The 115,343-nt window shown below is 42.9% G+C and carries 108 protein-coding genes and 6 pseudogenes (1 of these 114 running past the window's edge); 44 read left to right on the top strand and 70 right to left on the bottom strand.

Features of this window, described 5'->3' with window-relative positions:
* Nucleotides 1-497: 497 nt before the first annotated feature.
* From ACRQ5D_RS15945 to ACRQ5D_RS15930, 4 genes are all read right to left on the bottom strand, one after another.
* Nucleotides 498-1,658: a FecR family protein gene (locus tag ACRQ5D_RS15945; protein WP_091172444.1), complete on the bottom strand. Its 1,161-nt coding sequence runs from the start codon at nt 1,656-1,658 to the stop codon at nt 498-500.
* A gap of 369 nt (nt 1,659-2,027) precedes the next feature.
* Complete coding sequence (locus ACRQ5D_RS15940) at nt 2,028-2,603, bottom strand: RNA polymerase sigma-70 factor (protein WP_431199968.1); 576 nt, start codon at nt 2,601-2,603, stop codon at nt 2,028-2,030.
* A 273-nt stretch (nt 2,604-2,876) separates the two neighbouring features.
* Nucleotides 2,877-3,431 (bottom strand): alpha/beta hydrolase, encoded by a 555-nt coding sequence (locus ACRQ5D_RS15935; RefSeq protein ID WP_431199967.1) that lies wholly within the window; start codon nt 3,429-3,431, stop codon nt 2,877-2,879.
* Nucleotides 3,432-3,507: 76 nt separating this feature from the next.
* On the bottom strand, nt 3,508-4,359 hold the full coding sequence (locus ACRQ5D_RS15930) for a ring-cleaving dioxygenase (protein WP_432329498.1): 852 nt from the start codon (nt 4,357-4,359) through the stop codon (nt 3,508-3,510).
* A gap of 264 nt (nt 4,360-4,623) precedes the next feature.
* On the opposite strand from ACRQ5D_RS15930, the pseudogene ACRQ5D_RS15925 reads away from it, so the two are divergent.
* The 11 genes and pseudogenes from ACRQ5D_RS15925 to ACRQ5D_RS15875 all read left to right on the top strand — a co-directional run bounded on the left by ACRQ5D_RS15925 (nt 4,624) and on the right by ACRQ5D_RS15875 (nt 16,002).
* Nucleotides 4,624-5,579, top strand: a pseudogene (locus ACRQ5D_RS15925) (beta-N-acetylhexosaminidase).
* Entirely contained in the window at nt 5,518-6,921 is a 1,404-nt protein-coding gene (locus ACRQ5D_RS15920; protein ID WP_431199966.1) for a glycoside hydrolase family 20 protein, read from the top strand. The pseudogene ACRQ5D_RS15925 and the gene ACRQ5D_RS15920 overlap by 62 nt, the downstream one beginning before the upstream one ends.
* Before the next feature lie 249 nt (nt 6,922-7,170).
* Nucleotides 7,171-8,058 (top strand): serine/threonine-protein kinase, encoded by an 888-nt coding sequence (locus ACRQ5D_RS15915; RefSeq protein ID WP_431199965.1) that lies wholly within the window; start codon nt 7,171-7,173, stop codon nt 8,056-8,058.
* Nucleotides 7,989-8,564, top strand: coding sequence for a hypothetical protein (locus ACRQ5D_RS15910; protein WP_431199964.1), 576 nt, complete (start codon nt 7,989-7,991; stop codon nt 8,562-8,564). Before ACRQ5D_RS15915 ends, ACRQ5D_RS15910 begins: the two co-directional genes overlap by 70 nt.
* Nucleotides 8,565-8,614: 50 nt before the next feature.
* Nucleotides 8,615-9,580, top strand: a complete 966-nt coding sequence (locus tag ACRQ5D_RS15905) for a hypothetical protein (protein ID WP_091172464.1) — start codon at nt 8,615-8,617, stop codon at nt 9,578-9,580.
* Nucleotides 9,581-9,670: 90 nt separating this feature from the next.
* The gene (locus ACRQ5D_RS15900) at nt 9,671-10,723 is read left to right on the top strand and encodes a protein phosphatase 2C domain-containing protein (protein ID WP_431199963.1); all 1,053 of its coding nucleotides are present in this window, start codon (nt 9,671-9,673) and stop codon (nt 10,721-10,723) included.
* Nucleotides 10,687-11,103 (top strand): hypothetical protein, encoded by a 417-nt coding sequence (locus ACRQ5D_RS15895; protein ID WP_431199962.1) that lies wholly within the window; start codon nt 10,687-10,689, stop codon nt 11,101-11,103. Before ACRQ5D_RS15900 ends, ACRQ5D_RS15895 begins: the two co-directional genes overlap by 37 nt.
* A gap of 3 nt (nt 11,104-11,106) precedes the next feature.
* Entirely contained in the window at nt 11,107-13,902 is a 2,796-nt protein-coding gene (locus ACRQ5D_RS15890) for an FtsW/RodA/SpoVE family cell cycle protein (protein ID WP_432329495.1), read from the top strand.
* Complete coding sequence (locus ACRQ5D_RS15885; RefSeq protein ID WP_432329493.1) at nt 13,878-14,489, top strand: hypothetical protein; 612 nt, start codon at nt 13,878-13,880, stop codon at nt 14,487-14,489. Before ACRQ5D_RS15890 ends, ACRQ5D_RS15885 begins: the two co-directional genes overlap by 25 nt.
* Entirely contained in the window at nt 14,446-15,183 is a 738-nt protein-coding gene (locus ACRQ5D_RS15880; protein WP_432329491.1) for a penicillin-binding transpeptidase domain-containing protein, read from the top strand. The genes ACRQ5D_RS15885 and ACRQ5D_RS15880 overlap by 44 nt, the downstream gene beginning before the upstream one ends.
* A gap of 24 nt (nt 15,184-15,207) precedes the next feature.
* The gene (locus tag ACRQ5D_RS15875; protein WP_432329489.1) at nt 15,208-16,002 is read left to right on the top strand and encodes an FHA domain-containing protein; all 795 of its coding nucleotides are present in this window, start codon (nt 15,208-15,210) and stop codon (nt 16,000-16,002) included.
* Between the two features lie 83 nt (nt 16,003-16,085).
* On the opposite strand, the gene ACRQ5D_RS15870 is transcribed toward ACRQ5D_RS15875, so the two are convergent.
* The 6 genes from ACRQ5D_RS15870 to ACRQ5D_RS15845 all read right to left on the bottom strand — a co-directional run bounded on the left by ACRQ5D_RS15870 (nt 16,086) and on the right by ACRQ5D_RS15845 (nt 20,925).
* Nucleotides 16,086-16,883: a DUF3050 domain-containing protein gene (locus ACRQ5D_RS15870; protein WP_091172478.1), complete on the bottom strand. Its 798-nt coding sequence runs from the start codon at nt 16,881-16,883 to the stop codon at nt 16,086-16,088.
* 289 nt (nt 16,884-17,172) lie between these two features.
* A complete protein-coding gene (locus ACRQ5D_RS15865; protein ID WP_091172482.1) occupies nt 17,173-17,904 on the bottom strand; it encodes a YqjF family protein in 732 nt (243 codons plus the stop codon).
* A gap of 46 nt (nt 17,905-17,950) precedes the next feature.
* Nucleotides 17,951-18,754, bottom strand: a complete 804-nt coding sequence (locus ACRQ5D_RS15860) for a M48 family metallopeptidase (RefSeq protein WP_091172486.1) — start codon at nt 18,752-18,754, stop codon at nt 17,951-17,953.
* Nucleotides 18,755-18,759: 5 nt separating this feature from the next.
* On the bottom strand, nt 18,760-19,413 hold the full coding sequence (plsY, locus tag ACRQ5D_RS15855) for a glycerol-3-phosphate 1-O-acyltransferase PlsY (protein ID WP_090531854.1): 654 nt from the start codon (nt 19,411-19,413) through the stop codon (nt 18,760-18,762).
* 104 nt (nt 19,414-19,517) lie between these two features.
* Complete coding sequence (gene nadC / locus ACRQ5D_RS15850) at nt 19,518-20,363, bottom strand: carboxylating nicotinate-nucleotide diphosphorylase (protein WP_091172490.1); 846 nt, start codon at nt 20,361-20,363, stop codon at nt 19,518-19,520.
* Between the two features lie 268 nt (nt 20,364-20,631).
* Entirely contained in the window at nt 20,632-20,925 is a 294-nt protein-coding gene (locus ACRQ5D_RS15845; RefSeq protein WP_431199960.1) for a DUF4783 domain-containing protein, read from the bottom strand.
* Nucleotides 20,926-21,121: 196 nt separating this feature from the next.
* On the opposite strand from ACRQ5D_RS15845, the gene gpmI reads away from it, so the two are divergent.
* Complete coding sequence (gpmI, locus tag ACRQ5D_RS15840; protein WP_091172496.1) at nt 21,122-22,645, top strand: 2,3-bisphosphoglycerate-independent phosphoglycerate mutase; 1,524 nt, start codon at nt 21,122-21,124, stop codon at nt 22,643-22,645.
* A gap of 28 nt (nt 22,646-22,673) precedes the next feature.
* On the top strand, nt 22,674-23,198 hold the full coding sequence (locus ACRQ5D_RS15835; protein ID WP_431199958.1) for a hypothetical protein: 525 nt from the start codon (nt 22,674-22,676) through the stop codon (nt 23,196-23,198).
* A 21-nt stretch (nt 23,199-23,219) separates the two neighbouring features.
* Here ACRQ5D_RS15835 and ACRQ5D_RS15830 read toward each other — a convergent pair whose 3' ends face one another.
* Complete coding sequence (locus ACRQ5D_RS15830) at nt 23,220-23,870, bottom strand: tetratricopeptide repeat protein (protein WP_090531867.1); 651 nt, start codon at nt 23,868-23,870, stop codon at nt 23,220-23,222.
* A gap of 367 nt (nt 23,871-24,237) precedes the next feature.
* Here ACRQ5D_RS15830 and lon point away from each other — a divergent pair, with 367 nt between their 5' ends.
* Nucleotides 24,238-26,712: an endopeptidase La gene (gene lon, locus ACRQ5D_RS15825; protein WP_091172505.1), complete on the top strand. Its 2,475-nt coding sequence runs from the start codon at nt 24,238-24,240 to the stop codon at nt 26,710-26,712.
* Nucleotides 26,713-26,845: 133 nt separating this feature from the next.
* Here the strand turns inward: lon and ACRQ5D_RS15820 are convergent, their stop codons facing one another.
* Nucleotides 26,846-27,277: a DUF1801 domain-containing protein gene (locus tag ACRQ5D_RS15820; RefSeq protein ID WP_091172507.1), complete on the bottom strand. Its 432-nt coding sequence runs from the start codon at nt 27,275-27,277 to the stop codon at nt 26,846-26,848.
* Between the two features lie 225 nt (nt 27,278-27,502).
* Between ACRQ5D_RS15820 and ACRQ5D_RS15815 the strand changes: the two are divergent.
* A pseudogene (locus ACRQ5D_RS15815) lies at nt 27,503-28,461 on the top strand (lipid A deacylase LpxR family protein).
* Between the two features lie 155 nt (nt 28,462-28,616).
* Here ACRQ5D_RS15815 and ACRQ5D_RS15810 read toward each other — a convergent pair.
* Nucleotides 28,617-28,895 (bottom strand): hypothetical protein, encoded by a 279-nt coding sequence (locus ACRQ5D_RS15810; RefSeq protein WP_432329484.1) that lies wholly within the window; start codon nt 28,893-28,895, stop codon nt 28,617-28,619.
* A gap of 25 nt (nt 28,896-28,920) precedes the next feature.
* Nucleotides 28,921-29,034, bottom strand: a pseudogene (locus ACRQ5D_RS15805) (alternative ribosome rescue aminoacyl-tRNA hydrolase ArfB); the annotation flags it as partial.
* Between the two features lie 65 nt (nt 29,035-29,099).
* On the opposite strand from ACRQ5D_RS15805, the gene cmk reads away from it, so the two are divergent.
* A complete protein-coding gene (gene cmk, locus ACRQ5D_RS15800; RefSeq protein WP_091172517.1) occupies nt 29,100-29,777 on the top strand; it encodes a (d)CMP kinase in 678 nt (225 codons plus the stop codon).
* A 60-nt stretch (nt 29,778-29,837) separates the two neighbouring features.
* Here the strand turns inward: cmk and ACRQ5D_RS15795 are convergent, their stop codons facing one another.
* From ACRQ5D_RS15795 to ACRQ5D_RS15785, 3 genes are all read right to left on the bottom strand, one after another.
* A complete protein-coding gene (locus ACRQ5D_RS15795; RefSeq protein ID WP_091172520.1) occupies nt 29,838-30,308 on the bottom strand; it encodes a deoxycytidylate deaminase in 471 nt (156 codons plus the stop codon).
* A gap of 94 nt (nt 30,309-30,402) precedes the next feature.
* On the bottom strand, nt 30,403-31,131 hold the full coding sequence (locus ACRQ5D_RS15790; RefSeq protein ID WP_432329482.1) for a hypothetical protein: 729 nt from the start codon (nt 31,129-31,131) through the stop codon (nt 30,403-30,405).
* A gap of 23 nt (nt 31,132-31,154) precedes the next feature.
* Complete coding sequence (locus tag ACRQ5D_RS15785; RefSeq protein ID WP_431199955.1) at nt 31,155-31,877, bottom strand: MFS transporter; 723 nt, start codon at nt 31,875-31,877, stop codon at nt 31,155-31,157.
* A 203-nt stretch (nt 31,878-32,080) separates the two neighbouring features.
* Between ACRQ5D_RS15785 and ACRQ5D_RS15780 the strand changes: the two genes are divergently transcribed.
* Nucleotides 32,081-32,701, top strand: a complete 621-nt coding sequence (locus ACRQ5D_RS15780; RefSeq protein ID WP_432329786.1) for a LysE family translocator — start codon at nt 32,081-32,083, stop codon at nt 32,699-32,701.
* A 227-nt stretch (nt 32,702-32,928) separates the two neighbouring features.
* On the opposite strand, the gene ACRQ5D_RS15775 is transcribed toward ACRQ5D_RS15780, so the two are convergent.
* The 3 genes from ACRQ5D_RS15775 to ACRQ5D_RS15765 all read right to left on the bottom strand — a co-directional run bounded on the left by ACRQ5D_RS15775 (nt 32,929) and on the right by ACRQ5D_RS15765 (nt 37,716).
* The gene (locus tag ACRQ5D_RS15775; RefSeq protein WP_091172525.1) at nt 32,929-34,836 is read right to left on the bottom strand and encodes a class II glutamine amidotransferase; all 1,908 of its coding nucleotides are present in this window, start codon (nt 34,834-34,836) and stop codon (nt 32,929-32,931) included.
* A 173-nt stretch (nt 34,837-35,009) separates the two neighbouring features.
* Nucleotides 35,010-36,989, bottom strand: coding sequence for an amidohydrolase family protein (locus ACRQ5D_RS15770; protein WP_176844540.1), 1,980 nt, complete (start codon nt 36,987-36,989; stop codon nt 35,010-35,012).
* 118 nt (nt 36,990-37,107) lie between these two features.
* Nucleotides 37,108-37,716, bottom strand: coding sequence for an alpha-ketoglutarate-dependent dioxygenase AlkB family protein (locus tag ACRQ5D_RS15765; RefSeq protein ID WP_091172529.1), 609 nt, complete (start codon nt 37,714-37,716; stop codon nt 37,108-37,110).
* A gap of 315 nt (nt 37,717-38,031) precedes the next feature.
* Here ACRQ5D_RS15765 and ACRQ5D_RS15760 point away from each other — a divergent pair, with 315 nt between their 5' ends.
* The 3 genes from ACRQ5D_RS15760 to ACRQ5D_RS15750 are packed head-to-tail and all read left to right on the top strand — an operon-like array spanning nt 38,032 to nt 40,344.
* On the top strand, nt 38,032-39,270 hold the full coding sequence (locus ACRQ5D_RS15760; RefSeq protein ID WP_432329479.1) for a KUP/HAK/KT family potassium transporter: 1,239 nt from the start codon (nt 38,032-38,034) through the stop codon (nt 39,268-39,270).
* 35 nt (nt 39,271-39,305) lie between these two features.
* Complete coding sequence (locus ACRQ5D_RS15755) at nt 39,306-40,040, top strand: KUP/HAK/KT family potassium transporter (protein WP_432329477.1); 735 nt, start codon at nt 39,306-39,308, stop codon at nt 40,038-40,040.
* On the top strand, nt 40,033-40,344 hold the full coding sequence (locus tag ACRQ5D_RS15750; RefSeq protein ID WP_432329475.1) for a dihydrofolate reductase family protein: 312 nt from the start codon (nt 40,033-40,035) through the stop codon (nt 40,342-40,344). Before ACRQ5D_RS15755 ends, ACRQ5D_RS15750 begins: the two co-directional genes overlap by 8 nt.
* Nucleotides 40,345-40,576: 232 nt before the next feature.
* On the opposite strand, the gene ACRQ5D_RS15745 is transcribed toward ACRQ5D_RS15750, so the two are convergent.
* The 18 genes and pseudogenes from ACRQ5D_RS15745 to ACRQ5D_RS15660 all read right to left on the bottom strand — a co-directional run bounded on the left by ACRQ5D_RS15745 (nt 40,577) and on the right by ACRQ5D_RS15660 (nt 60,958).
* Nucleotides 40,577-41,830 (bottom strand): ammonium transporter, encoded by a 1,254-nt coding sequence (locus tag ACRQ5D_RS15745; protein ID WP_431200795.1) that lies wholly within the window; start codon nt 41,828-41,830, stop codon nt 40,577-40,579.
* Between the two features lie 148 nt (nt 41,831-41,978).
* A complete protein-coding gene (locus ACRQ5D_RS15740; RefSeq protein WP_091172543.1) occupies nt 41,979-43,472 on the bottom strand; it encodes an NADH-quinone oxidoreductase subunit N in 1,494 nt (497 codons plus the stop codon).
* Nucleotides 43,473-43,479: 7 nt separating this feature from the next.
* The gene (locus ACRQ5D_RS15735) at nt 43,480-45,462 is read right to left on the bottom strand and encodes a mucoidy inhibitor MuiA family protein (protein WP_091172546.1); all 1,983 of its coding nucleotides are present in this window, start codon (nt 45,460-45,462) and stop codon (nt 43,480-43,482) included.
* A 7-nt stretch (nt 45,463-45,469) separates the two neighbouring features.
* On the bottom strand, nt 45,470-47,074 hold the full coding sequence (locus ACRQ5D_RS15730) for a complex I subunit 4 family protein (RefSeq protein WP_091172548.1): 1,605 nt from the start codon (nt 47,072-47,074) through the stop codon (nt 45,470-45,472).
* 5 nt (nt 47,075-47,079) lie between these two features.
* Nucleotides 47,080-49,188, bottom strand: coding sequence for an NADH-quinone oxidoreductase subunit L (gene nuoL, locus ACRQ5D_RS15725; protein ID WP_091172551.1), 2,109 nt, complete (start codon nt 49,186-49,188; stop codon nt 47,080-47,082).
* A gap of 100 nt (nt 49,189-49,288) precedes the next feature.
* On the bottom strand, nt 49,289-49,594 hold the full coding sequence (gene nuoK, locus ACRQ5D_RS15720) for an NADH-quinone oxidoreductase subunit NuoK (RefSeq protein WP_090531905.1): 306 nt from the start codon (nt 49,592-49,594) through the stop codon (nt 49,289-49,291).
* Nucleotides 49,591-50,109, bottom strand: a complete 519-nt coding sequence (locus ACRQ5D_RS15715; RefSeq protein ID WP_256337510.1) for an NADH-quinone oxidoreductase subunit J family protein — start codon at nt 50,107-50,109, stop codon at nt 49,591-49,593. Before ACRQ5D_RS15715 ends, nuoK begins: the two co-directional genes overlap by 4 nt.
* Nucleotides 50,110-50,135: 26 nt before the next feature.
* Entirely contained in the window at nt 50,136-50,726 is a 591-nt protein-coding gene (locus tag ACRQ5D_RS15710) for a 4Fe-4S binding protein (RefSeq protein ID WP_091172557.1), read from the bottom strand.
* A gap of 132 nt (nt 50,727-50,858) precedes the next feature.
* Nucleotides 50,859-51,929, bottom strand: a complete 1,071-nt coding sequence (locus tag ACRQ5D_RS15705; RefSeq protein WP_091172560.1) for a complex I subunit 1/NuoH family protein — start codon at nt 51,927-51,929, stop codon at nt 50,859-50,861.
* Between the two features lie 172 nt (nt 51,930-52,101).
* Nucleotides 52,102-52,947 (bottom strand): glutamate racemase, encoded by an 846-nt coding sequence (gene murI, locus ACRQ5D_RS15700; RefSeq protein WP_091172563.1) that lies wholly within the window; start codon nt 52,945-52,947, stop codon nt 52,102-52,104.
* A 66-nt stretch (nt 52,948-53,013) separates the two neighbouring features.
* Nucleotides 53,014-53,526 (bottom strand): OmpH family outer membrane protein, encoded by a 513-nt coding sequence (locus ACRQ5D_RS15695; RefSeq protein ID WP_090531916.1) that lies wholly within the window; start codon nt 53,524-53,526, stop codon nt 53,014-53,016.
* 224 nt (nt 53,527-53,750) lie between these two features.
* The gene (locus ACRQ5D_RS15690; protein ID WP_090531918.1) at nt 53,751-54,263 is read right to left on the bottom strand and encodes an OmpH family outer membrane protein; all 513 of its coding nucleotides are present in this window, start codon (nt 54,261-54,263) and stop codon (nt 53,751-53,753) included.
* Nucleotides 54,264-54,311: 48 nt separating this feature from the next.
* Nucleotides 54,312-54,842, bottom strand: a complete 531-nt coding sequence (locus ACRQ5D_RS15685) for an OmpH family outer membrane protein (protein ID WP_090532069.1) — start codon at nt 54,840-54,842, stop codon at nt 54,312-54,314.
* A 16-nt stretch (nt 54,843-54,858) separates the two neighbouring features.
* Nucleotides 54,859-57,411 (bottom strand): outer membrane protein assembly factor BamA, encoded by a 2,553-nt coding sequence (gene bamA / locus ACRQ5D_RS15680; RefSeq protein ID WP_091172566.1) that lies wholly within the window; start codon nt 57,409-57,411, stop codon nt 54,859-54,861.
* A gap of 63 nt (nt 57,412-57,474) precedes the next feature.
* A complete protein-coding gene (locus tag ACRQ5D_RS15675) occupies nt 57,475-58,215 on the bottom strand; it encodes an isoprenyl transferase (RefSeq protein ID WP_090531922.1) in 741 nt (246 codons plus the stop codon).
* Nucleotides 58,216-58,596: 381 nt separating this feature from the next.
* Complete coding sequence (locus ACRQ5D_RS15670) at nt 58,597-59,118, bottom strand: ExbD/TolR family protein (RefSeq protein WP_091172568.1); 522 nt, start codon at nt 59,116-59,118, stop codon at nt 58,597-58,599.
* Between the two features lie 162 nt (nt 59,119-59,280).
* Nucleotides 59,281-60,067: pseudogene (locus tag ACRQ5D_RS15665) on the bottom strand (DUF6089 family protein).
* A 9-nt stretch (nt 60,068-60,076) separates the two neighbouring features.
* A complete protein-coding gene (locus ACRQ5D_RS15660) occupies nt 60,077-60,958 on the bottom strand; it encodes an NAD kinase (protein WP_091172573.1) in 882 nt (293 codons plus the stop codon).
* A 259-nt stretch (nt 60,959-61,217) separates the two neighbouring features.
* Here ACRQ5D_RS15660 and ACRQ5D_RS15655 point away from each other — a divergent pair, with 259 nt between their 5' ends.
* Nucleotides 61,218-61,880: a response regulator transcription factor gene (locus ACRQ5D_RS15655; protein WP_091172576.1), complete on the top strand. Its 663-nt coding sequence runs from the start codon at nt 61,218-61,220 to the stop codon at nt 61,878-61,880.
* Nucleotides 61,881-61,993: 113 nt separating this feature from the next.
* Here the strand turns inward: ACRQ5D_RS15655 and ACRQ5D_RS15650 are convergent, their stop codons facing one another.
* The 7 genes from ACRQ5D_RS15650 to ubiE form a co-directional block, all read right to left on the bottom strand.
* A complete protein-coding gene (locus ACRQ5D_RS15650) occupies nt 61,994-62,656 on the bottom strand; it encodes a CBS domain-containing protein (protein WP_091172579.1) in 663 nt (220 codons plus the stop codon).
* Nucleotides 62,657-63,430: an alpha/beta fold hydrolase gene (locus ACRQ5D_RS15645; RefSeq protein ID WP_091172581.1), complete on the bottom strand. Its 774-nt coding sequence runs from the start codon at nt 63,428-63,430 to the stop codon at nt 62,657-62,659.
* Between the two features lie 216 nt (nt 63,431-63,646).
* The gene (locus tag ACRQ5D_RS15640) at nt 63,647-64,096 is read right to left on the bottom strand and encodes a GatB/YqeY domain-containing protein (RefSeq protein ID WP_091172583.1); all 450 of its coding nucleotides are present in this window, start codon (nt 64,094-64,096) and stop codon (nt 63,647-63,649) included.
* A 150-nt stretch (nt 64,097-64,246) separates the two neighbouring features.
* Entirely contained in the window at nt 64,247-65,005 is a 759-nt protein-coding gene (locus tag ACRQ5D_RS15635) for an SDR family oxidoreductase (protein WP_091172585.1), read from the bottom strand.
* Between the two features lie 175 nt (nt 65,006-65,180).
* The gene (locus tag ACRQ5D_RS15630) at nt 65,181-65,651 is read right to left on the bottom strand and encodes an outer membrane beta-barrel protein (protein ID WP_432329468.1); all 471 of its coding nucleotides are present in this window, start codon (nt 65,649-65,651) and stop codon (nt 65,181-65,183) included.
* Nucleotides 65,648-65,914: a hypothetical protein gene (locus ACRQ5D_RS15625; protein WP_432329466.1), complete on the bottom strand. Its 267-nt coding sequence runs from the start codon at nt 65,912-65,914 to the stop codon at nt 65,648-65,650. The genes ACRQ5D_RS15630 and ACRQ5D_RS15625 overlap by 4 nt, the downstream gene beginning before the upstream one ends.
* Nucleotides 65,911-66,642: a bifunctional demethylmenaquinone methyltransferase/2-methoxy-6-polyprenyl-1,4-benzoquinol methylase UbiE gene (gene ubiE, locus ACRQ5D_RS15620; RefSeq protein ID WP_091172589.1), complete on the bottom strand. Its 732-nt coding sequence runs from the start codon at nt 66,640-66,642 to the stop codon at nt 65,911-65,913. Before ubiE ends, ACRQ5D_RS15625 begins: the two co-directional genes overlap by 4 nt.
* Nucleotides 66,643-66,952: 310 nt before the next feature.
* Between ubiE and ACRQ5D_RS15615 the strand changes: the two genes are divergently transcribed.
* The 4 genes from ACRQ5D_RS15615 (at nt 66,953) to ACRQ5D_RS15600 (ending at nt 69,082) form a co-directional block, all read left to right on the top strand.
* Complete coding sequence (locus tag ACRQ5D_RS15615; protein ID WP_431199952.1) at nt 66,953-67,771, top strand: Gfo/Idh/MocA family protein; 819 nt, start codon at nt 66,953-66,955, stop codon at nt 67,769-67,771.
* Between the two features lie 152 nt (nt 67,772-67,923).
* Nucleotides 67,924-68,322: a hypothetical protein gene (locus tag ACRQ5D_RS15610; RefSeq protein WP_431199951.1), complete on the top strand. Its 399-nt coding sequence runs from the start codon at nt 67,924-67,926 to the stop codon at nt 68,320-68,322.
* A gap of 23 nt (nt 68,323-68,345) precedes the next feature.
* The gene (locus ACRQ5D_RS15605; protein WP_431199950.1) at nt 68,346-68,843 is read left to right on the top strand and encodes a 3-keto-disaccharide hydrolase; all 498 of its coding nucleotides are present in this window, start codon (nt 68,346-68,348) and stop codon (nt 68,841-68,843) included.
* Nucleotides 68,844-68,872: 29 nt separating this feature from the next.
* Entirely contained in the window at nt 68,873-69,082 is a 210-nt protein-coding gene (locus ACRQ5D_RS15600; protein ID WP_431200794.1) for a family 16 glycoside hydrolase, read from the top strand.
* 224 nt (nt 69,083-69,306) lie between these two features.
* Here ACRQ5D_RS15600 and ACRQ5D_RS15595 read toward each other — a convergent pair whose 3' ends face one another.
* Nucleotides 69,307-69,795 carry a VOC family protein gene (locus ACRQ5D_RS15595; protein WP_091172596.1) on the bottom strand — a complete coding sequence of 163 codons (489 nt, stop codon included), beginning with the start codon at nt 69,793-69,795 and terminating at the stop codon, nt 69,307-69,309.
* Between the two features lie 148 nt (nt 69,796-69,943).
* Here ACRQ5D_RS15595 and yihA point away from each other — a divergent pair, with 148 nt between their 5' ends.
* From yihA to ACRQ5D_RS15565, 6 genes are all read left to right on the top strand, one after another.
* Nucleotides 69,944-70,576, top strand: coding sequence for a ribosome biogenesis GTP-binding protein YihA/YsxC (gene yihA / locus ACRQ5D_RS15590; protein ID WP_091172598.1), 633 nt, complete (start codon nt 69,944-69,946; stop codon nt 70,574-70,576).
* Between the two features lie 9 nt (nt 70,577-70,585).
* The gene (locus ACRQ5D_RS15585; RefSeq protein ID WP_091172600.1) at nt 70,586-70,936 is read left to right on the top strand and encodes a hypothetical protein; all 351 of its coding nucleotides are present in this window, start codon (nt 70,586-70,588) and stop codon (nt 70,934-70,936) included.
* 41 nt (nt 70,937-70,977) lie between these two features.
* Nucleotides 70,978-71,832 carry a UbiA-like polyprenyltransferase gene (locus ACRQ5D_RS15580; RefSeq protein WP_091172602.1) on the top strand — a complete coding sequence of 285 codons (855 nt, stop codon included), beginning with the start codon at nt 70,978-70,980 and terminating at the stop codon, nt 71,830-71,832.
* The gene (locus ACRQ5D_RS15575; RefSeq protein ID WP_091172604.1) at nt 71,820-72,425 is read left to right on the top strand and encodes a Crp/Fnr family transcriptional regulator; all 606 of its coding nucleotides are present in this window, start codon (nt 71,820-71,822) and stop codon (nt 72,423-72,425) included. The genes ACRQ5D_RS15580 and ACRQ5D_RS15575 overlap by 13 nt, the downstream gene beginning before the upstream one ends.
* A 161-nt stretch (nt 72,426-72,586) precedes the next feature.
* Complete coding sequence (locus tag ACRQ5D_RS15570) at nt 72,587-73,513, top strand: NAD-dependent epimerase/dehydratase family protein (protein ID WP_091172607.1); 927 nt, start codon at nt 72,587-72,589, stop codon at nt 73,511-73,513.
* 178 nt (nt 73,514-73,691) lie between these two features.
* The gene (locus ACRQ5D_RS15565; protein WP_091172610.1) at nt 73,692-75,395 is read left to right on the top strand and encodes a M3 family oligoendopeptidase; all 1,704 of its coding nucleotides are present in this window, start codon (nt 73,692-73,694) and stop codon (nt 75,393-75,395) included.
* 77 nt (nt 75,396-75,472) lie between these two features.
* On the opposite strand, the gene ACRQ5D_RS15560 is transcribed toward ACRQ5D_RS15565, so the two are convergent.
* From ACRQ5D_RS15560 to ACRQ5D_RS15500, 13 genes are all read right to left on the bottom strand, one after another.
* A complete protein-coding gene (locus tag ACRQ5D_RS15560; protein ID WP_091172613.1) occupies nt 75,473-76,477 on the bottom strand; it encodes a glycosyltransferase family 4 protein in 1,005 nt (334 codons plus the stop codon).
* Nucleotides 76,478-77,128, bottom strand: coding sequence for a hypothetical protein (locus tag ACRQ5D_RS15555; RefSeq protein WP_431199946.1), 651 nt, complete (start codon nt 77,126-77,128; stop codon nt 76,478-76,480). It abuts the gene before it with no gap.
* A complete protein-coding gene (locus tag ACRQ5D_RS15550) occupies nt 77,113-78,684 on the bottom strand; it encodes a glycosyltransferase (RefSeq protein ID WP_431199945.1) in 1,572 nt (523 codons plus the stop codon). Before ACRQ5D_RS15550 ends, ACRQ5D_RS15555 begins: the two co-directional genes overlap by 16 nt.
* A gap of 463 nt (nt 78,685-79,147) precedes the next feature.
* Nucleotides 79,148-80,341 carry an aspartate aminotransferase family protein gene (locus ACRQ5D_RS15545; protein ID WP_091172617.1) on the bottom strand — a complete coding sequence of 398 codons (1,194 nt, stop codon included), beginning with the start codon at nt 80,339-80,341 and terminating at the stop codon, nt 79,148-79,150.
* Nucleotides 80,342-80,475: 134 nt separating this feature from the next.
* Nucleotides 80,476-80,982 carry a hypothetical protein gene (locus ACRQ5D_RS15540; protein ID WP_091172619.1) on the bottom strand — a complete coding sequence of 169 codons (507 nt, stop codon included), beginning with the start codon at nt 80,980-80,982 and terminating at the stop codon, nt 80,476-80,478.
* Between the two features lie 17 nt (nt 80,983-80,999).
* Nucleotides 81,000-82,043 (bottom strand): hypothetical protein, encoded by a 1,044-nt coding sequence (locus ACRQ5D_RS15535; protein ID WP_091172621.1) that lies wholly within the window; start codon nt 82,041-82,043, stop codon nt 81,000-81,002.
* Nucleotides 82,044-82,094: 51 nt separating this feature from the next.
* Entirely contained in the window at nt 82,095-82,649 is a 555-nt protein-coding gene (locus tag ACRQ5D_RS15530) for an RNA polymerase sigma factor (protein ID WP_090531966.1), read from the bottom strand.
* A gap of 31 nt (nt 82,650-82,680) precedes the next feature.
* Nucleotides 82,681-83,646 carry a transketolase family protein gene (locus tag ACRQ5D_RS15525; protein ID WP_090531969.1) on the bottom strand — a complete coding sequence of 322 codons (966 nt, stop codon included), beginning with the start codon at nt 83,644-83,646 and terminating at the stop codon, nt 82,681-82,683.
* A 101-nt stretch (nt 83,647-83,747) separates the two neighbouring features.
* A complete protein-coding gene (locus ACRQ5D_RS15520; RefSeq protein ID WP_090531971.1) occupies nt 83,748-84,593 on the bottom strand; it encodes a transketolase in 846 nt (281 codons plus the stop codon).
* 52 nt (nt 84,594-84,645) lie between these two features.
* Nucleotides 84,646-85,107 carry a thioredoxin-dependent thiol peroxidase gene (bcp, locus tag ACRQ5D_RS15515; RefSeq protein WP_090531973.1) on the bottom strand — a complete coding sequence of 154 codons (462 nt, stop codon included), beginning with the start codon at nt 85,105-85,107 and terminating at the stop codon, nt 84,646-84,648.
* A gap of 15 nt (nt 85,108-85,122) precedes the next feature.
* Nucleotides 85,123-86,811 carry a M23 family metallopeptidase gene (locus tag ACRQ5D_RS15510; protein ID WP_431199943.1) on the bottom strand — a complete coding sequence of 563 codons (1,689 nt, stop codon included), beginning with the start codon at nt 86,809-86,811 and terminating at the stop codon, nt 85,123-85,125.
* Nucleotides 86,812-86,842: 31 nt separating this feature from the next.
* Nucleotides 86,843-87,454: a fumarylacetoacetate hydrolase family protein gene (locus ACRQ5D_RS15505; protein WP_091172625.1), complete on the bottom strand. Its 612-nt coding sequence runs from the start codon at nt 87,452-87,454 to the stop codon at nt 86,843-86,845.
* A gap of 207 nt (nt 87,455-87,661) precedes the next feature.
* Entirely contained in the window at nt 87,662-88,117 is a 456-nt protein-coding gene (locus ACRQ5D_RS15500) for a T9SS type A sorting domain-containing protein (RefSeq protein ID WP_176844542.1), read from the bottom strand.
* A gap of 257 nt (nt 88,118-88,374) precedes the next feature.
* Between ACRQ5D_RS15500 and ACRQ5D_RS15495 the strand changes: the two are divergent.
* Nucleotides 88,375-90,325 (top strand): annotated as a pseudogene (locus tag ACRQ5D_RS15495) (KUP/HAK/KT family potassium transporter).
* A 140-nt stretch (nt 90,326-90,465) separates the two neighbouring features.
* Here the strand turns inward: ACRQ5D_RS15495 and ACRQ5D_RS15490 are convergent.
* Nucleotides 90,466-90,879 (bottom strand): DUF5655 domain-containing protein, encoded by a 414-nt coding sequence (locus tag ACRQ5D_RS15490; protein ID WP_256337512.1) that lies wholly within the window; start codon nt 90,877-90,879, stop codon nt 90,466-90,468.
* 5 nt (nt 90,880-90,884) lie between these two features.
* Nucleotides 90,885-92,818: pseudogene (locus ACRQ5D_RS15485) on the bottom strand (amino acid permease).
* 277 nt (nt 92,819-93,095) lie between these two features.
* Between ACRQ5D_RS15485 and ACRQ5D_RS15480 the strand changes: the two are divergent.
* A complete protein-coding gene (locus tag ACRQ5D_RS15480; protein ID WP_432329457.1) occupies nt 93,096-93,581 on the top strand; it encodes a phosphatase PAP2 family protein in 486 nt (161 codons plus the stop codon).
* On the opposite strand, the gene ACRQ5D_RS15475 is transcribed toward ACRQ5D_RS15480, so the two are convergent.
* The 3 genes from ACRQ5D_RS15475 to ACRQ5D_RS15465 all read right to left on the bottom strand — a co-directional run bounded on the left by ACRQ5D_RS15475 (nt 93,578) and on the right by ACRQ5D_RS15465 (nt 95,768).
* Nucleotides 93,578-94,246 carry a hypothetical protein gene (locus tag ACRQ5D_RS15475; RefSeq protein ID WP_091172635.1) on the bottom strand — a complete coding sequence of 223 codons (669 nt, stop codon included), beginning with the start codon at nt 94,244-94,246 and terminating at the stop codon, nt 93,578-93,580. The genes ACRQ5D_RS15480 and ACRQ5D_RS15475 overlap by 4 nt on opposite strands.
* Nucleotides 94,247-94,419: 173 nt before the next feature.
* The gene (locus tag ACRQ5D_RS15470; protein ID WP_431199941.1) at nt 94,420-95,223 is read right to left on the bottom strand and encodes a hypothetical protein; all 804 of its coding nucleotides are present in this window, start codon (nt 95,221-95,223) and stop codon (nt 94,420-94,422) included.
* 59 nt (nt 95,224-95,282) lie between these two features.
* Nucleotides 95,283-95,768, bottom strand: a complete 486-nt coding sequence (locus ACRQ5D_RS15465) for a hypothetical protein (protein ID WP_431199940.1) — start codon at nt 95,766-95,768, stop codon at nt 95,283-95,285.
* Between the two features lie 326 nt (nt 95,769-96,094).
* Here ACRQ5D_RS15465 and ACRQ5D_RS15460 point away from each other — a divergent pair, with 326 nt between their 5' ends.
* Together ACRQ5D_RS15460 and ACRQ5D_RS15455 are read left to right on the top strand one after the other, a co-directional pair.
* Nucleotides 96,095-96,772, top strand: coding sequence for a response regulator transcription factor (locus ACRQ5D_RS15460; protein ID WP_091172639.1), 678 nt, complete (start codon nt 96,095-96,097; stop codon nt 96,770-96,772).
* 13 nt (nt 96,773-96,785) lie between these two features.
* The gene (locus tag ACRQ5D_RS15455) at nt 96,786-98,117 is read left to right on the top strand and encodes a sensor histidine kinase (RefSeq protein WP_091172642.1); all 1,332 of its coding nucleotides are present in this window, start codon (nt 96,786-96,788) and stop codon (nt 98,115-98,117) included.
* A gap of 177 nt (nt 98,118-98,294) precedes the next feature.
* On the opposite strand, the gene ACRQ5D_RS15450 is transcribed toward ACRQ5D_RS15455, so the two are convergent.
* Both ACRQ5D_RS15450 and trxA read right to left on the bottom strand, forming a co-directional pair.
* The gene (locus tag ACRQ5D_RS15450) at nt 98,295-99,215 is read right to left on the bottom strand and encodes a DUF58 domain-containing protein (RefSeq protein WP_091172645.1); all 921 of its coding nucleotides are present in this window, start codon (nt 99,213-99,215) and stop codon (nt 98,295-98,297) included.
* Nucleotides 99,216-99,317: 102 nt separating this feature from the next.
* Nucleotides 99,318-99,638 (bottom strand): thioredoxin, encoded by a 321-nt coding sequence (gene trxA / locus ACRQ5D_RS15445; RefSeq protein ID WP_090531998.1) that lies wholly within the window; start codon nt 99,636-99,638, stop codon nt 99,318-99,320.
* 597 nt (nt 99,639-100,235) lie between these two features.
* Here trxA and ACRQ5D_RS15440 point away from each other — a divergent pair.
* The gene (locus ACRQ5D_RS15440) at nt 100,236-100,577 is read left to right on the top strand and encodes a hypothetical protein (RefSeq protein ID WP_091172648.1); all 342 of its coding nucleotides are present in this window, start codon (nt 100,236-100,238) and stop codon (nt 100,575-100,577) included.
* Nucleotides 100,578-100,672: 95 nt separating this feature from the next.
* Here ACRQ5D_RS15440 and ACRQ5D_RS15435 read toward each other — a convergent pair whose 3' ends face one another.
* Entirely contained in the window at nt 100,673-101,437 is a 765-nt protein-coding gene (locus ACRQ5D_RS15435; RefSeq protein WP_091172651.1) for an SDR family oxidoreductase, read from the bottom strand.
* A gap of 132 nt (nt 101,438-101,569) precedes the next feature.
* On the opposite strand from ACRQ5D_RS15435, the gene ACRQ5D_RS15430 reads away from it, so the two are divergent.
* Complete coding sequence (locus ACRQ5D_RS15430) at nt 101,570-101,980, top strand: winged helix-turn-helix transcriptional regulator (RefSeq protein WP_091172653.1); 411 nt, start codon at nt 101,570-101,572, stop codon at nt 101,978-101,980.
* A 26-nt stretch (nt 101,981-102,006) separates the two neighbouring features.
* Here the strand turns inward: ACRQ5D_RS15430 and ACRQ5D_RS15425 are convergent, their stop codons facing one another.
* The 3 genes from ACRQ5D_RS15425 to dnaE all read right to left on the bottom strand — a co-directional run bounded on the left by ACRQ5D_RS15425 (nt 102,007) and on the right by dnaE (nt 106,198).
* Nucleotides 102,007-102,276: a type II toxin-antitoxin system RelE/ParE family toxin gene (locus ACRQ5D_RS15425; RefSeq protein WP_091172655.1), complete on the bottom strand. Its 270-nt coding sequence runs from the start codon at nt 102,274-102,276 to the stop codon at nt 102,007-102,009.
* A gap of 41 nt (nt 102,277-102,317) precedes the next feature.
* Entirely contained in the window at nt 102,318-102,548 is a 231-nt protein-coding gene (locus ACRQ5D_RS15420) for an addiction module protein (RefSeq protein WP_091172657.1), read from the bottom strand.
* 65 nt (nt 102,549-102,613) lie between these two features.
* Nucleotides 102,614-106,198 (bottom strand): DNA polymerase III subunit alpha, encoded by a 3,585-nt coding sequence (gene dnaE, locus ACRQ5D_RS15415; RefSeq protein WP_091172660.1) that lies wholly within the window; start codon nt 106,196-106,198, stop codon nt 102,614-102,616.
* A 206-nt stretch (nt 106,199-106,404) separates the two neighbouring features.
* Between dnaE and ACRQ5D_RS15410 the strand changes: the two genes are divergently transcribed.
* The 7 genes from ACRQ5D_RS15410 to ACRQ5D_RS15380 all read left to right on the top strand — a co-directional run.
* Nucleotides 106,405-106,830 (top strand): AsmA family protein, encoded by a 426-nt coding sequence (locus ACRQ5D_RS15410; protein ID WP_431199939.1) that lies wholly within the window; start codon nt 106,405-106,407, stop codon nt 106,828-106,830.
* Between the two features lie 23 nt (nt 106,831-106,853).
* A complete protein-coding gene (locus tag ACRQ5D_RS15405; protein ID WP_432329451.1) occupies nt 106,854-111,575 on the top strand; it encodes a translocation/assembly module TamB domain-containing protein in 4,722 nt (1,573 codons plus the stop codon).
* Between the two features lie 4 nt (nt 111,576-111,579).
* Nucleotides 111,580-111,738, top strand: coding sequence for a hypothetical protein (locus tag ACRQ5D_RS15400; RefSeq protein ID WP_431199936.1), 159 nt, complete (start codon nt 111,580-111,582; stop codon nt 111,736-111,738).
* A complete protein-coding gene (locus tag ACRQ5D_RS15395; protein WP_431199935.1) occupies nt 111,731-113,860 on the top strand; it encodes a BamA/TamA family outer membrane protein in 2,130 nt (709 codons plus the stop codon). Before ACRQ5D_RS15400 ends, ACRQ5D_RS15395 begins: the two co-directional genes overlap by 8 nt.
* A gap of 394 nt (nt 113,861-114,254) precedes the next feature.
* Complete coding sequence (locus ACRQ5D_RS15390; protein WP_432329447.1) at nt 114,255-114,506, top strand: two-component regulator propeller domain-containing protein; 252 nt, start codon at nt 114,255-114,257, stop codon at nt 114,504-114,506.
* A gap of 122 nt (nt 114,507-114,628) precedes the next feature.
* On the top strand, nt 114,629-114,877 hold the full coding sequence (locus tag ACRQ5D_RS15385; RefSeq protein ID WP_431199933.1) for a hypothetical protein: 249 nt from the start codon (nt 114,629-114,631) through the stop codon (nt 114,875-114,877).
* A gap of 5 nt (nt 114,878-114,882) precedes the next feature.
* Nucleotides 114,883-115,343: the beginning of a two-component regulator propeller domain-containing protein gene (locus ACRQ5D_RS15380; protein WP_431199932.1), read on the top strand. It continues 862 nt past the right edge of the window; the window shows 461 of its 1,323 coding nt (coding positions 1-461); it begins with the start codon at nt 114,883-114,885; its stop codon lies off the right edge, out of view.

The raw sequence follows: 115,343 nt of genomic DNA, 5'->3' as shown, positions 1-115,343 counted from the left end.
CATTGCTGCAGCGCTTCCTGTAATGAAGCATTAGTTAGTGAAAGATTAACCGGTTTGGTTTTTGAAATATCTTTATACCTGTAAAAGAAATAATAGCCGCTTTGTTTTTCAATTGCTTTAAAAGCTTTATCAAGTGCTATCCCCTCGCATTCAGGGTTATGGATTGTGAAAAACTTTTAGCACTTAGCTGGAGGCAGCCGAGAGTTAGTAATAAGACGGTTAATCTCATCGTCAAAAACAGTTTTGAATGTGTACCAAAGGCACTAAATACTTTACCAGTAAAGTTTAAATGCATAACTTCGTGATGTTTGGGTTAAAAAAATCTGTTATTGAAAACTCAGGAAAGCTTGATCCAATTCATTATGCCGGAAGCGTTGCAGCGCTTCCGGCTTTTCTTTGATTTAGATAAGGGGAGCTTAGGTTGGAATATTTTGAGATTATATCGTCAGTGTTTCTTCATAGTTTGGGTTTAGCAGTTAAAAATCAGCTGCCGGTATTTAAGGCGTAACAATTATTTTTTTGTTCTCAATCCTAAAACGCACGTGGCTTAATTCAAGGATGTGCAATACCTGCGATAGTTTTACATCCCTGCTGATCTTACCTACAAACTCATCATCAGGTATTTTACCTTCGTATATTACTTCGGTACCATACCACCTCGAAAGCTGCTTCATAATATCTTGTATGTTTGCCCGCTCAAAGTCAAAGAAGCCATTTTTCCAGGCCACCGCCTCGTCGGTATCAACATCAATAATTTTAATGTTTTTATCATTTATAATGCCCTGCTGACCGGGCTTTAGTAAATTACTTATATTACCCTGTGTTAATTTCACTGATCCTTCAAGAAGGGTGGTTTTAACAGCGGCCTCATCATTATAGGCCATAATATTAAAATGCGTACCAAGTACGGCTACTTTAATGTCTTTAACCCTTACATTAAAAGGCTTCGCTTTATTTTTGGCCACTTCAAAATATCCTTCACCGGTGAGTTCAACATCCCGTTCATTGCCAGTGAATGCCGTAGGGAATTTTAAAGATGAGGCCGAATTAAGCCAAACCTTTGAACCATCAGGAAGCACTACCCGGTACTGACCGCCCCTGGGGGTGCTAATGATGTTATAGGCAACCGGTCCATTTTGCTGTTGGTCCTTATCTGCGGTGTAAACCACCTGCCCATCCTGCGTTTTATTAATGCTGATGTTACCCGATTGATTCAGCAAGCCGATCTTAGCCGAGTCCAGTATCAGTTTGAAGCCGTTGGCAAGGGTTAAAACAGCCCTGTTATCGCCAGGCTCAACGTCATGTTTTTCAATTGCTTTGCTTTGAGCCACCAGTTTTTGCTGTTCATGTTTAATACACCAATGATAAACAGCAGTACCCGATAGCAGCAATATGATAGCTGCGGCGGCCACATTTCTGAAAAAGTGCAGCTTTATAACCCGGGGCTGCGCGTTAAATGCCGGCTCGGCTATCGCCTGCCTGATATTAGTTAACATGCGGTCTTCCAGTTCCTGCTTTACACCAAGCACTATTTCGTCCCATTCGTCGGTATCACCCTGAAAGCTTTCAAAAAAATTCAACAACTGTTCCTTGTCCGCAGCAGTTGCCTGCCCGGCCAGGTATTTATCTATCAGTTGTAAAAATTCTTCCTTTTGCACAAATGTGGTTTTGATAAGGAGAGTAAAAAAACGGGGGTATCCCCTACGTCGAAATGAAAAAAATTAAAATATTTTATGAATAAGCTTTAACAAACGAATGTTAGCCGAAAAATCAATTATTCCCCCAAAAAAATCCAGCAAAAAGCTGTTTAAAAACAATCAGAATATCTAATCACTCAATAGAATTTTCATTGCCGTTGGTTTTAACCAACGGAATATTAAATAGCGATAAAGAGGGCTTTAGCCTAAACCCACCTGCATAATTGGGCTAAAGCCAGACTTTTAGAATTATTTCACCGTTGGTTAAAACCAACGGCAATAAATATCTTACATTTTTAAATAGATAAGATTTCATTTGATGCTATTTATCTAAAAAAACATCAACGCTTCCAGGATAAAAGCGGAGCCTAACGAGCCGCGCAACTGGCGAAGCGCTTTGGTTAAATGATTTTCGACGGTTTTAGTGGATATATTTAGCTGCAGGGCTATTTCCTTATGACTAAGGCATTCTTCGCGGCTCAGTTTGTAAACTTCCCGGCATTTTTCGGGCAGGGTATCAATCACCTGGTTTATTTGCAGTAGCAGTTCTTTGTGCTCAATGGTGTTGTGGGTAGCTGGGGTGTGCAGGCGCTCAATCAGATCGTCAAAAATCTCGCTTCTTACGGGCGTACCTGTGCGGATTTGCCTGTAAACCCCGTAACGTACCGATGCATACAGATAGGCTTTAAGCGATATATTGATCTCCACTTCGGCCCGGCAATCCCAAAGCTTAATAAACAGTTCCTGGATAATATCCTCGCATGCCTGCCTGTCTTTTAAGATATTATAAGCCGCTTTAAAAAGTGAAGCCCAATATCTCCTGTAAATCATGGTAAGCGCCGCTTCATCATCAGCCTTTAACCGGCTAATGAGCTGCATATCGCTCATCACAATTTTGTCGGGCATAGTTTACTAATTAAGTTCGTCCGGGAAACAAAGGCTAAAATTACTTAAATATTAATTTAATATATTTAAAAAGTAAAAATAAGCTTATACGCTAATTATGAATCACTTAACCATCATTTCAAACTATCGGTTATTAATATAAAATAACCCAAAGGTTATCAAAAGCATAGGCATAACTTATTTATTATACAGGTTGGTCAATGCTATCCGGCAAAAAAGAGAGCCGCCCCTCCGGGCAGCTCTCCACTCTTAAACACTCAACTTTGAAAACAATCAATTCTTCAGTATTTCGTTTGCCAACACAATTTCTTCATGGGAAATAGTATGCTGGCGGCCTTTATATATTTTGAGGGTTACATCTGCATTTAATTCTTTTAATATTTCAACACTGTCATTAACCCTGCTAACCGGTACATGCGGGTCGGGGTCGCCAGTGGTGACCAGTACCGGGGTATTGTTAAAATCGCCTTTATAGTTTCCCTTAACCAATTCCTCTCCTATCAATCCGCCGGTGAAAGCGATAATCCCGCCGTACCTGCCGGCATTTCGGCCGGTATATTCAAGCGTTAAACATGCGCCCTGCGAAAAACCAAGGAAATAGATATTTTCCTTTGCTATTCCTTTTTGCCTGAGGTCCTCAACCAGTTCGTCAATCACTTCAAGGGCCGAATCAAGTGCCGGTTGATTATTTTGCACCGGGGCCATAAAACTGTAGGGATACCAGCTATGTTGATTGGCCTGTGGCGCATAGATAGCGTAACCATCTAATTCGAGATGATCTTTAAGCGAGATAATGCTGCTTGCCGATGCGCCGCGGCCATGCAGCATAATGATGGCTTTTTGGCCTGTTCGGCGGGAACTCCCGCCGAAACAACCTGTTTTGTGTGCCTGTACATCTGTTTGATTAAACTAATGATGGTAATGTTTTTTCCAACTCGCCGCGCAGGTTTTCATACTGTGCAGGTAATTTTAAACCTGTGCCCAATAATTCGGCTGGTTCATCAACCGCGAAGCCTGGGTTGTCGGTTGCTATCTCAAACAAAACACCACCTGGTTCGCGGAAGTATAATGAGTAGAAATAATTTCTGTCTATTTTGTCGGTGATATGCAAGCCAAGGTTGGCTATCTTTTCACGGTATTCCATCAATACTTTTTCGTTTGGTACACGGAATGCTACGTGGTGAACAGAACCACCTGCTACATGACCGGCAACTTCTCCCGGAACTTCCACCAAATCAACTATAGCTGCATTGTCGACAGCATCGGTAATAAACCTGTAGCGGTTAACATGTTGTTCCAGTAAGCGATAGCCTAATACACCGGTTAATATTTTGGCTGTAGCCTCAATTTTATTTGATGTAATGGTAATGCTGTGAAAACCTTTGGTTGCATTGGCAGCGGTTACTTCGGCAGTTTCCCATGGTGTGCGGTTATCGGCTTTTTTAGGAACGATAAGCTCAAATTTCAAACCATCAGGATCAAGGAAAGTAAGATACTGCTCACCAAATTTTTCGGCCGGTTTGTTGTAGATCACATTGTTGTCTTCAAACCTTTTCAACCAGAAATCTAAACTACCTTCAGGTACCGAATAACCAATTTCAGTTACCTGCCTTGCGCCCCGGCGACCTGCTGTGATACCTTCCCATGGGAAGAAAGTAAGGATGGAGCCGGGAGTACCATTGCCATCGCCATAATATAAGTGATAGGTACCGGGATCATCAAAGTTTACAGTTTTTTTAACTAACCTTAAGCCCAATACACGGGTATAAAAATCATAGTTTTTTTGGCATTGCCTGCAATTGCAGTGATGTGATGAATGCCGTTTATAGTGTTTTCCATTGTTTTCCTTGTTTTAAATATTTTAATATTTGCTGTGTTATTATGACTCAAAATTACGGTCAAAATCACCGGCGGCACTTGATGTAGGATAAGAAAAACGGGGGAGTGTTTTTTTATTATTAAACGATTTCATTATCCGCCTTTCGGCAAAAAAAGTATATTCGGTTTTACATTTACATTGATGATCAACCTGTTTACATTCCGCAAATTTCTCAGTTGTATTCCGTTATGCGTGCTTTTTGCAGCGGTAACCAACGCTCAGGTAAAGGAAGAAGGCATAATCCCTAAGCCCGTTATAATGGTAAAGACAAATGCAAACCAGGTTTTTACTTTTAATCAATCAACAGCAATAGGTACCACACCTAACATCGGCCGGGATAACCTTACATTTTTCAATACCTATTTTAAATCTGTTTCAGGTTTCGGCCTCCGAACAAATCATAGGTCGAATGCTCCTGTTCAGTTAAATATAGATGATAAATATGTTACCCAACCAGAGGGATATAAGCTATCGGTTACAGCTAAACGTATAAAAATTACCGGTCATGATGAAGCAGGTGTGTTTTATGGATTGCAATCACTTATCCAGTTACTAAAAGTATCCAATGGAAAAGTAACTGCGCGAAGCTGCGTCATTATGGATTATCCCCGTTTTGCATACCGCGGGATGCATTTAGACGTAAGCCGTCATTTTTTCAAGCCCGAAGCTATCAAAAAATGGATAGACTTGTTGGCATTATACAAAATCAACACCTTCCACTGGCACTTAACTGATGACCAGGGCTGGCGCATCGAAATAAAAAATATCCTTTACTGCAAAGCATTTCGGCTTACCGCGATGAAACCATCATTGGCCACAAAAAGGATAGTCCGCACAGGTTTGATGGTAAACGCTATGGCGGTTATTATACCCAGGATGAGGTTAAGGAAATTGTAAAGTATGCCACTCAAAGGCATATCACGGTAATCCCGGAAATTGAAATGCCGGGCCATGCAATGGCGGCGCTGGCTGCTTACCCGCAATTGGGTTGTACCGGCGGCCCGTATAAAACCGCTACCTATTGGGGTATTTTTGATGATGTGTATTGCGCCGGCAATGACAGAAACGTTTACCTTTTTACAAAATGTGATGGATGAGGTACTGCCGTTGTTCCCTTCAAAATATATTCACATCGGCGGTGATGAGTGCCCTAAAACCAAATGGAAGGTCTGCCCCAAATGCCAGCAGCGCATTAAGGACGAACACCTGAAAGATGAGAAGGAACTGCAAAGTTATTTCATCGGCCGCATGGAAAAATACCTGAACAGTAAAGGCCGGCAGATCATAGGCTGGGACGAGATCCTGGAAGGTGGGCTTACCCCTGGTGCAACCGTAATGAGCTGGACTGGCGAAGAGGGCGGCATAGCCGCTGCCAAACAGCATCACGATGCCATCATGACGCCCGAAAAATATGTATACCTGGATTACTACCAGTCCCTTTACCCGGCCGAGCCACTAGCCGGCGGCGGTTACACGCCATTAAGCAAGGTCTATAATTACGAACCAATAACTAATGAATTAAGCGGCGAGGAAGCAAAATATATCAAAGGCGTACAAGCCAATGCTTGGAGCGAATACATGGCCAGCCCCGCACAGGCCGAGCGGCAATTGTTCCCGCGAATGCTGGCTTTGGCCGAAGTTGCCTGGAGTTCGAAGAAAAATAAAAGCTATCCTGACTTTTTGAAACGACTGAGGTACCAGCAGCCTTTACTTAAAAAGCTAAACATAAACGCGGCTGATGTATTTGATGAGATCACCGATTCTGTAATCGAAACAGCTAATCATCAGGTAGCGTTAAATATCCAAACAACTTTACCCGGCGCTAAAATATTTTATACAACAGATGGTACTGAGCCGGGCTTAAACAGCCAAGGTTACACAGGTGCAATTACAATAGCATCATCAAGCATTATTAAAGCAGCTGTTTTTAATAATGGCAGGCAGCAGGGCCGAACCTATGAAAAATCATTTAGCATTCATAAAGCCATTGGCAAAACGGTAACGCTTAAAAACCAGCCGCAGGGAGGGTTTAATCCGGGCAATACCTTTGGTTTAGTGAACGGCATCTTCGGCAGCAAGCTTTATAATGACGGGCAATGGTATGGCTTTAGCGGAGATGACCTTGAAGCAGTAGTTGACCTTGGAAACGTGCAAAACGTATCAAAGCTTGGCATTAACATATTAAAATACCATTGGCAAAAAATGTGGGAGCCAACGCTGCTTACCTTTGAGGTATCAACAGATGGAAGCAATTATACCGAAGTTTACCGCCAGACTGATTTCCCGGATAACGGCATCAACGCTGTAAGGGCAAACATCAAAACACAGCAGGCAAGATATATCAGGGTAAAAGCAACCAACAAAGGGATGATTCCGCCGGGTGAGTATATTGCCGGGGCAAAGGCATGGTTAATGGTGGATGAGATAATTGTGAATTAATGAACTATGGTCGTCTGAACTCGAATTTATTGAATTAAGGGAATTTATTGAATTTGCTGAGCATTCTGTCCATTCTTTTAATTCAATAAATTCGGGTTCAGACAGAATTGTTAATCAGCGCAATCAACGAAATCACCCAAATCAGCGGTTATTTTTTTATATTTTTATACCAAACACTAATGCCTGCGTTATGTTGAGTAAAAAGTTTTTAATATTTGTCACGAATACTCATTCCCCAAGTATAACTCAATGAGCAAAGTATTTACTATTACCGAAGGTTTGGAAAACATGGGGGCTTTACGAACGGGCGGTCAGGGCTCTGTTTATAAAGGTCGCCGCTATGGGCCTATTATCACAGCGGTAAAGCTCCTGCCCACTCCTATTCACACCGAAAGCACCGACGATAAAAATTTTCGCAATTTCCAAAACGAGGTCGAAAAACTAAAAAAGGTAAACGAAGAGCCTAACCCAAATGTGGTTAAGATCCTTAATTCGGGCATTACCGAAAGTGGTTCGTTCCCGTTTATCGAAATGGAATATATTGATGGCCCCGATCTGGAGGACCTGCTGAAACCACCCCATGAGGCTATCTTCAGCATTAAAGAGATCATCAAACTGGCCGATCAGCTGGCAAACGCGTTATCGCACTGTCACAAAGTTTCGGTAAAGCACGGCGACATCAAAAGCAATAATGTAAAGTTCAACGTACATACCGGAAACTACGTGCTGCTTGACTTTGGTCTTTCGGCCATGTCTGATGATCAGCGCCGTACCAGTATCCGTCATGCGGGCGCCATTGAATTTATGGCACCCGAGCAAAATGAAGGCCTGATGTATTTCCAAACAGATGTGTACAGCTACGGCATCATCCTGTATGAATTGATTGGCGGGCAGGTGCCTTTCCCGCTAAAAGATAATGGCGAAACAGCACGCAACGCCGTGATGCTGGCCCACATGGAGTCGGAGATGCCTGATGTAATGGAGCTGCGCCGCAAAAACCTGCCCGAAAGCTGGTCTGACGAGAAAAAGAAATGCAGATGCAGGTTCCGGCCTGGTTATTACAGATTGTGGCTAAATGCCTGCAAAAAGACATCAATAACCGGTATGCCAACGGCATTGAATTGCAGGAAGCTTTGATGCAGGGTAGCATAGGAGCCATTAGTAAAACTAATCCTGATGAATCGTGGAACACCGAAGTTTTATTAAAGGAAAATGAACGCCTGCAAGGCCTCGTTTTATATTACCAGGAAAACGAGAACAAGCAACCGGCACAGGTAATCAGCGATGCACCTGCTGATAACAAAGTCGTACGCATGTCAAAGCCAATTTTTGTTTTGTTCATGATATTGCTTTGCGGTTTCACAGTGTTTTCGGCAGTGGTGATGGATAAGTTTGGCGGGCGTATTTATAATGGGGTGGTTAGCAGGCTGTTTAAGCCTTCAAAAAAAGCAACCGACTCGGCCGCAAGTAATAAAATTATCCTACCCCAAAAAAAGACTCCGTACAGCAGCTTAAGACCAGTGATTACAAAGATGAGAGCAATATTCCACCTGAAGTTGATTCAACCGCCGATTCGATATTGCGTAACATACAACGGGCAAAACAACAAAAGGAAGATACGCAGTTTTATCGCGATAGTGTGAAAAAAGCGGATACCTCTAACTTAAACTTTTAATGATTTAGCATATACAGAATGGAACCTAAATCAACATTTTGGAAACGGATAGGCCTTCAGGACTGGTTTTTACCAAACGGCAAACCAGTAAACGAAGAGGCTGTAAAAATAAAAGCGCTAACGCCCGATGACGTGTATTTATACATCATCGAAAAATTCAAGGAATCGATCAAGCAGCTTTCTTTTGCCGACAGGATAGTTTTTTACCATGAATTTATCATCAGCTTTAACGAGGAAGATTACCAGGATTTTGTAAATAACCGCTCTGGCTTGTTCGGCATTATCGTTAATGAATCGGTAAAGAAGTTTTATGAATTGCTGCGCGAACACCAGGAAGTAGGCAAAAAGGTGGAGCCTTCAAGCTCAAAATGGGTATTCAGGCTGGTATCGCACCCGGACTATAAACGCGGCGATAAGGGTTTTATAGGTAAACTGCTGCCCGGCACAAGCGCTAAAAAAGAGGAGAACCTGCGGGTTACCTTCATTCCACGCCAAACGGGTGTTGCCCAAACGCTGGATATTAGCAACGAGGTTTTAAAGGGCTTTACTTATTACAGCGAAGGTTATTATGAATTGCCTTATGCCAATGATCTGCATTATAACGAAAAGGACGTAGCAAAACCCGGTACAAAAGTACTGGCCCGGCTGGAAACCATTATGCCAGATAAACAGTTTGTTGGCCGCAAGGTGGAGTACCTGATCAAGGATGATGATATTGTTGTATCGGGCAGTGATGAGGAAAGGGACGAGCAGGCCGTGTTTAAGGTACCGTCTGAATGGGTGAACACCCCGCACCTGCGCATCAGGCTAAATAAAGCCGATGGTAAGTTTTACATGGCTTCTTTTGGCGAGCGCACCCTGATCAATGAGCTGGAAGTGGCCGGGAGCGACGTGAACTCGCCGCAATGGGTTGAGCTGCCGTTCAACTCCAGGATCCTGCTCAATGGCATAGTAGGTATTAACATATTCAAACCCGAACCATAATGTCACAGGTATTATCAATAGGGCTGCTGGCAATATGTGTGCTGTTATTGGTAGCTCATTTTATCGACATAAAAAAATCCAGTTAAAACCATGGCAAATAATTTTTTCGGGATAACAGATACCGGTAGGCAAAGGCAAAACAACGAAGACGTTTTTATTGCCGAAAAATCTGGTGATGGCAATTTTATCATTGCCTGTGTGGTTGATGGGGTTGGCGGTTATGCCGGGGGCGAAATAGCTGCCGAAATTGCCCGCGCCACCATCCTGGAGCAATTGCAATATATAGCCGGCGATATTGTACCGCTATTGGTAAATACGTTTACTATTGCCAACCAGCGGATCTACGACGAAAAAGTACAGAACAAAGATCTTGAAAACATGGCCTGTGTGCTTACCTTGGCCGTGGTTGATGTGATCAACAATAAATTTTATTACGCCCACGTTGGGGACACCCGCCTGTACCTGCTGCGCGATTATTCGCTGATCAAGATCTCGAAAGATCACTCTTTTGTGGGCTTCCTGGAAGATTCGGGCCGGCTGACCGAGGAAGCGGCCATGGACCATCCCAAGCGCAATGAAATTAATAAAGCCCTTGGCTTTGCCGGGCAGATAGGCCAGGATCCCGACTTTGTAGAGACTGGTAACTCGCCCTTTTTGCCGGGCGATATCCTGCTCATTTGCAGCGACGGCTTAACCGACCTGGTTGATAAAAGCAAGATCACCAATATCCTTACCAGCAGCGATAACCTGCCCGAAAAAGGTAAAAAACTGATTGATGCAGCCAATAACCGTGGGGGTAAAGATAATGTCACCGTGGTGCTGGTACATAACGATAAGGAGCGCAAGCAACACAGCGCCACGAAACCGGTGGTGGCTGCTGTAAAAGCTGCCGAACAGCCGGAAGCAATTGCGCCCGCCCCGGTAAAAAGGCCGGAAGAGCCTGATCCTGTGGTGAAAACCAAAGGCAATGGCGGCACAGTGGCTGTACTTACCCTGCTTTGCTTTATTTTTTGGGTGGGTTTATCTGGCAGTTTAAAAAGAATGCCGATCAGGCTGCTATTCCTAAAAAAACAGATACGTTGGTTGCCCAGCATATTAAAAATTCGGTGGAGCTCAAGCTTCAGGATACTATTAACAAATTAAAAGGCCATACGCTGTTACTTTCGGCAGCTGATTTTCAGCAGCCTATTGTGCTGAGCGATACGCTGCATATCAATAAGGATAGCCTGTATATTAAAACAAAGGGTGCCGTCGTATTTAAAAAAGATTCTACCTATTCGGGCCCGGCTATCGCGCTGGCTGCTAATTGTAAATATGTAGTATTGGATAGCGTTGCTTTTGACGGCTTCCGCACGGCCATTATTACACACAACGATGCCCTGGTGCTAAAAAATGTGCAGTTTAATAACTGCTTAACGCCGGTCCAGGCATTGTACATGTTCCCTAATAAAAAATACATCTCGGGCAGGTTGTTTGGCAGCATGTTCAAAACTGATTCTGTTCCAACTAAAGCTACCCACTAATAAATGGCCCAGGAAAATCCCAAGGTACCCGGCAGGAGAATGGAACGGCTGTTCCTGTTGCTTACAGGCATATTGCTGGCCGTTTTATTTGTGAAGCTTTTCGGCGTATTGCAACTTAAGTTCACTGATGTTGATAAGCGCCTGAAGGACGGTACCATCGTAAACCTTAACTCGCCCAATACCGCTCAAAACGTAAAGGCGTTGCTTAAAAAGGGTTATTATTTCGATGATCCCAGGGATGTTGATTACATTGAATCGGTAATAGCATCGCGTAAAACAACCGGCGACCTGGTAGATAATACCGGCGAGCTTAACAAACGCAAATACTACGTAAATGCCGACGAGGCCTTTGAAAAGGGCGGTGAAACTTTCAAGAAACGCGTACTTACCTCCCGCACACTTTTAGGCTATACCGGCGATGATTCCATCCGCTTTGAGCAGGAATTGAAAAATCCTCCTGCTTTGGGCGCTCAAACCGATCTCAACCTTGGCGAATACAGCATTAAAGGTATAATAGCTCACAAAGGCGAACCAGTGCCCGGTGTACTGGTAAAGCTCACCATGATTTTGCCCCGCGACAGTATCTTCAGTGATGAAGAAACGGGAGCAAAAACATCTTTTTCAGAAAATGCCTCATCATACAAAAAACTGTATGTACTTAACGATCAGAAAAAGAAGGTACTGCAGTCACTAACAGCTTTTGCCCGTACCGATGAGCAAGGGCGCTTTGTATTTGCCAAATTGCCAACCGGTAAAGCATTTTCGGTATTGCCCATGCAGCCCGGCTTTGAGTTTGGCCGCTCGCAGGGCGTTGACGAGCTGGACAAAGATGTAAGTTTTAAATTTAGCCAGGCACCCCATAGCATCAAGCTGCTCTCTACCCGCGACTTTAACATCCTGAAAAAAGAGGGTGCCTTTATCGTGCGCTACCAGGAGGAGTTTAATATGTGGTACTGGATCATAGCTGGCAGTTTTTTTGCCGGTTTTATCATTGTACACCTGTTACTAAGCGCCCGGTACCCCGATGCCGATCAGATCATTTTACCCCTGATCATGATGCTTACCGGTATCTCGTTCCTTACGCTTTTAAGCCTGCAAGACCCGCTGCGCGATAGGTTCCTGGCTAAAGATACGCTTGTTTATTTGGGCATCGGCATGGCCGGGATCTGCATCATTCAGCTATTTAACCTTCGCCGTCTTAACCCCGACTCGGGCTTTTACCGGTTGCTTGTTTTTAAATGGAGCAGGAGCGCTGCCAACGGCTGGCCCTGGGCTATTGTTGCCATGGGCATCCTGTTTTCCACCATCTTGTTTGGTACCGGCCCCGAGGGTAGCGGTGTAAAAGTTAACCTGCTGGGTTTTCAGCCAAGCGAAATTGTAAAATACCTCATTGTTATTTTTCTTGCCGGATTTTTTGCCACCAACGAAAAATTCATCAGTCAATACGCCAGCTGGAGCAAGCGTTGGTCGTTCTTTTCTTTTGCACTTATCGCCACAATAATAACCCTGCTGCTGTTTTTGGTTTTAGGCGATCTGGGCCCGGCCATGGTGATCTGTTTTACATTCATTATCCTGTTCTCTTTTTCACGGGGCGATTTCCTGTATATGGCGGGCTTTGTGGTGCTATTTGTGCTCACTACCTGGTTTTTTGATAATATATGGCTTAGCGCAGGCATCACATTTTTTTCGCTTGGGAGCGTAGTATTTTTCAGGCGGAGGAGATTGAGTGAATCGGCCATTATGGCGCTCGTGGTGATCACTGCTTTTTTAACCATCGATAAAATTCCGGGGCTCGATAAAATTATCCCCGGTCCGGTGGAACGACTGGTTGAGCGTAAGGCTATTTGGCAGGACGCCTGGAATAATGAAGTTTACGGCGGCGACCAGGTAGCTAACGGACTTTGGGCCATGGCCAGTGGAGGGGTAAGCGGACAAGGTGTTGGGCAGGGCTTTGCCAAAACTATCCCCGAAGCACATACCGATATGATATTGCCATCAATCGGCGAAGAGTTTGGCTGGGCCGGCATGGCCGCGGTGTTCATCTTGTTTTTGTTGTACCTGCACCGCTCCATCATCATAGGCAGGCAAACCGGGATGCCCCTGCTGTTTTACCTAAGTGCAGGTATCGGGGTATGTACCTTTGTGCAGTTTTTGCTGATTGCGGGCGGCTCTATCGGGGCATTGCCATTATCCGGCGTTTCCCTTCCTTTTGAAAGTTATGGCGGCTCATCATTGGTAATAAATCTGCTGGCTGCGGGCTTCCTGCTGTCGGTCTCATCAGTAAGGGGCACAGCAGTGCAAATGGACTATATCACCAAACAGCAGGATAAAAACCTGGTACCTGCATTGGCAGCCGCGCTTGCCGGGGTGGTATTATTGGTGGTGAATGTATCGCGCTATACAACAGATAATAAGCAATGGGTTGTAAAGCCTGCTTTGGTTGCCGATAAAAGCGGTCTGCGGATGTTTAGTTATAACCCGCGTATCGCTATATTGATGAACAGGTTGCAGGCCGGTACTATATATGACCGTAACGGCCTTATCCTGGCTACCAGCAAACCCGAACTTATCGAAAAACAAAAGAACAAATTAAGCGCTTCGGGCATGCTGCATTATGACCTGGATTCGGCTATGCATAAGCGCCTGGATAGGTTTTATCCTTTTGAAGAGCAAACGTTTTTTGGACGGGCGATCAAAACACCGGGGTATTTAATGGCAGCACCAACGGTTATTTTGCCGAGTATGAGCATGCCGCCGAACTTCGCGGGTTTCATATGCCTATCACCAATTATAATGTGAAGGCATCACGTTACCAGGAAGACCGGTTCCTGCCCCGCGGAATGAAAGAAATGACCGTAGCTAAAAAAGACTACAGCGCTTTAGCCAATCTCCTTGTAAGTGATATCAACGGCCCGGAGGTAGAAGCTTTCAAAAACAAAAACCGCGATGTAAAGCTTACGATGGATGCCGATCTGCAAACCAGTATTCAGCAATCTATCGCTTCCGATACTTCACTGTATGATAACAGGGTTTCGGTAGTTATCATGGAATCCAACACCGGCGATGTGCTTACATCGGCACAATACCCGCTGCCTCCTGTGCATAACTGGGACCAGCTGACTATGCCACTGGCCGATCAGAATAAACTGGCTACCTGGTTAACCACTACCGATCTGGGTTTTACCTATGCCAGTCAGCCCGGTTCAACGGCTAAAGTTTTAACGGCGATGTCAGCATTTAATAAATTAGGCATCGCTGCATCTGCAATACAATATCATGTAAGCACCCAGGAGCGGATCCGTACCAAGGGCATCGAGCCCGACGAGAACCGGGATGATCACCATGGAGCGCGCCATTGCCAAATCAAACAACGTATATTTTATTAAACTGGCCAACCAGGAACACCTGGAAGAGTACATGGCAACGCTTTACCTTAAAACAGGGATGTTTTTGCATGGCGTAGGCGGTTACTATTATAATAAACCGGTATTGAATGCCACCCAGGAAGATAAATGGCGCACCTTATGGCGTAAAACCGAATTTAATACCAAACCACGGTACGATCCTAACAATATCCATAAAACAAGGGCTAAAGGTATTTCGGGTATGGCCTGGGGGCAGGGCGAGCTGATTGCTACCCCTGCGGCGGTAGCGAGGCTGGTATCAGGTGTGGCTAATGACGGTATGTTACTGCCCAACAGGTACGCGCTAAAAATTGCCGATTCAACAGTGGCTGTAAAAAGCGGTATCAAGCTGGCCGAAGATCCGCGTTATGCTGCTTTGTTAAAACAATATATGATTGAGCAAAGTGCGCCTAAAACGCCTATATTAGGCATCAAGGTAGCGGGCAAAACCGGTACGCCGGAACGTATTGTAAGGAACCAGAGCGTTAACGATGGCTGGTATGTTTTCTTTGCACCAAAAGAAAAAGGCAGTGGCTATATGGTGGTTTGTATCCGGATAGAATCAACCCGCGGATCATCAGACGCGGTACACCTGGCCGGCAATCATGTGATCCCTTTCCTGCTGAAAAAAGGTTATATAAAAAGCATGGAAACGGAAACCACTACCGAAGAATAGTGTTTAAGCAGAAAGGAAGAGCAAATGGCATTTAGTTTATTTAAAAGAAGCGGCGAAAAACAACCCTGGGATGTAAAAAGCTTACGTGAAGCTATATTACGTTTCATTAAAGAATCGTTACAAAAGATAGAAGGTGGAGAAGGCGGCCATATTAAAGAGCTGAAGCTTTTTATAGTTGCCGATGCTGAGGACAAGCCTATTTATGAGGGTGCGGTTTATGTACATGATAAAGCGCTGTTCAAAAACGAGGTTCAAAAAATAGCCGACGATTTTGACATCAATTTACCTTCTGACTGGACGCTGGATGTTGAGTTCACCGATGAGCTCCCGGCGGAAGCGAAAAGGATTCCCGACCTGGATGCAGCCTTTATCATGAATACCCGCAAGCAGGTTGCACACAATGCAGCTTCCTTTACAGCCTATTTACGCATCCTGAGTGGTGAGGCCGAAAAAGAAGAATACCTGATTAAAGCAACAGACCCCAAACTTTACATTGGGAGGGATAAAAAGTCTGTTACCGAAAATGGATCGTTCAGGCTAAATCAATTTGTTTTTCCGGGAGAGAGCAGGGACGGAAGTAATAAATACATCAGCAGGCAGCATGCCCATATTGAATGGGACGGCGAAAGCGAGCGCTTCATGATCTTTGCTGATGAAGGCGGCGTACCTCCGCGCAATAAAACCAAGATCCATATTGCGGCTGATGGTAAGATGATCAAACTCAATTCCACTCAAATTGGCCATCCCCTAAGTGAAGGCGACCAGGTAATATTGGGAGAATCGGCGGTATTTTTATATACTACGATAGCAAACCGATAGAGCTAAGAAAAGGACGAGCGTTAGGAAGCGAAAGAAAATCCCTAACCATGCTCTGTCAAAATGACCTTCCTACCGGCATATGGTTAAAGGGAACTTATTTCCTGTACTTTAATCGCTTCCAAAATCCCATCCCAAAGTGCAATGCGCGCCTGTAATGCTTCTTTAACAGCAACAGTCGCGTCGGCCCATTTGCTGTCATCATCGCCGCAAAGTTCGGCAGTCATTTGATAGGCCAGTTGGGAATGATGGTCGCCGTCAACTTCTATATGGCGCTCAAGATAGTATAACAATATATCAACCTTACCCGGCAATTGTTGGCTCAGCTCTTTTACTATGCTTACAAACATATCCGGAATCAAATCTTCGCGGCCAAAAGTGAATACTGCAGCTTGCAGATGATCTTTATTGGTATCGATAACGTCAAATGTGTGCTGCACAAAATTGCGGGCGGCAACAGGAATATTGGCAATGATCAGCGCTTCATCAATATGCTTACCGAAGTTTAATTCATTAAACAGATTGTTGATCCCTTCAGCTTGGCTGCCGGCCTGCTGCATGGCACGCAGATAAAGTTCGAAATGGCTTGCACGGTTTCCCTGCTCATCGATATCGCTTTCCTCGCCGGCAACAATTTCATTGATGAGGTAACGGGTATTGGCGTTCCCGGTTGGCATCCATGGCGTTACCGTACAGGTAAGCTTTTGCTGCAAAGCTTTTAACAACGACATAAAATCCCAAACAGCAAACACATGATGCTCCATAAAAACGGTAAGCTCATCAAGCGATGTAATATTTTTATAAAGCTCGTGACTGATAAGCTGATCGCGTAAAGGATGGATCTCGATTTTTAACTGTGCAATGCGGTTGTTGTAATTTGCCATGTATCAAAAATTGTATGGGTGGCAAAAATAGCAAACAACGTGATTATTAATGAACTGATTATTTTTTTGACGACAGGGTGATGGGGGATTCTTTAATTATAGTTGCTTTAATAAGGATTTAAAGCACTGCTAACTCGGAACGGATCAGATTACTGCTACAAGCGATATCATTAACTTAAATTTAAGAAATTGAAAGGCTGCCCCAGAGGGGCAGATCATTATGCTTAATAATTCACTTCCATAAGTTTACCATAAAGACTCGAAGCATCACTCCTTTTCACATAACTCTTTACTTCCCCACCACTATCTTCTCCCCCATTCGCACCACGATATCCGACCCGACCGCATAAAAAGCAGAAACCGGCTCTTTTTCCAAAAACGGCCTAACTGCTTCACCATAGAGTGCGGCAACATCAGCATCAAAAACATACTCGCGCACCAAACCCGTTTGCCATGAAACATGCTCAACCTGGTACTCCATGGTTTTTATGGGGCTTAAGCTATTATATCCCCAGTAATGTTCCAAAATGAATTCTTCTGCGCTACCGGCTTTAATATTTACTAACTCATTACTCGCGGTGGCACCAAGTTTATTCCAGCGGCCGTTTAGCTTCCACTCATATAAAAATTGGGTGTGATTATCTGCAGCTGAAGTGATAGAACTACGCATAAGCAGGGCACGGTAATGCTCTTTGTAAAGATTGTTGGCAATAAGCACTATCATGCTTTTCGGTACTATTTCGCTTATAAAAACAGCGCCGCGCTTCCATTCGGTACCATTAAAGTATCGCACGTAAAATCGCAGGTTAACTTCTTCAAAGTTTACATGCCAGGGCCATTTAATACCCAGTACCCGGGTATCCGAAAACATGAAACCAACCATACTTACCAGCGCTTTTCCTTCCCACAGGTCAAGCACCGTGCCTGCCGGCTTATAAGGTTTTAATATTGCCGCATCAACCTCGTAATTGAGCATTACAAGGTTTTTCCACTGGGCTTTTAAAAATTCGCTTTTAGCCATAAAAGAAAAATCCCGCCTTTTTTACGAGCGGGATATACTAAAATGATTAATATTTTTTATAATATTTCATAGCCTCGGGTATGAGGTTCTGGATATCGGCAATACGCGTAGCATCGGCAGGGTGAGTGCTTAAAAATTCAGGCGGTGCCCCACCTTTGTTTTGGGCTGCCATACGTTGCCAAAAGGCAATGGCATTGTGCGGATCATAACCGGCCATAGCCATAAAAGTTAAACCTAAACGGTCGGCTTCTGATTCCTGTTTACGGGAATACGCCAACAATTTCAGCTGGCTTCCAACACCATATAAAGTACTTATGGCAGTTTGTGTAGCCTGCGACTGCTGGCTTGTCGCCGCTCCTACCAGTTGTCCGCCCCCTTGTACCAACATCTCCTGCGAGATCCGTTCGGCCGAGTGGCGGGCAATGGCATGCCCAATTTCATGGCCCATAACTACAGCAAGATAGGCATCGGTATTGGCTACAGGTAATAACCCGCTGTAAACCGCAACTTTACCACCAGGCATACACCAGGCGTTAACCTCGCTACTCTGGATCAGGTTAAACTCCCAATTAAAGCTATACTGATCGCCATAACCGTTTTCTTTGAGGTATTTTTCAATGGCTACAGCCAGTCTGTTACCAATGGTTTTAACACGTTGCGCATCGGCACCGCTGGCCACCACTTTAGTTTTAGGGTCGGAAAGCAGTTGCTTATAGCTTGCCGCTGCCGACTGGTTCACTTCGGCATCGCCAACCAGGCTTAATTGTTTACGGCCGGTTAGCGGCACAGTTGAACAGGAAAAGACAGCCATGATGGCTATCAGGACTAATAAAGGTTTAAACTTTTTCATGGTGATTAGGCAGCTGTTGTTTTCTTCTTAAAAAAATTAACTTTCGATTCTTTGCCTCTTATTAAACGTTCAATGTTTTTTTGGTGGGTTACCAGCACAAGTACGCAAATACACATGCCATAAATTACTATAGACCGTATAGGTGTCGGAAAAACAAATGTAACGCCTATAGGGTAAGTAAAGGCAGCTGCAATTGAGCTAAGCGACACATATTTTGAGATCAGTAACACCGTTATAAAAACCACTATACATAATAAAGCAGCATGAAAATGTATAGCCAAAATCATTCCAAACAAAGTTGCTACGCCCTTGCCGCCCCTGAAACCTGCAAAAATAGGGAACAGGTGGCCCATAACTGCCGCTATGCCTAAGGCCAGTTCATAATTAGTGTATGCTGTTGAATTGATGGCACCTGTAGCAGATGCACCAATGAAATAAGCGAAGTTTGTTGCTGCCCAGCCTTTAAATATATCAAGCAGCATCACGGGGATGCCCGCCTTTTTACCAAGCACACGAAAAGTATTTGTAGCACCTGCATTACCGCTTCCGTACTCGCGTACATCCACATTGTAAAAAGCCATACCAATCCAAACAGCCGTAGGTATTGAGCCGCACAGATAAGCCATTATAAGTGCTGTAACAGAGTAAACGGTTATCATTCTCCTGCAATATTACAAAATTGAAGCGGTAAAAGCGTTTTAATCACAGCGCTTTTACCACTAAACTTTGTTTAACAATGTGTTATTTGATGTTTTAATTACCCCTATTTTACGGCTTTCAGGCTAAGGTCAAGGCTTTTAACCGAATGAGTAAGCGCCCCGACAGAAATATAATCGACCCCACAATCGGCATATTCACGTATATTATCAATGGTGATACCGCCCGAAGCTTCGGTAATATAACGCCCTTGTATTATACCAACAGCCTGCCGCAGGTCATCAAAATTGAAATTATCAAGCAGTATGCGGTTAACCCGGCCGGTTTGTAAAACCTGCTCCAGTTCATCAAGATTACGTACCTCAATTTCAATGGCAAGTTTTTTTCCACTGTCGGTTAAATATTGATTAGCGCTTTCAATAGCTTGTCTTATTCCGCCGGCATAGTCTACATGGTTATCCTTAATCAGGATCATATCGTACAAACCAAACCTGTGGTTTACGCCTCCGCCTATGCGTACCGCCCATTTTTCGAGATAACGAAGCCCCGGTGTGGTTTTACGGGTATCTAAAACTTTAGTATTAGTCCCTTTCAGCAAATCAACTATCTGCCTGGTTTTTGTAGCAATTCCCGACATACGTTGCATACAATTTAGTACCAAACGCTCGGCGGTCAAAATACTGCGCGAATTGCCCTCAACCTCAAAAGCTATGTCGTTATATTTAACCGGGGCTCCGTCCTGCAAAAACACGTTAAGTTTAAGGTTTGGATCAACCACATGAAATATTTCGGCAGCCAGCTCTACACCGGCCAGTATTCCTTCGTCCTTAACTAAAAGTTTTGCTTTGCCGGTAGCGTCAGCCGGGATGGTTGATAGCGAGGTATGATCGCCATCGCCCACATCCTCACTTAAAGCATTATTTATAAACTGGTGTATTAGTTCTTTATCCAATTGTGTACTTTTTGAGTGTCAAAAGTAACAACAATTTTTAAATGGGGGGATTGATTACGGTAAAGATAATGGTTCATTGTTCATGGTTCATGGCAAATCTCTGACTATGAAAACGGTTCAGCTCCAAACAGGTGCTATGAACCATTAACTATGATCCATGAACTACGTCATTTCACCTTTTCATCCTCAATCTTCAGCTCAACAACGTTAGTACCTTTACCCGCGTCTTTAAGGGTGATTGCAACCCGAAATTCGCCCTTATCTGTATTCAAAATATAAACACCAAAATGATAATTACCCCCGAATTTATTTTATGTAACAGCTTAATACTTTTAGGCTTATTCCGGGCGAAGAACTTATCCAGTATAACTGTAGCCTGGTTTTGCGAGTAAACATTCTCGTCTTCCATAATGGTGATCTCAACATTATTGGCAAATAGCTTGGAAAGCTCTTTGGTATTACCTGTTTTTAAAAGATTGGCCACGTTATCTATAGCATCTGCCGATGAGACATATGGGAGCAGCAGTAAAAAAATAAACGACGGCAGGTATATTAATTTCATACAATAATAACGTACTAATGGGTGCTAAAGTTACAAAGAGCGGTTAAGTGTTTACTCGTTTTTTAATAAACTAAAAAGCTGTGTTCATTAAAACTGTATAATAAACACTAACAGTATAATTTAAGTTTTATTTCAGGCTGCTAACCTAAATTAAAAAATTATATATAAAGTACCCAGTTGCCTTTATATTTGCATTGTGGAAAACAAAAAGAAACTCGCACTAATAATACTTGATGGCTGGGGTTATGGCCGCAACGATCAATCAAACGCTATACTGGCTGCCAATACTCCTTTTGTTGATGGCCTGCTTAAGCAATATCCAAATTCAAAGCTTGAAGCTTCAGGAACAGCAGTAGGCTTACCTGCCGGGCAAATGGGCAATTCGGAAGTTGGTCACATGAACCTTGGTGCAGGCCGCGTGGTTTACCAGGAACTTGGCCGCATTCATAAGGCAGTTGATGACAATGAGCTGCCAACTATCCCCGTATTGAAAGATGCGTTTGAATACGCTAAACAAAACAATAAAGATGTACACTTTATCGGTTTAGTATCTGACGGTGGTGTACATTCGCATATTCGTCACGTGAAAGGCCTTTGCGACACCGCAAAACAGCTGGACGTTAACAATGTATATATCCATGCCTTTTTAGATGGCCGCGATACCGATCCTAAATCGGGTTTGGGCTTTGTTACCGAACTTGAAGAGCATATTGCAGGTACCGGCGCTAAGATAGCTTCGGCGATAGGCCGTTACTATGCCATGGACCGTGATAACCGCTGGGAGCGTGTTAAACTGGCTTACGACCTGATGGTTAATGGCATTGGCACATCAACCCAAAACGTTACCGAGCTCATCAAACACTCCTACCTTGAAGGTGTTACCGATGAGTTTGTAAAACCGATAGTTGCTGTTGATGACGCAGGTAAACCTTTAGCCGTTATTAAAGATGGCGACGTAGTGATCTGCTTTAACTTCCGGACCGACAGGGGCCGCGAGATCAGTATCGCGTTAACTCAAAAGTCGTTCCCCGAATACAACATGCACCCGCTGGCTATCCGTTACATCACCATGACACCATATGATGAAACGTTTAAGAATGTTCAGGTTGTTTTCAATAAAGAAGATCTGACCAAAACTTTGGGCGAGATCCTGCAAAATGCAGGTAAATCACAAATCAGGATTGCCGAAACCGAAAAATACCCGCACGTAACCTTCTTCTTTTCGGGCGGCAGGGAAAAAGAGTTTGCCAACGAAAAAAGGTTATTAGTACCATCACCAAAGGTTGCCACCTACGATTTGCAGCCTGAGATGAGTGCTGCCGGTATCCGTGATGCCATTATCCCGGAACTGGAAACCGGCTGGCCTGATTTTGTTTGCCTTAACTTTGCCAATACCGATATGGTTGGCCATACCGGTGTTTTTAGCGCGGTGGTTAAAGCAGCCGAAACTGCCGACAGCTGCACCAAAGCTGTTGTTGAAGCAGGTTTGGCCAACGGCTATTCGTTTATTATCCTGGCCGACCATGGCAATGCCGATTACATGATCAACGAAGATGGGTCGCCCAATACGGCACATACCACCAACCTGGTACCATGTATCGTGATTGACAAGGATGTTAAAGAGGTAAAAGACGGAAAACTGGGCGATGTGGCGCCAACCATATTAAGTATATTAGGTGTTGCCATCCCTCCCGAAATGACTGGTAATGTATTGGTGTAATCCAAAAAACATAAGCAAAGCCGCCCTGATGGGCGGCTTTTTATTGTTAATAGCAAATTTATATTCCTGCCGGCCCGATAACAGGCAAAGCGGTGCCAAACTGGTTTACTTTGACCTGAAAGAATTTTTCAGGGCCGATTCGGCACGGCTTACCAGGCTAAACCCCGCAGTAAACAAAACGGTTACCCACAATGGCGTTACCGAAACCAAAATAGTACACATTGGCAACTGGAACCAGGAGCTTAATTTGTTTATCCAGTCGGACATTAACCGCCCGGCCTGGAAAAACAGTTATGCAGTTAGTACAAGCGATAGCGCTATTATTTATAAGGCCCGTACCCCCGAGCTTAAAACCCGTCGCATCATCATCAAAAAAGCCGGCGATAAAGTGGCGTGGATCCTGATCTATAACCACACCAAAAACCTACTGTACGAAACCAACGAAAAATTGAGTTATTTTCCCGATTCACTTTACCTGATCCAAAAAACGCAACATGTGAAATTGATGGGCCGGAACGATTACAAGGTGCAGGGAACCCTGCCTAAAAGGTAAAAGAGAAAGTTTAACCGGATTTTAGTGCTGCTTCACTAAAGTATTAACCCCTGTAGTAGCCTGGATGAGTTTCTCTTTTGACTGATCGATCAGTGCGGAAATGTCCATGCGGCCCGGATTATCTGCCAGTACTTTTTCCAGATCGGCAACTGAAGCCTTTAACGAGTTTATTCCCCTTGCTTTGTCATAAAAACGAGATGTCGCCTGCAATTTAAACATACCGTAGTCGCGGTAAGCTATGCCCCTGTTTTGGTAGTATTTGTTATCCCTGAGATCGCTGTTAATAGAGATGGCCTTTGTAAGATCCACAATAGCGCCTAACAGGTATAGTTCCTTATCCGCCGCCGAAGCCTGGCTGTCTCTCCCCAGGTAGCTTTTTGCCCTTGCCCTGTAATAATAAGCAGTAGCATCTGCCGGCTTTACGGCAATTACCTTGGTATATGCCAGTATCGATTTTTTGTAGTTATCGCTGTGGTAGTATGAGTAGCCCAGCATCCACATAGCGTTTGCATTTGTTGAATCAGTTATGCACGCCTTTTCCAGGTGTGACACCGCCGAACGGAAATCGCCATCCATGAGCGCCTGCTGGCCGAGCCGTACATAAGCGTTTTGTGCTATAGCCGACTCGAGCGAAGACATGATCAGAAGGGGCAGGATAACTGATAACTTCATTAAACGGATTACTGGTAAAACAAAAATGGTATAATATTAACTATTAATATCCTAAATTATTATGCCATATTGTGGTTTTATATAAAATTTTTCACACGTACAAATAATTTAAGCAAAGCGATACTATGACTTTTTTCATCTTTACCAATAAAATCTTATTTATTTACAATTCGTTTTACAAATTTGTAACAAACATGTAACCAGTACGTTAAATCACCAGATTAATTGTTGCTATTTATTATCGTAACTTGGCACAGCTCTTGAACCATAGTTATGTGCGATTGATAATCGCAATTTAACCTGTAATTGAAGTGGAAACTATCTTACAGGCTGACAACATGACGTTTTATTCTACTAAAATATAATAATGAATTTCGATCCGTTTGATTTTAAAAATGCTTTACCGGTTATAAACGAGGATTCAGAATTTTTCCCGCTAATGTCATCGGAAGATGAGGAGGAGATGAATAATGAGGAACTGCCCGATGTAATGCCTATTTTACCCTTGCGCAATACTGTACTTTTCCCGGGTGTTGTGATCCCAATTACAGTTGGCAGGGATAAATCAATAAAACTAATCCGCGATGCTAATAAAGGCAGCCGCATGATTGGGGTGGTTTCGCAACAGGATGTGGGGATTGAAGACCCTACTTTTAACCAGCTTAACAAAGTTGGCACTATAGCACTCATTATAAAAATGCTGCAAATGCCTGATGGAAACACCACCGTTATCATCCAGGGCAAAAAACGTTTTTATTTAAAAGAAGAAGTACAGAGCGAACCCTATATAAAAGCCACAGTTGAGCCCTTTCATGAGATAAAAATCAAGGAAGATAAAGAGTTTAAAGCCATGGTATCATCCATTAAGGATATGGCCATGAATATTATCCAGCTTTCGCCAAATATCCCGAGTGAAGCAGGGATCGCAATCCGCAATATCGAAAGCACATCGTTCCTGATCAACTTCATATCATCAAATATGAACGCTGATATGACCGCTAAGCAACACCTGCTTGAAATTGCCAACCTGCGCGAACGTGCCAACCTTGTGCTTGAGCATTTAACGCTCGACCTGCAAATGCTGGAATTAAAAAACCAGATCCAGACCAAAGTACGCGTTGACCTTGACAAACAGCAAAGGGATTATTTCCTTAACCAGCAGCTAAAAACTATACAGGAAGAACTGGGCGGCAATACGCCCGACCTGGAAATTGAGAGCCTGCGCCAGCGTGGCATCAAAAAGAAATGGGCAAAGGAAGTTAAAGATCATTTTAACAAAGAGCTTGAAAAACTGAGCCGTACCAATCCCGCAGCAGCCGATTACTCGGTTCAGATCAATTATCTTGAACTGCTGCTTGATTTACCATGGAACGAGTTTACCAAAGATAACTTTGACCTTAAGCGTGCGCAAAGAATCCTTGATAAAGATCACTTTGGCTTGGATAAGGTAAAACAACGTATTATTGAATACCTGGCTGTGCTTAAGTTGAAGCATGACATGAAAGCGCCTATTCTTTGTTTGGTTGGCCCTCCGGGAGTTGGTAAAACATCGCTGGGTAAATCAATAGCCAAGGCTTTAGGCCGTAAATATGTACGCATGGCATTAGGCGGTATCCGTGATGAAGCCGAGATCCGCGGTCACCGTAAAACATATATTGGTGCTATGCCGGGCCGCATTATCCAGTCGATAAAAAAGGCGGGCGCTTCAAACCCGGTATTTATTTTGGATGAGATAGATAAAGTAGGCAACGATTTCAGGGGCGATCCATCGTCGGCCCTGCTTGAAGTACTTGACCCCGAGCAAAACGGCACCTTCTCTGATCACTATGTTGAAATGGACTACGACCTTTCAAACGTAATGTTTATAGCTACTGCCAACTCACTGAGCACTATCCAACCTGCCTTGTTAGACAGGATGGAGATCATTGAAGTGAACGGCTATACCATTGAAGAAAAAATTGAGATAGCAAAGCAACACCTTGTACCTAAACAGCGCGAAGCACATGGCTTAAAAATAAAAGATGTAAGTCTTAAAGCAGATGTTATCGAAAAGGTGATAGTTGATTACACCCGCGAATCGGGGGTACGTTCACTGGAGAAAAAGATAGGTTCGGTTGTGCGCGGCGTGGCTAAGAACATAGCCATGGAAGAGCCTTACAACAGTGTTGTAAGTAAAAAAGATATCGAAAAGATACTGGGCGCACCTATTTTTGATAAAGACCTTTATGAAGGCAATGACGTAGCAGGCGTTGTAACAGGCCTGGCCTGGACTTCTGTAGGCGGCGACATCCTGTTCATTGAAGCCAGTTTAAGCCCCGGAAAAGGCCGCTTAACACTTACAGGCAGCCTTGGCGATGTAATGAAAGAGTCGGTAACTATAGCCCTCGCTTACCTGCGCGCTCATGCTGCCGATTTTGACATCAACCCTAAACTGTTTGATCAGTGGGATGTGCATGTACACGTACCGGCAGGCGCTACCCCTAAAGATGGCCCGTCGGCAGGTGTTACCATGCTTACAGCACTGGTTTCGGCATTTACACAGCGTAAAGTAAAGCCCAATTTGGCCATGACGGGCGAGATCACCCTCCGGGGTCGGGTTTTGCCTGTGGGCGGTATCAAAGAAAAGATCCTGGCTGCAAAACGTGCCAACATAAAAGAGATCATCCTGTGCAAATCGAACCAAAAAGATATTCTGGAAATTAAGGAAGATTACATCAAAGACCTTAGCTTTCATTACGTTACCGATATTAGGGACGTGATAACGCTGGCCCTGCTTAATGAAAAGGTTAAAAATCCAATAAATCTTACCGTTAAAGAAGACGAGAAAGCAGCAATTAACTAAAGCAGGACTATTTTCTGGCATAAAACAAAAGTTTTACAGTTATGCGCTGTAAAACTTTTTTGTTTTAGAAGTTCTTCATGACAAGGTATCGAAACATAATGCCCAACTTAAAATAGTGTTCGCGGCTCGAAGTTTAATTTTCATTTGTAATCTCAACCCCATCCCTTATTGCCACTTCAAGTATATCAATGTTTATATCTTTTAAATTATTGAACTTAATACAATACCCTGTCACGCTGGCCTTGCCTATCTCTTTTCCATATGTTTGGGGTAAATATTTTTTATCCTTAATACCCAGGATATAGATAGAAATCCCCGTAGTGTTGGCGCTCATACCAACCTGAAAAAACTCCCTGGTTGTTCCGTTAGCGTATTTTATGGTGTAAGATCCATATCCTACGTTAGGGTTGCTAACAATCCGGCCTTCAGCGTTTCTACCATCCTCAAACCATAATTTACATCCCGGTAATATTTGAAGTATATGTCTATGTAAAATTTGCATATCACCACGTTTGGGTTCAGGTTGGCTGGCAATATACTCTTCGGTTTGTTGCTGCACGTTCATATAAATATGGGATTATGGGTTGTTTGCATGTCTTTTTAAATTTCGTTTTATTTTTAGTAAAACCCTAATTCATTCTTTTTACCTTTTATCGTTATACTTTTCTCTTTGTGTTGACTCATCAATCAAATTTCAAACCGTAATACCCCTAAATTTATAACTGCTTTATTTGCATCGGGTTTTTTATATATTAGCGCACATATATACTATTATCCTATATAAACCCCAATGCCTAATAAACTATTTTTAACACTGGTATGCCTGCTAAGCGCTACCTGCTTATTTGCACAAACCCGCGGTCATGAATTTGGTATTCAAACTGACAATGATTCGTTCCTTGGTCAGGGATCTGACAGGTATTACACCAATGGTATTTTCTTTTACTACCGAAAGGCGTTAACCGTAAAACCGTCCGAAAATTCACTCCAAAACAAAGTTTTAGGATTTGAGTTAGGGCAAAAAATGTTCAACCCCCAATCGGGCTTTGTACGCGGACCATTTGATATTGACAGGCCGTTTGCTGCTTATACTTATATAGGCTCAACACTTAACTTGCTGTACAAAAACGAAAGTAACCTGAAGCTTGGCGCCCAGATAGGCCTGGTAGGCCCGGCCGCGGGAGGCGAACCTGTGCAGAAACTTATTCACAATACTTTCGGTTTTTACAAACTTAACGGCTGGCAATACCAGGTCAAAAATGATTTAGAGCTCAATCTTTCGGCCGAGTATAATAAGCTGCTGGCCCGTGCCTCATGGATTGACCTGAGCTTTAGCTCATATGCCAACCTGGGTAACGGCTTTACCGGCGCTGGCGCCGGGGGATGGTACGCCTGGGAAATTTCAACCAGCTATTCAATTCCATCAGTACCCAAAGTACGGTATCAACCGGCGGTGAGGAAAAATTACTGCACAAGCACGAGATCTTTTTTTACTACAAGCCCTTAGCCAATTTGGTTGGTTATGATGCAACCATCCAGGGCAGCCTGTTCCGCAAACATGACGACCCAAACAGCCTGGAAGTTGTTTCAGAAAAGAAACCGTTTATATTTAGCCAACAGGTAGGTGTAGCTTTTACAACCAGCCGTTTCGCTTTTGATATAGCGGCAATATTCCATACCAAAGACACTAAGGAAATGCTCCGCTCGCACCAATGGGGTTCAATTACCGGGCTTTACAGATTTAAGTAAAGAGATTAGAGGTTGGAGGTTAGTGATTAGAAGAACCGCTACCTGAACCATCATGTCATTGCGAGGAACGAAGCAATCGCACGGAAGCATTGCCACTCTGTAGAGTATGCGATTGCCACGCTGCGCAATGACATAGCTTTAGAGAGTTCGCTTAACTACTCACCAAAATCATTTTTCCTATTCTCCTTCTTTACCGATTGCCTTTTCTTGCTGTCCAATCTTGCCGCTTTTGCGGCTTTACTCACTTTAGTGGGTTTACGCACTTTGGGCTTTTGAAGGGCTTTTGTTAGCAGCGTTGTTAACCTTTCAATTGCTTTTTCTTTATTGAGATACTGGCTTCGCTCTTCATCACATATTACCTGCACGTAACCATCTTTGTTAAGCCTGTTCTGCAGTTTTTCGGTTAGCAGCAGCTTTTCCTCATCGTTAAACAAAGCGGACGAGACCTATTGAAAATAACAGTTCAACCTTGCTCGAAACCTTATTTACGTTTTGGCCGCCCTTTCCCCCGCTTCTTGATGTTTTGTAGCTCGTTTCCTTTTGGAGATCGGCTTTGTTAAAATTCATCTTCAAAAATAAGCCTTATTGAGTTACCGCTATCGGGCCATTTGCTAATAATTTGCTATTTTAGCAGCTCTATGAACAACAATATCGTAGTAGCCATTGATGGTTATTCTTCGTGCGGGAAAAGCACCCTGGCAAAAGCTTTAGCAAAAGAGCTTCATTTTATCTATGTTGATAGCGGCGCTATGTATCGTGCCGTAACCTTATACTTTTTAAGGCATAATATTGATCTTGAAGATCATGCCCAGATAGCGGACGCGTTGCATAATATCCATCTTAATTTTCATACGCAAAACCATAAAACCTTTATTACCTTAAATGAAGAGGACGTGTCTGAAGAGATTCGCCAGATGCACGTTGCTGATAAAGTTAGCTCGGTAGCAGCTATAAAAGAAGTGCGCGCAGCCATGGTAAGGCAACAGCAGCGTTTAGGCCGCTCTAAAAATATTATTATGGATGGCCGCGATATCGGTACGGTAGTATTCCCTGATGCCCAGGTGAAACTGTTCATGACTGCCGATCCAAAGATTCGCGCCGAACGCCGTTATAAAGAGTTATTACCAACCAACCCTAACATTACTTTAGAAGAGGTTTTTGATAACCTGGCACACCGCGACTACCAGGATACCACGCGCGAGGAAAGCCCCCTTACCCGCGCCGAAGATGCCATTATATTAGACAACACCGACCTAAGCCAGGATGAGCAATTGATGTTTGCCATAAGCCATATTGAACCGTTTATTGCGGAGTAATGAACCATGATTTTTAGGATTTAAGGATTTCTTGATATTTAAAGCCTATCAAGAAATCCCTTAATCAAGTGAATCATGGTTCTGCTTAAACTTCTCCGCCTTAACCCCAAACCTGTTTAAAAAATCCACCCCTTCATCGCTTGCCAGGCCTTTGTATTCGGCATAAGATTTATCGTAATACACATGGGTTATACCCGCCGAATAGATGAGCCTTGCGCAAGGCAAACATGGCGACAGCGTGGTATACAACGTAGCGCCTTCAAGTCGTGCCCCGTTTTTTACCGCATAAAGTATCGCGTTTTCTTCGGCATGCAGGGCAAGTGAACAGCTGCCTTTTGAATCGCGCGCACAACCTGTTTCGGGCCATTCCACATCACAATTATGTGTTCCAGCCGGCGGACCGTTATAGCCTATGGAAATAATCCGCGTATCACGCGTTAAAACCGCCCCAACATGTGCTTTAACACAATGCGACCGCTCGGCCAGATCAGTGGCCAGGTTCATAAAAATCTGATCAAAGCTGGGTTTCATAGTTTAAAATCATTATGTCATTAAATATCATTGGGTCATTACTTCATTTAAAAATGACTTAATGACCCAATAATGATTAGTGACTGGTTAAATATTAATGTCCGCCTTTAACTTCAACAGTATCAAAGTCGATACCTTGCTGCTTTAATACACTTTTAGCTTTAATTGCATAAAATGCAAGGTAGGCAAAACAAGCAACACCAACTAAATATGACCATTGGATGCCGATTAGGTCCGGACCACCCAAATAACCTTGTAATAAGCTTATGAAACCGCCACCCATAATCATCATGATAAGGAAACTTGAACCTTCGTTGGTATGGTTACCCAAACCAGTTACAGCAAGCGTATAGATACATGGCCATAATGTTGAGCAAAATAAGCCAACACTAATAAACGCGAAAACGCTAACCATGCCGCTTGATAACATACCTATGAACAAAGCGGTAATTGCACAGCCCGAGAATATTAATAATTGACGGGCGGGGTTGCCGCGGCTCAACAAATCGGCAACGATCAATACAACAATGACAAACGCATATATATAAAAAGGAGTAACATCATGCTGCGCAAGCTTATTAACGGCGAGGAATACTGCAAAAGCAATATAAGGCATTACAACTCTTAATATCTTTTTAGCACCACCTGCAAGATTAAACGCGCCTATTGAGGCTGTCCACCTGCCTATCATTAAACTTGCCCAATAAAGAGATATAAAAGGAGCAATATTGCCCGTTTCAGTATGGAGCTTTTCTTTCATAAATTCCGGCAGGTTACTTGCCGTCGATACTTCAACCCCAACATAAACAAATATTGCTATCATACCCAATGATAATTGCAGATAGCTTAGCGCGCTTTTTTACCGACAGGTTTTACACCTTTTGAAATATCTGTTGGGGAGCTGATCACATCCTCATCCGTTACTGAAGCTATTTTATTAGGAACAGATGAGAATTTGAAGATAACAGCAACTACTAAAAATAAAGCACCCAAAATAAGGTATGGAAATTTAACAGCGCTGATGCTTGCTACGTGCGTAGCACCGCCAACCTGGCCAAATATTGCCAAACTAACCAACAGCGGCCCAATAGTAGTACCAAAATTATTTACCCCACCGGTTAAGCTCAAGCGTTGTGCACCTGTTTTAGGATCACCAAGTGCTACCACTAACGCATTGGCAGCAATTTGTTGAAGCGAAAAACCTAAGCCAACAATGAACAAACCCGTAATCATCAAATAAAATGAAGCTGTTTCGGCAGCCGGGTAAAATAATAATGTACCCAAAGCGGATAAAATAAGACCGGCAGCAATTCCATTCTTATAACCATACTTATTTAAGATATCGCCGCCACTTGCCTTTGAAACAAAGAAGTATATAATTGAACCAACAGTATAAGCTAAATAAAAGGCAAATGAAATCATTTGTGATTGCCATTGTGCTAAGCTTAGTTTTTCTTTAAATACGGGTATTAAAATGTCATTACTTGCGGCCACGAAGCCCCAGAAGAAAAATACGGTAATTAACGTGAGCAACGCCGACCCGTAATTTTTTTTGTCGTTTTGTTCCATTTGTAAAATAGGTTGTACTAATTTGATTTTTGAATCTCTAAACATAATTCAATTTTGGTAAAAGTCTCACCTCTTTTTTAAATAAATTAAATCACAATTTTAACTTTCGTTGTTTATGAGATAAAATTGCATATTCGCAATGTTCAAAAAAGAACAAAGCTTAACTTAATGATAAAAGCCATTGTTTCGGGTATCGGGTTTGGATTAGTACTTACATTTATTACCGGCCCGGTTTTTTTGCGCTCATTAAAACCAGTATCGAAAAAGGGTTTCATGCCGGTGTTTCGCTTGCCCTTGGTGTGGTTTGCAGCGATGTGGTTTTTGTGGGCGCAATCCTGTTTGGTTCGCAATATATCGATGTATCTGACCATACCAAAGTTATAGCAGGCGTTGTAGGCAGCGCCATATTATTCGCGCTTGGCCTATATTACATGTTCAAGAAAAGCGAGATCAATTATGAAAATAAAGTACCATCAGGCGCCGACCGCTTTGGTTACATACTTAAAGGTTTCCTGATGTGCATTTTTAACCCTACCCTCCTCTTCCACTGGACGGTGGTGATCGGTGCAGCCAGTACTACATTCCTGGTAGGTACACCGCACAGATCCTTTCATATAGCTGTCATGTTCCTTACCATACTCATCATACAGTTTGGTATGGATACCCTCAAAGCTTTTTATGCCAATAAGCTCCGGGCACGTATTTCGGTTAAGTTTATTCACCGTTTAAATGAGGTTGCCGGTATTGCTCTTATTATCGCCTCATTGGTGCTGATTGATAAGCTGGTTACACATTTTGTATTTGCAGCGCCGGCGGGATCGTAGGTTATCAATCAATCACAGTTATGCGGAACTTGTTTCGGCACCCCACACGCTTAGTCTCCTCTATGTTAAGCAACCGACGGCTTGTCTTATGGGATCCCGAAACAAGTTCGGGATGACGGAAGATGAGCATAACATCACACATCTAATAAAAAATCCTAAAACACAAAAAAGGCGATGAAAAACTCATCGCCTCGTATATCATTCCCCCTTTAGGGGGTAAGGGGGCATTACATATAAGCTCTTTGGTTTTTACCTTCCATCCAGTTAACAAAGGCGCGGTTAACAACCTTGTTACCACCCGGGGTTGGGTAATCACCACTGAAATACCAATCACCCAGGTTATCAGGGCAGGCTATGTGCAGGTTATCTAAGGTTTGATAAATTACCTGTACCTCACAATTCACATTTTTAGGTGTGATGATCTGCGCAATACGGTCAGAGATCTGCTGATCGGTAAACAAGGCATAAATCTCTTTCACATAGTTTTCAACTTCTTCCTTAGGCAGTTTCTGGCTGTCTTTACATTTTTGATAAACATCCAGGATCACATCTTCCCTGCCCATCTCTTTTAACAAACTGATTGCAGCTTCAAATGCAACAAATTCACCCATACGTGACATGTCAATCCCATAGCAATCGGGGTAACGGATCTGCGGAGCAGATGAAACCACAACTACTTTTTTAGGGCCAAGCCTGTCAAGAATTTTCAGGATACTTTGTTTCAGTGTAGTACCACGAACTATAGAGTCATCCAATACCACTAAGGTATCGGTGCCTTTTCTGATCAATCCGTAAGTAGTATCGTATACGTGGGCCACCATTTCGCTGCGATCCGCGTCCTGGGTGATGAAAGTACGCAGTTTAACATCCTTAATGGCTATTTTTTCAACCCTTGGGGCTACCTGTAATATTTCGGTAAGCTTTTCTTCGGTAATGTCGCTTCCAAGCTCAAGCAGTTTTTCGTACTGATATTTCTTTACATACTTATGCATACCCTCAACCATACCATAAAAGGCAACTTCGGCGGTGTTGGGTATGTAAGAGAATACCGTATTTTTAATGTCATGATTAACAAAATCCAATATCTGCGGGCAAAGCAGGCGACCTAATTGCTTACGCTCACGGTAAATGGCCGAGTCGCTGCCGCGCGAAAAGTAGATCCGCTCAAAAGAACAGGCTTTCTTTTCTTTTGGCTCACTGAACATATCCTCGGTTATCTTACCATTCTTTTTAACGATCAACGCATGGCCGGGGCGAATTTCCCTGATCTCCTCCATCGGCACGTTAAATGCCGTTTGGATAGCAGGGCGTTCAGATGCTGCAACAACGATCTCATCATTATAATAATAAAATGCCGGACGGATACCCACCGGATCGCGCATTACAAAGGCATCTCCGTGGCCAAGGATCCCGGCAATAGTATAACCGCCATCCCAGTTCTTGGCCGATTTACGGAGGATCTTGGCAACATCCATATCATTAGCTATAAGCTTACTGATCTCCATGTTATCATCTAATCCCTCACGTTTGTACTGATCGAACAAGCCCTGGTTTTCAGTATCGATGAAGTGGCCTATTTTTTCGAGCACAGTAACCGTATCGGCCTTTTCCTTTGGATGCTGACCTAATGCATACAGTTGTTGCAGTAATTCATCAACATTGGTCATGTTAAAATTACCGGCAATAACCAGGTTACGGGTCATCCAGTTGTTTTGCCTCAAAAACGGGTGGCAGCTTTCAATGCTGTTTTTGCCGTGGGTACCATAACGCAGGTGCCCTAACAAAACCTCGCCGGTAAAGCTCACATGTTCTTTAAGCCACTCAGCGTCCGCCATTTTTTCGGGGGTCTCTTTCTGAATGTCCGCAAATTTCTTTTGGATATATTCAAAAATGTCGGCAACGGCATTTGAGGCCATTGAGCGGTGACGGCTAATGTATCTTTTGCCCGGTTCAATATCCAGTTTAATGGTAGCAACACCTGCGCCATCCTGGCCGCGGTTGTGTTGTTTTTCCATTAAGAGATAAAGTTTGTTCAGGCCGTACAGTGCAGTTCCGTACTTTTTCTGATAATAAGATAGTGGCTTTAGTAAGCGGATAAATGCCACACCGCATTCATGTTTAATCTGATCGCTCATGATTCGGAATGAGGCTGCAAAGGTATCATTTTAAAATGAAGTATCGGTAAAATCTATTGTCATAAATTAGTAGTTTATTGATTGCCTGGTTGACTTGGTGAATGATTGATTTAATGAGTAGCTATCGCACTGAAAACCAGACATTAACATAATCAACCCAATAAACCACACACCTATTTCTTAAACCCAACCATCTGATGCAGCTTAACCGGGTCATAGATCCGGCCTTCTTTTATTACTACCGATACTTTCCTGATCTCCCTGATATTACGCAGCGGATCACCATCGATAATAACAAGGTCGGCTTGCTTTCCCGCTTCAACCGAACCTGTTGTTTTATCAAGCCCCATCACCATTGCCGGTGTTATCGTTGCTGTTTTGATAGCCTGCGCCGGGGTAAGACCGGCTTCAACATATAATTCAAGTTCGCGGTCAAGACTATAGCCGGGGAACCCCATATCTGTGCCTGCAACAATAGTAACTCCGGCATCATGCAATACCTTAACGGTTTTCTTCATGCTTTCATACAAAGGTTTCAGCTTAGCGGCCTTTTCCGGTTCTTCGCCCATGTTTTTAAACAATGCCTGGAGCGGCAGCGGCAGGGTATAATAGTTGGGCTCCAGTTTGGTTATATCATCCTTAACATTACGGAAGGCGAGCTCGAAAACACCTATGGTGGGATCAATTACCACATGATGGTCTTTTATAAACTTAATAGCCGCAATACTTACCGAATCATCGAAAATAACCGACCTGTCCTTATCCCGTTTCATGATTGAATACACATACTGTACGTGGTTAACCATATTCATCCCCGAATCAACGCCTTGCTGAAGGGTCATGCCCTGCGGGATATGGCCTGTTACGGTTAAACCCAATCGGTGTGCCTCATCACAAATAACTTTAACTATAGCCGGTTTAACCGAACTATAGATCTTGATCTGCTGAAAGCCATTTTCTTTATAACGGTCTACTGCCTTTATAGCATCTTCCTTAGTATCCGCTTGGATAATCCCCAATGCATAAGGCCCTTTGCCGTCAATAATTCCAGCTTTAATGATGTTGGGGCCCACGCCTTTGCCGCCATCAATAGCGGTTTTTATAGCGTTGATATAACCAAATTCGTTACCACAATCGCGCACAGTAGTTACACCTGCTGCAAGATAGGCCGGCCCCCACTCTGCCTGTTCAAAGTGCGAGTGCATATCCCACAAGCCTGGTAAAATGGTTTTCCCTTTGGCGTCAATAAGCTTAGCCCCTGCCGGTATTTTAACCTCACCAACCTTGCCCGTTTGTTTAATAATGCCGTTTTCTATCAAAACAATGGCATTGGGGATGCTTACACCGGTGTTTACATCAATTAGGTTGCCACCGGTAATAGCTATTATCTTATCTGCTTTACCTGTTGGTGCGGCCGCTTCCGCAAATAGCTCCATACCATAAGTAGCCGCCTTACTGATGAGCTGCGGTAACAGTTCTTCGTAAGGTACCCGCATCATTTCCAGTTTGTCACCCTCCGCGTCATTAGTTATCAGGCATATGAGTTTACCTTCATTATCAGTCCAAACCAGTTCGTTACCCCAAACCAGTCCGCTTATGGTGAGCCGGTTAAGCGTGAGCGGTTTACCGTTAAACTTAAGCTGATCAATACCTGCTTTTTTGATCTGTACCGCGCCAAATGGCAGTGTATGGATGCTTGCAGGTTGTTTATGTTTATTCCAATACTGGATGAGCACCTGCTGCACAGTGCCCGGCGAATAGCCCGCTACCGGGAAGCTGGGCGACAGTACTTTTTGTGTATAAGATGAATCGTTAACCCTGATTGCAGCTTCGCCTCCGCGAATAGTTATTTTATCATCAATGGTCGAAAATCTTGAAGTATTGCCTTTTATAGTCAATTCCAGTGGATCGGCTACGGGGTTCACCTTCAACTCGGCAGTAAGCGGCACCGGCGAACCGCGGTCAACAAACTTAAAATCGATATTATAATGAACAGCATCTTTATACTTGTGCACGTAATAGGTTTCCTTACCAATGTGTTGCTCAAACTTATGCAGAAAAAAGGTACCGCTATCGGTTGGCAAATCGGTTTGTGCATTGGCGTTTGTTATTAAGGCCGAAAAGGCGGCAAATAATAATAAAGATGTTTTCATAAGGTCAGTAATGTTAATGTAAGATAACGGTTTGTTTGGGATGTTACAAAACAGTTTTTTTGTGCAGGGACGCATAATTGCGCCTTCTGACCAACCACATCATCAAAGCAAAAAATCTTCACCCAATACTTCTAAACGTTATATTAATCCTTGCCCCCAGCATCCTGCTTGTTTTGGGTACCTGGTGAAGCCAGTGATGCTGCGTTTGCCCCTGCATGATCAGCAGATCGCCGTTGTTAAGTACGACAGATACTTTAGCATTCTTTTGCCGCTTATGCTTAAACTGAAAAACCCGCGAAGCGCCAAATGATACCGAAGCGATTACAGGGTTACCGCCAAGCTCGCTTTCATCATCACTATGCCAGCCCATACTGTTGCTGCCGTCACGGTAATAATTAAGCAGCGCTGTATTAAACCGGTGACCGCATTGCTGCTCCGCCGCCTGCTTAATGCTATTAAGCAGCGGGCTAAACTTAACCGGCACATTTACCACACCTGAATATACATATACTTCATCGCGCTCTCCGTACCAGGCCGTAAGCCGTGGGAAGTTCACTTCCCTGCCGTAGATCTTCATTTTATCCTGCTTCCATGGTGTTTCCTCAACCAGCCGCGTAAATACATCTTCCTTATAAAAATGGGGATAAAGCAATACCTCTCCATCAAAAGGCAATAAGTTTTTTGGCGCACCAAACAGGTTCAGCTGGTCATTATTGAATAGATCCATGTTCAAATATCTGTATTACATACCATAAAACACGATGGGCCACTCTGCTATCAGAATGATAAAACCTATCATTTTGATAGCTTTTCCTCATATTGAGAAAATCTTTCTCATTTTGATAAACTCCTATAACACAAGCCTGTAAATAAAGCAAAAAACGTTGTGGCATGTTTATTGGCCATGCGGCCTCACAATACAAAATAAATTTACGATGGCATTGTTTATCGCTGCTACAGCAAAATTTACAAAACGGACAATAAGTTCCTTCATTGCAGCTGGTATCATCTCCTCTTTTTCCCCTAACAATTTATACATTTCATGAATTCGCACGTTAAGCAACTCACTTTCGCGGGTATGATCGTTACCCTCGGCATTATTTTTGGCGATATCGGTACCTCTCCCCTTTATGTTTTTCAAACCCTGTTGGTTGAAGGCGGTAAGGTGAACCCCGCGCTGGTATTAGGCTCTATCTCCTGTATCTTCTGGACACTCACACTGCAAACCACTTTCAAGTATATCGTTATTACGCTGCAGGCTGATAACAAAGGCGAGGGCGGTATTTTTTCATTATACGCACTGGTAAGACGTTACGGTAAATGGCTGGCTATTCCTGCTATAATTGGCGCAGGTACTTTGCTTGCCGATGGTATCATTACCCCACCCATCTCTGTAACCTCGGCCATTGAAGGTTTAAATTTAGTACCGGCATTTTCAACCGTTATTGTCCCCGGCAACAACCTGATCCTCATTATTGTAATTAGCATCATTTTATTGCTGTTCTTTTTTCAGCAGTTTGGCACCAAGGTGGTCGGTTCGGCATTCGGGCCGGTTATGCTGCTGTGGTTTATTATGCTGGGCGTATTAGGCACTATACAGATAACACATTTCCCATCTATCTTTAAAGCTCTCAATCCTTATTATGGCGCCCATTTACTGATGGACCATCCTAAAGGCTTCTGGTTGTTAGGCGCGGTATTTTTATGTACCACTGGCGCCGAAGCCCTATACTCCGACCTGGGCCATTGCGGCAGGCGCAATATCCAGGTAAGCTGGATCTTTGTGAAAACAACCCTGATATTAAACTACCTGGGGCAGGGCGCCTGGGTGCTGTCACAAGCACCGGGTAAGAACTTTACCGGCGTTAACCCTTTCTTTGAAATCGTTCCCCATTTCTTCCTGCTACCTGCGATAGCTTTGGCTACACTGGCAACCATTATTGCCAGCCAGGCTTTAATCAGTGGTTCATTTACGCTAATCAGTGAGGCGGTAAGCATGAATTTTTGGCCAAGGATCACCATCAAATACCCGTCAAATATCCGCGGGCAGATCTATATTCCAAGCATCAACTGGATACTGTGTATCGGCTGCATCCTGGTATCGCTCTATTTCCGTACCTCAAGCGCAATGACGGCTGCTTACGGATTCAGCATCACCATTGCTATGCTTAGCACTACCATTTTAATGTATTACTTTATGCGCTATGTAAAGCACTGGCCTGTATGGCTGGTTACCATTATCCTGTGCTTATTTGTAACCGTCGAATTCTCCTTTTTGTAGCGAACGCGGTTAAAATACTAAAACGTTTGTTTTTTGTGGGATTTGAAGTTGGTCTGATCTTTACGATGTACACCTGGTTTAAAGCCCGTAAAATCAATAACCGCTTCCTTCATTTTACCGACATCAAGGAGAAACTGCCTTTACTAAACGCACTGAGCAATGATACTACCATAAACAAATACGCTACGCACCTGATCTATCTTACCAAAGCCAATAATGGCAAACAAATTGAAGAAAAGATCATCTACTCCATCATGAGCCGCCGTCCTAAACGTGCCGACACCTATTGGTTTGTGCACATTGAACGTACCGACGAGCCATACACGATGGAGTACAGTGTTGACCAAATTGAGCCGGGCAAAGTCATCCGCGTAGAATTCCGTTTGGGCTTCAGGATCCAGCCGCGGGTAAACGTATTGTTCCGTAAAGTAGTTGAAGATATGGTTGAACGTGGCGAGATTGATATCTCCAGCAATTACCCATCATTAAAACAATACAATATGGCTGCCGATTTCAGGTTTGTGATCATGGAGAAATTCCTGTCGTACAATAACGTGTTCAACGTATCGGAGAGCTTTATCCTCAACAGCTATTTTGCCATTAAAAAACTGGCCCAGTCAGAAGCTAAAGCTTTTGGACTTGATACCAGTGAAACACGAATTGAAAAGATTCCGCTGGTGGTAAAACCGGTTAATAATATCCACATAAAAAGGGTTGACCCGGTTACGCATAAAGCGGTTGAAGGTATGGGTAAGAAAGTTTTTGCGTAGCGCTAACCGCTATGTATTAACTCCCCTACATCGCTGTACGTGTTGCCCCTTTTTGCTTCGCAAAGAGGGGCTTTATTTTTCTCCCTTTTGCGCTCATGACATCCTTGTTTATGGAGGAGATTCGTTTGTATCATCTTTAATTCAACATGATTTGGTTGATGAGTTTTATTTGCTTGTAAACCCTGCTGAGATTGGTAACGGACAACAAACCTTTAACCCTTTAAAAAATGATTTAGAGTTAAAATTGGTGAATTGTGAACCATTTGCCTGTGGTGCGGCTTTGCTTTATTATACCAGGGCGTAAAAAAGGCTCCCTCCTCCGCGCCCGTTCTCGAGAGGAGGTTTTTAAGTTTTTCTCCCTAATGGCGTCACGCCTACCATAATATCAGGGAGCGTGTAAGCTCCTGTTAAAAAGCCATTCAATAATGGGCGCTTGAACCCGCGTTAATATTTTTCACTACCCTTTAAAACAAAAAAAACCCGGCCTTGCGGCCGGGAATTTCATTAGATTTATTGGATTGGTTGGAAATACGTGATTATAATTTTTCGCCGTGCTGGCTGATATCAAGACCTTGTTCTTCTTCTTCGGCCGATACCCTTAACGGCGAGATCATGTCGGTGATCTTTAACAATAATAATGAACCAAAGAATGCGAATATCGATACGCACACTAATGCTACCAACTGTACAAGGAACAGGTGTGTCTCGCCAAAAAACAAACCGTTACCTGTTGTATTATTAGCATTTACATGCTGATTGGCAAATACGCCGGTTAACAGCATCCCCACCATACCGCCAACGCCGTGACAAGGGAATACATCAAGCGTGTCATCAATAGAAGTACGGGTACGCCATTCCACAACCAGGTTACTCACCACAGCCGATATGATACCGATAGCCAGCGAGTGCGGCACCGATACAAAGCCGGCGGCAGGTGTAATAGCCACCAAACCTACAACAGCGCCAATACAGGTACCCATTGCAGATGGTTTGCGGCCAAGCAGCATATCAAAAAAGATCCAGGTAACACCTGCAGCTGCCGAAGCAGTGGTACTGGTTGCCAAAGCGGTAACCGCCAAAGCGTTTGCGCCAAAAGCCGAACCGGCATTGAAACCAAACCAACCGAACCACAACAAGCCCGTACCTATCATTACGTAGGTAATCCGTGCCGGAGAATGATTAGCCTCGTTACGGCGTTTTAAATATAAGGCCGATGCCAGGGCAGCCCATCCGGCCGACATATGCACTACCGTACCACCTGCAAAGTCAAGCACACCAAATTTGGCCAATATGCCATCAGGGTGCCAGGTGCAATGCGCCAGCGGCGAGAATATGAAAATAGAAAACAGTACCAGGAAAATAATATACGAGTTAAAACGGATGCGCTCGGCAAATGCACCAGTAATAAGCGCCGGGGTAATAATGGCGAATTTTAACTGGTACATGGCAAATAATAACAACGGAATGGTTGGAGCGGCTTTCCAGGTGGCGTTACCTAACATGCCCTTCATCATGAAATAAGTTCCGGGGTTACCGATAAGGCCATAAAAGCTATCGCCGAAGGCCAGGCTGAAACCAAAGATCCCCCACATTACCGTAATGATCACCATACAAATAATACTTTGCAGCATGGTGGAGATCACATTCTTCTTATTAACCATTCCCCCGTAAAAAAACGCAAGACCGGGTGTCATGATCAAAACCAGCGCCGTCGACATCAGCATCCAGGCTATATCGCCCGTATTAAAATTGGGATGACCGGAATCCTTAAAATCAACCGACGGAAAAATGAAAGTAAGGGAAAGTATAATTAAGATCAGGAAAAAGGGAAATACCTCTTCATTTATTCAGAAAAAATATGTTTTAAATCGGCATGAAAGTTAGTGTTTTTTCTAAAAACAAAAGAAAATAATTGACTTTTGTTAAAAAAAACAACTACTACAGATATTTCAGGATAGAATTCGGGAAAATCCCCAATAAAACGAGCAGAAAACTAATAATAATAGCTAAAACAAGTAAATTATAAGATCTTTCACTGGCAACTTCAGCATTTTCTGTTCTTTTCAGAAATAAATACAAAGGAATTTTAAGGTAATAAAACAACGATACCACCGTGGTTATAGCGCCCGTTATCATCAGCGACAACAGCCAGATACTGTGTGTTTGCTCATAGGCGCTGTAAGCCGCCGAAAACACAAATAGTTTACCCGTAAACCCAGCAGTAACCGGGATCCCTGTTAAAGAAATGAGGATAATAACAAAACAAACCGAGGCTACAGGGTATTTTAAGCCCAGGCCCTTATAAGCCTCCACCTCTTCAGCGTCCACAATATTGCTGAAGTATGATGCCAGTGCCAGCGCCCCGATATTGGCCAGCGCGTAAACGGCCAGGTAATAGGTTAATGATGATAAGCCCTGTAAATTAAAGGTAACTACCGCCATTAAAGCAAAGCCGGTATGGCCGATGCTTGAATAGGCCAGCATCCTTTTCACGTTGCTTTGCAAAACGGCCGCAAAATTTCCGGCTATCATGGTAACGATACCAATGGCTGATAAAACAATACTAAAATCAATCCCCTTCCAGTCGGCCGAAAAAAGGAACAAAGGCATCACATTTACCAGCAATGCAAAAGCTGCTATCTTGGGTACGGTTGACAGGTATGCAGTAACCGGCGTGGGCGCTCCCTGGTAAACATCGGGTACCCAAAAATGCATCGGCATAAATGATAATTTAAACCCTATGCCAATCAGCACCAGTACTAAAGCAAATGAAGCACTCACCGGATTTACATTAGGCAACCGGGCTACAATACCCAGCAGATCGAGCGAGCCGCTGAAGCCGTACAGTAACGAGATCCCGTATAGCATGACAGCCGATGATGCCGCGCCGAAAAGTACGTACTTTAAACCAGCTTCGGTACTCAAAGCAGTTTCAGACCGGTAAGCCACCATCAGGTATGACGCTATGGATACCATCTCGATGGCAAGATAAACAGAAAGCAGGTTAATAGCCATGGCCATTAAATGCAGACCTAAAATAGATGCTATGGAAATGGTATACAGGTCTGATAAGCCTTTTGGATGCGCCTTCAGCTTATCATCCCAGGTAAAATTCAATAGCAGGATAAACGATAGCAGATCGATAATGATCTTGAAAAATACCGCCGACCTACGCAGCAGTAACATACTGCCGAAAATAACATGATCGCCGTCAAGGATCAGGGCTACCTGCTGCAGGTCTTTAAACAGCACCAGTAACAAGCCCGTACAGGCTATAATTTTACAAAGCTTTACAGATCTGCGCCCAAATATCAGGTCGGTTATCAGCACTACCAAAAACAGCCCGGTTAAATAAATTTCGGGCATGAAATAGGGTATACTGCCAAAAACATTGGTTAACTGAGCTGATATATGGGGGAGCAGATCGTGCATTTATATTTTATTGTACTATTACTGATTGATTTTTGGGGTATTTAACCTGATATTTTAGTTTCACCTTCTTTTCATCGAGCGAATTTAACATGAAATTCCATGAAACCCTACCTGTTGTTGCATCAGGTTTTGCGCCAGATGTTTCCTGCGCCTCTACTTCGATATCTTTATTTTGCGAAACCGGTACCTGGTCTTCCACCAATAAATTAACCGATTGGCTTTTCCTGTTTTTTACGTCGATAAGCCAATTGCGGGTTTCCTTTTGGTTGGAGCCTGATGACTGGCGCATAGCCAAACCTTTCTCCAGTGTACGGGTAACTACAATATTTTTATCTGTTCCTAACGATAGGTTCAGCGTATCGGTGGTAGCATCGGTATTAATCAGCGACTTGCCAATGTATGTTCCTTCAAAAAACAAGTTGGCCTCGCCAGATAGGAAACTGTATTTATTCCAGTTGGTAAGCTGCGCTGTCAGATACACATCAGTACTCAGTTTAGGCGCTACATAATACTGATAAGTAGCATCAATATTATATTGGCTAATTTCAACGGCATATTGTTTGCCATCGCTTGGCACCGTATAAGGGTTGGCGATATTAAACTCAATATTGGTTTGGTTTTCTTCTTTTTTTACTTCGATAGGAACCGTGTTAATTATATTTTTATCTTGTATTTTCGCAACAGCACCAGTCAAATCCCTTTTATGTTCAACTTCACCATAACCAACTACAACAACTTCATTCAATTGGTTTGAAGCTGACTTTAGCGACACGTTGATCATTGGCGCATTGGCCTGCCTTTCTAATGTCTCATATCCAATAAAACTGTAAGTAAGCACAGCATTGGCGTTAGGTATCTGGATGCTGTAATTTCCACCGGCATCACTTACGGCCCCTATTGATGTACCTTTTACCCGGACGCTTACACCAGGGATGGGGCTGTTATCATCCCTACTCACTACTCTACCCATTACTTTAGTTATTGAAACACCAGTACCTGAATAGTACATACCAAAGTTAAGATAGGTAGGCGTAAGCTCGGGCTTCGCCCCATTTACGCTTGGGTTACCGGTTGATAAGGTAAGCTTTGCGCTTTTCCAGTCCTCACCCGTTTTTTGCGACACGTTGGCTTTGTAAACGATAGTTATTGGACTGTTCACATTTTTAGCACGGATATCGTAGGTAGGGAACCAGCTGGCGTTTCGCACCAGATAACTTAAAGTAAAATTTGCCTGTAACGGAACTTTTGACGATACTGTCACCAAAACATTGCTGGTAGTTTTAACACTTACTTTGTTAATCTCTGCAATTTGTTTGTTATAATCTTCCAGCTGGTCGTTAAACAAATCTATCTGATCATTTACGGCTTGCTGATTCTTTTTGATCTCATTTAAGCGAGCTGTCTGAAAGTCGAGTGTCTGTTTCAGTCTAATCGGATCCAGCGCAACATTAGTACCATTGCTCACCGGGTTTTTAGCCAGCGTGTTAGCTTCTTCCTGGTAAATAGAGAGCATGTTATTTTGCAAGGCTATTTTGTTTCTTACCAGTTTTACATTCGCCTCGATAGTCTGTATATTTTTCTGCCTGATGTCATTATCGGCAAAATCAAGTTCGTGATTAACCGAAAGAATGGTAAAATCGCCGCCTGCATTTACCTGGATACTCTGCACATCAATTCCAGGCGACAGGTTTTCAAACACCAGCGTTGATGTGCCGGGGCTGATATTGACCAATGCGGTGCGACTTACCTGTGCTCCGTTCAAAAACACGGTTACTTTTTGAACTTTGGAGGCTACTTTCTGGCCTTCATCGGCCCTGGTTGCCGCAGTGATAAAAAGTAATGCTGCGGCAATGGATAATTTTTTAAACATAATTCCTTCGGTTAAATACATACCATCTGTTATTTCGCTTATGCCCGGGTTGCCGGGGACAACGTAAATAAAAGATGCAGGTGTATGCACTTTTCCATAAATGAATTTATGTTGAAACACTATTTTTTTATTTAGCCTGTAAAAACTGTATCAATGCCAGTACCGAATCATTGATTTTTCCAAATACCAACGATGGCATCAAACCTAAAGCAAGCGCAGCAACAGCCATTGGTATCAATGCCAGCTTTTCGCGGATGCTTACATCGGTAAGTGCTATTTTCCAAACCTCGCCGCCTTTAAGTGATACTTTTCCGAAGAACATGCGCTGCAGTGTCCACAGAAAATAAGCTGCTCCCAACAGGATACCAACCGAACCGCAAACAGCCATCCAGTATGGCAGCAAACCGTTAACCGTTGGCGATTTAAATGTACCCGCCAGTGTAAATGCTTCGGCCACAAATGCCGAAAAGCCCGGCAAGCCTAAGGAAGCAAAGAATGCTACCATAACAAAGGCCGTATATTGAGGCATCTGGGTGCCCAATCCGCGGAAATGATAAATATCCCTGTCGTGCACACGGTTGTAAACCACGCCCACCAAAAAGAACAGCATCGACGATAAAAAGCCATGGCTTACCATCTGCATTACCGCACCGCTTACACCTTCGGCAGTTTGCGAGGCAATGCCCAGTAACACAAAACCCATGTGCGATACCGATGAGTAAGCGATCATCCTTTTCAGATCGCGCTGGGCCAGCGCATTGCAGGCGCCATATAATATCGAAACAACCCCAATCAACCCAAGCCAAAAAGCGCCGGAAGAAGCTATCTCCGGGAAAATCCCGAGGCAGATACGGATAATGCCGTAACCACCAATTTTAAGCAATACCCCAGCAAGAATGATAGATACCGGTGTAGGCGCTTCAACGTGCGCATCGGGCAGCCAGGTATGCAGCGGTACAACGGGTACCTTGATAGCAAAGGCAATAAACAGCACTACAAAGCCAACCGTGCGTGCGGGCATCCCCAATATGGTTTGATGCGCGGCAGCCGAGAATACCGAACCCTGGGCATAATTAGCCGGATTCATCATCTGGATAATATTAAAAGTATGACTTCCTGTTGCCGGATCGCTTACAGAAAGGTATAAACCAACCATCACCAGCAGCATAAACACCGAACCAAACAGGGTATACAAGAAAAACTTGATGGCCGCATACTCCCGGCGTACACCGCCCCACATCCCGATCAGGAAATAGAGCGGCAGTAACATGAGCTCATAAAACAGGTAAAACAGGAAGAAATCCAAAGCGCAGAATACACCCATCACGGCCATATCCAACAGCAAAAACAAAAGGAAGAAACCTTTGAGATTGCTCTTGATTTCCCAGGAGGCCAGCGTAGCAACCACCATCACCAGTGCCGACATTACCAATAGGGTTACCGAAATGCCATCTATCCCTACAAAATAATCTATCTGCATTTTGCCCATGCTGCCCAGGTTAAGGGCAATCCATGGCAGTTTCTGTACAAACTGAAACTGGTCTTCATGGTTAATACCTGCTGTTGCCGCACCTGTTTTAAAGTTAAGGTAGATTGCGATGCTGATACCCAGCTGCAAAAGCGTAGCCAGCAGGGTAATATATTTAAAACTCCCCCGAACCGACGATGGCAGCAATACGATCACCAACGCAAACAGTACAGGTATAAATATGAGTAGGGTTAGTAGGTTCATTAAATTCAGATCAGTATTTTTAAAATAAAGAGTACCAACACAATGAGCAGCATACTGTACAGGTAGTACTGCACTTTTCCATTTTGAAATTTACGTGCAAAATTGCCAATACTTTGCACTAATGCAGCCATTGAATGCAAAAATCCGTCGACAATATATTTATCACACCAGGCGGTAAGGTCTGCCACCGCCCTGCTCAGCCGTTCAATTGAATGGATGAGTCCGTTAATAATATTCCTGTCGAACCAGAAGCAGGTTTTACCCAGGCCAAGTATAGGTTTTACGATTACTTTTTTATAGATCTTATCCAAATACCATTGATTATAGGATAAGCGGTAAAAGAAGCCGGTTTGCGGAAACGAGAACGTATTTCTTTTTACGTAGATAGCATAGGCCGCGTACATTACAAAAACGCTTAAGATATTCACCCCTATCGGAATAATGGTATGGTAGATATTTTCGCGGGCCATGAATTCGGCAGGTTTTAAGCTTTCGAATAGCCAGGCTTTTTCATAAAAGAAAGGATTAAGCGAAAATAAGGGGAACAAACTGCAAACCGCCAGCAGGATCAATGGCACACGATATTGCCAACCACCATCGCTGATATGTAGTTTAATGTCAGGGTGATGTTTCAACAAGCGAAACTCTCCGAAAAATATTTTCACTATTAACCTTGATACGTAAAAGGCAGTAAGCCAACTGGTAAATAATGCACCTGCCGGGATCAGTTTAAGCCATGCGCTTCTACCCTCGCTCCATTCAAACGCCTGGATCAGGATGCCATCTTTTGACAGATAGCCAGAAGTAAGCGGAATACCTATAAGCGCCAGTGAACCAACAATTGCCACAATAAAAGTTAATGGCAGCTTTTTACGCAAGCCACCCATGTACTGAATATTTTGCGGGTCGATATCCAGGTTATTTTCCTCCTTGATATGTTGCATTTCGTGAATCACAACCCCGGCCACCAAAAACAATAAACATTTAAAGAAAGCGTGCGTAGCCAAATGGAATAGCGAAGAGCCATAAGCTCCAACCCCCATCGCAAGGATCATGTAACCCAGTTGCGATATGGTTGAGTAAGCAAGCACCCGTTTTAAATCGTTTTGCGTAAGCGCGATTGTGGCGGCCATAAAAGCGGTAAAGCAACCTATTACAGCAAGAACCGTTAACTCCGTATCGGTAAACAAAGGATAAACCCTGCCCAGCAGAAATACACCGGCAGCCACCATAGTAGCCGCGTGGATCAGCGCCGAAACTGACGTCGGCCCTTCCATGGCATCAGGTAGCCAGGTATGCAAAGGGAATTGTGCCGATTTTGCGGCCACAGCAAGGAAGATCCCGGCGCAGGCTATATACTGCCATATCGCGGGTAATGTAGTCATTGCCCCCCGTGTCCAAACAGAGCCATAATTAGAAGGCATCCTATCAGGAGCAAAAGCCCATTGCCCGTTATCAGGCCCCATAAACTTAACAAGTCCATGTTGTCCAAATAAGGCATCAATATCAAACGTATGAAACTGGGCAAAAATGATAATGATAGCACTTAGCAAACCGATATCGCCGATACGGTTCATGATAAAGGCTTTTTTATTGGCCTGTACGGCTTTATCCTTAGTGAACCAGAAACCGATAAGCAGGTATGATGAAAAGCCCACTAGCTCCCAGAAAGCATAGAACAGCACCATGCTATCCGCCACCACCAAAGCCAGCATGCTGAAACAAAAGAAACTTAAGTAGGTAAAATAACGACTGTACCTATCGTCATGCTTCATGTAAGCAGTGGAATAGATGTGAACAGGCAAGGCAATCAGCGATACCAACAGCAGCAGCAGCGCCGACAGATTATTAAGCAGGATGCCTGCGAAGACTTTGGTGTTGCCAATGGTAAACCATAGTTTTTGGGTGTGCAGCGGTTGCTGGTTCCACACCCTTGCAAACACAATGGCTGATAATACGCAACCCACCAAAATGGCCAGTGTTGAAATCCAGCCCGCTGCTTTACTTTTTACCGGCAGGCAAAAGTTGATGATCGAGGCCGCCAACGGTAAAGCCACAGCTGCAATGGTGTAGCTGATGATGGTTTGATCGGTATGTAAAAGCGCGGTGCCCAATTAGTTTTTTTATCTTCTCTGTAGAGACGCATAATTGCGTCTCCGAATGTACATTTCCGCTTGTCCTGCGGGAGACGCAATTATGCGTCTCTACAATATTTTAATCCCTCAAATTTTTAATCTCATCCGGGTCAATGGTTTTATATCGCCGGTAAACATTCAGGACGATGGCCAGCGCAACCGCTGTTGTTGCCGCGGCCAGCACAATAGCAAACAAGGCGAACACCTGTCCGCCGTTATTTAGCTTATCATATTTACCAAAAGCTACCAGGTTTAAAATGGCGGCGTTCAGCATTAGTTCAATTCCTATCAATACTTGTATCGAGTTACGTTTGGATACAATCATGTACATGCCTGTGCAAAACAATAACGCGCCTACCAGTAAAAAATCGGTTAACGTGATCATGCCCTGCCCTCCTTACGTGATAAATGTGCCGCACCTACCAAAGCCATCAGCAATAAAACAGAAATGGCTTCAAAAGGCAGCAGGTAGGTGGTCATGAGGTTAACGCCTATATTATCTATAGTTGAAGAGGTTGGCGTTATCTCATTTTTTTGTGCGATGGCCTGTTTTACCCATGGCAGCTTATCAGCATCGGCTTTAAGGATAATGTTTACAATCACCGCTAAAAACAGCGCAGCCAGTATAACAGCCGGTACTTTAGCCATGTTAATGAATTTTCCTTTGTGTTGCTCTATCACATTTAGCGTTTCACGACCAGAAAGCATAAATGCAAAAAGGATTAACACCAAAATGCCTCCCACATAAATTACCACTTGCGTTACGGCAACAAAATCGGCAAGGGCAATTACATACAAGCCAGCTAATGCAAACAAGGTCACAAAAAATATAAAAATACTCCTGACCAGGTTTTTACTTAAAGCAGCATATAGCGCCGAGCCAATAGCAATAAAACTCATTGTATAAAACAGTAAGCGGACCAAGGTCATGCCCCACCCTCCTTTTGTTTCATGGCGGCTAATTTGGCAGCCTGTTTTTCGGCCTGTTGTTTGTCAAAAAGGGCACGCTTTTCGGCGGCATCTTCGGGCGTCATATCCGAAAACTGGTAAACCAGATCGCTTAGCTGAAAAACTGTTTTATCGTACTGGTTGGTCATGGTAATGCATTCAGTTGGGCACACAATAGTACACAAACCACAATACATACACTTGGCCATATCAATATCAAACTTGGCTGCATACAAACGTTTGGTAGTACCGTCGGATGTTTGGCCGATAGCTTCCGTAGCCTTGATCGATTCAATATCGATACAATTAACGGGGCAAACCTTGGCGCACAGATCACATACGATACAGTCATCCATTTCCACATCCAACTGGTAGCGGCCCACTTCAGGTACCGGCAGTTGCTGCTTAGGATATTGAATAGTGTTGGTGCCATGCTCCAGTTGCTTAAAATAATTGCTATCGCTCACGGTTACAATCTCCCTTTTGCCGTTACCCGCAAAGAGATGCCGGATGGTAAGGCTTAAACCTTTCCATGCCGTTGTAAACGCGTTAATTACTTTCTGAACCATGATTTTTAGGATTTTAGGATGCTCAGGATATTTCCTTTACTACTGCTAATCCTTGTTTCTTATTATTCAATTAATTACAAATCTTAATTCTTTTAATTCCGAAATCGAATATCCGACATCCGAAATTAAAAATCACATCAGCCACAACCTCCATACACCCGATATCAGCATACAAGCGAAAGCCACCGGGGTCAATACTTTCCAGCAAAGGTTCATGAGCTGGTCAACCCGCAAGCGGGGCAATGTCCACCTGATCCACATCTGAACACCCACCAGGCCCAATGTTTTTATTACCACCCATAATATCCCCCAAGCCACCCCGGTTGTCCAGGTTGCCAGTTTAACACCGCCGATATTAGGCAACGGTGTATTCCAGGCCCCTAAAAACAAGATCACTGCTATCATGGATACCAGGAACATCATCGAGTACTCAGCCAAAAACACAAGCGCAAAGCGGATGCCCGTAAACTCGGTATGAAAACCGGCTACCAGTTCCGATTCTGCTTCTGGAATGTCAAAAGGAGCACGGTTACTTTCGGCCAGTGAAGCTATAAAATAGATCACAAATGCGATGAGTAAATGTGGCGCTCGGAATACATTCCAGCTAAATAAACCACCTATCTGAGATACATCCCAAAAACCGGCAAATTTTATCTTTTCAGCAGCCAAAATACCCTGCTGAGCAGAGATCACCTGCAAGTCGAGCGTTTGAGCAATCATTACAACAGATATGATGGCAAAGCCCGCGGGGATTTCGTACGAAATGATCTGAGCCGCCGAACGCATAGCACCAAGGATAGAATACTTATTGTTTGATCCCCATCCTGCCATCAAAATTCCTAACGTTTCGATAGAAATAATGGCAAAAATATAGTAGAGACCGATATTAGTCTTTGAAGGGATAAGCCCGGGGGCCCAGGGTAGCGCGGCGAAACCGAGGTATACAGCAATGAATATTACCGCCGGCGCCAACATAAACAACCACTTATCTGCCGCTGCCGGGACGATCAGCTCTTTCTGAAGCATTTTTAAAATATCGGCCAGCGTTTGCAGCGAACCATATTTTCCTGTTTCCGTTGGGCCAAGCCTGTCTTGTATAAACGCTGATATTTTACGCTCGGCATATACACCGAATAAAGCGAAGAAGGCCGAAAAACTGAACAACCCAATTGCTGCAATAAAATATGTAAAATAATAGTTCAACAGGAATTTTTGCTTAAGGGTGCAAACTTACTAAATGTTGAGTTATTTAGAATGATTAAATTATATATTAAGTTGATAGGAGAACCATGATTTACCTGATTTAAGGATTGCCAGATATATCAACGCCTAAAGCTCTGTATCATGATCATCCTATAATCATAAAAATCAAGGTTCAACACTTCACCAAATCATTTGCCGATATAAACGTTGATTTTACCGGGGCCGAGAAAAACAGCGAGGCATGATGGTCAAAATCGGCAGTATCATCGGTAGTGGTATAAAACTTATTTTCGCCGTTCCGGCTAAGCTTTTGTTCAATTTCGGGGTGGCGGTTTAAATAACTAACAAGGCTTTTAGCCACGATATCGCCCTGCCCTATAACATTAATGCGTTCGGGCAAATGTGCTTTTATTTTGTCCTGGATAATAGGATAATGCGTGCAAGCCAGTAAAATGGTGTCGATGTTGGGCGATTGCGCCATGATTTGATCCAGGTACAACTGCACAAAAAAATCTGCACCGGGTTTATCATATTCCCCGTTTTCAATTAACGGCACCCAAAGCGGACAGGCCTGCTGGTAAACTTTTATATCGGGGAAAAAATTCTGGATCTCGAGCAGGTATGAGCCAGATTGTACCGTGCCCTTTGTACCAAGCACCCCAATCTCTTTGGTTTTAGTATAATCGCCAATAACCTCGGCAGTAGGGCGGATAACGCCCAATACCCTTTTCCACGGGTCATCTATCTGTTTAAGGTCCTGCTGCTGAATGGTACGTAACGCCTTGGCCGATGCCGTATTACACGCCAGGATCACTAAGGGGCATCCCTGGTCAAACATCCACTGCACGCATTCCCAGGTATACTGGTGTATGGTGCTGAATGAGCGGTTACCATAGGGAGCACGGGCATTATCGCCCATATAAATATAATCATAGCCGGGCAATTGTTCAATGATAGAACGGAACACAGTTAGCCCGCCATAACCCGAATCAAAAATACCAATTGGTTGATTTGACATATACAAACATAAAAAAAGCGCCCCGTAATTACGGGGCGCTTTTGTATAATTTACTTAAAGGTGATTTTATTTTAAACCCAATTTCAATTTCACGGCAGCCATCAGATCGTCGCCTGCAGGCGATACGATCATACTAACCTGTGATGAATCCAATACATAAGCGTAACCTTTTTCTTTAGCTACCGCTTGTACAGCCTGGCTAACTTTATCAATAATGGGTTTGCCTAATTCTTGTTTTTTAGCATCAACTTGTTGCTGAGCATTGTTTTGGTAATCGTTCATGCGTTTCTGAATATCCTGCAATTCAGAAGTTTTTGCTGAACGGGCAGCATCTGTCAAAGTTGAACCGTTTTTTTCCAAATCGGCACCCTTGGTTTGTAACTCATTGTTCATAGTGGTTAACTGATCAATGAATGTTTTTTGATAGGCCTGTAATGTTGTAGAAACAGTTTTAGTTTCAGGCATCTGGTCAATAACCTGGCTAAAATTAACATAACCTATTTTTGTTTGCGCTTTAGCAAAACTACCCACGAACAACATACCTGCTGCAACTAAGGCGACTTTAAATAGTTTTTTCATTTTGTTTTGTGTCCTGTGTTTAATAATGGATAATAATTATCTGTTTGTTTTTATAACGTGTATCAGCAAATTGCTCATGAACTAACCTCGGGAGAGCTTACAATGAACAGGAACATTTGACAGCTATCCTTACCCGGCTAAAATAACAATGGGGTAATTTAAATGGCAAACATAAAAAAAGCGTCCCGTTTAATCAGGGCGCTTTTTTAATGTCTTTTGTATTCTTATTTCAAACCTAATTTTAATTTTACAGCTGCCATCAGGTCATCAGCATCAGGAGATACCAATAAGGTGATCTGTGATGAATCTAATACATAAGCATAGCCTTTTTCTTTAGCTACAGCCTGTACTGCCTGGGTAGCTTTATCAATAAGCGGTTTACCTAATTCCTGCCTTTTTGCATCAACCTGTTGCTGGGCATTGTTTTGGTAATCATTCATACGTTTTTGAATATCGGTAAGCTCGTTTTCTTTAGCAGTACGTACAGCATCGGTCATACTTGCCCTTTTTGACTGGTAGTCCTGGCCTTTTGTCTGGTACTCATTATTCATTGTAGTAAGCTGATCAATAAATGTTTTTTGATAAGCCTGGATCGAAGCAGTTACAGTTTTAGTTTCGGGCATCATATCAATCAATTGATTGAAGTTGATGTGGCCGATCTTAGTCTGAGCATTTGCAAAGCTGCCCGCAAATAACAAACCTACTGCAACTAAGGCAACTTTAAATAGTTTTTTCATTTTCCTTTTTCTGTGTTTAAATAATAGTTCGATTTATTTTAATTCAAATTATTTAGCAAATACACCGGGTTTTAGTCCTAATCTGGTTATAACATCCGCGCTTTTATCATACCGCGGGTTAGCATATAACATAATAACCTCGCTGTTTTTATCAAAAATCATATCCAGGTTATCGCCTTCGGCAATTGCTTGTACAGCTTTAGACACCCTATCCTGAATTGGTTTAATCAGCGCTGTGCTTCTTTGTGAAAGCTCACCATCCGGACCAAACTTCTGGCGTTGAAAATCTTTCGCGGCCTTTTCTTTGTCAACAATTTCGGCCTCACGGCGTTTTTTCATATCAGGGGTCATCAGCACCTGATCGGCCTGATAAGCTTTATACAGGCGGTCGATTTCCTGAAAACGGCCGTCAACTTCCTTCTGCCACTGATCAGATAATGCAGCTAATTGCTTTTGAGATGAGGCATACTCGGGCATGTGCTTTAATATATACTCCGAATCAACATAAGCAAAACGTTGCGCGTAAGCGCCTGCAAAAGCAGTTAACGTTAAAAAGGCTACTAAAATTATCTTCTTCATATATTCGGTACGCAAATTAATTAAATCCGCCGGATAAACTCTGAGAAATTGTAAAATGGAACTGGCCTTTATTTGCATCCGGTTGCCCCGGTATTTTATCAAAGCCATAACCATAATCTAACCCCAGTAAGCCAAATATAGGCAAAAATATCCTTGCGCCCACACCTACCGAACGCCTTACATTAAACGGATTAAACTGGCTAAACTGGTTCCACGCGTTACCGCCTTCGGCAAAGGCCAGCAAGAAAATTGTTGCCGACTGGCTTGCAATAACCGGGTGGCGAAGCTCCAGCGTGTATTTATTATAAATAGCGCTACCGGTGTTTGTATTTTGAGTTTCGTTTGAGCCCTCGGGTACAATCGAGAAGTTTTGGTAACCACGTAAGCCGATGATCTCACTACCCTGTAAAAACTGGTAGCTCTGCATACCGTCGCCACCTAATTTAAAGCGTTCAAACGGTGATGGGCCAACCTGGTGATTGTACTGGCCAAGGAAACCAAACCTAACCTGCGACATCAATACAAATTTGCCTACCAGTTTCGAGAACCACTGTGCATCGTATTTAAACTTATAGTACTCAACAAAATGGTAACGATCTTCGGGGGTGGCTATTTTATAATTGATGTTATTAAATAATGAGTAAGGCGGTGTAGCCTGTATCGTAAATTTAATATTTGAACCCTGGGTTGGGAAAATAGGCGCATCTATTGAGTTACGTGTCAACTCCTGGGTTAACTTAATGTTATAAGAGGTACCGTTGGTAAACAGGTAACCGGTATAGTTGTCAAGGCTGTAATGATCAAAGTTAAGTGAGTAGTTTAACTGGAAATAGTTATCAGGCCATTTTAAACGTTTACCCAATGTAACGCCCAAACCGTTAATACGCAATTTGTTATAGTATGGGCTTGTTTTTGGATAATACTGCCCTGTTGAACTTCCCTGTGTATAAGCAGACAATGCAAAGTAAATTGGTTTTTTTCCACCTAACCATGGCTCGGAGAATGTGAACGAGAAGTTTTGATAGGTACGGCCGCTCGACTGCCCCCTTAAGCTCAGTTTCTGACCATCGCCTTTTGGCAGTGGCTTGTAAGCTTTAAGGTGGAAGATATTACGGATAGAGAAGTTATTAAAGGTTAAACCCAATGTGCCTACCAACTGGCCACCACCAAAACCACCTGAAAGCTCGATCTGGTCTGAAGGTTTTTCAACTACGTTATAAACCAAGTCAACCGTACCATCCTGCGGATTGATGTTGGTTGGTTTAGGTTCGGTTTTTTGCTCGTCGAAGTTGCCCAGCTGGCCAATTTCACGCGCACTGCGGATCAGCAGGTCTTTATTGAATTTTTGACCCGGTTTTGTCTGGATCTCACGCATTACCACTTTATCGTTGGTAACGTCGTTACCTTTTAACATAACGCGGTTAATCGTATACTGAGGGCCTTCATAAATCCTCACATCAACATCTACAGTATCGTTATAAACCCTTGTTTGTACCGGATCGGCATTAAAGGTTAAATAGCCATCATTAAGGTAAAGCGATGAAATATCATCGTTACCCGGAGTCGGGCCGCTTAAACGCTTGTTCAGCTCATCTTCGCTAAATACGTCACCTTTTTTAACGTGAAGGATCCTGTTTAACAAATCGGTGGTATACTTGGCATTACCCGAAAACTTAACATTACCGAAGTAATATTTAGGGCCTTCATATACTTTCAGCTTTACGTTTACGGTTTCATCGTCATGTTTCCATACAGAATCGCTCAGGATCTCGGCATCACGGTATCCCCTGGCCTGCATTTTTTCAACCAGGTTTTGTTTATCCTCTTCGTATTTGTCCTGTTTAAATTTCTTTGAGCCAAACAGGTTATACCATTTACGTTTACGGGTTTTACTTAGAAAACCACGCAGGGTTCCGGTGCTAAATGCCTTGTTGCCCTCAAAAATAACATCGTTGATTTTAACCTTGGTCTTTTTATCAATGGCAACATCCAGTATAACGCTGTTAACATCACCCTGGTCTTTACGCTGGGTAATGGTAACGGTAGTGTTTAAGAAACCTTTCTCGTTAAAATGCTTTTTTATGATAGCAGTTGTTGTGCTGATGAGGTTTTCATTTACGATCTTGCCTACACGGTCGTTCAATTTTTTCTGAACATCTTCAATTTCGCCTTTGCGAATACCGGTTAAGTGCATGCGTGATAAACGCGGACGCTCCAACACGGCAATCTCCAGGTAAATGGTATCCATATTAATTTTGGTGATGTTTAATTGCACATCATCAAATAAGCCTTGTTGATATAAGGTTTTAATTACCTCGGCATTACGTTCGCCCGGCAGGTTGATACGATCGCCTTTGGTTAATTTGGATAGCTGGATCAGGATGTCTTTATCAAGATATTTTGCGCCACTAACAGAAATACCACCAATAATATAATCTTTAGGATTAAGATAACTTAAACTATCAGCAGGTATCGATTTTGTAAGCGAAGGCCTCGGCCCATTGGATATCTGGGCGAAAGCCGTAGTAGCCAAAACCGAGAAAAGAATAGCAAAAAGAAATTTATACATTCGAATATTTTAGTGGGCTAAAAATAATTTATACAGTTGTTAAAATTTGTTAAAAGTAAAAATTTAGTTCACCTGCTCACTTGTTAAGCCAAAACGGCGCTCACGTTTCTGAAAATCAATCACTGCTTCATACAGGTCTTCTTTCCTGAAATCGGGCCATAATTTGGTTGTAAAATACAACTCGGCGTAAGCAATTTGCCATAATAAATAATTACTTATACGGTATTCACCGCTGGTTCTGATCAGCAGTTCGGGGTTTGGCATATCGCCTGTAAAAAGGTTTTGTTCAAAAACCTCTTCATTAATATCTTCCGCATTCAACTCGCCGTTTTTTACCTTTATGGCTATATTTTTTGCAGCCCGTACAATTTCGCGGCGCGAGCTATAGCTTAAAGCCAGCGTAAGCACAACACCGGTATTGCCTGCTGTTGTTTCAATAGCATTATTAAGTTCACGAAGGCATTTTTCGGGCAGTGTGTCCAGATCGCCAATGGCATTTAGCCTGATGTTGTTTTTCATAAAGCCGGGAACCTCTTTATGAATAGTGGTTACCATTAACTCCATAATAGCCATAACCTCCAGCTTGGGGCGGTTCCAGTTTTCGGACGAAAATGTATATAAGGTGATATATTTAATACCCAATTTATCGGCCCCCTCAACAACATCCCTAACAGATGTTACACCGTTGTGATGGCCAAATATCCTTAATTTGCCTTTCCCTTTCGCCCAGCGCCCGTTGCCATCCATAATAATAGCTACGTGCTGTGGTAGTCTCGACAAATCAATCTGATCCAAATAATCCATATTACTCCTTATCAAAAGCCACCCTGTACAAACACACTTGTGTAAAATTTTTCATCAATACTATGGTCTGCGATATTCGGTTGTTAGATTAATCAATTATTAATTACCTGCATCCGCCGTTTTGCCACGCAAATTGACGGATTTTTCAGGGTACAAAGGTAAAACTTACTTTGTATTTTTTTAGTATCCCTCGCTAAAAGAAAATGTTATTGCGAATAATATATTAAAACTGCCTAAACAGCTATCAAAACCATGATTTTTCATAATTTTTGGTTTAAAGCTCAAAAAAATAAAAAAGCCGGCAGCCATTATCTGCCTGATAATGAAAGCTGCCGACCTCAAAAAACCACCTGTAAATTTGCTTACAATTGCGTTACACTTTTATATTCCTTTTTGTTTAAGCGCGTCAACATCGGCGGGCATAATATCAACTATAGCGTATTGCTGAATGCCGGTAATAGCCAGCTCATCAAGCGTACTCACCAAATTGCTGTATTGCGATTTATCGCTTGGTTTTACCAATACTATCATGCTTTTGCCCGAGCCGTCGTGTACTTTTTTATTGGCTTCGATGATAGCCCTGCGAATGCCATTGGCTGAAAAATCGGTTACCGAAGGTGCAATGATCGGATTTTTAAGCTCGCCCAGAAAATACATGGCCTTATTATTTTTGCCCAAAACAACAGTCAGTGTTCGGCTTGCCGGAACCGGCATTCCGTCGCCGCCGTCATCTGGCATAGCCAAATCCATAGCTTTTGGTTTAGCCAGCGTGGTGGTCATGATAAAAAAGGTAATAAGCAGGAATGCAAGATCGACCATTGCAGTAAGATCAACGCGGGCGTTTATTTTTTTGCGTTTGTGCTTTCCGCCGCCATTTTGGGGAGATGAGTTTAATTCGGCCATGACTTTAAAGATTTTAGGTTAATAATCAGTACAATACTAAATTACAAAATTCAATATAAAAACAGAATTAAATATTATATTTTAAATTTAAAAAGAATTAAATATTGAATTATTATCTAAAGAGACGCAATAAATCCACAACACTTGTTAGGCCTGATGTAATTAGAAGTAGCAGTTTGCTGTTACAAAAGTAAATGAGATTGTAAAGTTAAGGAAGAAGTAGGTATCATGCGATTTAAAGTCGCCGCGCTGAGAACCAACGGTGCCAATATAATTGCCGGTTTTTTCGCCCGAACGATCAGAAAGTAAAGCGCCGGTCGTGGTCATTTTGCTTTTATCGGCATATACACCGCTTACATCATCCAGGTAATCTGTAAATGCATAGCGGTAACCCATATCGGCCATAACTGTAAACTTACCGGATAAATTATACTTGATACCTAAACCATACGGGATTACGACGGTGTTATTGCCATAAGGCTTAGCCTGGCCTTCGGTTTTTAGCTGCCTTAAGCCAACCTCGTGCCCGTTAAAATCCTGTGCACGCGGCGCGTAAGATGTAATACCTATACCTGTAAATATATAAGGGGTGTATTTGTTCTCGTCCGGCATCGGGGATATAGTTCATAAAGTTAAACTCGCCGATAACACTTACCTCCCGCAATTGATCTTTAAAATTGAGGTTACGATCACGAAACTGTTGATAGCCGGACCGATTGTCATAAGCCGATATATTACCAACACCAATATTCAGTTTAGCTGAAAAATAGCCATTAAAATTTCTTTTACCAAAGATACCCGCCGAAACGCCGCTTATTTTAACAGGGTTATTGGGGTTAAGATCACCTATGTACCCCGCACCGCCTATCGATCCGCCTATTTCCCAGGTTTGGGCCTGCAGCTGATAAGTTAAAAACAAGAATATGGCAAAAAGTAAAAATTTAGGCATTAATCAAATTTAGTAATTACGGGCATCAAGGCCCCAAAGCAGTTTATTCCTTAACGTAGTTAAATAGCTTTCATTACTAAGGCGAATTAAATTTAACTGAAAACTGGCTTTTTGAACATGAAACTTAACTGTTTGATCTAAAACTTCCGTCCGCGAATCGCAGGAGATGATATAATTGGCACTGCGGCTTTCCACCTCAAAACAAAGTTTGCTGGTATCAGGGAGCACTATAGGCCGCACGTTGAGATTATGGGGAGATACCGGGGTTACTACTATGCTATTTGATTGCGGAAAAATAATAGGCCCTCCGCAGCTTAATGAATAAGCTGTTGAGCCGGTTGATGTTGAGATGATAATACCATCACCCCAATATGAATTTAAAAACTCATCGTTCAAAAATACATGGGTTATGATCATGGCGGCATCATCACGCTTATGGATGGTTACATCATTAAGGGCAAAATTATTGCTGCCAAAAACATTAGGGTCCGAGTCGACGGTAAGCAATTCACGGCAATCGCAGGTAAATTGTCTGTTCACCACGGCATGAATGGCTGCCGTAATATCACTTTTATTAACACTGGCCAAAAAGCCCAGGCGGCCAAAGTTTATACCGATAACAGGGATCCCCGAATCGCGAATCAAGGTAACCGTATCAAGCAGGGTACCATCGCCTCCAAGCGTTATAAAAATATCAATAAAGCCTTTTAAGGTTTCGGCGGGGCGCAACACTTTATATTGCACTGTGGTTAGTTTATCCTGCAAATATTCGTGGAGTTGCTGGTGTACATAAATATCGACACCATGCTGTGCAAGGTTATCAAAAACCTGCTGTATAAAAGGTAAAACAGATGGCTCATTAAACGGCCTGCCGTAAACTGCTATTTTCATTTTTTAAAAAAGCGAATATCGAACTTTGAAAGTACATTAATGCAGCAAGGCGTAAATAATTAATACCGCATAAATTAAACACTACAATCCACCCATCATACATTTTTCTTATAATGGTAAATTTTGCACTATTGTTTGCTTATATTTCCTAATAAAGCCATTTTAATTGCTTTAACAGATAAATAACTTCAAGGTAAAATAATTAAGTTTAACTATTTTGGCCTACCTTACCAATATTTAAACAACGGTTATTTTATTGATGGATAAAACTTTTACCCAAAAACTATCGGATATACAGTCAATAGCTGATGACCTTCCTTCTGCATTAATAATTCATGAGGTTGAAACGCTGCAGATAGTGTATATGAACAGCGTAGGTCTCGATATACTGGGTACCACACTTGATGAACTGCAGGCCATGGGCCCTGAAACATATCACGTTAAATATTTTAACACCGAAGACAGCAACGAATACGTACCCAAAATTTTGCACCTGATAAAAAGCAAAACACAGGAGCAGGTATCCTATTTTCAGCAGGTACGTGTACCTGATAACCCCGAATGGCAATTATTTGTGAGCAATACCAAAGTTTTTGCACGCAATGAAGCAGGCGATGCTGCATATTTGTTAACTATTGCCAGCAGGCTTGATCCTGTGCATCATATTACCACCAAGGTAAACAGGCTTATGCATGAGATCGCTTTTTTACGCCATAATAACCTGTTATTTTTAACGCTCACGCGGCGCGAAAAAGAGATTCTGAAATATATTGCCATGGGTATGAGCTCGGCCGAGATCAGCGCGAAGCTGTTCATTGCCCCGGCTACTGCCGAAACGCACCGTAAAAACATCAAAAACAAACTGCACCTGAAAAATAATTATGATGCAGTGATGTTTGCGCAGGCTTATAATTTGGTCTGAAATCATAATAAGTCGGAAGTTCCGGGTCTTAAGTCAGTAGTTTAAATTGTCCGAAAGTCATACATAGCGGACTCAATACTTCGGACTAATGATTTAAGACTTCGGACTTAATACTACAAATTAAGGTAATTCATGAGCGAATCATACCTGTCGCGGGTGGTATCGTTGATATCGGTATGATTAAAGGTAGCTTTGATATCATACTCATACCGAAGGAAGCTGGCAGTTATGGCCGAAATATCCTGCTTGTTAACCTTAAGGGTAACTTCCATCCGGGTTGAATCGGGAAAGGACTGAACATAGGAGCTCAGGACCTGCGCGTTGTCTGACTCAACTATCTGCGCCATGTGCGCAAGCGAATTATTTTTATTATTGATCTCCAGCACAATAATGCCTCCCGGTTGCGATACTGAAGTTATTTTTGCGAAATATTCTGTAATGGCGTTAATAGATATCAACCCAAGATAGTTGCTTTTTGCATCAAGCACCGGTACAATGGTAAGCTGCTGCTCATAAAACAGGCGGATAACATCATAAATATGCTGATCCTCCAGCACGTAGGGATTAACCAACGAAAGGGCCAGCGCACCTATGGGTGTTTGATAATCACTTTCGGCTATCAGGTCATCCTCGGCAAGCAAACCTAAAAACTGCTCTTCATTTACAATAGGCAAATGCCTGAGGCGAAACTCAATCATACGGTCAAGCACTTTCTGAATGGTATCAGAAGTGTGTACCGGCGGTATCGAGTCAGCTATCAGGTCAAGTGCTATCATCTATGCATTTACTTTGGTCTCTAATTTAGCTAAAAACTGTTTAAGTAAAGTATTAAATTCTTCCGGGTGTTCCATCATAGGTGCATGGCCGCATTTATCAATCCAATGAAGTTCCGAATCGGGCAGCAGCTCATGAAATTCAACAGCTACCTCGGGCGGGGTGATCTTATCATTACGGCCCCATATCAAAGATACCGGGATAGTAATCTTATGCAGATCTTTTTTCATATTATGCCTGATGGCAGATTTTGCCATGGCCAGCAAGCGGATCACCTTATGCCTGTCGTTAATGGTCTGAAAAACATCAAGCACCAACTCATCGGTGGCAATAGCCGGATCGTAAAATGTAAATTGCACTTTTTCGCGTACAAAATCAATACTCTCCCTGCGCGGAAAAGAGCCGCCGAAAGCATTTTCATATAAGCCCGAGCTACCAGTTAAAACAAGAGCCTTGATGTTTTCGGGATGCGTGGTTAAATAAACTAATGCCACATGCCCACCAAGCGAGTTACCCAATAAGGTAATATTGCTAAGCTTTTTAAACTTTATAAACTTATGTACAAATTTCGATAAACTTTTTACCCCGGTACTAATCAGCGGCATGTCATAAACAGGCAGCATGGGGATAATAACCCTGTACTTTGATTTAAACTCATTAATAACACCATCCCAATTGCTCAACGCCCCCATTAAACCATGCAGCAGTAACAGCACCTCTCCTTCGCCCTCATCGATGTAACTAAAACCGTGTTCCTCTTTAAGCACGAACTCCATATAAAATATTAAAAATTAATTTTTCAAACTTATCTTATACCAAAATCGCTTTCAGCACAAATTCCTGTTATTCCGCTGTAAAATTAGTTTATTACGAACGACATTTAGCAAGTATAGTAATTATTTACCAATGTAGTAATGTTAAGCTTCTATTAATAAGATTAACATTAACACAACATTGCACAAAAAAACGCTGTACTATTAAATGGTAAAAACTTAACCTAATAACTGTTTAACCACCTCTGATATAGTTTTACCATCGGCCTTGCCTGCAAGCTCTTTACTGGCCATACCCATTACGCGGCCCATATCTTTTACGGATGTAGCGCCTATCCTGCCAATAAGCTCTTCAAGGTAGCCTTCAATTTCAAACTTGCTCATTTGTTGCGGAAGGTATTCTTCAATAACCAGCATTTCGGCTATTTCCACCTGGTACAGGTCGTCGCGGTTTTGCTCCTTATAAATATCGGCCGATTCCTTACGCTGTTTTACCAGCTTTTGCAATACTTTAATTTCAGCATCCTCGGTTAGTTCATCTGCAGCACCTTTTTCGGTTTTCGCCAAAAGCAATGCCGATTTGATGGCACGCAACCCCTGTAAACGATCTGCCTGCTTGGCAAGCATGGCCAGTTTAATGTCCTGGTCTATTTGTGTAATTAATGACATATCTTTAATTAGTGAATTAATGAATTTTGATGTGCAAATTTCAGATATGCAAATATGCAGATTATTGAGTTTCCCATTTTCAAATCCCCAAATTGGCAAATTATCAAATTAAAAATCTGCACATCTGAAATTTGCACATCTGCACATCCACTACCCTCTGAATATCGTACCTGCGTTGGCTTGTGCTGTAGGCATGATAACCAGGTCGTTAATGTTAACATGTGCCGGTCGTGATGCAATGAACCAGATGGTTTCGGCCACATCTTCGGCCACCAATGGTTTAAAACCATCATAAACTTTTTTGGCCCTTTCCTTATCACCCTTAAAGCGCACCTCCGAAAACTCGGTTTCCACAGCTCCCGGGTGTATCGCCGTTACCTTAATACCGTGGGGTAAAAGGTCAATCCGCATACCTTTATTTAAAGCATCAACTGCATGTTTGGTAGCGCAATATACATTTCCGTTGGCATAAACTTCCTTACCGGCAATCGAGCCAAGATTTATAATGTGCCCCTTACCATTTTCTATCATCCAGTTTGATACCACCCGGCTTACATACAGCAGGCCCTTGATATTGGTATCAATCATGGTTTCCCAATCATCAATACTGCCTTTTTGAATAGGATCAAGCCCCTGGCTTAAACCGGCGTTGTTAACCAATACCGTCACTTTCCTCCATTGGGCCGGCAAAGCTTCCAGGTTGTTAATGGTATCTTCGCGGTTACGCACATCAAATGACGAAACCGCAACTTCTACGTTATACTTATCATTCAGGTGTTTGGCCAGTTTCTCTAACCTATCTAACCGGCGACCGGTTAATACCAGGTCATAGCCTTCGCGGGCAAAAACGTGTGCACATGCCTCGCCAATGCCGGCGGTAGCTCCTGTAATTAAGGCAATCTTACTCATAGATATTGATAACTATAAACAGCGAAAATATGTTTTTTACTTTAAAATATTGTCGGTTGGGAGTAAGGATGTTTTTTGAAAGGGAGGATTTTACCCACCCCAATATCGGGTTGAAAACGCAAGTCTATTTTAAGCTCTCATTATAAATGAGAGCGAGATTTAGGAAAATTACATTCTACTCAAAAATCAAACTAAACATAATGGTATGTAAGCCCAACCTGCTGAGGGGCGCCGAATAAGGGTTATACTCGCGCATCAGTACGTTGCCTAATGAATTGGAAATCTTAATCTCGGGCGAAAGCTTAAAAAATTCAAAATAAATATCACAACCCACGCCCGCCTCATACGAGGCAAAGCCACCTACGTTTTTAACCAGCTTCTCTGAAAGGTCAAGATTGGCATCCGCGTTTTTCTTAGAGCCTATGGCCTGGGTATATTTCAGGCCGCCTACAACATAAGCCCTGAAATCGCCCAACCTGTCTGATTTTAATTTCAATTGCAGGGGAATGTCAACCGAAGTGGTTTGTATTTTTTTATCCACATCTTCCGACGGATCGACATAAGAATAATGCAAAGCCCTGTCGGCAAAAATCAATGACGGTGTGGTGCGTACCTCAAGGTGCTCAGTGATCCTGTACCGGGTCAAAAACCTACTCCGAAAGCCGGTGAACTTTTTGAGCTGATGCTGTTAAGCGGCCCTTTAACCTGCACACCGTTCTCATCTAAAAACGCGTTGCGAAAATTGGGCTGGTTAACAATTTTAAAATCGGTGCTTACGTAAGTAAAACTGAAACCAAAGCTCAGATCCTGCTGATCGGCGCCGCCACCCCATGCCGGTACATGCTGCGCAAACAATAAATTGCTGCTAAAAATAAGTACAACTACAAGCAGGTAACGGTTTATAATCATTTAATACCGGTGTATATTGAACAGATACCAAACGTTAAAGGCCTGCATTTGGTATTCTTAAAGCCTACTTTATCCATCAAACCCACAAAAGCCTGACCATCCGAAAAAGCAGCTACCGACTCCGGTAAATAGCTGTATGCTCTTGCATCTTTGCTGAACAATTTACCAATACCCGGGGTAATATAGCTGAAGTAAAAATTATATAACTGCTTTACCGGAAATACTTTAGGCTTTGAAAACTCAAGCACCACCACCTTTCCTCCGGGTTTTAGCACCCGAATTATATCAGCAAGGCCTTTTTCCAGGTTTTCAAAATTACGTACACCGTAGGCAACCGTAACAGCGTCAAACTCCGCGCCCTCAAACGGCAGTTTTTCCGAATCGCCCAGTTTTACAGCAAATTTATCGCTCAAACCCCGTTTCGCTATTTTTTGCTCCGCGATGTCAAGCATCCCCCTTGAAATATCAACACCAATAATTTTTTCAGGTTTCAGGATAGATAAAGCCTCAAAAGCAAAATCGCCGGTGCCGGTAGCAACGTCCAGTATCAGCTTTGGTTTATCCTTTTTTAATTCGTTGATGGCTTTTTTACGCCAAATGATGTCAATACCAAGTGACAGGAAATGGTTAAGGAAATCATAGGTTTTTGATATATTGTTGAACATATCTGCTACCTGTTCTTTTTTGGTAGCCTGCTCGTCATGGTACGGTGTTATGGTTTTGCTCATCGCAGCAAAGATAATGATTGTATAGTGAATGCTTTAATATTAAGAAAGCTGAAAGTGAATACTGAAACAGGGCTGACAAGTTAACTCATCCCTACTTCGCTGCGCCCGTCACTCCTCTCTGCTTCGCAAAGCGGGGTTTTCGTTCTTCAGCTAAGTGTAGACCAGCTTAGTTGCCTATGCTCCTCGCTGTTACTAAATCGATATTAAGTTGCGCTAATTATGTAAATGTTAAGTCAATTCACTATTTTTAGAAACCAATTTCGGCCGGTAGTCCCGGCAAATCACATTTAAAATTTGTTTCCTTATCCTTATGAAAGACGAACAAGAACCCTCGCGCCGCAGTTTTATTAAAAAACTAACCACAGCAACCGCGGCCGTAGCTGCCGGATCGGGCCTTTTAGCCAGCCAAAGCCAGGCCAAATCTTTTTCCATCCAAAAACGCCTCATCGGCAACAGCCCTAACGACCAGGTAAACATCGCCCTCATTGGCGCCGGTGGTATGGGTACCCAGGACACCATCACCGCCCTGCAGGTGCCCGGTGTTAAACTGGTAGCCGTATGCGATTTGTATGACGGTCGCTTAAAAGATGCCAAGACCCGCTGGGGAGCCGACATTTTTACTACCCGGGTTTACAAAGAGATCCTGAACCGTAAAGACATTGACGCCGTAATCATTGCTACACCCGATCACTGGCACCAGCAAATTTCTGTTGATGCGATGCACGCCGGTAAACATGTGTATTGCGAAAAACCGATGGTTCATGCCATTACCGAAGGGCCGGCGGTGATCAAATCGCAAAAAGAAACAGGAATGATATTCCAGGTAGGCAGCCAGGGGGTATCATCATTAGGCAACGAAAAGGCACATGAGCTATTAAAAAGCGGAGCTATTGGCGAATTAAACTACGCCGAAGGTTTCTGGGCCCGCCGCGCGCCGCTTGAGGTTTGGCAATACCCGATCCCTGAAGATGCCTCACCTCAAACTGTTGATTGGGAAACTTATATCAGCAATACCAAAAAGCGTCCGTTTGATGAAAAACGCTTTTTCCGCTGGAGAAATTATACCGACTATGGTACAGGCATGGCGGGCGACCTTTTTGTTCACCTTTTTCAAGCCTGCATTTTATAACCGATTCAGTTGGCCCTAATAAAATTTATGCATCCGGCGGCTTACGTTTCTGGAATGATGGCCGCGAAGTACCTGATGTACTTTTAGGCACTTTTGATTATGGTAAAACACAGGCACACCCGGCCTTTAACCTTTCGTTACGGTGTAACTTTGTGGATGGCACCAGCGGCACAACTTACCTTAAACTGGTGGGCAGCGAAGGCTCAATGGATATAACATGGGATAAAGTGACGCTTAAACGCAATAAAGTGATGGATTCTGATGATCCATTCTATCTTGATAAACTCAAAAAAGCAGGCAGCGGTTATGCCGAACGCAAAAAAATGCTACCGCCCGAAGAAATCACATATGATGCCGAAAAAGGATACAAAGGTGGGCCGTATGATCATATGGTGAACTTTTTTACCGCTATCCGCAATAAAGGCAAGGTAACCGAAGACGCAATTTTTGGCTATCGCGCGGCAGCCCCTGCCCTGTTATGTAACGATAGCTATTATAACAATACGCCCATGTTCTGGGATCCGGAAAAAATGCAGGTTATCAAGAAATAATAGTTCACCGCAAATACCTTATTATGAAACAACAGTTTAAAAAATTGGGTTTGGTACTGGCTGCCGCAGGCTTGGTTTGTGTGCACACTTCAGGCATCCCTGTTAATAATCACAAACCTGCTAAACAAGGCACTCCGGTAAAAGGTGGCTGGGTAAATCTCTTCGATGGCAAAACCCTGAAGGGCTGGCATGGGTTCAACAAAAAGGGTCCGGTAAAAAACTGGACTATTATTGATGGTGCCCTAGTTTGTCTTGGTGCAGCGCAGGGCGATACCGGCGGTGATATAGTAACCGATAAAGCTTACACCAATTTTGAGCTTTCATGGGAATGGAAGATAGAAAAAGGCAGTAACAGCGGTGTAATATACCATGTGGTTGAAGATCCGAAATACCATGGCCCCTATGAAACCGGCCCCGAATACCAGATCATTGACGATACAGGCTGGCCCGAAAAACTGGAAGACTGGCAAAAAACTGGCTGTGATTATGCCATGTACCTGCCAAACGCTTCAAAAAGGTAGCCCCGGTTGGCACCTGGAACACCAGTAAAATTATTTTCAATAACGGACATGTTGAACACTGGCTAAACGGCAAAAAGATTTTAGCTTTTGAAGCCTGGACCAGCGACTGGAAAAGGAAAAAAGCCGAAGGTAAATGGAAAGATTACCCCGACTATGGCAACGCCAAAACCGGGTTGATCGCACTACAGGACCATGGGCATAAAGCTTATTTCAGGAGCATTAAAATAAAGGAATTATAATATTTATAATTTTTTGCTTCGTACCTTCGCGCAACAGTTTTATCTTTATCAAAAAACTCATTGGGGGTACGAAGCAATCCTTAACAGCAGGCAACCATGCAATATCGCCGGCAGAGGACTGCTTCGCCGTTCCGCCTCCCAATGACCGGGAAAGATGAATTATCTTTTTAATCCCCCGTTGAATATATAACCCACAATGAGTTTTTTTGTTTGCTTCTTATCTGTTAATTAGCCAGTTGCAGTAAATTTTCTATATCCAGCCTGCGGGTAAACATGGTCAAATTCCCTTCCTGATCTACAGGCCATTGTTCTTTGGGGCGATCCCAGTAGAGCTCAACCCCGTTTTGATCGGGATCGTTAAGATAGATGGCTTCAGATACACCATGATCAGATGCTCCTGTAATATTGTAACGGGCATCAATCAGCCTTTTAAGTATAATGGCCAGGTCTTTTCTTTCGGGATATAAGATGGCAGTATGGTATAAGCCCGGTGCGTATTCCGGGGCTGGTGAAGCGCCTTTGCTATGCCAGGTATTTAAGCCAATATGATGGTGATAACCACCTGCAGATATAAATGCAGCCTGATCGCCGTACATCACCATTTTTTCAAAGCCTAACAAACCACAGTAAAAATCAAGAGATTTTTGCAGGTCGCTTACTTTTAAGTGTACGTGACCAATGCGGGTTTGGGCGGGTATTTTATAATCGTTCATATAATTACATGTTTAAACATCAAATTTAATTATTATTGCACTACTTTTTGTTTTCCTATTGTAAAACAAGCTTATAAATAAGCAATGGCTATTTACTCCATACTATTACCACAATGAACGCATTAAGTAAAAATACTACCTTTGCAGAATGATCGTAAAATCGGCCGAATTTATTTGCAGCAACAGCCAGGTAAGCAAGTTACCTCCACCAGCTAAAGCGGAGTACGCTTTCATCGGGCGCTCAAATGTGGGCAAATCATCCCTTATTAATACACTAACTGGTAAAAAGGGTCTTGCTAAAACGTCGCAAACTCCCGGCAAAACGCAGCTGATCAATCATTTCCTGATCAACGAAAGCTGGTACATTGTTGATTTACCCGGTTATGGCTATGCCCGCGCATCAAAAACGGAAAAAGCCAAATGGGATAAGTTCATCCATACTTACCTGGACAAGCGCGAAAGCCTGCAATGTGTAATGGTGTTGATAGACAGTCGTCTCGAGCCACAAAAGATCGACATTGAATTTTGCAACTGGCTTGGCGAAAAAGGTCTTTCATTTGTGCTGGTATTCACCAAGGCCGATAAACAATCGAGCATTAAAACCGATCAAACTATTGCCCGGTTTAAAAAAGCCCTGTTGGCTACATTTGATGAAATGCCACAGTTTTTTATCACATCGTCAGAAACACAGCAAGGCCGCGAAGAGATACTTGAGTTTATTGATGCAGTAAATCAAAATTTTGAAGTGCCGCATTATCAGCTACCGCAGGATCGGGATTAATATAACGTTATGGGTTTGGATCTATCACATATTGTGCCCACAGATGCCGGTGAAACGTTTGAATACTTCACTGTGGAAGAATTAAATTCGAACCCGGAATTTGTTAGGCGGTATATTCAAATGTTTAAAGAATATGAAGGAGAAGTCGTTTTATTTTTTAACGAAATAGGCTATCAAAGGAGCGGCATGAATAAAGAGTTTTACAGCGCCTTTGAAAATTGCAAACCATATTTTGATAAAAAATCAGTAGAAAAAGCCATGCTCTATTTAAAACCTAACGATCCATTTGGATTAAATTTCAAAAAAGATTTTGTTGACAATTTTGTAGATGGAGAAAGCGTATTTTATGCCTCTTGGTAATTAAGCTTCCTCATCGAAGTTAGATATTTTTATAAAGTAAAATGAAAAAATACTTATCCTTAGTAACCTTCGCCCATACCATTTTTGCCATGCCGTTTGCATTTATCGGCTTCTTTTTGGCAGTAACTACAACCCAGTATCATTTCGACTGGCTAAAGCTGGTTTTGATGGTTTTATGTATGGTATTTGCCCGTAATTCGGCAATGGCCTTTAACCGCTACCTTGACAGGGATATCGACATTCAAAACCCACGTACCAAACAGCGCGATATCCCAGCCGGCCGGATCAGCCCAAAAGCTGCTTTAACATTTGTTATTATCAACTGCCTGCTGTTTATTACAGCTACCTGGTTCATCAACAGGCTTTGTTTCTTTTTATCGCCGGTAGCTTTATTTGTGGTAATGGGCTACAGCGCAACCAAACGTTTTACCGCGCTCTGCCATTTGGTATTGGGATTGGGCTTATCGCTTGCTCCTATCGGCGCTTACTTAGTGGTTACCGGTCAGTTTGCCCTTACACCTATATTCTTTTCACTATCCGTACTTTGCTGGGTAAGCGGCTTTGATATTATTTACGCCCTGCAGGATGAAGATTTTGACCGAAGCCAAAACCTGCACTCTATGCCGGCGTACTTAGGTAAAGTGAACGCCTTAAGACTATCTACCTTTTTACATGTGCTTTCGGCCGTTTTCATTATGATGCCGGCATTTGAAACTCAGGTAGGCTTCCTGTACTACATTGGTATCGCGTTTTTTTGCGCCATGCTTGTTTACCAGCACCTGCTTGTAAAACCAAACGACCTGAGCCGCGTTAACTTTGCTTTTATGACTACCAATGGCATTGCCAGCGTAGTATTTGCTGTATTGTTTTTGCTCGACAGGATATGGATTCACTAACCGCCCTCCAAAAGTTTCGGCAGTATTTTGAAAGATATGTTCCGCTTACTGATGAAGAGTGGCAGGCTTTATCGCAATACCTAACGGTAGATGCCTTAAAAAAGAAAAGGTTTTATGTAGAGGCCGGTAAAGTATGCGATCATATCGGCCTGGTGGTAAAAGGATCCGTACGCTATTATCATGTTAAAGACGGCGAGGAAATAACAGGCTATTTCAGCTTTGAAGATGAGATGTTAAGCTCATACAAAAGTTTCCTCACCCGCACCCCGGCTGCAAACTATATCCAGGCACTTGAAGATTCGGTAATCGTAAATTTAAGCCACAAAAACTTACAACAAGCGTGCATGAATGAGCTTCTTGGTTTTAAGATGGAACGTTTTGGGAGATTAACAGCCGAACACTATCTCATCTGTTACGAAAAACGTATTACTTCCTTTATCATTCAATCGCCCGAAGAACGTTATGCCGATCTTTTACAAACAGGTGGCGAAACCTTGTACCGCATCCCCCAGCATTATATTGCCAACTATTTAGGGATCACTCCGGTTTCGCTCTCGCGGATCAGGAGAAGGATCATGAAGATAAGCGCTTAAACCTCACCCCAACCCTCTCCAAAGGAGAGGGAGAAAAAGCATACATTTTAAAGTCCTCTCCTTTGGAGAGGATTTAGGAGAGGTGAAATTCCTTATCTTTTGTTAACGTTTTGATTTACAAAGGCGGCCTACCTTTGTAATACACAAAACGAAAAAAGATCATGCATACTATATTAGGAGCCGGCGGTCCGGTAGCAAACATCCTCACCAAAGAATTAATCAACCATAACGAAACCATCCGTTTAGTTAGCCGCAAACCGGTTAACACAAATAATAATGATAAAGTAACCTGGCAAAAAGCCGACCTGCTCAATTACGATGAAGTACTGTCGGCAGCAAAAGGATCGACAGTAATTTATCTCGTTGCCGGCCTGGTTTATGATAAAGACATCTGGCGGGCGCAATGGCCGGTGATCATGCAAAATGTGATCAATGTTACCAAAGCCACCGGTGCCCGTTTAATATTTTTTGATAACGTTTACATGTACGGACTGGTTAACGGCTCCATGACCGAAGATACCCCGTATAAACCCAGCAGCGTTAAAGGCGAAATAAGAGCGGGCATCGCCGAAATGCTCATGAATGAAGTTAAAGCCGGCAATATCAACGCAACCATAGCCCGCGCACCTGATTTTTATGGCGCCCCGGTCAACAGCTTTATTGATATGATGGTGCTGAGCAATTACGCCAAAAAACAAAACGCGCAATGGATAGGCAATCCGGATTGTAAACACAATTTTATTTACGTGCCCGATGCAGGTAAAGCTATGTTTATGCTTGGTCAAAATCCCAATAGCGGCAATCAGATCTGGCACCTCCCTACTCCGCCGGCCATCACCGGTAAACAGTTTTTGGATATTGCCGCCAAGATTTATAAAGTTGAACCAAAATATACACGCGTTAATAAAGTAATGCTGTGGCTGTTCGGTTTATTTAAAAAGGTGGTAATGGGTACAGTGGAGATGTATTACCAGTACGATCACGATTATATTTTCGACAGCAGCAAATTTGAGAAAGCGTTCAACTTTAAACCAACAAGCTACGAGGATGCGATAACTGAGATATCGAAAACGCTTCATAAGTCTTAAGTCAAAAGCCTTTAGTCTTAAGTTTTTTAATTTATTAAAGTCCGCAAGTTGCTGTTGCTCCTTGCGGACTTTTTACTTTTCTTTTATCAAATAAAACACATTTAAACGTGTATTATTTGCACTTCTCCAACCATAATCTGCACATTTGCACATACGCATATCTGCACATCTAAAAATCATGATCCACAAAAAAACAAGAACATATATCCCGGCTTCCCTTGATATTAAATGGGAAACCCTTGAGCCTTTTTATAAAGAATTATTAGATCGTCCAATCCACTCAGTTGAAGAACTGGAGAAATGGCTGCGCGATAAAAGTGAGCTGGAAGCAGCTTTGGAAGAAGATTTCGCATGGCGCTATATCCGCATGACCTGCGACACCACCAGCGAAGACCTGCTTCAAAAGTTCCAGTACTTTGCTACCGAAATTGAGCCCAAAATTGCTCCATATAGTAACGAACTGAACAAAAAGCTGGTTGCCAGCGCGTTTGTTGATAAACTGGACGGCGAAAAATATTTTATTTTTTTACGGGCCGTAAAAAAAGCATTGGAACTTTTCCGCGAAGAAAATATCCCGGTACAAACCGAAATCCAGGTGGAACAGCAGAAGTACCAATCCATAACCGGTTCCATGTCTGTTCATGTTGATGATAAGGAATTTACGTTAGAACAAGCTTCCGTATTTTTAAAAGGCACTGATCGTGCTAAACGCCAGGAAGTTTGGGAAAAGATCACCAGCCGCCGTTTACAGGATAAAGACAAACTCGATGAACTTTTCGACCATTTGCGTAAGCTTCGTCACACAGTAGCAACAAACGCCAATTTTGAAAACTTCCGCGATTATATGTTCCAGGCTTTAGGCCGTTTCGATTATACCCCGCAGGATTGTTATGCTTTTCATGCAGCTATCGAAACCGAAATAGTGCCTATTCTAAAAACCCAGGCCGAAAAGCGCCGCGAGGCTTTGGGCTTACCTACGCTTAAGCCATGGGATATGGATGTGGATATTTCTGGCAAACCAGCCCTTAAACCATTCCAAAATGGCGAAGACCTGATCGAGAAATCTATCCAGTGCTTCAGCAACATCAATCGTTATTTAGGCGAACGTTTGGAGATCATGAAAGATAACGGCCTGTTTGATGTGGAAAGCCGTAAAGGCAAAGCTCCGGGTGGTTACAACTATCCGCTGGCCGAAACCGGCGCACCTTTCATCTTCATGAATTCGGCCAATACCTTCCGCGATTTAACCACCATGGTACATGAGGGTGGTCACGCGGTACACACTTTCCTTACTGCCGATCTGGAACTGAATGATTTTAAACATTGCCCATCCGAAGTTGCCGAATTAGCCTCCATGTCGATGGAGCTGATCTCGATGGATAACTGGAATGTGTATTTTGATAACGAGGAAGATCTTAAACGCGCCAAACGTGATCAGTTAGTTGATGTTTTGAAAACCCTGCCCTGGGTAGCCGTTGTCGATCAGTTTCAGCATTGGATCTATACCAACCCCGACCATACCGATGCCGACCGTACAACCGCCTGGATCGAGATCTTTGAACCATTCGGCGCGGGTTTTGCCGATTGGAGCGAACATCGCGAAGCATTAGCAAATCTTTGGCAAAAACAGCTGCACATCTTCGAGGTGCCATTTTACTATATCGAATATGGCATGGCCCAGTTAGGAGCTATAGCTGTGTGGAAAAACTACAAAGAAAATCCGGAAAAGGGTTTGCAACAATATTTAGACGCCCTTAAACTCGGTTACACTAAAACTATTAAAGAGATTTACGAAACCGCAGGGATCAAGTTTGACTTTAGCGCGGCCTATGTAAAAGAACTGGCTGAGTTTGTTAAATCAGAGTTGGATAAATTAAATTAAAATTTTCTCTCATAAACAACAAAAGCGCTACTGGCGCTTTTGTTGTTTATACCTGTCTGCCGCGGCAGTTTTTGCTTTTAATTCAATACCCTATTATACAACTCCCAATAATCCTTCACCATTTTATCACTCGAAAACTGCGAATTTGCCCAGTCATAACAATCAGCCCTGCTAATCTGACGGAGCCAGCCAACTGCTTCGGCGGCTTCATCAACCGTATTAACCAAAAAGCCGGTCTGTGCGTTTTTGATTAATTCTGGCATCGAGCCGCGGTTAAAAGCTATGACCGGCGTACCACACAGCATTGCTTCAGCCACACTCAGGCCAAAAGGTTCGTCAAAGCTGATGGGATGCAACAGTGCACAAGCTCTGCCTAAAAGCTCCCGGCGCTTATCAGGCCCGGCATGGCCTATATACTCCACATCGGCACAAAGCAATGGCTCTATCTTTTCCTTAAAGTAGTTGGTATCCTGAACTATACCGCCTATCAGTAATTTCCGTTTACTTTTTTTGGCGATATCGATAGCTTCGGCAGTTCCTTTATCGGGATGGATGCGGCCGAAGTACAACAGGTAACCATCCGGCTGTTCATAAAACTGAAAATCACGGGTATCGAGGCCGTTGTATACCGTGGCTAAATAATCAAGCTCAGGGCTGCGATCAGCATTGCTGATAGAAACGTAATGCCCCTGGCTATTATATTTTTTATAAACAGGGATGATCTTTGATGATGAAAAGCCGTGAATGGTAGTAAGTAGCGGCGTTTTAATCAAGCCTGAATATGTAAGCGGCAAAAAGTCAAAGTTATTATGAATAATGTCGAACTGTCCGGCCTTTTCCATCAGGTTACTGATATGCAGGCATTCCAGCACTTTGGCATCCTGTGTTCTGTCTTCCTCGTAACCCGTCTCGCAAATGGCATCAAGTTTACCCGCGGTTATCGAATCGCCCGTGGCGAAGAGTGTTACCTCCGCCCCCATTTTGATGATCCCTTCGGTTATGTTTGATGCTATTTGCTCCCAGGGCCCGTAGTGCCTGGGCGGCGTACGCCAGGCAACAGGAGATAATACAGCTACCTTCATTTAACAGATCTGCATTTTTTGGCCGTATTTATTGTACTCATATTCCAGCTCAAAGGCTTTCAACACCGTAAGGTGCGATATCAGATAAGCCAGCGTACTTTCAGCTCCCTGGTTACGGTTAATGCCGCCGGGCAGCAAACCATCGCAGCAGCCTTTGGTTTCATGGTCATACAACGGTGCCCGCAAAGTATTTTCGCCCAGGAACCACTTATAGCTCAGGAACATTTTTTCAATGTATTGCGGTATCCTGAAGATTTGGTATGCCTGGAAATGCATCAGCACCATAGCCATGGTTTCAATAGCCTGCTGATCAAATGTAGGGAATGTGCCGCCACGGTAATACCAGCCATCATTACCAACAGGACTTAAATATCCGTTTGATAAAGTAAGCTGATCAAGGAAAGCCATAGTTGCCAAAGCTATTTTCCTGGCCTCTTCATTGCCAGTGATCTCGCATGAGTGCAGTAAGGCCAGCGGCAGGATGGCGTTATCGTAAGTCATCTTTTCCTCAAACCATTGCCAATCATCAGCCTGGGTGTTGTTATAGGCATCAATTAACGGCTGGGTAAGGTTGGCCAATATTTTAACCATACCCTCGTCTGTAGGGTAAACCTGCAGGTAAAGACTGATACCAATTATAGTATTGGCCACCCCCTTAAATGTTTCAGCGCTGAAAAATGCGGCACCGATTTATGGAAGATCTCCAGGGCGAATTCACGGTATGAATTGCTGGCCGCACAGCCAATCAAATGACCAAGAGCCCAAATGGTACGGCCAAATGAATCTTCCGACCCAACCTCGTCCAGGTAGCGCCTGTCAAAACTCAGGAAGTTGCGGAAGTTGCCATCATCAGTTTGCATGTAGTGGATATAGCTCAGGTAAATAGGCAGCAGCTCAAATGCTTCCCGGCTCCCGTTACGCTGATAAGCCATTAGTGCCATAATGAGCGCACGGGCGTTATCATCCAAACAATAACCTTCTTTTAAATTCGGGATCCCATACTTGGCATGTTGTACAATCCCTGTATCATCGGTTAGCCGCAATACGTGGGTCAAGCTAAACTTTGGCAGGATCTCCGGATCAACAATGCTATTACGCAGAATCTTGTCACTAAAGTCATAGCGAACCATTGATTCCTGCGCCACCCTAATAAATTCGGCACCAATAACCGGCCAGCGTAAATGCAGACCATATTGGTAAGCGTTTTCTTTCAGCTCGTTCAGCACACGGTCCTGATCAAGCAATTCAATAACGGTATCGGCCAGCGCTTCCGAATTTTTAAAATCAAATAACCTGCCGCGCTTTTCGGCCAGCAATTCTGTAGCATGCCAGTACGGAGTTGAAACTACTGCTGCACCTGCACCAACAGCGTATGATAGCGTACCGCTGGTAATCTGTGCTTCGTTTAAATATGGTGTTACGTAAATTTCGCAGGCAGTTAAGTAGTTTACCAATTCCTCTTCGGAAACAAACTTGGCGATAAATGCCAGGTTCTTCGAAACGCCTAACTGCGCCGCAAGCGATTTCAAGTGATCGCGATACTCCTCGCCCGAACTTTTGATAACCCCGGGATGTGTATTACCCAATACCACGTACATCACATCAGGATGCTTCGCTACTATTTTAGGCAATGCTTTTATTACGGTTTCCAAACCTTTGTTACGGCTTAGCAAACCGAAGGTTAACATCACCCTTTTGTTTTTAAAAGCCGACAAGCTTTTCACCGGGTTTTCGTCAGGGGCTTCCACATCAGGTACGCCATGCTCTATAATCTGGATCTTATCGGCAGGGATCTCATAAATATTGGTCAGGAAATCTACAGCACGTTTGCTCATCACCACAACCTTTGATGATTGCTCGGCAATTTCGCGGATAATGATGCGCTGCACATAACTCGGGTCTTTCAATACCGTATGCAAAATTGAGATCAGCGGTTTTTCGAGACGATTGATCAGCGGTAAAATATAAATGCCGCTTTCGCCGCCGTAAATGCCAAACTCATGCTCCATAATACATACATCGGCATTACTGGTATTGATATAATTGGCCGCACGGATATAATCTTTCTGGTGATTTTGGCGAATGATATATTTAACTTCCTCCGGGTATTCATATTCCTGCAGGTTTTCCGAATCATTAAGTGCCACGACAAAGCCATTTTGTGCTAAGGTGTGCCTTTCAGGAAAATTTGAACTGATGGCACGCATCAAATTATTATTAAATGTTGCAAGACCGCATTCGCGGGGGATAGGTTGATATATATGCTATTTTCATATGTTGATTGTGTATAGATGCTTTGATAGTCGTTTTACAACATTTAATTAATTGTAAAAGCAGGGTGACCTTAAAAAGATGCATCAGTGACCTTACTTATTGCCTTTAGGACACCTAAAGCATTGTTTTTATAGGCATTGCTATAAATACACAAACCATACCAATTTAACTCAAACTATAATCCTTATGAATTATGAAGGGGTTGTAACAGGCAATTTACAAGGAAGAACAAGTTGTTATAAAAGTTGTCATTTCGATAGAGCGGCGATGGGCTTGCGAGTCTGGGCGAAAGAGAAATCTTATACGACATGCAAAACGACTCTGTATATCCGCAGACAGCTCGTATAAGATTTCTCCTCGTTCCTCGTTCGAAATGACAAAGAGGCGGTGAATTTTTTATTTATTGGTGTAGAAATCAATCGCTTTTATAATCACATCGCAAGCTTTCCTGATCTCGTCATGTGTTATGATCAAAGGAGGCGCCAAACGCATGGAGTTGCTGCAATGTAAAAACCAGTCGGTTATTACACCGTTTTCGATACAGCGATCAATTATTTTTTTATTAAGGTCGAAGTTTTCCAGTTCGATAGCCATCATAAGGCCTTTGCCGCGTACCTGTTGTATGGCGGGGTGTACAAGCAAATCCCGAAACAAAGCTTCCTTTTCGGCCACGGTAGCTGCCAAATTGTTATCCAGCAGAAACTCCAGCGCAGCCAAGCCCGCCGCGCAGCATACAGGGTGCCCGCCAAAGGTAGTGATATGACCAAGGATCGGATTTTCCTTTAACGCATCCATGATCTGGTTTGATGAAATGAACGCCCCTATCGGCATTCCACCGCCTAAAGCTTTTGCCAGTAACAGGATATCTGGTACGATATCAAAATGCTCAAACGCGAAAAGCTTGCCTGTGCGCCCGAATGCGGCCTGAATCTCATCCAGGATCAGCAGCGTACCAGTTTCGGTACAACGGGCACGTAAAGCCTGTATATAGGTAAGATCCGGCACACGGATGCCAGCCTCACCCTGGATGGTTTCGATAATCACACAGGCGGTTTCTTCAGTTATCAGCATAAGATCTTCCGGGTTGTTAAAACGGATGAAATTTACGCCCGGTAATAAAGGACGATAAGCCTGTTTAAACTCCTCATTGCCCATAACACTCAATGCACCATGTGTGCTGCCATGATATGAGTTAAGACAAGCCACAATCTGCTGCCTACCTGTAAAACGCTTGGCAAGCTTTAATGCCCCCTCAACGGCTTCAGCGCCTGAGTTGGTAAAATATACCGACTGCAGGTTATCTGGCAGCACAGAAACCAGCTTTTCGGCAAAGCATACCTGCGGCGTTTGCACATATTCGCCGTAAACCATCAGGTGCATGTATTTATCAACCTGCTCCTTTATTGCATTAATAACATAAGGGTTGCTGTGGCCTAAGCTACTTACACCGATGCCTGAGATCAGATCGATATAGGGTTTACCCTCCGCATTGTACATATAAATACCTTCGGCCCGCTCAAATTCAAGCAATAAAGGAAAATTAGTGGTTTGCGCGTTATTGGCTAAAAAAAGCTGGCGAAGAGTAGACATAGCAATTAGTGAATTAATGAGTTAGTGAATTAGTGATTGCCTAATCGTCGCAAAATTCAACATTTCGTTCAATAAGCCACAAATAAAAAAGCGAACTTAAAATTCGCTAATTCAATAATTCACTAAATCACTAATTAATTCCCCGCTCTCTCGCTGCGTTCGCTGAGTTGTTTGATGAGCTCATCGTTAAATTCCTGTTCGCTTTTGTACAAGACACTCACCTTTTCGGGCGGAAGGATCTTGGCAAAGGAATCGCGGTAGCGTTTACGAATCCCAACCAGCTGGCTTTCGTAATAGATCTCCTTATCTATTTGCTCGGTGCCGTTGGTTGATGAAGTGGAGTTATTTAAACGCTTCAGAATGCGTACAGCAGTAAGCTCCTGCTGGTACTGATTATAAAGCGGCCAAAATTTGTTAGCCTCTTCATCAGTAAGATCAAGCTGGCGGCTGATATACCTGTTACGGGCAGCCTCAAGTCTTTTACCCATAGCGCCCTTTTTGTTGCCATTAGGGCGTACCGGGTTAAGTTGGGGCCTTGAGGGCGTTTGAGCCGGAACAAAGCGGTTAACCTGCCCCACAGCTTCATAGCCTATTGCCATAACAAATAACACAATACAAATATGCCTGATCAATTTACTCATTAAATTTTTTCCTCTGTTTAATTATCTATATAATCCGACAGATCTTCGTCTGCATTACTTGTGTTGCTTTTTTGGTTTGCATCTATCAGTGTACGGGTATCGCTTGCATCCATATGTAACTGAAGATAGCTTTTTATTTCATCAACCGGTACCGATGATACCTGCTCATGCAAGTAAGAATGGTTATGATCCGGCGCCTGGATATCTCCCCTGAAAATAACACCCACACCTAATATCAGAGCAAAGCAGGCCGCTGTAGCATACCTGATGGTTGGCGACAACCAAAGCCTCCTCACCATTCCTTTTTTCTGTACAGGTTTAGTTTTGTTAATGCTTATAACATTATCAAACTCCTGCTCTTCTACAACTTCAGCATTAACTGTTTTATCCAGGATTCGCTGGTTAAGCTTATTAAAGTAATCTATCGGTACAACAAAGCCTTCGTGCTCGGCATTCACTACTTCCTCAACTGCTATGCGGCTTTGAATATTGACGCTTAGCTCCTCAAAATAATTTTCAGGAACAGTAAACCCTTCATCGCCCATGGCTTCCTCAATCGCTATACGGCTTTGGATGTTGCTGCTCAGTTCATCAAAGTAATTTTCGGGTACTGTGAAGCCTTCATCAGCCAGGTTCATGACCTCCTCCACCGCTACACGGCTTTGGATATTGCTGCTTAACTCGTCAAAATAGTTTTCGGGCACCGTGAAGCCCTCTCCCGCATTCATGGCTTCATCCACCACAATACGGCTTTGAATATTGCTGCTCAGCTCATCAAAATAATTTTCGGGAACGGTAAACCCCGAATCACCGGCGCTAAAAGCACGCTCAATATTTATACGGCTTCGGATGTTGCTGCTTAGCTCGTCAAAGTAATTTTCGGGTATGGTATACCCTGCAGATGGATAGTTTTTTAATCCCTCAAGCCTTATACGTGTTGTAATGTGCTGCGCTAACTCATGGAAATAGCCTTCAGGCACTGTAAACGGGTTAGTTTTGCTAACCTGTTTCAGTGCGATGAAATCATCCAGCCATTCCCTATTGTCCATATCGCTTTTCATACACAACTATAGATTGGTATAGTGCTAAAAGGTTTAACGTAAATTAAAAAATTAATCCCTGCCAAGCAAATGAGCTTCTATCTTCTTGACTGCCAGGTGAAACGAAGCCTTTAAAGCCCCCACACTGGTACCCAAAACCTGCGACATTTCTTCATACTTCATGTCTTCATAATATTTCATATTGAAAACAAGCCGTTGTTTTTCGGGCAGGGTAAGCAGTGCTTCCTGTAGCTTCCGCTGCGCTGCATCGCCGTTAAAATAGGTTGAGTCGGCCAGCGTATCGGCCAGCTCATAAGCAACATCATCCAACGAAACATTATTTTTTTGTTTTTTCTTATTCAAAAAAGTAATGCACTCGTTGGATGCTATCCTGTACATCCAGGTGTACAGTTGCGCGTCGTTTCTGAAACCAGCCAGGTTTTTCCAAACCTTTACAAAAACATCCTGAACCAGATCATCAGCATCGTCATGATCAACAACCATGCGCCTGATGTGCCAGTATATTTTTTGCTGGTACTTTTTCAACAACAGGTTAAATGCCTCATTCCGGGTTTTTTCGTCCTGAAACTTGCTTAATATCTCTGAATCTTCAACCTGTACCGACATTTTTAGAATTTTATTAATGTTAAAGGTTTAATTAACCTTTTTTGTTTTTTCTTTCTATCACCTTTTTCACCGCTGCCACAATATGATCTGCATCCAGGCCGTACTTGGTCATCAGCTGTTCAGGTGTACCGCTTTCGCCAAAGCTGTCATTTACAGCTACGTACTCCTGTGGTGATGGATTGTGCACTGCAAGCACCTGGGCAACGCTATCGCCTAAGCCACCCAAACGGTTATGCTCTTCGGCAGTAACTACGCAGCCTGTTTTGGCAACCGATTTCAAAATAGCCTCTTCATCCAACGGTTTAATGGTGTGGATGTTGATGATCTCGGCATCGATACCCTGCTCAGCTAAAATTTCGCCTGCAAGGATAGCCTGCCATACCAGGTGACCTGTAGCAAAGATACTTACATCGGCGCCTTCGTTCACCATCCACGCTTTACCAATTTCAAATTTCTGATCGGGATCGGTAAAGATCGGAACAACCGGGCGGCCGAAACGTAAGTAAACCGGGCCATCATACTCAGCAATAGCAACAGTAGCGGCTTTGGTTTGGTTGTAATCGCAGGTGTTGATAACAGTCATGCCTGGTAACATTTTCATCAGGCCTATATCTTCCAAAATCTGGTGGGTAGCACCGTCTTCGCCCAAAGTTAAACCGGCGTGTGAAGCGCAAATTTTAACGTTTTTGTTTGAATAAGCTACCGACTGGCGGATCTGATCATAAACCCTGCCAGTTGAAAAGTTGGCAAAAGTACCGGTAAAAGGGATTTTACCGCCGATGGTCATACCCGCAGCAATACCGATCATGTTAGCTTCGGCAATACCTACCTGTACAAAACGCTCAGGGAATGCTTTAATAAAATCGTTCATTTTTAACGAACCAATAAGGTCGGCGCAAAGTGCAACAACCTGGTCATTTTTCTGGCCTGCTTCCAGCAACCCGGCGCCAAAGCCCGAGCGGGTATCTTTTTTATCTGTGTAAGTGTATTTTTTCATTGTTCAAATTCCCCCTGCAATCGAGAGGGATTGGCATTAAATCGTAATAATAAAATTGATGTCTTTAACTCTCCCCCTTTGGGGAAGCCGGAGGAGGTGAATTAATAATCGCCCAGTGTTTCCTCTAACTGATCTAACGCCAGTTTAAGCTGCTCATCATTTGGCGCAACACCGTGCCATTTGTGGCTGCCTACCATAAAATCGACACCGTAGCCCATTTCGGTATGCATCAGGATCATGATCGGTTTACCCTGACCTGTGCGGCTTTTTGCTTCTTCAAGCACCCTAACCACATCCGCCATATCGTTACCTTTCATATCCAATACATCCCAGCCAAAAGCTTCCCATTTCGCTCGAAGATCGCCTAATGAAAGTACCTGTTTGGTTGGACCATCAATTTGCTGACCGTTAACATCGATAGTTGAGATCAGGTTATCAACATGATTGTGCGGGGCAAACATCGCAGCTTCCCAAATCTGGCCTTCCTGGATTTCGCCATCGCCATGCAGGGTAAACACCAATGATTTATCACCGTTTAATTTTTTTGCCAATGCAGCGCCGATAGCTACCGATAAACCCTGTCCCAATGAACCCGAAGCAATACGGATACCCGGAAGATGCTCATGTGTGGTTGGGTGACCTTGTAAACGCGCATTCAGTTTACGGAAAGTTGCCAGTTCGGCTTTATCAAAATAACCGGCATGTGCCAATGTGCTGTAAAACACGGGGGAAATATGGCCGTTTGACAGGAAGAAAATATCTTCGCCAACTGCATCCATATTAAATTTAGGATCGTGGTTCATTACCGAAAAATACAATGCGGTAAAGAAATCGGTACAGCCCAATGAGCCGCCCGGGTGGCCTGATTGACAGCCATGTACCATGCGTACAATGTCGCGCCTGATTTGTGACGCGGTTTTTTCTAATGTTTGTAAGTCTGCTTTCATTAATGGAATTTAGGAACTGCTAAAGTAGCTATTTTGATTGTGTTTTTAACACTTATTTTATAAGATCGAGCACCTGTTGTGACGAGGCCTTAGTATCAACCTTACTGATCACATGCGTAATAACCCCTTCTGCATCAATTATAAATGTGGTACGGGCTGTACCCATATATTTTTTGCCGTACATGTTTTTTTCAACCCATACGCCGTAAGCTTCTACAATTTTAAGCTCATTATCGGCTATCAGGGTAAATGGCAGGCTATATTTGGTTTCAAATTTTTTGTGCGATTTTTCGTCGTCGGTGCTTACCCCTATCACCTCAAAACCTTTGCTTAAAAGTGATTGATAGTTATCCCTGAAATCGCATGATTCGGCAGTACAGCCGGGGGTATCATCTTTAGGATAAAAGTAAAGGATCACATTTTTCCCTTTGTAATCGGCAAGGGATACTTCTTTGCCGTTTTGATCTTTAGCGGTAAAAGCAGGAGCTTTATCGCCTTCTTTTAATGTTGTCATGGCTTATTTAGGTACTTATCTGGAAAAATCGGCGGAAAATTCCGAAAAATTATTCTTGTTATCAACTAAAGTCAACTTAAACACGTGTTTACCGGGTGCAATATCGCTATTAAAGGTGTAACTTAATATTTTACTTTTATAATCGTGCTCCATCAGCACCCATTTGCCATCAATGGTACCGGTATAACTCTTAATTCCTGATAAATTATCACTCATCCTGAAGTTAATACTGCGCGCAGCCCTCATATTACTGCCATTTTTAATATTAAGCGGATGGATAACGGGCGGCACAGTGTCTACTTTGATACAATAGTCGCCAAAGGCGCTCACCTGCGATATCACATAGCCATCTTTAAAGTAACCACCCTGGCAGCCGCCCCAAGAACTTACAATAACCGCCTTATCAGTGTACTTACCCAGGTCAACATCGGGCTTAATCCAGATCTCATAGCTATCATGAATGGGTGTAAGCCGGTTATGGATATGGTGCATGGCCGAATAAGCCCCCACGGGTTTGGCTGATGCTGAATATTGGAAATCAAGGTCATCATAAAGGTTACCTGGCATAATGACCACTTTCACTTTGTCGTTGCTAAACTCACTCCGCTTGTCATAGTAAAACATAGTACCGATAGGTTTCACAGGCTGTGGGTTTGTAAACGGCGATGATTTAACCTTCAGGTTAAGCGATGCTGTATTGCCAGCCACATCCTTTACAATATACTCCACATCATGCGTCGCGTTATCATCAAACGTAATGATGCCGTTATTTACCGATTGCGGATACAATGAAATCCGGCTGCCGGGCAGAATGAAACATTTCTGCATCCACCTGCGGAATGATTCAAATGCAGGGTAATCTATATATGCATTGATAGCATGGGTCTGATCAAACGCGAAACGTTCAACCGCAAAGGTATACACGGTTTTGCCATCCAGTTTTAGCTCTATTGAATAAACGCCGTTATGATTAAACGACGTGCTGTTCATATCGCTGGTATTAATCCCGAATCCGATATTACCGCTTAGTTCCAGCGTTTGTGGTTTAAGGAGATGATAATTACCTGCTGAGCCCGTAACGCCTAAAAACTCTTTAGGTGTTTTTTCGCTGAACGGTTTTCCGTTGAGGTGATAGATACCAATAGCGGTAATTGTAGGCGGCACTTTATCAGGAATGGTTAAACCAAATAGCTGTGCATTGATAGTTTCCTCTGTTTTACTGTCCCTGATCTCAAAGTGCACATGCGGCCCGGCCGATGCACCGGCATTTCCTGAAATAGCTACAACCTCATCCTTTTTTACCGGCACCTGTGTTGGTGTAAGATTAAAATCAGCCTCAAAGGTTTGGTGCTCGTACTGGTATTTCTTTACCAGATCAATAACCGCCGGGCTAAAGCTTTGCAAATGGCCGTAAACCGTAGTATACCCATTGGGATGGGTAATATAAATAGCCCTCCCAAACCCACCAAACTGTACACGTACCCTTGATATGTAACCTTCGGCAGCGGCATGTACAGGGTAGCCTGTCCGCTGGTTGGTTTTAAAATCGAGCCCGGAGTGGAAATGTGACGGCCTTAACTCGCCAAATGAACCGGCTGTAGTGGGCGGCGTAAGATCAAGCGGATACCTGAAATAGTTTTGCGGGTAAGCCCTGCTTTGTATAATATTTTGAGCAAATGCGTTTGAATAAAGCGCTAAACACATTGCCCCTGTAACCAATATTTTTTTATCATGCTTACTTAACGTAAAAATCGAGCATTTTCTCATCTTCGAGGTATCCCTCAAGTCTGTCGCCGATTTTTACTTTTGATACACCTGGTGGGGTGCCGGTAAATATTAGGTCGCCCTTTTTTAGGGTGATGTATTTTGAAACAAAGGCAATGATGCTCTCAAACGAAAAAAGCAAATCGCGGGTGTTGCCCTGCTGACGGGTTTCACCGTTAATATCCAGCTTAAAGTTGATATCATAAACAGATTCAAACTTGGTTTTAGGCACAAAAGTGCTGACGGGCGCCGAGCCATCAAAGGCTTTAGCCAGTTCCCAGGGAAGGCCTTTTTCTTTGTGGCGTGCCTGAACATCGCGTGCAGTAAAGTCAATACCTAAGCCAATTTCTTCATAGTAATTAGCGGCAAACTTTTCGCTGATGTGCTTGCCCTCTTTGCTGATCTTCAAAACCAATTCAATTTCATGGTGTACATCTTCCGAAAAATCGGGATGATAAAAAGGCTTGTTCTCTTTTAATAAGGCCGTATCGGGCTTCATGAAGATAACCGGCGTTGTGGGTACCGGGTTATTGAGTTCTTTGGCGTGTTCGGCGTAGTTGCGGCCAATGGCAATAATTTTCATAAATGAACGCTATAATCGCCAAAGCTAAAAAATTTGATGGGTTTGAGGAGAAGGTTTATAATGTTGTATTAATAATTTGACGTTCCCCTCAAGTAAAACTTACGCAGGCAAGTACCTCTGGCACACCCAAATAGGGTTCATTCAATTGCTACAAACCTTTTGCCCCGCTGGGGCAGTCAAAAGTGAAAAAATTAATTTTAATCGAATTTAATTAATAACCGAAATCCTTTTGATAACGGATTCGGTACCGGCAACAACGCGGACAAAGTAAAAACCACGGACCAGCTTATTGCTGATCGGGTAATTCAGATTATGATCGCCGGATTCAACCCTTTGAGAAAACAGGGTAGAAATATCGTTGCCCAGCACATCCATTATTTTAATGGTTACGTTGGCATTGCGCGAAATGGAATATTTAAGATTGATCTGGTCGGTTACCGGGTTAGGGTACAATTGCACATCGCTTAGTAGTTTATCATCGGGCCGGGATACATTCAATTTTACACTTGAAGTAACAGCGGGTTTTAATGGAGGAAGCGAGAGGTGCAAGCCATTCTTCAAATAAGAGGTTTTGGCAGCTTTAGTTTTACCCCTAAGATACACGGTATCAGACTTTAGCGAATGACCATCGGCAACAAAGGCGAAGTTCACGAAAATTGCCATCGCAATTATCACGACCCATGTGTAGGTATAAACATAAGAATATGTAAAATTTCGCCTCATTATTTAGTATGATTCTACAAAAGTATAAATAATGCCTTCATCCCATTAAATATTAGTGTTTTTGTAAAACTTTTTAACAAATTTTAACAAAATGCACAGCCTTATTGTATAATAGACACATAATTTCCTTATACGTTTAATCATTGTAATGGTTTAACCAAAAAAATTAATATTTTTGCCATCTCTAAATCATAAAAGTGTCAAATCATAAAGATCTGCATAAACTGTCAGCCGCGGGCTTTCTAATCAGTTTAGGAATAATTTACGGTGATATTGGTACCTCCCCATTATACGTATTCAAGGCTATAGTTGGCCAGCGTCAAATTTCAGAAACATTAATTCTTGGAGGTGTTTCGCTCATTTTTTGGACATTAACCCTGCAAACCACTTTAAAGTATGTGGTGATAACCCTAAGGGCGGATAACAAGGGCGAAGGCGGCATTTTCTCGCTGTTTTCATTAGTACGGCGTAAAGCAAAATGGCTTATTGTACCGGCGGTTGTAGGAGGCTGCGCCCTTTTGGCCGATGGCATTATTACCCCGCCAATTACCATATCATCGGCTATTGAAGGTTTGCAAACCTATTACCCTAACTTGCCTACTGTATATGTGGTAATGGCCATTATTACCGCTTTATTTATCATACAGCAATTCGGTACGTCACTGGTAGGTAAGGCATTCGGGCCTATCATGTTCGTCTGGTTTACGATGATGGGCTTTTTAGGTGTTACCTATATCGTACATGATCCATGGATCATCCGCTCGTTAAACCCGTACTATGCCATTAAATTGCTTACGTCGAGTTCAAGCGATGGCGCCTTCATTATATTGGGTGCCGTGTTTCTGTGTACCACAGGTGCCGAAGCATTGTACTCCGATCTTGGCCACTGCGGTAAAGCCAATATCCGCGTAAGCTGGGTGTATGTAAAAATTTGTCTTATCCTAAACTATTTAGGCCAGGCAGTTTGGTTGCTACAGCGTAACGGCCACGTTATGGACCTTAATGCTCAAAACCCCTTTTACCAAATCATGCCAACATGGTTCCTGATATATGGCATCGGCATAGCTACAGTAGCGGCTATCATTGCCAGCCAGGCGCTGATATCAGGTTCGTTTACGCTCATTGCCGAAGCTGTAAGGCTTAATCTTTGGCCAAAAGTTAGGATCAACTATCCATCAGAGCAAAAAGGACAGTTATATGTACCCAGTGTTAACTGGCTCCTTTGGGCCGGTTGTTTAGGTGTGGTGCTAATATTCAAACACTCGGATAAAATGGAGGCTGCTTACGGTTTAAGTATCACCGTAGCCATGCTCATGACCACCATACTGGTATCCAAATTCCTGAAACGCAAAAAAGTACCTAACTATATCATCAATACGTTTTTGGCGGTTTACCTGCTTATTGAAGGAACCTTCCTTACCGGTAACCTGCACAAGTTTTTAGATGGTGGTTGGTTTACCCTCTCCATCGGTTTTGTGCTGTTCACCGTAATGTGGACATGGCATACCGCCCGCAAGATCAGGAACCGCTATGTGAAGTTTGTTGAGATAGAAGACTATTTTGATATAATAAAGGAGCTAAGCTCTGATGAAAGTGTGCCTAAATATGCTTCGCAGTTGGTTTATTTAACCAGCGCCAACTTCAATTCAGAAATTGAATCAAAAATTGTTTATTCCATACTGCAAAAACAGCCTAAACGTGCAGATGTTTATTGGCTTGTACACGTTGACGTAGTGGACGAGACCTTACAAACGCGAATACGAAGTTGACCATTTAGTGCCAAACAAACTCATCCGGATTGACTTTAAGCTCGGTTTCCGCGTTGAACAGCAAATAAACCTGCTATTCAGGAAAGTGGTAGAAGATCTTGTTAAAAAAGGCGAGGTTGATATTACCAGTACCTACAAGTCACTGAACAGGCATAAAATTGTCGGCGATTTCCGTTTTGTGGTGATCGAAAAGATCTTCTCACGCTCACACAACCTGTCATTCATCGAAAGATTTATAATGGATTACTACAAGCAGCTTAAAAAAGTGAGCTTATCCGAAGAGCGCGGTTTTGGCCTCGACCTGAGCTTTGTAACGGTAGAGAAAGTGCCGCTGGTGCTTGCTATACCTGAGGCGATTGAAATTCACCGGGTTAATTAAATTCCCCCTTTAATATTGAAAGCCTTCCGGAAACGGGAGGCTTTTGTTTTTCAATCTACTACGGGCTTTCAGCTCAAGTGTGTAAGCTGAAAGCTTACACTATGCCACCCACAGTCTGAAAGCCTGCGGTAGTTATATAGTCACTTGCTTTTCTCCCAGGCCATCCGCATATATTTCCGCACCTCATCATTAATATCTTCCTTAAAATACATCCTGAAGTAGTGATTATACTGATCGGTGCCGGGCACTTGTTTTATTTTACTGAAGCACAGGTTATCGTCATAAACCTGTTTAAACGGAAATACCACATCAATAAAGTTTTTACCTAATTGGGCAACATAAGCAAAGTTTATCCTTGCTCCCAATGCGATCATGCTTTTGGTAGGATAAACTTTAATTTCGGCAATTTGCAGGTACTCGTCAACCAAATGATCAAACAGCGCTATGGTATGGGCCGTTTTGCCGCTTAGCGCTTCCGATAGCTCCCTGTCGCAGCATGAATGCACCTGGTTGGTAGCGGTAAATTCACGTTCGCATAAGGGGCAGTTCCACATAGGTTTTAAGCGGTTTTGGGTTCTTTCCCCAGTACGCTGTTTTTATAACTGTAGGTGGCATAAATCACTAAGCCAATCACCAGCCATATCAAAAACCTGAGCCAGTTGGTATAGCCAAGCTCGGTCATGAGGTAAAAGCAGCTCATCAGCCCCAAAACAGGGATGAGCGAGAAGTTTTTAATAAAGCTATAAACCGCTATAATAATGATTAGTATAAAGAAAAGATAGTTAGGGAAATTATACAGGAAGCCGTCAAAACCTAAATAATACTTCTTAGCATCGCTGATATCGTTCGTTTGCCTTAGTGCGGTATTGAATTTATCCTCTTCTATATCCTTAAAATATTTTTTAGCCGAGTCGGGCTGGACAGTTACATTAGCGTTATAAAGCTGATTGGTAGTTTTAAGCAGGCTCAGCTTGTCATTGTTGTCCATGTTATCAATGATATCGCTACGGTCTTTTAGCTTCTTAAACTGCATCATTTCAACCTGCGCGGCCGGTTTAAACCAGGCAACCGAGCCTAAAATCACCAGTGTGATAATTGGTATAATAAATTTACCATTCACATATGGTAAATGGAATTTGCCTTTAACAGCCTCTTCACGCGGCAGCAACAGCACACCGCCGCAAACCAGTACAAATGCAAACAGGGTACCTATACTGGTCAAATCGGTCACCTCGGTAAGATTCATGAACAGAGCCGGTATAGCCACCACAAAACCGGTTACTACCGTGGCAAAAGCAGGTGTTTGATATTTTGGGTGGATACGTGAAAATGCTTTAGGCAATAAACCATCGCGGCTCATGCTCATCCAGATCCTGGGCTGGCCTAACTGGAATATCAGCAATACACTCGCTGTAGCAACAACTGCACTGATGGAGATCACATAGCTAATCTTATTTAAGCCCACCTTTGCAAAAACAAAGGCCAGTGGGTCACCAACCTGCAGGTCTTTATAACTTACCATGCCGGTAAGCACCAATGCTATCAGGATATACAATACTGTACAAATCACCAGCGAATAGATCATGCCGCGGGGCAGGTCGCGCTGGGGCCTTTCACATTCTTCGGCTGTGGTTGAGATGGCGTCAAAGCCGATATAAGCAAAAAACACCCCTGATACCCCTTTCATAACACCACTGAAACCGTTAGGCATAAACGGGTGCCAGTTGGCAGGTGTTACGTAAAAAAACCCACCACTATAACCGCTATAACAATCACTATCTTTAAAACCACCATGGCATTGGTGGCCTTTTTTGTTTCGCGGATACCAATATAAACAAGGTAGGTGATGATGATAACAATTAAAAGGGCCGGTAAATTGGCAATGAGCTTAAAACCGCCTATGCCCGGCGCCTGATCCCAGGCCAGTGCTTCTGCTTTTACTTTATCACTGATATCAGCCAGGTTTGTACCTGCTGCCTGAACCTGCTCATGCCCACGCAGGGCCGAAACATAGTCCATAGTCAGAAACTTGGGCATATGGATATGAAAGCCCTCCAGCAGGTTTACAAAGTATTCGCTCCAGGAAATGGCTACTGCGATGTTGCCAATGGCGTATTCCATTAACAAGTCCCAGCCAATGATCCATGCTATCAATTCACCAAAAGAGGCATAAGCGTAGGTATACGCACTGCCCGCAACCGGGATACGCGAGGCAAACTCGGCATAACAAAGAGCCGAAAAGCCGCAGGTAACAGCGGTTAAAATAAACAGGATGGAAACCGCAGGGCCGCCGTGGAAAGAGGCTTCGCCAATTGTCGAAAATATACCTGCCCCCACAACGGCGGCTATGCCCATGAGGGTGAGGTCTTTTACGTTAAGTTCTTTTTTGAGTTGGGATGACGTTGTACCGGGATGCTCACTATCACTAAAACCACATTCAACATCATTTAAAATTTTTGCTACCGACTTTTTACGAAAGATACTTTTCGACATGTAGTTTAATTAATAAGTGCTAACCAATCTCAAAATTAATCATTTTTTTGCATTGAATAAGTATATGCTTACTTTGCAACATGAAGATAGGAATAAAAGACGTGTTGCACAGGATCCGCCCTTTTTTTATCCTTTACCTTATCCTTTTAGCCACCTGCCTGACTATCAAACTGCTATTTACCCGTGAAGCTATTTTTTTACGGTTAATGGTTGGCACCACCCCTGGCTTGATACCATTGAGCCTTATGTTACAGATATCGGCGACGGCACCACAGCCGTGATAGTATCACTTGCTATGCTTTTATTCAGTTACCGCAGCTGGCTGTTAATGGCCTCCAGCTATGCCATAACATCCGTCGCGGCACAAATCCTTAAATACATTTATATCGCCCCCCGGCCAAAGCTATACTTTGCCAGCCAGTGGAGCAGGGTACATACCGTAGAAGGTGTTTATATATTGGAGAAATACAGTTTTCCGTCCGGACATACGGTGAGTGCTTTTTCTGCCGCGCTGGTCATAACGTACCTCTGTAAAAACAAAGGCTGGGGAATCCCAGCCTTGTTTGTTGCCATAATGGTTGGCTATTCAAGAATTTATTTAACCGAGCACTTTTATGAAGACGTGCTTGCCGGCTCGGCTATTGGTGTGTTTGTTACTATATTTTGGCTAACATGGCTTGATGGTAAGCAGTTCATCAATTCGGCCAAATGGAACCGGGGCCTGCTCGATAACGTATTCAAAAAAGCCCCTGTCGCTAATTAAACTCCAGCTTCCAACTGACTGTTTTTACGTTTGATCACGGTTAATACGATAATCAATATTATAACGGCGCCGCCGCCATAAATACCTATTTTGGCCGGGGCGGACATGCCTTTTGCGTCAGACAAATACTGATCGCGGCGATCCAAAGTAGGTGCGATTTTGATAGAACTGGAAAATTGTTTCAGTTCGGCCTTTGCCAGATCAAGTCTCTGCTCCGGATAGTTATATTCAAAAGTATAGGTTACGTCCTGGGTATACAGCAGGATAAAATTTCTTAACTCCGGAGATTCGCCGGTTGAACCGCTGTTATCAATCCTGAGGGTGAATACCTTTCCTTCCAGTTTACCGATAGTGGTATCACGCGGATACATTACACTGCCATTAACAGATTGTTTTTGAATACCTTTGATGTAGGTTTTAAATACATCTTTCAAGTCGCTCTCCTTGTTTAAAGGTTTTGTATTAGCGTTTGGCACGCGTAAAACAAGAATATTACCTAATGATGCACTACCCTGGTATATCTGCTGGCCTAATGTATCCTTTTTAGTAAAGCCTTCGGGTAATGAAACCGTGACAAGGCTATCTATCTTTACAGGTTTAAGTGCCTGGCTAAAACCTGTAAGCGAAAACAGTATTATGCTTAAGCTTAAAATTATCTTTTTCATATTTATTTAACTTGAAAAAGAAGAATAAGTTTTAACTAATAATACATTATGAGATTTATATGAAAGTTAAATGACTTATAATCAACAATATAAATACAAGCTAAAAGCTGAAAGCTTAAGGCTGAAAGCTTTTCAAACACAAAGCTTTTCGCTTTCAGCCTTCGGCTTTGCGCTTAAATAAAGGCTTTAAGTTTATTCAAAAGCTCATCCAGGCATACTTCGGCAAAGGCAGTTGATGAGTCTGAAACACCGTATGGAATAATGAGTTTATTGTTGTGTACAATTACCCCGCATGAATAAAGCACGTTAGGTACATAGCCTTCCCGCTCATCACTGTTGGGGATCAGCAAAGGCTCGCGCAGGCGGCCAATTTCAACCGTTGGGTCATCCAGTTTAAGCAGACTTGCACCCAGCACATAACGGCGCATGGGACCAACGCCATGGGTTATCATGATCCATCCATCGGGTGTTTCAATGGGCGAGCCGCAATTACCTATCTGCACAAACTCCCAGCTAAATTTAGGCTGTTGCAGCATCACCGGCTTTTCCCAAATATTGATCTTATCCGAATACATGATATAGTTATTGCAGCCGTCTATCCGCGATATCATCACATACTTGCCGTTCACTTTGCGTGGAAACAAGGCCAGGTTTTTATTCTGTGCACCCGCACCGTACAAAGGCATGATCTTAAAATTATAAAAGTCGGTTGTTTGCAGCAGCTTAGGCATAATCAGGGAGCCATCGTAGGCGGTATAAGTAGCATAGTACAGTTTGCTGCCGTCATCGTTGGTAAACTGTACAAAACGGGCATCCTCAATACCCTTACGTTCATATTCGGATATCGGGAAGATCACCCTGTCGGAAATATCGGTATCCAGTGAAAAAACAATTTCATAATAGGAATCTGCAAGCCAAAGTACCTTGTCATACTCCAGCCGCTTCATATCGTCTTCCTGCAGTTTTTGCGAATCCATAATGATCCGGCGCAGGTTGGCGTACTCAAAATGATGATCGAGTTTTGATTCCAGCTCACTTATAACATCAATATTAATTTGGGTGATGGCAGCTTTTTCAAAAAAAGCTTTTTATTATAAACGGCATTTCTCACAATTTCGGCCTCATCAATGTAACTGCCCGCAGGTTGTATGCTGATGTTGTTATCCTTATCTATCAAGGCCCGGCGAAAAGTTATGGAAGAGATATGCCCTTCGCCTACCGCCCGGAAACTGATGATCACCCTGCGCTGGCCGTCTTCAAGCTCAGTTTGGTCGGGATCTTCAACTATCGAGGGATTAAAGAAGGCGGCCGATTCAATAGAATACTCATGCGTAAAATAAGACCCAATGAGCAGCTTGCGGTAAACGGTAAGCGTATCAAAATCAATATTGAGCTCTAAAAACAAAGGCTTAAGCTTGCTGCAATGCCTGTTGAGCACCCGGGTAATATTACGGTGCCTTTTGGAATATTCCTGCAGCAAGGGCGATACAATGCCAAAAGCATCATCTTCGCTGATTAACATTACACGCTCAATAACCTCTTTGGCGCGATCGTTCCCATTAAAAAAAATCTTGCTATTACACGTTTCGGATCTGGATTTACCCGGATGGGTTTGCGTTCGATAGAAAGTCTCATACAATGAAGTGGTAGCTTTTAGTTTGTAACACCAATCGGCGCAAATTGATTTGAGCTTTTTTAATTTAAACGCAAGATTTAAAAAAATGGCACTTTACAGGACGCTATAAAAGCCTATCTTCATACTTTATTAATCTTCGGTACGGTATTTTGCCCGCCGTGAATAATCTTGATCCTGTAACCCTTATTGATAGTTCCTGTAAATGCACAATTATGAACGTACTAATTGTTGAAGACGAAAAAGGCCTTGCGCTTGAGGTTGATGAATTTTTAAGCCACGAAGGTTTTACGGTTGAACATGCCCGCACTAAAAAATCGGCATCGGAAAAAATCTTCGTAAACAATTATGACTTTATCCTGCTTGACCTGGGATTGCCCGACGGTGACGGCTTTGACCTGCTTAAAATGCTGAAAGGCATGAACGAGCGCGAAGATGCTGTAATTATCCTCACCGCACGCGGCGCTGTTGACGACCGGGTATCGGGCCTTGAACAGGGTGCCGACGATTACCTGGCAAAGCCGTTTTCATTAAACGAGCTATTAGCCCGCATGCACGCCATCACCCGACGCAAACACCGCCTGGAGAGTAATGATATCAATGTTAAAGGCTTAAAGATCAACATACAAAACCGTACCGTTACTTACAACGATGAGCGCATAACCCTCACCAAAAAAGAGTTCGAGATCTTCAACTACCTGGTGCTTAACAAAAACAGGGTAATATCGCGCACCAACCTCACCGAACATGTTTGGGGCGATGTATTGGAAATAAATTCCGACTCTAACTTTGTGGATGTGCACGTTAAAAACCTGCGTAAAAAGCTATCGGCATATATTCCTATAGATTGGTTTGAAACCGTAAGGAGCATCGGCTACCGTATCAACATCTGAAATTGACAGCCTCATGAAATTACAGGTAAAACTGGCCCTTTATAATACATTAACCAAATTAGCCATTATACTTTTCACTGGCCTGCTTATCCTGCTTTCTATCGAAAAAATTTCTTATGACCATGTTGAGCTTAGATTGGAGGATGATGAAAAGGAAATACTCAAAAACCTAAGTTCAAAAGAGATCAATGGCTATCTATCAACTCAAAGAACGTATAAGGACTACAATATTTTAAAAGAGGAATTTATTATTATAAAACCGGTTAAGTTTGAACCCACAGTTACCGAAGATGCAAAGTTTACTACAGAAATCCGAACTAATGAAAGTGTAACGCAAACTTATCGCATACTTACTCATCAGTTTAATTTTAATAACCATACCTATTTACTTGAAATTGGCGTAGCGGTTACCTCTGTTGAGGAATTAAAATCCATCATTAAAAGGTTTACCCTTTTGACATTGATAATAGCACTCGCCCTCACGCTGGTAAGCGACCTGGTGTTTACCAAATTTTTGCTTGCGCCCTTTTATAAGATCATCGACCGCAAGCTGATCAAAGTAAATGATCCTATGAACTTTGATTATGAAAAGATCCAGACCACCACACAGGATTTCGAACTGCTTGATGACAGTATCAGCACACTCATGAAAAAGATCAGTAACCTGTTTGCTCTGGAAAAACAGTTTATTGCCAATGTATCGCATGAGTTACTTACGCCCATATCAATTATCAGCTCGCGGTTGGAGAATATTTTATTGCAGGAAGAACTCAGCGAAGCCAGCGAAAACAAAATGCACGCCTCGCTGAAAACATTAAACCGGCTTAAATCTATCATCAATAGCCTGCTGCTAATATCAAAAGTTGAAAATAACCAGTATGCCAAGACCGATGTGGTGATGATAGCAGGCGTAATTATGGAGATACAGGAAGAACTGGAAGACCGTTTGGAAGAAAAGCATCTCACCTTCAACAATAACATTAAATACATCTACTCCATTATGGGTAACCGCCCCCTAATGCATACCCTATTGTTCAATTTGATAAACAATGCAATTAAATACAATAAACCCAAAGGCAGTATTACCGTTGCCGATGAATTGAAGGAAGATGTTTATATACTGGAAATTACAGACACAGGTGCGGGGATGAACCAACAACAAATAGAAAACGCTTTTAACCGTTTTGAAAAATTTGAGACTGAAGAAAAAGAAAGCTACGGCCTTGGTTTAGCTATTGTGAAAAGTATTACCGCTTTTCATGGCATCCGGGTAAAAATAGATTCGGTAAAAGACAGGGGTACCAGTATCTATCTCATATTTAACCGCGAGCTTGACTTCACTTAATCTTCACATTGTATCAATACATTTACAAAGTTTATTTTGTAAGTAGATCCCCTATTTAACTATAGAGGCCGTTTTCCAGATGGGAATGGCCTTTTTTTGTTTTCAAGAAAACCCAATCAAAAAACTACCGTCGTTGCGAGGTACGAAGCAATGACGCCTTTTTTACAAAATAATCTCTTATATCATCTTATTCCGCTTAACCAGGTAAGTGTTCAGGATATGATGATAGCCTTCATGGATATCGGCATCAACCAGATCAATATGATACTGTGCGCATTTTAACTCCAGCTGATGGCGATACTCCTTTAACGATGCCTTGTAGGCGTCGCGGATGCGGGCCGGGTTCACTTTCAGTTCGTCACCGTTTTCGATATCAATAAAATGATGAGGGCGGTTATCAAAATTAAACTCAAGCTCTTTTTGCTTATCGGTAACGTTGAAAATCACCACTTCATGTTTATTGAATTTCAAATGTTGGATAGCAGCAAACAAAGCCTGCTGTTTTTCGGCATCCAGATTATTTTCCAGCATATCGCTAAAAATGATCACCAACGAACGCTGATGGATTTCCTGGGCTATATGATGCAGCACATTGGTAATATTGGTTTGCGTATTTACTTTTGGACTGGCGTACATTTTTTCCAGCTCGGCATATAAATAAAACAGGTGTGTAGTGGTTGATTTCGCCGCGCTGATCCAGTCTATTTTATCCGAAAAAAGACAAAGTCCAAAAGCGTCGCGTTGTTTTTTAAACAGGTACATGAGCGATGCTATGGCATAAACAGAAAACTGGAGTTTATTGGTACCCGTTTCAGGAAAGTTCATGGATGATGAAGTATCCAGCAGCAAAAAACAGCGAAGATTGGTTTCTTCCTCAAACTGCTTTACAAACAATTTATCGGTACGGGCCAGCAGCTTCCAGTCGATATTTTTTACCGATTCGCCGTTGTTATACAATCGGTGTTCGGCAAACTCAACCGAAAAGCCATGAAAGGGACTTTGGTGCAAACCAGTAATAAAACCTTCAACCACCTGCCGGGCCAGCAATTCAAGATTCGCCAGCTGCCTTATTTGCTGATCATCGTTTAATTTGGTCATAGGCTAATATAGGCATAAAAAAAGCGCTGCAAAATTGCAACGCTCTTTCAAAAAGTATGTTGTGTTAATGCTACAATGTGTAGCATTAAATAAGCTTAAGGGTTATGCTAACTGTTTTACCAGTTTATCAGTTAATACTGATTTTGGCACAGCACCGATTTGTTTATCCACAATTTCGCCATTTTTGAAGAACAATAAGGCAGGGATGTTACGGATACCATATTTTACAGATATACCTGGGTTGTTGTCAACGTCTACTTTACCAACAACAGCTTTGCCTTCATATTCTTTAGCAATATCTTCAACTACCGGACCTACCATCCTACACGGACCGCACCATTCTGCCCAAAAGTCAATTAATACCGGTTTGTCTGATTTCAGGACAAGCTCGTCAAAGTTTGCATCAGTTATTTCTAAAGCCATGATTTCTATTTTTTAAATTTTGTACTTACAAATATATGCTATTCAAATTGCTTGCCACAAGTGTACTACTGACAATGTGACAATTATATTATTATAATACGCAGCCTTAACGCAGGCATGACCATTTGTCGCATTTACACCCTTAAATACCTCCTTGCGACATGACGTATTAACACAAATTACCTATTTCCAAAGCATATTTACAACTATAGCGGCGGGTTACTTTTTAACATTGGGGGTATTAATTAACACATAGCTATAGAATTATGTTTACGATTATTATCCCGCTGTTACTTAACTTCTTTACGCCGATACTCCAGTTTAAGCTATCATCACGCAGGATAAACGGTCAAATCAAATTGCCTTTATCCATAATTATATTTTTGTCGCTTTTGCTGGCAGCAGGCTTAGCCACCCTTTCTTTTATGATTTCGCTATATAGCGTACCTGCCGATATCAAATGTGCTATAGGATGCACTATATTTATATCAATAGGTATCTTAAATGTAGGCTTTATAGTTCCGGTTATTGGAGTTTGTAGTTTTATAACGTACTATAAATTAATGTAAGAAAAGGCAGCAATATAATTATATCGAAATGCTTATCTTTTTAATTTGGCTTATTGCCCCGGTTGTACAAATGATCCTTTCATCATTAAGGATAAAGGGTCGGATCATATTACCTATAATAGGCAGTACCGTATTGTCATGGGGATTGGGCATAGCGTTAACAGTTGCAGCCCTTCCGTATCTTGTTCCGCCACCACCACCCTCATCCTCTCACCCGGCCGGGCGATGTGGTATGCCCGAGATGGCCGTACTTTTCGGCGGCATTTTCATTGATGGGGTAGTCGCCTTATCTATTGGTATCTTCAGTTATATTATTTACCTCATCAAAACAAAAAATGACCGGAAGCCACAGCCGCCGGTCATCAGTTAATAAATTTATCATGCCTCCATGAATTATATCTTGATCAAATTTTCACGGAAGATAGGTTTTTAAAAGTCTCCCCTTCAGGGGAGATTTAGAGGGGTTTATGCACCTTTCAAAGTAGCCATACCGCCGTCAGCAATCAATTCGGCACCGGTTATAAATGTTGAATCGTCAGAAGCGAAGAAGGTAACTGTTTTGGCAATTTCTTCGGCCAAACCAAAACGGCCCATTGGGATCTGTTTGATCAGTTCGGAACCCATGCCTTCCAATTGTTCCTGGGTTAAGCCTAATTTATCGGCAGTGTGTAAAGGTGTTACAACCGGACCAGGGCTTACAGAGTTAACCCTGATGCGACGTGGCAACAACTCGGCCGAAATGTTTTTAGCTAATGAAAGCAATGCTGCTTTACTTGCTGCATAAACAGTTGCTCCGGCCATACCAATATGTGCGTTAATTGATGTATTCAGGATGATAGAGCCGCCATCATTAATTAAAGGCAACAATTGCTGAATACTGAAGTAGGCACCTTTAAAGTTGATGTTCATGATATCATCAAACATCTGCTCGCTCATTTGCTCAGTTGAATTGAACTGGCCAATACCTGCATTAGCAAATACGATGTCAATTTTTTCGGCAATAGCTTTTACCTTTTCACCCAATTGCTTAACCTGGTTGATGTCGCCGCTATCTGCAATTACACCTTGAGCATCAGCACCAAGTGTTTCAATTGCTTCGTTGATTGATTTTTGGTTCCTGCCGGTGATGATCACTTTTGCACCTTGTGCGATGAATTCTTGTGCTGTGGCCAGGCCTATACCACTGTTGCCGCCTGTTATTACTGCTGTTTTTCCTTGTAACTTTTTCATTATCTTTGTTATTGATACATCAAAGGTACAGTGAGTTATAGCTACCCACAAGAATGCACCATTTTGTGTGCAACATACTTTTTGGTAGGTTATGGACCGGTTTGATGCAATCGACATATCGCCTTTTTCATTATGACAAAAAACAGACATTCCGATCACTCCTGCGCTATGGCAGCAGCCCTAAGCGTGATTAGTGGTAAGTGGAAACTGAGTATAATAAACCAATTATTAAGCGGTCAGAAGCGTTACAGCGAGATAAACCGGGCCATCCCCGGCATGACCGAAAAGATGCTTTCGCAACAGATCCGCGAACTGGAAGAAGACGGCATAGTATCCCGCCATATTTTTCCCGAAGTACCGCCAAGGGTTGAATATTCCCTCACCCCTATCGGCGAAGAACTATCATCTATATTTTACACCCTCGAAAGATGGGGAAGCCATTACATGACTGTAACTAATGCTAATGGCGAAGTAATTAAGCCTGATTATACTTGTTATACTTTAGTGAAACAGGATGATGAGGTGGTGAAAGTGGAAGTGTAAAATGTAGATGTTGTAAAACGATATCTCTACAGGCTTTTCTTGTATTTTTTACCAGGACGGCGACTGGTATGGAATATTGAATAAACAAAGATGAGACCCTTTTCAGAGTAAACTCTAAAAATGATCAAAAAAGGGAAGTCATCCACTTTACATTCCCGTATTTTCCCGCTTTTATTAGGATAAAAAAGAGGATTATTACTTATACTATTTAATTTTCGCTCAACAGAGGTTTCAAAACGATCTCCCAATCCGGTTAATTGCTCCTCATACCACCTGTATGCTTTCTGATATTCTATTTCGGCTTTCGGAAGTAATTAAATGTTATATCTCATCAGAACTACCGTGCTCTTGCATTTTTCTTAACCTGCTCCCAGGGAATTCCAACAACTCTGCCACTTTCATAATCATCTACGCGGCTTTTCATTTCATTTAAAAAATCCTGATCCTCCCATAAATCAAGCTCATCTTGTATCTCACTCTCAACCATGGTATATATCGCGGCTACTTTTTTATCGTCAGCAAAACGGATATACTCTTGCAGTCTTTCCCTAATAACTTCTGTTTCCATAATAACGATCACTTGTTAAACAAATTTAACCTATAAATTTAACTATATCAAGCTTCATAACTACCTTAACTCAGCACCGGCTCCTCATTAGTCAAACTATGTATCCCCGCCATAAAATCATCGCTTGGATTTACCTTGAATGATTTAGATGACAGTTCAACAAGCATAACCTCTTCCCTATCCTTGATTTGGAAACGGAGCTTACAATTTTTAACTGGATACTTTTGATTGTTATCATCTATCATGTGCTGGATATCATCCAGCAGTTTACTGTTGAGCATTTGTACATCAATGCAAACAGTTAATGATTTGGTAAGTTTATCCCGCATTTCTGATAGCAGGTCCATCACCATGATGCGCAAATCCCAGTTATCTTTCTGGCGGAACTTTTCTTCAATGTTTCCTTTAATATGCAGGAAGTAGCCTTCCATCATCATATTACGGAATTTTACATAATCATCACCAAACAACGCAAACTCATACGATTCATTGTAATCCTCAAACACAAATGTGCCGAATGGCTTACCCGTTTTAGTCATTTTATGCTGAACGCTTGATACCAGGCCACCTATCCTTAACTCACCGCGACGGCGTAGTTCATTGAACGCCGCAGTTACATCTTCGCCGCCTTCACCTGACCGGGCTTTTTGCATCAGTTTCAAATCGCTGATGTTTGCGTTACAAAAACGTTTAAGTTCAACCTTATAATTATCCAAGGGGTGACCGGTCAAATAAATTCCGATAACCATTTTTTCGTACTTCAGCTTTTCTATCAGCGGCCATTCTTCAACATCAGGCATAGCAGGCTCTGGTACATAAGATGCCACCGAACCGCCAAATAATGACGATTGCGAACTGCTTTGTACATTCTGATAATCGTTAGCATATTTGATCAGGCGTTCAACACCTGTTAATGTACCCAACTCGGTTTTGGCAAAAAACTGTGCACGCGGAATTCCAAAGCCATCAAACGCACCACCATAAACAAGGTTCTCGTAAGATTTACGGTTGACACTACGGGTATTGGAACGCCTTGCAAAATCATATACTGTTTCAAACGGGCCGTTGGCATTACGTTCTTCAATGATACTTTCCACCGCTTTATCACCCACACCTTTTACGCCGGTTAACCCGAAACGTACCTGGCCACGCTTGTTCACCGCAAACGCCATGTCCGACTCGTTGATATCCGGCCCTAATACCTCAACGCCCATACGGCGGCACTCCTCCATGAAGAAGGTAATTTTTTCAATATTGTTCTGGTTATTCAAAACCGCCGCCATGTACTCTGACGGATAGTGTGCTTTTAAGTAAGCTGTTTGGTATGCCACGAAAGCATAACATGTAGAGTGCGATTTGTTGAACGCGTACTGGGCAAATGCTTTCCAGTCGGTCCAGATTTTGGTAAGCTTATCTTTTGGATGGCCTTTAGCTATCGCCCCGTCCATGAACTGGGCTTCCATCTTGTTCAGTACCTCAATCTGCTTTTTACCCATCGCCTTACGCAAAACGTCGGCATCACCTTTACTAAAGCCTGCTAACTTTTGCGACAGAAGCATCACCTGTTCCTGGTACACAGTAATACCATAGGTCTCACCCAGGTATTCCTCCATGTCAGGTAAATCGAACACTATCGGTTCGCGGCCATGCTTACGGGCAATAAAGTTTGGGATATACTCTATCGGGCCCGGACGGTAAAGGGCGTTCATGGCAATTAAATCCTCAAACTTATCGGGCTTAAGCTCGCGCAGGTACATTTGCATACCATCACTTTCAAACTGGAAAGTACCGTTGGTATCGCCGCGCTGATAAAGCTCATAAGTTTTAATATCATCAAGCGGGATGTAGTCGATATCGATCACCACACCATGATTTTGCCTGATCATGCGCAGGGCATCCTTAATAATGGTAAGGGTTTTTAAACCCAAAAAATCCATCTTAATTACACCCGCATCCTCAATTACGCGGCCATCATATTGGGTAACCAGTAAGTCCGAATCTTTTGCTGTCGCTACCGGTACAATCTCGGTAAGGTCATAAGGGGCAATGATGATACCTGCGGCGTGTACACCGGTATTACGTACCGATCCTTCCAGTTTTTCGGCTTCACGCAATACCTGTGCTTTTAGGTCGTTACCGTTCAGGATCTCTTTTAGTTCCGGCACCTGTTCAATGGCATCTTTGAGGGTGATACCCAGGGTTTCAGGCACCAGTTTCTTCATGGCACTTACATCGGCCAGTGGCATATCCAATACACGGCCCACGTCCTGGATACTGGTGCGGGCAGCCATCGAGCCATAGGTAATGATCTGCGCTACCTGGTTTTTGCCATATTTATCAACCACATAGTCAATAACCCGCTGGCGACCGGCATCATCAAAGTCCGTATCAATATCGGGCATCGATTTACGGTCGGGGTTTAGGAACCTCTCAAACAGGAGGTTGTACTTCATCGGATCAATATTCGTGATCCCGGTACAGTAAGCCACTACCGATCCCGCCGCCGAACCACGTCCCGGGCCAATGAACACGCCCATATCGCGGCCAGCCTTTATAAAGTCTGCCACGATGAGGAAGTACCCTGCAAAACCCATAGTACGAATGGTGAACAACTCAAAATTGATGCGTTCTTCGGTTTCCGGACTAATATCACGATAACGCTCCTTGGCGCCCATAAAGGTAAGGTGCTTCAGGTATTCCCATTGATTTAAAGTATCGGCATCGGGTGTTTTGTGGATCTTAAACTCTTCAGGAATTACATAATTAGGCAGCAGGATATCGCGTTTTAGCTTTAACACCTCCACCTTGTCAACAATTTCATTGGTATTATCCAGTGACTCGGGCAGGTCATGGAACAGCTTGCCCATTTCCTCCTGTGTTTTAAAGTAAAACTGATCGTTAGGGAAACCGAAACGATAGCCTTTACCACCTTCCTCGTCGGTAGCTATTGGGGTGCTTTGCATATCGCCTGTGTTTACGCAAAGCAAAATATCGTGCGCGTTTGAGTCTTGCTGATCCACGTAATGCGAATCGTTTGAACAAATCACTTTTACGTTATACTTTTTAGCATAAGTGAGCAGCACATTATTGATAATTTGCTGCTCCGGGATTTCGTGACGCTGTAACTCGATATAAAAGTCCTCACCAAACAAATCCAGCCACCATTTAAACTCCTTTTCGGCATTTTCGGGCGTATCCCTTAAAATGGCTTGTGGTACCGAAGCCCCAATACAACAGGTAGTAGCAATGATACCTTCGTGGTATTTTAAGATCAGTTCCTTATCAATACGAGGCCATTTGCTATACAGCCCTTCCATATATCCCAATGAGCATAGCTTAACCAGGTTTTTGTAGCCCGTAGGGTTTTTAGCCAGCATCAGTTGATGGCGGCGAACATCCTTATTTTCTTTGGTAAATTGCTTTTTATGCCTGTCTTCAACCACGTAAAACTCGCAACCTACAATGGGTTTTACATTGTGTTTACCGGCTTCGGCTACAAACTTAAATACGCCGAACATGTTGCCGTGGTCGGTAATAGCAAGGGCCTTCATCCCATCCTTAGCGGCTTTTTTATACAGCTTGGAAATATCGGCTGCCCCATCAAGCAGGGAGAATTGGGTATGTACGTGGAGGTGTGAAAAATCAGGCATAGTAAATCCGTTTCAACAAAATCTTTATGAGGTACAAAGTTAAAACAAGTTAGGGATGTAGACTGTTAAAAAGTAGCGCTGTGGAAATTTAATTAAAGCCGCCCCATTTTGTAAATTATACAACAACACACAGCAAACTGCTATACTTAGCATGTTATTTGTTTATATTGATCAACAGCATCTTCACCTTTGAAATACAAATACAATTGAAAAAAATACTACGAATAACCCTTAAAACGATACTTTGGATACTGGTAAGTGTAGTTCTGCTGGTTATCCTTGTAGTAATTTTGATACAGGTTCCTGCTGTTCAAAACTTCGCGAAAGACAAAGCCGTAACTTTTTTACAGAATAAAATCCACACCAAAGTTAAGATTGGCCATATCAGCCTTGGCCTGCCTAAACTGTTAGTTTTGGAGGACGTGTATTTTGAAGATCAGAAAAAAGACACCCTCATAGCCGGCGAAAGATTAAAGGTTGATATCAGCATGCTCAAGCTGCTGCACAGCCAGGTTGAAGTAAACGAAGTAAACCTGCAGGGCATTACGGCCAATGTAAACCGTGGGGCCGACAGTGTGTTTAACTTCGATTACATTATCAAGGCTTTTGTTGGCGAACAAAAAAAGAAGTAGAACCTACCGATACTACATCAACCATGAAGTTTTCTGTTGATAAGATCGTTCTCGATAAGATCAACATAAAATACAAGGATGCCATTACAGGCAACGATGTAAAGTTTTTGCTTGGCCATTTTGACACCCGCGTTAAGGATTTTGATATGGATAAGATGAAGTTCACCATACCGAAAATTACCCTGAGCGATGTAAATGCTAAGATCATCCAATCGCCGACCAACGCCATCCCACCACCTGATACCGCTACCACACCTTTGAATATGGATTTGAATTTAGGGGTGATCGATATCTCTAAAATTAAGGTTGATTATCGAAGTGCCGAAATGGGTGCCAAGGTGGACCTAAGCAAGTTTTTGGTGGAGATGGACAAGATAGACTTAAAGAATCAAAAGGTAGGCATCAAAAGCATCGAACTGAGTGATACCAAAGCAGGCCTTAGTTTAGCCAAGCCTAAAACTGTGGTTAAAGAAGTTGTTAAAACCATTAAAAAACTGGATACGCTGGTATCCTCTCCTACCAAATCTGCCTGGCGGGCAACAATTAGAAAAGTAACTTTTACTAACGATAATATTAAGTTCGATAATGAAGCGCAGAAGGCTATCCTTAAAGGTCTCGATTTTGGCCATATGGACATCCGAAGTCTTAATGCCGAAGCTGAAAATATTTCCTATAGCCCTGATACCATTTCGGGCAAAATTAACTCCTTTACCTTTGCCGAAAAAAGCGGTTTAAAGATCAATAAGTTTCATACGGCATTCCTGTACGGGCCAACTAATGCTTATATGAATGACCTGTTGCTGGAAACGCCGAATACCACACTACAAAAGTCGGTACAGGTACGTTACCCTTCTATTGATGCCATCACCAAAAACATTGGCGCGCTGGGTATCAATGCCAATTTAGATGGCATCCGTTTGGGTCTAAAGGATGTTTTACTGCTGATGCCAAGCATGGCCAGCATAGAACCCTTTAAATCGTCACCGGGTACGGTATTCAAAATCAACGGCCGGGTGAGTGGGCAGGTAAACAACCTCGAGATCCCTAACCTGGAAGTAACCGGCTTAAGCAGTACGCATATCAAGGCCTCGGCAAAAATGAAAGGCCTGCCCGATGTAAACAAAGCTACATTTGATATTAGTATTGCCGATTTCAGTACCAGTCACAGTGATATAGCCAAGCTTGCTCCAGCAGGTAGTATTCCGCCAAATGTGAGCATCCCCGAAAAAATGAGCTTGAAAGGTAATTTTAAAGGAAGCATGTACAGCTTTAATACCAAAATGAGCCTGCGCTCGAGCTATGGCGCTGTTGATCTGATTGCGACTTTGAAGAATGGGCAAAACAAAAACACGGCAACTTATACAGCCAATATTAAAGTTAACGAGCTTAACCTTGGCGCGCTTACCAAACAACCACAAATGGTTGGCCGCATTACCATGAATGCTAATTTAAAAGGTGCCAGCCTCGATCCTAAAAAGGCAAGCATAGCTTTTAACGGCAATATTGCAAAAGCTTATGTTAAAGGCTACACTTACCAAAACCTGGTAATGAAAGGTACATCAAGCAATGGGGCCTATACAGCAGTTGCTACCATGAAAGATCCTAACATTAATTTCAGCCTGGATGCTAAAGCCAATCTCAACAAAAAATACCCGGCAGTTAAGGCCACGTTAAGTGTGGATAGCATCAACCTCAAAAACCTGAATTTTGTCAAGGACGATATGCGTTTTCATGGCAAGATTGTGGCTGATGTACCAACTGCCGATCCCGATTACCTGAACGCCGATATTAAAGCAACCGACCTGTTGGTAGTAAACAAAGGCCAGCGCATCCGGATGGACACTATCAGCCTCATCTCGACAGCCAGCGCCGATAGCAGTACATTACGCTTGAAAACTCCTGTCATGTCTGCCCACATGGCCGGCAAGTATAAACTTACCCAGATAGCCCCGGCCCTGCAGGATGTGATCAATAAATATTTCAACACCGCTATTGCAGGCGGGCAGCAGGTAGCTGTTAAAACTAAAGGCGGCAAAACGATAAAAGCCAAACCCGCACCTGTGGTTAAATATTCTCCGCAGCAGTTTACGTTTGAAGCCAAACTGGTTAAAACGCCATTGCTTACCCAGTTTGCCCCCGACCTGAAACAGCTTGACCCGGTTTTGCTGAACGGCAGCTTTAATAGTCAAACCGGCGAACTTGTTGTTAAAGGCTCCATACCAAAAGTTGTTTACGGCACCAACACAGTTAACAAAGCATCGCTTAACATTAACACTGCTAATAATGCGCTCAATTATAATTTTTCTGTTGATGAAGTGAAGGTGGGAAGTTCTGTCGATCTGTTGTATACCAGCATCTCAGGTGCCGCACAGGATAACAAAGCAGGCTTGAGCGTTCAAATCCGCGACGCAGCAAAAAAAGAACGTTTCCGTATAGCGGGTACTTTCAGTCTGTTGCCAAATGAATACCAGTTTAGCTTTAATAAAGATGGCTTATTGCTGGATTATTTGCCATGGGCGGTTAGTGATGATAACTTTTTACAATACGGGCCAAAAGGAATCCTGGCGCATAACTTCACTATTAGCAACAACAACCAGATCCTTAGCGTTAACAGCAGCACACAAGAGTTTAACAGCCCGCTGAATATCAAGTTCAATAATTTCCATATTGAGGCGCTTACTAAAATGGCCAAACAGGACTCGTTACAGGTGGGTGGTATCATTAATGGTGATGCTACCGTAAGCAACTTCCAAACCAGTCCTGTATTTACCGCTGCCATAAACGTTGATAATTTTAATTTTAAAGGAGATACGGTGGGCAATATAGCCCTCAAAGTAAATAACCAAACGCAGAATGCCTACGCCGCTCAAATGAGCATTACCGGCAAAGGCAATCAGGTTGATTTGAATGGAACGTATTACACCACGCCCGAAAGCCGTTTTGATCTCGACCTGAATATCGTGAACCTGAGCATGAAGAGCATCGAGGGATTTAGCTTTGGTAGCCTGCGTAATGCCACAGGTAATATTACCGGAGCACTTAAAATATCAGGCACTACAGATGCGCCTTCTGTACGGGGAGATATCAACTTTAACAAAGTAGGCTTTAACGTGGCTATGCTTAACTCCTATTTCAGGATGCCGCAGGAAAGCATTACTTTCAACAACGAAGGGATCCGCTTTAATGATTTTACGTTGGTTGATTCAACTGGCAACAAGGCCATAGTAAGCGGCAGTATCTACACCAAAACTTACACCGATTTTGCCTTCGGCATGGATATTAATGCCAATAACTTCAGAGTTACTAACTCAACCCAGGCCGATAACAAACTTTACTACGGCAAACTGTATGTGGATACCCGCATCAAGGTCCGCGGCAATATGACTAAGCCGGTGGTTGATGCCAACCTTACTGTTAACGACAAAACCGATATGACTTTTGTGCTGCCTACCAATGACCCGGCGCTGGAAGACCGGAAGGGAGTGGTTGACTTTATTGATAAAAATGCCCCTAAAATGGATTCCATCCTGCTGGCCAGGCAACTGGATTCGCTCAAAAAATCGGATGTTACAGGGTTGGATGTTTCTGCAACTATCAACGTAAATAAAAATGCTGCGTTTACTATTGTAGTTGATGAGCGAAACGGCGATATCGTACACCTTAAAGGCGAGGCCAGCCTGAATGGCGGCATTGACCCAAGCGGCAAAATAAACCTTACCGGTACTTATGTGGTTAACTCAGGCTCGTACAACCTGGCCTATGCAACTGTTAAGCGCACTTTTAACTTTAAAAAAGGCAGTACTATTGTTTGGACTGGAGACCCAACCAGTGCCAATATTGATCTTACCGCTATTTACGTAGCCAATGTACCACCAATTGACCTGGTTTCAAACCAGCTTTCGGATGCGCAAAATAGTACGATGTATAAGCAAAAGCTACCTTTCAATGTTAACCTTAACCTGAAAGATCAGCTGCTCACACCAACTATCAGCTTTGACATTGTACTGCCAGACAGTTCTTATTCTGTGTCATCCGAAGTGGTAAGTACGGTTAATACCCGCCTTACCCAGATACGCCAGGACCCTAACGAACTAAACAAGCAGGTATTAGGTGTACTTGTACTGGGGCACTTTATTGGCGATAATCCGCTGCAAAGCCAGGGTGCGGGTACTACCGTAGAGGGCACCATCCGTAACAGCGTAAGCAGCCTGTTATCTGACCAGTTAAACAGGCTTGCAGGAAGTTTAATATCAGGAGTTGATCTGAATTTCGGTTTAACCTCAGGTGAGGATTACTCATCGGGCACGGCCACCAATCGTACCGACCTCAACGTTGGCCTGTCCAAGCGCTTCCTGAATGACAGGCTTACCGTAAGTGTTGGCAATAATTTTAACCTGGAAGGTAATCAACCCGGTCAAAAAGCATCGAACATCGCGGGCGACGTATCCATAGCCTATAAACTAAGTAAAGACGGCCGCTACACCCTGCGTGCTTACCGCCGCGACGAATTTATTGTGATACAGGGACAGATCATTGAAACTGGCGTAGGCTTTACCCTAACTGTTGATTATAACCGTTTCCGCGAGATCTTCCGCAAGCGTACCCCTGAAGAACGCAGGTTACGCCGCCAATATCAGCAGGAACAAAAAGAGAAAAAAGAAAAACAGGACGAGGCGGATAAAGCGTTGGAGCAAAAGAATATGCAGCAGCAACAGGAAAACAAACCGCAAACTACTTCAAACTAAGCCCATGACCAAACATTTAAAATATATACTGCTTTCATCATGTGTTTTACTGAGTGCCTGCAGTACCACCAAGTTTTTGGCGCCGGGCCAAAAGTTATACACCGGCGGCGAGGTAGTAATCAAAGACTCGGTTTTGAAAAAAGCGAAAAAAAGCCTTGAGTGAGGAACTTGGCGCTTTATTAAGACCTATACCCAACAGTACCATATTAGGTATGCGTTTTAAATTGTGGCTGTACTTTAAAACAAAAACCAATAAAAGCAAAGGCCTTGCCCACTGGCTTAATAAAAAGGGTGAGCCTCCTGTGCTTATTAGTTCTGTTAACCTTGAGCAAAACAGCAAGATCCTGCAAAACAGGCTGCAAAACGAAAGCTATTTTCAGGCGCAGGTAAGCGGCGATACGGTGAGCAAAAAGCCAACATCAAAAGTTGCCAAGGCGGTTTATACAGCAGTAACCGGGCCTGGCTATAAGATCAGGAAGGTGGTATTTCCGCGGGGTACCCGCACTATCGATACCGCAGTAGCCGGAACATCGGCAAAAACGCTGCTAAAAGTCGGCAATAAATATAACCTTGATGTTATTAAAACCGAACGCCTGCGTATTGATGCCCGGTTGAAAGAAGAAGGCTTTTATTATTTCTCACCCGAACATTTGATCATGCACGTAGATAGCACTATAGCCGGGCATCAGGTTGATATTTTTGTGGCTGTTAAAAATGAAACACCTGGCCGCGCCCAAAACATTTATACCATCAACAATATTTATGTGTATCCGAGTTACTCGTTAAGGGACACCTCGCTGATGAAGGATAAAGCTGTTTTTTATAAATGGTATAATATTGTTGAGCGTCGTAACACCGTACATACCTATACTTTTGCCAATACGGTGCTGATGCGCCCGGGCCAGGTTTACAACCGTACTGCACATAACAACTCGCTTAACCGCTTCATTAATCTGGGTCCGTATAAATTTGTTAAAAACAGGTTTGAAGATGTATCTGCCGATTCATCGAAGCTGGATGTTTATTATTTTTTAACCCAATACAAAAAGAAATCGCTGTCGCTTGATATTTTAGGCCGCACCACATCGGCTAACTACACTGGTACACAGGTAAATTTAAACTGGCTTAATCGTAACGCCTTTAAAGGTGCCGAGGCTTTAAAGGTAACACTTTTTGGGAGTACCGATGTTCAGGTGGGGGGCCAAAATGCAGGCTATAATGTGTATCAGGCCGGTATCCAGACAACGCTTTCATGGCCGCGCTTTATCGGACCTATCTACCCAAAAGCGGCCGATGCCTATATCCCACATACTAATCTGAGCTTGGGATATTCAATAGTAAACCGTCAAAAACTCTATAACTTAAATTCATATAACTTATCATTCGGTTATCAGTGGCGCGAAACAGAACACCGGTCACATGAGCTTAACCTCATCAATTTTCAGTTTGTAAATCCGCTGAGCGTGTCGCAGAAATATAAAGACAGTATCGACAGGAAAGACGTTCCGGTAAACCCAGCCTTAAAGCATGTTATCGATAAACAGTTCATCCTGGGCCCAAGCTATAGCTTCACTTATACCAATACCAACGAGGATTATCGTACCAATACGCTTTATTATAATGGAAAGATCAGCCTTTCAAACAATATTTACGGCTTAGTTACCGGTGCAGATAGTGCCGGTGGAAAACCTAAAAAATTGTTCGGCGCCATATTTAACCAGTTTGTGAAACTCGAAAACGAGATCAGGTATTTTCATAAAACAGGGCAAAACAGCACTATAGCCAGCAGGCTTATTGTGGGTGTAGGTTTACCCTATGGCAACTCAACACAGTTACCTTATAGCCAGCAATTCTTTATTGGTGGCCCTAACAGCTTACGGGGTTTCAGGGCAAGGGCCATAGGGCCGGGTTCATTTGACCCAAGCAGCGGTGTAGGCACAGGCGGCTTCCTTGCCGATGAATCTGGTGATATCAAGATAGAAGCTAACATTGAGTACAGGCCAAAGCTATTCAGCATAGTACGCGGAGCTTTATTTGTTGATGCGGGTAACATCTGGCTACTGCACTCCAACGGATCACAGCCGGGCGCCGTGTTTACCAAAAGCTTCTTAAATGATTTTGCCGTTGATGCCGGCTTTGGTTTAAGGTTTGATTTAACCGTACTGGTATTACGTACAGATTTAGGTATCCCTCTTCGTACACCATATGTACGTGTTAATGAGCCACGCTGGGATTTCAACTTTAACCGGAGTGTGTTTAACCTGGCAATCGGGTATCCGTTTTAATTTTACAGTCTAAATATAACGAAAGTTAAGCTTAGCATATAGCATAGCGTCAAACAGCACAATTAGCCAAAAGCTATTGTGCTGTTTGCTTTAATAGACAATCAATCATACATATACGCGTCTGTTTTACACTGGATCGGCTCCCTCGCCGTTTTCAAACTGTATTTAAATACAAATCATTTCTTTTTAAATTTATCGGTGATACAACAAAACAAAGCCATACACCGTATCATTGCATATTGATAAAAGCAGCGATGTATACAAATTATAGAATGCCGCTAAAAAGCCTTTTTTTAAACTTTTAATAATAGCACTGTTTCTATTCCCGGGCCGGGGATATGCCGACATTCCATATCAGTTAGTTTACCTGAAAAATTATAGCTCGCCTGATGGCTTGCCCAGTTCAAGGGTTAACTATTTAATGCAGGACAGCAAGGGTTTTATCTGGCTGGCCACCGATAAAGGCGTGAGCAGGTTTGACGGCCAGCACTTTAAAAACTTCACATCGGCCGACGGGCTGGAAAACAACGAGTGTTTCCGGATTGCCGAGGATAATTATCACCGGATTTTTTTTACTGTAATAACTACAGGGTCTGTTATTATGAAAACGGGCTTATACATAAGCTTAATTCATCTCAAAAAGTAATCGTTTTACCCTTCGCCAATTTCTTTTTTAACCGCTATAATGAGCTCTGTGTAAATTACAGGCTTAGTACCAAAGTATACCATTTTGAAGAGTTAAAATCGAAAAGACATGCCATCCGGCATTTGAACGGGTACATTTATGGTTCTGACGGAGAAGAAATCATCCTATCTGAAAACGACCTTGACATCCTCGAAGAAGAGCTTAAGGCCGGCCAGTTAAACTTTCAAACCGCCAATACCAATATCAAACCCTACCGGTTGGCTTTACATCAAAATTATTTACTATTGATAACTAAAGACTGGGTACATGTTTATCGGTATCAAAAAAGCGGGATCATCCCGCTCAGTAAAATCTTTTTACCGGGAATGTAACTTCAGTGTATCTTACCGGCAAAAATACGTTTGCCGTTACAACGGTAAAACAGGGCACCTACATTATTAACTATCTTACCGGCGAACGGAAAAATTACCTTAATAATAACATCACTACCGCTACGGTTATTGACCGGGAAAATAATTTATGGTTTGGCAGCTATGACAAAGGCTTCTTTTTAAGTACTAACCCCGAAATAAAAATCATTAACAAAGAAAGCGGGCTGGCCAATGAAGATGTTTTAAAACTGGCCATTGCGGGAGGCTACCTTTTTACGGGGCATGTTTTAAGCACCCTCAGCTATATGAAACTTGGCGCAAATCAAACGCCGTCGATAGGCACTATAACTATAAATCAAGACAGGTCTGACTTTAACCGGATAACCAATCTGCTTACAATCCCGGGCAACACTCTCGTCATAGGTACCGATAATGGCATATTCAGATTAGATATTTCCAATAAGAA

It is taken from the genome of Mucilaginibacter sp. P25, assembly GCF_050859465.1.
GTDB classification, from domain to species: Bacteria; Bacteroidota; Bacteroidia; order Sphingobacteriales; family Sphingobacteriaceae; genus Mucilaginibacter; species Mucilaginibacter gossypii.
The sequence above is the reverse complement of the archived record's forward strand: the minus strand, read 5'-3'. Positions and strand labels throughout refer to the sequence as shown.

Excerpts from the sequence above, each read along its gene's own strand:
- ACRQ5D_RS15940 (WP_431199968.1), bottom strand. The coding sequence starts at position 2,603 with ATGCCCGACAAAATTGTGATGAGCGATATGCAGCTCATTAGCCGGTTA.
- ACRQ5D_RS15935 (WP_431199967.1), bottom strand. The coding sequence starts at position 3,431 with ATGCTGCATGGCCGCGGCGCATCGGCAAGCAGCATTATCTCGCTTAAA.
- ACRQ5D_RS15920 (WP_431199966.1), top strand. The coding sequence starts at position 5,518 with ATGATGTGTATTGCGCCGGCAATGACAGAAACGTTTACCTTTTTACAA.
- ACRQ5D_RS15915 (WP_431199965.1), top strand. The coding sequence starts at position 7,171 with ATGAGCAAAGTATTTACTATTACCGAAGGTTTGGAAAACATGGGGGCT.
- ACRQ5D_RS15905 (WP_091172464.1), top strand. The coding sequence starts at position 8,615 with ATGGAACCTAAATCAACATTTTGGAAACGGATAGGCCTTCAGGACTGG.
- ACRQ5D_RS15900 (WP_431199963.1), top strand. The coding sequence starts at position 9,671 with ATGGCAAATAATTTTTTCGGGATAACAGATACCGGTAGGCAAAGGCAA.
- ACRQ5D_RS15890 (WP_432329495.1), top strand. The coding sequence starts at position 11,107 with ATGGCCCAGGAAAATCCCAAGGTACCCGGCAGGAGAATGGAACGGCTG.
- ACRQ5D_RS15885 (WP_432329493.1), top strand. The coding sequence starts at position 13,878 with ATGCCTATCACCAATTATAATGTGAAGGCATCACGTTACCAGGAAGAC.
- ACRQ5D_RS15880 (WP_432329491.1), top strand. The coding sequence starts at position 14,446 with ATGGAGCGCGCCATTGCCAAATCAAACAACGTATATTTTATTAAACTG.
- ACRQ5D_RS15875 (WP_432329489.1), top strand. The coding sequence starts at position 15,208 with ATGGCATTTAGTTTATTTAAAAGAAGCGGCGAAAAACAACCCTGGGAT.
- ACRQ5D_RS15870 (WP_091172478.1), bottom strand. The coding sequence starts at position 16,883 with ATGGCAAATTACAACAACCGCATTGCACAGTTAAAAATCGAGATCCAT.
- ACRQ5D_RS15865 (WP_091172482.1), bottom strand. The coding sequence starts at position 17,904 with ATGGCTAAAAGCGAATTTTTAAAAGCCCAGTGGAAAAACCTTGTAATG.
- ACRQ5D_RS15860 (WP_091172486.1), bottom strand. The coding sequence starts at position 18,754 with ATGAAAAAGTTTAAACCTTTATTAGTCCTGATAGCCATCATGGCTGTC.
- plsY (WP_090531854.1), bottom strand. The coding sequence starts at position 19,413 with ATGATAACCGTTTACTCTGTTACAGCACTTATAATGGCTTATCTGTGC.
- ACRQ5D_RS15845 (WP_431199960.1), bottom strand. The coding sequence starts at position 20,925 with ATGAAATTAATATACCTGCCGTCGTTTATTTTTTTACTGCTGCTCCCA.
- ACRQ5D_RS15835 (WP_431199958.1), top strand. The coding sequence starts at position 22,674 with ATGGGCGGCTTTTTATTGTTAATAGCAAATTTATATTCCTGCCGGCCC.
- ACRQ5D_RS15830 (WP_090531867.1), bottom strand. The coding sequence starts at position 23,870 with ATGAAGTTATCAGTTATCCTGCCCCTTCTGATCATGTCTTCGCTCGAG.
- lon (WP_091172505.1), top strand. The coding sequence starts at position 24,238 with ATGAATTTCGATCCGTTTGATTTTAAAAATGCTTTACCGGTTATAAAC.
- ACRQ5D_RS15820 (WP_091172507.1), bottom strand. The coding sequence starts at position 27,277 with ATGAACGTGCAGCAACAAACCGAAGAGTATATTGCCAGCCAACCTGAA.
- cmk (WP_091172517.1), top strand. The coding sequence starts at position 29,100 with ATGAACAACAATATCGTAGTAGCCATTGATGGTTATTCTTCGTGCGGG.
- ACRQ5D_RS15795 (WP_091172520.1), bottom strand. The coding sequence starts at position 30,308 with ATGAAACCCAGCTTTGATCAGATTTTTATGAACCTGGCCACTGATCTG.
- ACRQ5D_RS15790 (WP_432329482.1), bottom strand. The coding sequence starts at position 31,131 with ATGATAGCAATATTTGTTTATGTTGGGGTTGAAGTATCGACGGCAAGT.
- ACRQ5D_RS15785 (WP_431199955.1), bottom strand. The coding sequence starts at position 31,877 with ATGGAACAAAACGACAAAAAAAATTACGGGTCGGCGTTGCTCACGTTA.
- ACRQ5D_RS15775 (WP_091172525.1), bottom strand. The coding sequence starts at position 34,836 with ATGAGCGATCAGATTAAACATGAATGCGGTGTGGCATTTATCCGCTTA.
- ACRQ5D_RS15770 (WP_176844540.1), bottom strand. The coding sequence starts at position 36,989 with ATGAAAACATCTTTATTATTATTTGCCGCCTTTTCGGCCTTAATAACA.
- ACRQ5D_RS15765 (WP_091172529.1), bottom strand. The coding sequence starts at position 37,716 with ATGGATCTATTCAATAATGACCAGCTGAACCTGTTTGGTGCGCCAAAA.
- ACRQ5D_RS15760 (WP_432329479.1), top strand. The coding sequence starts at position 38,032 with ATGAATTCGCACGTTAAGCAACTCACTTTCGCGGGTATGATCGTTACC.
- ACRQ5D_RS15740 (WP_091172543.1), bottom strand. The coding sequence starts at position 43,472 with ATGCACGATCTGCTCCCCCATATATCAGCTCAGTTAACCAATGTTTTT.
- ACRQ5D_RS15730 (WP_091172548.1), bottom strand. The coding sequence starts at position 47,074 with ATGAACCTACTAACCCTACTCATATTTATACCTGTACTGTTTGCGTTG.
- nuoK (WP_090531905.1), bottom strand. The coding sequence starts at position 49,594 with ATGATCACGTTAACCGATTTTTTACTGGTAGGCGCGTTATTGTTTTGC.
- ACRQ5D_RS15715 (WP_256337510.1), bottom strand. The coding sequence starts at position 50,109 with ATGAGTTTTATTGCTATTGGCTCGGCGCTATATGCTGCTTTAAGTAAA.
- ACRQ5D_RS15710 (WP_091172557.1), bottom strand. The coding sequence starts at position 50,726 with ATGGTTCAGAAAGTAATTAACGCGTTTACAACGGCATGGAAAGGTTTA.
- murI (WP_091172563.1), bottom strand. The coding sequence starts at position 52,947 with ATGTCAAATCAACCAATTGGTATTTTTGATTCGGGTTATGGCGGGCTA.
- ACRQ5D_RS15695 (WP_090531916.1), bottom strand. The coding sequence starts at position 53,526 with ATGAAAAAACTATTTAAAGTCGCCTTAGTTGCAGCAGGTATGTTGTTC.
- ACRQ5D_RS15690 (WP_090531918.1), bottom strand. The coding sequence starts at position 54,263 with ATGAAAAAACTATTTAAAGTTGCCTTAGTTGCAGTAGGTTTGTTATTT.
- ACRQ5D_RS15685 (WP_090532069.1), bottom strand. The coding sequence starts at position 54,842 with ATGAAGAAGATAATTTTAGTAGCCTTTTTAACGTTAACTGCTTTTGCA.
- bamA (WP_091172566.1), bottom strand. The coding sequence starts at position 57,411 with ATGTATAAATTTCTTTTTGCTATTCTTTTCTCGGTTTTGGCTACTACG.
- ACRQ5D_RS15675 (WP_090531922.1), bottom strand. The coding sequence starts at position 58,215 with ATGGATTATTTGGATCAGATTGATTTGTCGAGACTACCACAGCACGTA.
- ACRQ5D_RS15670 (WP_091172568.1), bottom strand. The coding sequence starts at position 59,118 with ATGGCCGAATTAAACTCATCTCCCCAAAATGGCGGCGGAAAGCACAAA.
- ACRQ5D_RS15660 (WP_091172573.1), bottom strand. The coding sequence starts at position 60,958 with ATGAAAATAGCAGTTTACGGCAGGCCGTTTAATGAGCCATCTGTTTTA.
- ACRQ5D_RS15655 (WP_091172576.1), top strand. The coding sequence starts at position 61,218 with ATGGATAAAACTTTTACCCAAAAACTATCGGATATACAGTCAATAGCT.
- ACRQ5D_RS15650 (WP_091172579.1), bottom strand. The coding sequence starts at position 62,656 with ATGATAGCACTTGACCTGATAGCTGACTCGATACCGCCGGTACACACT.
- ACRQ5D_RS15645 (WP_091172581.1), bottom strand. The coding sequence starts at position 63,430 with ATGGAGTTCGTGCTTAAAGAGGAACACGGTTTTAGTTACATCGATGAG.
- ACRQ5D_RS15640 (WP_091172583.1), bottom strand. The coding sequence starts at position 64,096 with ATGTCATTAATTACACAAATAGACCAGGACATTAAACTGGCCATGCTT.
- ACRQ5D_RS15635 (WP_091172585.1), bottom strand. The coding sequence starts at position 65,005 with ATGAGTAAGATTGCCTTAATTACAGGAGCTACCGCCGGCATTGGCGAG.
- ACRQ5D_RS15625 (WP_432329466.1), bottom strand. The coding sequence starts at position 65,914 with ATGATTATAAACCGTTACCTGCTTGTAGTTGTACTTATTTTTAGCAGC.
- ubiE (WP_091172589.1), bottom strand. The coding sequence starts at position 66,642 with ATGAGCAAAACCATAACACCGTACCATGACGAGCAGGCTACCAAAAAA.
- ACRQ5D_RS15615 (WP_431199952.1), top strand. The coding sequence starts at position 66,953 with ATGAAAGACGAACAAGAACCCTCGCGCCGCAGTTTTATTAAAAAACTA.
- ACRQ5D_RS15605 (WP_431199950.1), top strand. The coding sequence starts at position 68,346 with ATGAAACAACAGTTTAAAAAATTGGGTTTGGTACTGGCTGCCGCAGGC.
- ACRQ5D_RS15595 (WP_091172596.1), bottom strand. The coding sequence starts at position 69,795 with ATGAACGATTATAAAATACCCGCCCAAACCCGCATTGGTCACGTACAC.
- yihA (WP_091172598.1), top strand. The coding sequence starts at position 69,944 with ATGATCGTAAAATCGGCCGAATTTATTTGCAGCAACAGCCAGGTAAGC.
- ACRQ5D_RS15585 (WP_091172600.1), top strand. The coding sequence starts at position 70,586 with ATGGGTTTGGATCTATCACATATTGTGCCCACAGATGCCGGTGAAACG.
- ACRQ5D_RS15580 (WP_091172602.1), top strand. The coding sequence starts at position 70,978 with ATGAAAAAATACTTATCCTTAGTAACCTTCGCCCATACCATTTTTGCC.
- ACRQ5D_RS15575 (WP_091172604.1), top strand. The coding sequence starts at position 71,820 with ATGGATTCACTAACCGCCCTCCAAAAGTTTCGGCAGTATTTTGAAAGA.
- ACRQ5D_RS15570 (WP_091172607.1), top strand. The coding sequence starts at position 72,587 with ATGCATACTATATTAGGAGCCGGCGGTCCGGTAGCAAACATCCTCACC.
- ACRQ5D_RS15565 (WP_091172610.1), top strand. The coding sequence starts at position 73,692 with ATGATCCACAAAAAAACAAGAACATATATCCCGGCTTCCCTTGATATT.
- ACRQ5D_RS15560 (WP_091172613.1), bottom strand. The coding sequence starts at position 76,477 with ATGAAGGTAGCTGTATTATCTCCTGTTGCCTGGCGTACGCCGCCCAGG.
- ACRQ5D_RS15550 (WP_431199945.1), bottom strand. The coding sequence starts at position 78,684 with ATGCGTGCCATCAGTTCAAATTTTCCTGAAAGGCACACCTTAGCACAA.
- ACRQ5D_RS15545 (WP_091172617.1), bottom strand. The coding sequence starts at position 80,341 with ATGTCTACTCTTCGCCAGCTTTTTTTAGCCAATAACGCGCAAACCACT.
- ACRQ5D_RS15540 (WP_091172619.1), bottom strand. The coding sequence starts at position 80,982 with ATGAGTAAATTGATCAGGCATATTTGTATTGTGTTATTTGTTATGGCA.
- ACRQ5D_RS15535 (WP_091172621.1), bottom strand. The coding sequence starts at position 82,043 with ATGAAAAGCGATATGGACAATAGGGAATGGCTGGATGATTTCATCGCA.
- ACRQ5D_RS15530 (WP_090531966.1), bottom strand. The coding sequence starts at position 82,649 with ATGTCGGTACAGGTTGAAGATTCAGAGATATTAAGCAAGTTTCAGGAC.
- ACRQ5D_RS15525 (WP_090531969.1), bottom strand. The coding sequence starts at position 83,646 with ATGAAAAAATACACTTACACAGATAAAAAAGATACCCGCTCGGGCTTT.
- ACRQ5D_RS15520 (WP_090531971.1), bottom strand. The coding sequence starts at position 84,593 with ATGAAAGCAGACTTACAAACATTAGAAAAAACCGCGTCACAAATCAGG.
- bcp (WP_090531973.1), bottom strand. The coding sequence starts at position 85,107 with ATGACAACATTAAAAGAAGGCGATAAAGCTCCTGCTTTTACCGCTAAA.
- ACRQ5D_RS15510 (WP_431199943.1), bottom strand. The coding sequence starts at position 86,811 with ATGTGTTTAGCGCTTTATTCAAACGCATTTGCTCAAAATATTATACAA.
- ACRQ5D_RS15505 (WP_091172625.1), bottom strand. The coding sequence starts at position 87,454 with ATGAAAATTATTGCCATTGGCCGCAACTACGCCGAACACGCCAAAGAA.
- ACRQ5D_RS15500 (WP_176844542.1), bottom strand. The coding sequence starts at position 88,117 with ATGGCAATTTTCGTGAACTTCGCCTTTGTTGCCGATGGTCATTCGCTA.
- ACRQ5D_RS15490 (WP_256337512.1), bottom strand. The coding sequence starts at position 90,879 with ATGTGGAACTGCCCCTTATGCGAACGTGAATTTACCGCTACCAACCAG.
- ACRQ5D_RS15475 (WP_091172635.1), bottom strand. The coding sequence starts at position 94,246 with ATGAAAAAGATAATTTTAAGCTTAAGCATAATACTGTTTTCGCTTACA.
- ACRQ5D_RS15470 (WP_431199941.1), bottom strand. The coding sequence starts at position 95,223 with ATGGATTCGCAAAAACTGCAGGAAGACGATATGAAGCGGCTGGAGTAT.
- ACRQ5D_RS15465 (WP_431199940.1), bottom strand. The coding sequence starts at position 95,768 with ATGTTAATCAGCGAAGATGATGCTTTTGGCATTGTATCGCCCTTGCTG.
- ACRQ5D_RS15460 (WP_091172639.1), top strand. The coding sequence starts at position 96,095 with ATGAACGTACTAATTGTTGAAGACGAAAAAGGCCTTGCGCTTGAGGTT.
- ACRQ5D_RS15455 (WP_091172642.1), top strand. The coding sequence starts at position 96,786 with ATGAAATTACAGGTAAAACTGGCCCTTTATAATACATTAACCAAATTA.
- ACRQ5D_RS15450 (WP_091172645.1), bottom strand. The coding sequence starts at position 99,215 with ATGACCAAATTAAACGATGATCAGCAAATAAGGCAGCTGGCGAATCTT.
- trxA (WP_090531998.1), bottom strand. The coding sequence starts at position 99,638 with ATGGCTTTAGAAATAACTGATGCAAACTTTGACGAGCTTGTCCTGAAA.
- ACRQ5D_RS15440 (WP_091172648.1), top strand. The coding sequence starts at position 100,236 with ATGCTTATCTTTTTAATTTGGCTTATTGCCCCGGTTGTACAAATGATC.
- ACRQ5D_RS15435 (WP_091172651.1), bottom strand. The coding sequence starts at position 101,437 with ATGAAAAAGTTACAAGGAAAAACAGCAGTAATAACAGGCGGCAACAGT.
- ACRQ5D_RS15430 (WP_091172653.1), top strand. The coding sequence starts at position 101,570 with ATGACAAAAAACAGACATTCCGATCACTCCTGCGCTATGGCAGCAGCC.
- ACRQ5D_RS15420 (WP_091172657.1), bottom strand. The coding sequence starts at position 102,548 with ATGGAAACAGAAGTTATTAGGGAAAGACTGCAAGAGTATATCCGTTTT.
- dnaE (WP_091172660.1), bottom strand. The coding sequence starts at position 106,198 with ATGCCTGATTTTTCACACCTCCACGTACATACCCAATTCTCCCTGCTT.
- ACRQ5D_RS15405 (WP_432329451.1), top strand. The coding sequence starts at position 106,854 with ATGAAGTTTTCTGTTGATAAGATCGTTCTCGATAAGATCAACATAAAA.
- ACRQ5D_RS15400 (WP_431199936.1), top strand. The coding sequence starts at position 111,580 with ATGACCAAACATTTAAAATATATACTGCTTTCATCATGTGTTTTACTG.